The organism is Streptomyces sp. NPDC048461 (genome assembly GCF_055587105.1).
Genome location: NZ_JBVJGW010000027.1, coordinates 1 through 106105 on the forward strand (window position 1 = coordinate 1; position 106105 = coordinate 106105).

The following is a 106105-nucleotide window of genomic DNA, read 5'->3' on the forward strand; positions in this document are numbered from 1 at the left end:
GTACGGCCCAGTACGCGAACGCCCCGACAGCACGCCCAGACACGGCACCAGACGCCGCGGGCTCGGCCGACAAGATCCGAAAGAGACGGCCTAGGTGCGGCGGCGCGGGAGCGGGGCTCCCGCCGGGTCCGTCACCAGGCCGGTGAAGTCGGCCTCGTTCCGCTCGGCGCGGGCGACGTACCAGCGGGCGATCAGCCACATCGCCGGATACACCAGCAGGCCGAGCGCCGCCCAGATAAGCGGCCCCGACACGGCGTGCGGCAGGAGGAACACCAGCGGAAGCGTCCCCACCAGCGCCGCCAGCGCGGCCAGCGCCCCCAGCCCGGCACGCAACTGGCTGCGCATGAGGGCCCGTACGTAGGTGGCGCCGAGGGTGGTCTGCTCGGAGATCTCGGAGCGGGCCGGGGTGTGCGCGGGTGCCCGGCGCCGGGTTGCCCGGGGCACGCCGGTGACGGTCTCGCGCCGGGGCGCCGGCTGCTCCTCGGCCATGGTGCCGGAGTCTACGCAGCGCCCGGCTATTTGAGGAGGCGCGAGAGCCGCCGGTCGGCGAGGGGCTTCCCGCCGGTCTGGCACGTGGGGCAGTACTGCAGCGAAGAATCCGCGAACGACACCGAGCGAACGGTGTCCCCGCACACCGGGCAGGGTTCCCCGGCCCGGCCGTGCACCCGCATCGCGCTCTTCTTCTCCGCCTTGAGGTTCCCGGCCTCCACCCCGTGCGCCCGTTCCACGGCCTCGCGCAAGGTGTCCCCGACGGCCTCGTGGAGCCGCCCTGCCTGCTCCGCGTCGAAGGACGCGGCCAGCTTGAACGGCGAGACGCGGGCCCGGTGCAGGATCTCGTCGCTGTAGGCGTTCCCGATGCCGGCGATGACGCTCTGGTCGCGCAGGACGCCCTTGATCTGACGCCGTTCCCCGGCGAGCAGCGCGGTGAACGCCTCCCGGTCGAAGGACGCGGCGAGCGGGTCGGGGCCGAGCCGGGCGATGCCGGGCACGTCCCCCGGGTCGCGCACGACGTACACCGCGAGGCGTTTCTGGGTCCCGGCCTCGGTGAGGTCGAAGCCGCTGCCGCCCTCCAGTACGACGCGCAGCGCGAGCGGCCCCTTGCCGGGACGCGGCGGCTGCGCGGGCACGGCCTCCTGCCAGCGCAGCCAGCCGGCCCGCGCCAGATGCGTCACGAGGTACAGCTCGCCGATCGGCACGGCCAGGAACTTGCCGTACCGGGCGGTGGCGCCGGCCGTCCCGCCCTCCAGCGCGGTGAGCGGCGGGTCGTACGTCTTGAGCACGCTCACGGCCAGCGGGAGGACGCGCTCGACCACCCGCCCGGTGAGGTGCGCGTCGAGGAACTCCCGCAGGGCCTCGACCTCAGGCAGCTCAGGCATCCCCCCAGCCTGCCGCCGACTCAGGCGAAGCGCGAGCTGGACACCGGGCCGGCGGAGCCGAGGCGGTCGCGGGGGCCGGTGAGCCAGCCGGGGGCGACGGCCGCCGCGAAGGCCCGGAACGCCCCGTCCGGGTCGGGCGGGGTCCCGCCGTCCCCCTCGTCGGCGGCGGGGTCGGCCGCGGCGACGTCCCGGGCGACCTCCTCCTCGGGGCGGTCGTCGTCCTGCCAGGGGACGGCGGCGAACTGCGCGAGGAGGGCGCTGGAGTCGGGGCTCACCGGCGGCGGGTCGGTCCACCGGGAGGCGTGCTCGTGCAGGACCTGCCCCTCGGCGCGCACGCGCAGGCTCCGTACGGCCTCCGGGTCGCAGTCGTTCAGGTCGTACGCGACGACGACGGTGTCGGTCCGCGCGGGCTCGTACGGTACGGCGGGCAGACCCAGGACCGCCGCGGCGGCGAGCCCGAGGATCCGGTCGGAGCGGCCGGGCAGCAGGGAGACGGTGGCGGGCCGCCGGCCGGTGGCCTCAAGGGCTAGGGAGAGCCGGGCCAGGCCGCGCCGGCACTGGTCGTGGCTGTCGCCGAGGTAGGCGTACCGGCCGTGCATGCCGGCGTCGTAGCCGTACGGGGAGAGGGTGCCGAGGAGCGAGCCGGTCAGTGCGAACTGCCAGCCGCGCAGATCGGTCGCGTCGAGCGGCCCTGCGGCGCAGGCGAGTTCGGCGCGGGCCAGCATGCGGCGCTGGCGGTCCCGGGCCCAGTGCCAGTCGGGGTCCTCGGGGTCGGGCAGCCGCGCGGCGACGGCCCGGGCGGCGGGGAAGTCCCCCGCGAGGAGGGTGTGGTGGGCCAGGAGGTACGTCTCGGGCCAGGCCGGCAGCCGGTCGCCGCGGGCGGCGAGCAGTGCGGCGGCCTCGGCGTGCCGCTCCTCGTCCTCCAGGGCGGAGACCAGCTCGGCGAGGAGCGGGCGGGCGTCGGGGAGCAGGTGGAGCGCCTCGCGCAGTGGCGCGACGGCGAGGAAGGCGATTCCGCGCTCGACGCAGGCGTAGCCGAAGTCGTAGAGGGCCTGGGGATCGCCCGGCCGTTCGGCGGCGGCCCGGGCGGTGGCGGCCAGGTCGTCGAACCCGGCGGCGTCCGCCAGGTGCGACCCGGCTTCGGCGAGCCGGGCGATCGGCAGTTCCTCGGCCAGGGGGCGCAGGGTGCGCACGGCACCGGGCAGGTCGCCGGCCTCGATCAGGCGGCGGACTTCGTCTGTGGCGGTAGTCATCGGCCCGATCCTCGGCGACCGGTGCCCCGCGCCGCAACGGACTTTCGACCGGCCGGGACCGGCGCCCGCGACCGGCGCCGGGGACGGGCCGGGCCCCCGGGGCCGGACCCGGGAGCCGGACCCGGCCGGGCACGGAGCGGGCCGTCCGGCGGGTGACCGGGACACGGAGGGCGGGGCACGAAGGGGCCGCCCTCCCGCTAGGCCGGGGCGCCGCCGAAGCCGATCTCGTTGCCGTCGGGGTCGTGGAACGTCGCCTTGCGGACGCCGTTGGCGTACGTCTCGCGCCGGGCTGCCGCGAGGCCGCGCGCGGCGATCCCGGCGAGGCGGTCGTCGAAGTCCCCGACGAAGACGGTGTGCAGGGCGTGCCCGGCATGGTCGGGCCGGACCTCGATGAACAGGTACCGGTGGTCGGCGAGCTCCCACACCGCCTCGGCGTCGTCGGGCAGGAACGACGGGGGGCCGCCCAGGAGCCGCTCGTACCAGGCGACCGCCACGGCGTAGTCGCGTACGGGGATGCCCGCGAACAGGTCTACGGTCATGCGCCCATGCTGCCAGGCCTCCCCTTCCGTTGCCCGCCGGGACGGTCCAGGCCGGGCCGGGCCGCCGACACGACCCGGGCGGACACGACCCGGGCGGACACGACTCGGGCCCGCACGACCCGGGCCGCACGGCCCGACACGACACCGGCGGACCCGCACCCGGCCGGCCGGCCGCCTCAGGTCACATCGCGAACTCGCACCACACGCACTTGCCGCTCCCCCTGGACTCCACGCCCCACACGTCCGCCAGCCGGTCCACCAGCATCAGTCCCCGCCCCGACACCCCCGCCTCCCCCGCCTCGCGCCGCCGCGGCAGCGCGCTGGAGCGGTCCTCCACCTCCACCCGCAGCCGTCGCTGCGGGCCGTGCAGCACGCGCAGGGTCACGATCGCCGGGCCGTCCGTGTGCATCAGGGCGTTCACGATCAGCTCGTCCGCGACGAGCTCGATCTCGTCAGCCCGTTCCCGCGCGCCCCACGCCCGCACGGCCGCTCCGATCATGTGCCGGGCGGCCACCAGGGCCTCCGGGTCCCCCGGGGCCACGTGCTGCTGGAGGCGGCCGCCGCCCTGCGGGGCGTCCGCGACGTCGCGGCGCAGCAGCAGGAGGGCCATGTCATCGGCGCCCCCGCGCTCGTCGACGACCCCGCACAGCAGGTCGGCCAGGAGCCTCAGGTCGGAGGGGCCGCTGCGGACCAGCGAGGTGAGCAGCCGGATCCCGTCGTCGAGGTCCGCGCCGGGCTCCTCCACCAGGCCGTCCGTGCACAACAGGATCGTTTCTCCCGGTTCGAGTTCCACCGTGGTGACCGGGTACTCCAGCCGGCCGAACTCCGCCGACAGGCCGAGCGGCATCCCGCCGGCCACCCGGACCCGGCGGCAGTCCCCGTCCCGGGTCCGCAGCAGCGGGTCGATGTGTCCGGCACGGACCGTCTGCAGGACTCCGGTGGCGAGGTCGGCCTCGACGTAGGTGCAGGTGGCGAAGCGGTCGGTGTCGAGTTCGTGCAGGAAGACCGAAGCCCGGGCCATCACGGTGGCCGGGGCGTGCCCCTCGGCGGCGTAGGCCCGCAGGACGATCCGCAGCTGCCCCATCACCGCCGCCGCGTGGGTGTCGTGGCCCTGGACGTCGCCGATGACCGCGCCGACCCGGCCGCCGGGCAGCTGGATGACGTCGTACCAGTCCCCGCCGATGTCCTGGCCCATCCGGGCGGAGCGGTAGCGGACCTCGATCTCGGCGCCGGGCACGGACGGGATGCGGCGGGGCAGCATGGCCTGCTGGAGGCCCTCCGCCAGGTCGTGTTCCTGCTCCAGCAGCATGGCCCGCTGGAGGCTCTGCGCGATGCTGCTGCCCAGCGCGACGAGCAGGTTCCGCTCGTCCTGGGTGAAGCCGTCCTTGTCCTGGTAGAGAAGGCCGATGGCACCGATCGGGCGGGCCTGGGCGATCAGCGGCAGGTACGCGGCCGCCGAGATCCGCATGTACGAGATCTTCGCCCAGAGGTCGGGGAAGTCCTCGGCGAACTCCTGCGCGGAGTCCAGGAACCGCGGTTGCAGCGAGCGGACGACCTCGCTCATCGGATACGGCTCGTCGATGCGCGTGTAGCGGGTCCCGGGGACGAAGCTGCCGTCCGGCCCCTCGGCCACGAGGTGGATCCGGCCGGCCTCGACGAGCCCCATGACCATGCCCATCGAGCCGAGCCGCTCCAGGCCGTGGGCGTCACCGAGCGCGTCGATGACGTCCTTCACCGTCCGGGCGTGCGCGAGCGCGGCGGTGGTGCTCTCGACCACCGAGGTCTGCCGGCGGCGCTCCTCGTCGAGCCCGAGGCGCTCCGCGGAGTGGCTGAGCTCCTCGGTGGCGTCGCGCACGATGCCGATGATCCGGAACGCGCGCCCGTCCGGGCCGCGCATGACGCGGCCCTGGGTGTGGGTCCAGCGCAGGCTTCCGTCGCGGCAGCGGATGCGGAAGTAGGCGCCGTAGTTCTCGACCCCGCTGTTGAGGGCGTTCGAGACGAGCGCGTCCAGGCGGGTCGCCTCGGCGGGCGGGACCCGCGCGGTCAGCGAATCGGGCCGGCCGTCGTACTCGCCGGCGGTCGTGTCGAAGACGTCGAGGGCGGCTTCGTCGAGGTGCATGAGACCTGCGACCAGGTCCCAGTCGAAGCTGCCCATGCGGTTCAGCTGGAGCGACCGGTCCGGGTGTGCGGGCCAGTCGTCCGGCAGCGATACGGTGGTCGGCACCGATCCACCATGACACACGGGCCCGTCAGGCGCTCTCCAGCGAGAAGCCGGGGTCCGGGGGCGACTGCTGCTCGTCGGGGACGGCGTACGGGTCGGCCGGATCGGCGTACGGGTCGGCGGGACCGGACGGGTTCGCGTACGGGTCGGACGGGTCGGCGTACGGGTCGGAGGGGGTCGCGTACGGGTCGGCCGGGTCCGCGTACGGGTCGCTCGGCGCCGGCGCCGAGCCGTCGGGCTCCAGCGGCGGGGTGGCCGGGGCGTCCGACGGGGGCCGCTGCGGCGGGGCGACCGGGTTCGACGGCAGCTTCGGGTCGGGGTTCGGCTTCGCGTTCGGGTCCGCGTCCGGGCGGGGGCTCGCCTGCCCGCTCGGCGGGCAGTCGGTCGCCCCGGGCGTCGGGTCCCCGGGCGCGGCGGGACCCTCGGGCCCGTCGGGCGGCGGTGCGGCGGCGTCGGGCGCGGTGGGGGGCGCCGTGCGCGCCAGGCTGTTGGTGACGGGGCTCGGGCAGGGGTCGCCCGGCCCGGTCGGGGTGGCGGGCCCCTCGGGAATGCCGTCGGCCGGGTCGTAGGGGGGCGGTGTCCGGGGCGGCCGGTCCTGGGCGCCGTCGTCGCCGGACTTCCGTTCGATCCAGGTGTTGTCCGCGACGTTGACGATCACCAGATTGTTGATCACCTGGATGGTGGGCTCGATGACGACCACCTGGTTGGGCTGGTAGCCGTCCCACTGGTCGCCCTTGTGCACCGGCGAGCCCTTGGCGGCGCGCGGGGGGAGCAGGGGATTGCCGCAGGCGCAGCGGACGCGGGGCATGCCGTGGTCGTCGACGAGCACGGCGGAACCGGCCTGGAGGACGGACTGGAAGCTGTCGGCGCGGCCCGCGCGGAAGCCGTGGCTGGTGAGCCGGGTGTCGGCGCGGAGCACGACGGGGGTGAGGCCCCGCAGGAAGTCGGGGATCTTGGCCTGTTCGACGCCGGAGGCCTCGGCGAAGGCACGGGCCTTGGCGTTGTCGGCGGTGAGGAAGGCGACCTGCTGCTCGACGTCGCAGCTGCCGAGGCGCTGGGTTCCGCCGTACAGGCCGGGGGTGGCGGCGTTGACGGTGCGGATGCCCCGCCCGGTCGGGTTGGGCACCGGGGCCTGGACGGGTGCGGACTCACGGGTGGCGGAGGAGGCGGTGAAGGGGTCGGAACCCGCCGCGCCGACGGGCTGGAGGTGGAGCTCCTGGCTCTCCGCGCCCGCCCGGCCCATGGGCTCCTCGGAACCGCCGCAGGCGGCGGCGAACAGTCCGAGGACCGCGAAGAGGGCGGCGCCCGCGGGCGCGTGACGGCGCGGCGCCTGACGAGGTGTCGGAGGTTTCGGTGCGTGCACGTGCGTCTCCCTTTTCGCCCCGGTTGCTGCCTCTTGTCTGCCGCATCCGCGGGAGCCCCGCAACCGGAGCGGCGCGGTCGGCGTCCGGCCGGAGTACGACGGGCGCACGGAAGGGCCACCGGGGGCCGTCCGGGGCGGGCCGGCGCCGGGCCACGGGAACACCCTCTCTTCTTGAACATGTTCAGGGAACCTCGTAAGCTCACGATCGCGAGTTGAACGCGTTCAAGGCGGTCGGCCGCGCCTCGGGGGGAGTCCGACGTGACCGTGCCGGAACACCACGGACCGACAGGAGTGGAGCCCATGACCCGCCTCATCGGCGCAGGCCGCGCCACCGTCACCTACCCCGACCGGGGTGCCACGGCCCGGCAGCCCCTGCCCGCCGGATACCACCACCTGCGCCACCGCACCCGGGTCGGCCACGGGCGCGCCGCCTTCGAGGCCGCCGGGACCGCGGTCACGACCTACCTCGCGCACCGGGCCGCGGGCCTGACCGTGCGGTCCGGGGCGGCCGCCGCCCGCCCCGGCGCCCGCGTGGACGTCGGGATCGGCTTCGGGCCGCTGCGGATCACCGCGCCGTGCCGGGTGATCTGGACGGCGTACGAGCCCACCCGGGTCGGGTTCGCCTACGGCACCCTGGACGGTCACCCCGAGTGCGGCGAGGAGTCCTTCCTGGTGGAGCGGGACCCCGGGGGCGGGGTCTGGTTCACGGTGACCGCGTTCAGCAGGCCGGCGCGCTGGTACACGCGCCTCGCCGGACCGGCGGTCCCCTTCCTCCAGATGCGCTGCGCCCGACGGATCGGCCGCCGCGTCCGCACGCTGGCCGCCTCGGCCTGACCGGGCCGATACTGGAGGCGATGGAGTGGTTCACCGCGCCCGGATACTGGCCGGCCCGGCTGGTCTTCCAGCGGGCCCTCGCCGGCGTCTACCTCTTCGCCTTCGTCGGGGCCGCCCTGCAGTTCCGGGCCCTGATCGGGGCGCGGGGCATGCTGCCCGTGCCGCGCCACGTGCGGCGCGTGCCCTTCCGGCGCGCGCCGAGCCTGTTCCACCTCCGCTACTCCGACCGGCTCTTCGCCTGCTCCGCCTGGACGGGGGCGGCGCTCGCGGCCGCGCTGGCCGCGGGCGCCGGCGACCGGGTTCCGCTGGGCGCGGCGATGGGGATGTGGGCAGCGCTGTGGGCGCTGTACCTGTCGATCGTGAACGTGGGGCAGACCTGGTACGCCTTCGGCTGGGAGTCGCTGCTGCTGGAGACGGGGTTCCTCGCCGTGTTCCTCGGCAACGCGCGGACCGGGCCGCCGATGCTGGTCCTGTGGCTGCTGTGGTGGGTGCTCTTCCGCGTGGAGTTCGGAGCCGGGCTGATCAAGATGCGCGGGGACCCCTGCTGGCGCCGGCTGACCTGCCTGTACTTCCACCACGAGACGCAGCCGATGCCGGGACCGCTCAGCTGGTTCTTCCACCATCTGCCCAAACCGCTGCACCGGGTGGAGTGCGCGGCCAACCACGTGACCCAACTGGCGCTGCCGGTCCTGCTGTTCACGCCGCAGCCGGTGGCCTCCTATGCCGCCGCGGCGATGGTCGCCACGCAGCTCTGGCTGGTCCTGTCGGGGAACTTCGCCTGGCTGAACTGGCTGACGATCACGCTCGCCCTGTCGGCCGTCGACTTCACCGCCCTCGCGGGCGCCCCTCCGGCCGCCGCCTCGCACCCGCCGCCGGTGTGGTTCGCGGGACTGGTCTGCGCGGTGACCGTGCTGGTGCTGGTGCTCAGCCGGCGTCCGGTGCGCAACATGGTCTCGCGCCGCCAGGTGATGAACCGCTCCTTCGACCCGCTGCACCTCGTGAACACCTACGGCGCCTTCGGTTCGGTGGGCCGGGTCCGGGAGGAGGTGGTGGTGGAGGGCACCGCGGACCGGGTCCCGCGCGCCGACGGGGCGTGGCTGGAGTACGGGTTCAAGGGCAAGCCGGGCCGGCTGCGCCGGCTGCCTCGGCAGTTCGCCCCGTACCACCTGCGCCTGGACTGGCTGATGTGGTTCGCGGCGCTCTCCCCCGGCTACGCGCGGGACTGGTTCGGCCCCTTCACCGAGCGGCTGCTGGCGGGCGACCGGGACACCTTGCGGCTGCTCGGCCACAACCCCTTCCCGGACGCCCCGCCCGTGTACGTGCGCGCCCTGCTGTACCGGTACCGGTTCACCACCTGGCGGGAGCTCCGGGAGACGGGGGCCTGGTGGCACCGGACGCTGGTGCGCGAGTACCTGCCGCCGACCCGCCTGACGGACGCCGCCGTCTCAGAGCCCGAGTAGCGCGGCCTCCCGGTCGGCGTCGATGCCCGGGGCCGGCCGGTCGGAGCGCTGCGGGGGTATCCCGCCGATGTCCCGGAGCCAGGCCCAGGTGTCGGCCACCGTCTCCTCGACGGGACGGCACACCAGCCCCGCCGCGAGGGCCTTCGCCACGCTGCCGCCGTGCATGAAGTCGTGCCCCTCGCCCGCGGGCGCCCAGACGGGGAGGTCCGTCCACGGCTGCACCCCGGCCTCCTGGATGCGGTCCGGATCGGTCCAGCGCAGGTCGGCGCGGCCGCCGGTGGCGGCCGCGCAGGCGTCGAGGAGGCTGCCCATCGTGGCGTGCCCGACCGGGGAGACCAGGTTGTACGCCCCGGAGCGGCCAGCCACCGAGGCGTCCAGGGTCCAGCGCGCCAGGTCGCGTACGTCGATGTACTGGATCGGGAGCTCGCGGGGACCCGGGGCGAGCACGGGGCCGCCGCGCGCGGCACGGTTCAGCCACCAGGGCAGCCGGCCCACGTTCTCGTACGGCCCGAGGATCAGCCCGGCGCGCACCAGGAGGGCCCGGTCGCCGAAGGCGTCGAGCACGGCGAGCTCGGCGCCCCTCTTGTCCTCGGGGTAGGCGGTGGCCGCGGCGTCGGGCGAGCCCCCGACCAGCGGGCCGGTCTCGTCGAGCCCGGCCGGGGCCGGGTAGGCGTACACGGAGCGGCTGGAGACGTAGGAGTACCGCCCGACCCGCTCGCGCAGCAGGGCGGCGCTGTCGCGGACCGCGGTGGGGGCGCCGCCCCAGGTGTCGACGACGAGGTCCCACTCCCCCGCGGCGAGCCCGTCCAGGCCGCCGGGGGCGGTGCGGTCCCCGTGCACCGCGGTGGCGCCGGGCGGGGGCGCGTGGTGGCCGCGGTGGAAGACGGTCACCTCCCAGCCCCGCTCCAGGGCGTCCTCGGTGATCGCCCGTCCGACGAATTCGGTACCACCCAGCATCAGCAGTTTCATGGGATCCAGCGTGCCCGGGCCGGACGGAGCGGCGGAAGCCGTGATCGCTGACAGCGATGACGCTCCCGGCGTACGCGGAACGGGAACTCCCGGGCGCCTCCGGTCGGTCGGCGGCGTTCGTCCGGTCTGCCCCGCGCATCCGGACAGGGCGGCGCCCCCGGCGCGGGTTCGCGCGGGGGGCGCTCGCTGCGGCTTCGCTCCGGACTAGTCGATGCCGCGCAGGATGTGCGACTCCGCCGGGTCGTCCTCGTAGCCCGCCAGTCGGATCGGGGCCGACAGGGCCCAGACTTCGAGGCTGCCGAGCTCGTCGGCGCGGGTGCTGGCCCGCCACCCCGTTCGCTCCAGGACCATCGGTTCGGGTTGCGTCGTCTCTGTCACCGCGCACTCCTTTGTGTCGCGTAACCCGGCATGCGGACCGCGCGCCGGGCAAGGGATAAAGGGTTTCCGGACGCGGTGGCGCCTTGGTGGAGCGCGGCCCGGGTGGGGGCCGACTTGATGCCCCTCAGAGTACACATATGAGCGGACCCCCGCTCGATGGAAAGGCAAAATCCGCTCCTTCCTCTGGTTTTCGCCCCGAGTTCGTGAAGTCGTGGGCCGATCGGCCCACGGCGGGTGATGTGCTCGACGCCGGATTCCCGCGGAGCGACGGAGGGAGTGGCGGTGGCCAGGTCCGGGGTGCCGGAGTCCCAACTGCCGTACGTCACCACCGTGCAGGAGCTGATGGATCTCCTCCACGCCTGCCGCGGCGGGGACCCGGCTCGTCTGCTCGAGCATGCGCTCCGCACGGCGGCGCTGCTGCGCAGATCCCGCCCTTTCGACAAAGAACTCCAGATCGCAGGCCTTGTTCATGGTCTGGACCTCTTGCTCCGTCCGGGTGAGGACGGACGTCCCCCGGGGCTCGCGGCGGTAGCCGTACGGCCGTTGCTGGGCGAGCGGGTGGCCCGGCTGGTACGGCTGCACGCGCACCCCGGGAGCGCGGCCGGGACCGCCGGGAGCGCGGACGGCGACGCTGCGGCGGCCCTCGGGCAGGCCTGCGACGCGGCGGCGGCGGCCTTCCTGGACGCGGGCGTGCCGGAGGACTGGCGGCCGGTGCTGGAGCTGGTCGCGGCCGGGGCCTACCGCCGGGACCACGCGGACGACGCCGAGCACCGGTGGCCGGCCGGTCACCGGACCGAAGGGCGCCCGGCGCACGGATGAGCGGGAACGCGATCGCCCCCCTCGGCGGGCCGAGGGGGGCGATCGATGATGCGGGGGCGAGGGCCGGGGCCTACCAGTTCGCGGGGGCGTAGTCCTTCAGGAAGACGCCGAACAGGTCCTCGCCGAGTTCGCCGCGGACGATCGGGTCGTAGACCCGGGCCGCGCCGTCGACGAGGTCGAGCGGGGCGTGGAAGCCCTCCTCGGCGAGACGGATCTTGTCCGGGTGCGGACGCTCGTCGGTGATCCAGCCGGTGTCGACGGCGGTCATCAGGATCTGGTCCTTCTGGAACATCTCCTGGGCACTGGTGCGCGTCAGCATGTTCAGCGCAGCCTTGGCCATGTTGGTGTGCGGGTGACCGGCGCCCTTGTAGCCGCGGCTGAAGACGCCCTCCATCGCGGAGACGTTGACCACGTAACGGCGTCCGGCCTCGGCCGCGGCCATGGACGGGCGCAGCCTGCTGATGAGGATGAACGGCGCGGTGGAGTTGCACAGCTGTACTTCGAGGAGCTCGATCGGGTCCACCTCGGACACCGTCTGGATCCAGCTGTTCGTGTCGTGCAGGTCCGGGACCAGCCCGCCCGCGTCGATCGCGGTACCGGCCGCGATCCGCGCCGGCGAGGCGGATCCGGAGACCAGGGCCAGCTCGGTGATGTCCTGGGCGCTGAGCTTCTCGCCCTTGCCGGTGGGCAGGGCGGCGACGCGGTCGACCGTGCCGCTGCCGAAGGTGCCGATGACCTCGGAGGCGGGCAGCTCGCCGGCCGGGAGCGGGGCGTTCTCGGCGGCGACGAGCTCGCTGTAGGCACCCGGGGAGCGGCGCACGGTCTGCGCGGCGTTGTTGATCAGGATGTCGAGCGGGCCCTCGGCGGCGACGGAGTCGGCGAGCGCGACGACCTGGGCCGGGTCGCGCAGGTCGATGCCGACGATCTTCAGGCGGTGCAGCCACTCGGAGCTGTCGGGCATCGCCTTGAAACGGCGGACCGCGTCGCCCGGGAAGCGCGTGGTGATGGTGGTGTGGGCGCCGTCGCGCAGCAGCCGCAGCGCGATGTACATGCCGATCTTGGCGCGGCCGCCGGTGAGCAGCGCGCGGCGGCCGGTGAGGTCGGTGCGGGCGTCGCGGCGGGCGTGGTTGAAGGCGGCGCAGTCCTGGCAGAGCTGGTGGTAGAACGCGTCGACCTCGACGTAGCGGGTCTTGCAGACGTAGCAGGAGCGCGGGCGCTGGAGTATCCCGGCGATCGGGCCCTTGGCGGCGGCGGTCAGGGCGTTGCCCTGGGTCTCGTCGTCGATGCGCTCGGCGGACCCGGTCGCGGTCGCCTCGGTGACGGCCTTGTCGTTGGCGGTCTTGGCGGCGCGGCGGTCCTGGCGGCGGCGCTGCTTGACCGTCCGGTAGAGGCCCGCGGTCGCGCGGCGTACGGTGATCGCGTCGGGGTGGTCGACGTCGAGCTTGTCCAGCTCGTCGAGCACGCTGAGGCAGAGGGCCAGCCGCTCGGGGTCGACGCCCGGGCCGTAGGCGTGCCCCTGGTCCTGACTGTCTTCGGTCACCGTCATGGCCGCTGTCGTTCCTTGCTCACTCGTCCGCATCCGCGCGCTGCGGAAGTCCCCAAAGGGGAAACTGTACGGACGCCACGCGCCCGGAGACAAACCCGGTTCCGCGCGCCTCACCCACCGCGAGCGGACCGTCACCGCACGGAGGATTTCGTGACCCTCCGTGTCCGCGTGGGCGGACACCCGTTCACCTGCGGCTGCGGCGGCCGAGGGCCGCGCGCGGGGGTGTTCCGTACTCCCGTACTACGCCCGGAGTATGACCCGTGACCCCCTGTGGGGTGAGGAATAGCACCGTCGGGTCGGGCATTGTGGGGTTCATGAGTGCACTGGGGCTGTCGGTCCTGCTCTGCCTCGTGTCCGCCCTGGCGTACGCGGGCGGCGCGATCGTGCAGGAACGGGTCGCGGCGAGCACGCCGGACAGCGGCGCGTACGCGCCGCTGCACCACGGCGTGTGGTGGATCGCGGTGGGGCTGGGCGGCCTCGGCGCGCTGCTGCACGTGGTGGCGCTCGCGTACGGGCCGCTGAGCCTGGTCCAGCCGCTCGGCGCGCTCACCATCGTCTTCGCCCTGCCGATGGCGGCGGTCTTCGTACGGGGCCGCGCGGGCGCCGCGGCCTGGCGCGGGGCGGTGCTCGCCACCGTCGGCCTGGTCGGGCTGCTGGCGCTGATCGGCGGGGACGGCCGGTCGGGGCAGTCCCTCGCGGGCGGCGAGCGCGGTCTGCTGCTGGCGGTGACCGGGGCGGCCGTGGCCGCACTGTTCCTGGTGGCGGGCCGGATGCACCGGGCGGTGCTGCGCAGCGTGCTGCTGGCGGCGGCGGCCGGTACGGCCTTCGGCATGGCCTCGGTGTTCACCAAATCGGTGGCGGAGTCCTTCGCCCCGGCAGCCCTGGTCGCGCTGTGGCCCGACCTCACCGCGGTCGCCGTGCTGGCGGGCGGCGGCCTGCTGCTGTCGCAGGCCGCCTACCGGGGCGCGGGGCTGACCGCACCGCTGGCCACCCTGACCGTGGTCAACCCGGTGGTGGCGGCCGCGGTCGGCATCTCCCTGTTCGACGAGGGCTTCCGGTACGGGACCGCGGGCACGGCCGGCGCGCTGGCCAGTGCCGCCGTCGCGGCGGCCGGCCTGGTCCTGCTCACGGCCGTGCCGCCGCACGTGCGCGGGTCAGATGCGGACCCCGTGTCCCCGGAGGTACTTGAGGGGGTCGATGTCGGAGCCGTAGCCCTCTCCCGTGCGCATCTCGAAGTGCAGGTGGGGGCCGCTGCTGTTGCCGGTCGACCCGGAGCGCCCGATGCGCTGGCCGCCGGACACCTGCTGGCCGGCCTTCACGCCGAGCGCCGAGAGGTGGGCGTACTGGGAGTAGCGGCCGTCGGTGTGCCGGATGACGACCTGGTACCCGTAGGCCCCGGCCCAGCCGGCGGAGACGACGTGCCCGGGCCCGACGGACTTGACGGTGGTGCCGGTGGACACCGGGAAGTCGATGCCGGTGTGGTAGCCGCTGGACCAGGAGGAGCCGGCGACCCGGTACGCGGTGCCGAGAGCGGCGTCGACGGGCGCGGAGTAGCCCCCCGACGCGGGTTGCTGCTGCGGTGAGGGCGCCTGCGCCGCGGGTTTCGGCGCGGGCTTTTCTGCCGCCTTCTGCACGGGCTTCGCGGCCGGCTTCTCGACCGGTTTCTCGGCCGTCTTGGGCGCCTGCTTCTCGGCGGGCTTCTGCGCCGCCGGTTCCACGGGCTTGACCGGTTCGGCCGTCCGCGGCGGCTTCTCGGGGTTCTGCGCGGGGGGCGCGGCCGTGACGCGCAGGGTGAGCCGCTGTCCGGGGAAGATCAGGTCCGGATCGCCGCCCACGGTGGCCCGGTTGGTCTCGTACAGGGCCTGCCAGCCGCCCTCGACCCGCTGCCGGGTGGCGATCGCCGAGAGGGAGTCCCCCTGGGCGACGACGTACGGGTTCGGCAGGACCGGGGCACCGGACCCGCCGGACGCGGCGCTCTGCGCGGCCGGGGTCTGCGCCGCGGGCCCCTTGGCCTGCGGCGCCGGGGCCTTCACCCCCTGGCCCGGGGTGTCGCGCGCGGACGCCGACACCGGCGCGGACGCGGGTGCCTTCGGCGTGACGGCGGCCGCCGGACCGCTGCGGCTGAGTCCGGCCGTCTTGCCGCAGTGGGGCCAGGCCTGCGGGCCCTGGCCCTTGAGCACCTTCTCCGCGACCGCGATCTGCTGGTCCTTGGTGGCCAGGTCGGCGCGGGGGGCGTAGGCGGTGCCGCCGAAGGCACGCCAGGTGCTCTGGCTGAACTGGAGGCCGCCGTAGTAGCCGTTGCCCGTGTTGACGGACCAGTTGTTGGTGGACTCGCAGGTGGCGACCTTGTTCCAGGTGTCCACCGATGCGGCCTGGGCGACTCCGGCGCCGATGAGAGGGAGCGCTATCCCGGCGCCACCGGCGGTGACGGCGAGCGAGGCCCGGTTGATGCTGCTCGGCTGGTACCGGCGGTGCCGGCCCCGTACACCCATGCGAGCCCCCAGTGAAGACATCAGGAACGGCACAACCTAACGTCACGGCCGGATTGTGGCAAGAGGCGCAACGGGGCGCTCTCCAGGGGGAATTGACCGAGTCTCACCCGGTACGTGATCACGAACCGACCGGGTCGATGTAGCGTCGGTGCTCCCCGCACATCGAAGCACGCAGGAGCGCATCATGAGCACCAGCACAGCCCAGATCGGCGTCACCGGCCTCGCGGTCATGGGCAGCAACCTCGCCCGCAACTTCGCCCGCAACGGATTCACCGTCGCCGTCCACAACCGCACCACCGCGAAGACCACGGCGCTCGTGGAGGAGTTCGGGCACGAGGGCTCCTTCGTGGCGGCCACCTCGGCGAAGGAGTTCGTCGACGCGCTGGAGCGCCCCCGGCGCCTCGTCGTCATGGTGAAGGCCGGGGAGCCGACCGACGCCGTGATCCGGGAGTTCGCCCCGCTCCTGGAGGAGGGCGACGTCATCATCGACGGCGGCAACGCGCACTTCGAGGACACCCGGCGCCGGGAGAAGGAGCTGCGCGAGCAGGGCATCCACTTCGTGGGCGTGGGCATCTCGGGCGGCGAGGAGGGCGCGCTGCTCGGCCCGAGCATCATGCCGGGCGGCTCGAAGGAGTCGTACGAGTCCCTCGGCCCGCTGTTGGAGAAGATCGCCGCGAAGGCCGCCGACGGCACGCCGTGCACCTCGCACATCGGGCCGGACGGCGCCGGGCACTTCGTGAAGATGGTGCACAACGGCATCGAGTACGCCGACATGCAGCTGATCGCCGAGGCGTACCACCTGCTGCGCGAGGTCGCCGGCTACTCCCCCGCGAAGATCGCGGAGACGTTCCGGGAGTGGAACCGCGGGCGCCTGGACTCGTACCTGATCGAGATCACCGCGGAGGTCCTCGCGCACACGGACTCCGCGACCGGCCGCCCGTTCGTCGACGTCGTGGCCGACGCCGCCGAGCAGAAGGGCACCGGCCGCTGGACCGTGCAGATCGCCCTGGACCTGGGCGTACCGGTGTCGGGAATCGCGGAGGCGGTCTTCGCCCGCGCCGTCTCGGGCCACGCCGACCTGCGCGAGGCCGCCCGCGGGCTCGGCGGGCCGGTCGCCGCCCCGCTGGCGGCCGCGGAGGCCGACGCCTTCGCCGGTCAGGTGGAGGAGGCGCTGTACGCCTCGAAGATCGTTTCGTACACCCAGGGCTTCCACCAGATCCAGGCCGGCAGCGCGGAGTACGACTGGGACGTGGACCCGGGCGCGGTGGCCTCGCTGTGGCGGGGCGGCTGCATCATCCGGGCGGCTTTCCTGGACCGCATCCGCGCCGCCTACGACGCCCGGCCCGACCTGCCGAGCCTGCTGGCGGATGCGGACTTCGCCGACGAGATCGGGGCGGCCCAGGACGGCTGGCGCTCGGTGATCGTCGCGGCGGTGCGCCAGGGGATCCCCGTGCCTGCCTTCTCGGCGTCGCTGGCGTACTACGACGCGCTGCGCGCCGAGCGCCTGCCGGCGGCCCTCACCCAGGGGCAGCGGGACTTCTTCGGGGCACACACCTACCGGCGCACCGACCGCGAGGGTTCGTTCCACACGCTCTGGAGCGGCGACCGCTCCGAGGTCGGCCCGGCCTGAACATGGCCCGAACACGGCCTGGTCCGGCCTGAACGCGCCTGACGCACGGCCCGGCGTACGGGCTCCCGCGCGGCGGCCGGCCGGACCGGCGCGCGGGGCTCAGCCCAGGGGGCCGGGCTGCGGGATCGGCGCGGGTCCCGGCGGCGGCGGCACCGGGTCCGGCTCGGGCACGGGGCCGGGCACCGGCGGCGCGGGCCGCGGGACGGGCGCGGGGTCCGGGAAGGGGCTCGGGCCCGGGGCCGGGTCGGGACCGGGTCCGGGGACGGGCGGCTGTGTCTGCTCTGTGTTTCGCACCATGTGTCCCACCTTCCCCCGAACCCGGCGCGTACGCCCTCCGGCATCCGGGCCGCCGGCCGGCTCTGCCTCAGCCGAGCAGGGCCAGGCCGGCCGCGAGCCCCGGGGCCGGGCTGGAGAGCACCGGGACACGGGTCGCGGCGAGGTGCTCGGCCCCGGCCAGGGAGACCTGGGCGAGCACGATGACGTCGGCGCCGGCCACCGCGTCGGCGGCCGCGGCCACCAGCGCGAGGCAGCCGTCCCGGTCGCCCGACGCGAACCGGTCCCAGGCCCCGGCGACGAGCCGCGTACGGACCGCCACCGGGCACTCGCCGGCCTCCTCGGCCAGCAGGGCCGCGGTCGGGGCGAGCGTCGACTCCAGGGAGGCCAGGACGGTGATCCGCGCTCCGGCGCGGACCGCCGCGGCCGCCATCGGCCGGTCCACGCGCAGCACCGGCGCGCCGACCGCCGGGGCCAGCGCCTCGGCGGCCGCGCCGATCGTCGAGCAGGTCACCAGCACCGGTCCCCCTCCGGCGCCGGAGAGCAGCCGCAGCAGGTCCGGGGCCACCGCGTCGGGGCCCTCGGCGCGGGCGCGGGCCAGCAGCTCCGGAACCACCAGGTGCCGCAGGACGGCGCCGGGGTGGTTCCGGTCCCGCAGGGCGTCGAACACCGGGACGTGCGCCGCCGAGGTGTGCAGCAGGACCAACCCGTTGCGCTCATGGTCCCGGCTCTCCTCAGACGGCGACGGCGTGGGGGCTGCGCTCCTGGTCCGTGCCCGGTACCGGGGCGGACAGGTCCGCGCCCAGCTCGACGATCCGGTTGTCTCCGTCGACGTGCACGACGCGGGGCTTCAACACCCGCGCCTCCGCGTCCTCGACCTGCGCGTAGCTGATGAGGATGACGAGGTCCCCCGGGTGCACCAGGTGCGCGGCGGCGCCGTTGATCCCGATGACACCGGACCCGCGCTCGCCCTCGATGACGTACGTCTCCAGCCGGGCGCCGTTGGTGATGTCCACGATGTGCACGAGCTCGCCGGGCAGCAGGTCCGCCGCGTCGAGCAGGTCGGCGTCGACGGTCACGGAGCCGACGTAGTGCAGGTCGGCCTGGGTGACGGTGGCCCGGTGGATCTTGGACTTGAACATTGTACGCAGCATTGAGGTACCCCTGGATCTGTGCTCCCTGCCTGCGTTTTTGCAGGTCAAGTGCGGTTTCCTTACCCTACAACCAGTAGCGGGTTCAGTCAGGTTCTTCCACGTTTTTCAGGACTGCCGCTGACCACCTGCCGACGCTGTCAGCCTACGCAACGACCCTCGCACGTCACCCGGAAGCGCCACCACTGTGACTGGCGCCACCTTCGAAGACCGATGGCGACCACACGTCGGCGGCGAACCATGGTGCGTCGCGTTCGACGTTCATGAGAAACGGGTTCTGGCACAGATCTTGGGGAGTCGTCGCGGAGCGTGACGGCATCCTTCGACTGCAACGGATGGTCACGCCCCTGGGCCCGTCACCGTGCACCGCGACCACCACGGGCGTCATCGTTGTCCGACCCGGCACATACGCTGTCGCCGCGGAACAGAGACCCAAAGGATGGAGGCGGCATGTCGTTGACGTGGCTGGATACGGAGGGCGGCCCCTTCATCGTGGTTCCGCGCACCGCGCTGGCGCACTGGTCGGGAACGGAGGGCGACTACGACCGGGCCTGCCAGGTGATGGATCTCGTCGGGGTCCTCGAACTCCCTGACGGAGCCGAGGCGCTCGTCCTCGGGGACGAACCTCTCTCCACTGCCTACCTTCCCGAGCATCGAGTCCTCGTCCGCTGGCACTACGCGGAGAGCGGGGAAGGTGTCGCCGACATCATCCGGACTGGCCTTCCCACCGCCGAGTGGAAGGAAGGACCTGTACTCAGCACCACTGGCGAGCTTGTTGTGTTCGACGCCGCCTACTTCGGCACCGAGGTCGGGACGCTCACGGACAGCGCCACCCTCGACATCGCCACCGGCCGCTACCGAGTGGACTCGGCAGCCATCGAACCGAACAACCTGACGTCCTTTCGAGTCCATCGCTTTGTCGAGTTGGACTGACCCGACGTTCGTAAAGATCCTGGGGAGTCGCTGCCGAGCGTCACTGAAGCAGGATCATTTTGCGTAGGAGCTCGAACCCGGCTCGGCCGTAGAGCTGCCGCTCTATCTTCTTGATGCGGTTGACGGCCCTCTCGATGCTGCCCGAGCTCCAGTCGAGGGTGAGGCCGGCGGAAACCGCTTCGAGGTCTCGGTGCAGGTGGAGTGCAAAGCCGGTGAGGCCGGGCAGCTTGCCGGCGTCGACTGCGTCGATCCAGGTGGGGAGCGTGGCACCAAGGCGGTCGCCGAGCATCTCGCCGAAGTCGCGGACGTGTCCGGCAGCCGTGTCCAGTTCGGGACACCGGGCCAAGACCTCCTTCAGACCGGCCCGTTCCTCCCCGGTCAGGGCCGTGGGGTGACGGGTGAGCCAGCCGAGCACCTGCCGTACCGTCGGCGGCCGCGTCGGTGCTGCGGACGGAGCGTCGCGCAAGGTGGCGACGTGGGCTCGGACCATGCCGTAGGTGACGGGCGCCTGCTCGGCGACCAGCTCGCCGTGCAGCCGGGTGGCGCTGGTGCATCCCTCGGCGAATCGCCGTTCCAAGCGACCTGCGGGGCATCGGGGGCGCCGCGCCGGTCGCCCTCGGCGTAAGCGCCGGCCCGGGCCCGGGCCCGGGCCCGGGCCCGGCAGATGATCTCCACGCCGGGACGGCGGATCAGCCAGGCGGCCAGCGGCCCGGCTTCACCCGTCGGCAGCACGTCGACCACACGATGGTCTTCGACGCTGGTCAAGACGGTGGAGTAGGTCTGGCCGCGGCGGATCGCGAAGTCGTCCACACCCGGCACACGCGAGGTGCTGAACCGAGGATCGGGCAACGCCATGACCCTCCGGAGCAAGGTCATCCGTCCCGCGCCGAAGCCCAGATGGGCGGCCGGCCGGGCGCCGGCCCGTCCGGGGCCGCACCCGGCGGCCAGGCCGGCGCCGCTCACGGGCGCAGGCCCTGGTCCGCTCGGCGCGATGCCACCGCATCGCCCGCGGGAGCAGGGCCTGCCCGTGTGCGCTACGGGGCCGGGGTGTGGGTGGCGGTCCACTCCGACGCGTAGGGATAGCTGCGGCCGCGATGCAGCGGTCCGTCGGACGCGGCGTCAGAACCGCACCCCGCAGTGCGTCACCGATCGGCAACGACGTCAGCTCTGGCGGCTGGTGCGTACGCCAGCCCAGGTGAGGAGCAGCCCGGTCTAGGCCTTCTCTTTCGGATCTTGTCGGCCGAGCCCGCGGCGTCTGGTGCCGTGTCTGGGCGTGCTGTCGGGGCGTTCGCGTACTGGGCCGTACGTGGTCGCCTCGGCAGTGCGGCCAGGCGCGGTGCCAGGCGTCGCGGGCCCGGCAAGATCCGAAAGAGACGGCCTAGGCGTCCGCGGTCACAGCCGGCGCGCCCAGCGGGGGCTCCCCCAGCTGTAGGAACAGCCGTCAGGGGCCGCTCTTCCCGTTGGCCGTTGGGCGTGGGCGGCCTGTGTCAGTGGCTGGTCGGGGTTGGGGTGATGTGGTCGGTGCCGGATACGGCTGAGCCGCACGGCCGGTGAGCGGGCGCTCGCCTGGGGGTGTTGCGCGTTCCATGCACGGACCGCTGGTGGCAGGTCGTCGCTGCGGCGCTGCGGCGAAGGGCCGACCGGGTTACCGGCTCGCCCGATGCGCGTGGAGCACTTGCTGTCCATGATCCGAGCCCGCCAGTCGCCGGATGGTGCGGCCGCCGTCCGATGCCTTCGGTCCCTGCGCGGCGTTCGTCCGGTCCAGTGGGTCCGCAGCCGATCACAGCGACGGGCAGGGCCCTGGAGAGGTACAACGCGGTCTCGAGGCGATCGACGCGCGGTGCTGTTCGGGGTGCGGGCCCGGCGGTGGCTCGGGCGGGAGACTGCCGGGCATGGACATGGAGTCGGTGACGGTGGAACTGCTTGCGTTGCAGCCTGCGGAGTTCACCGCAGCCAGGGACGCGTACGTGGCTCGGTCGCGGAAAGCTGGTGACAAGGAGCTTGCGGTCGCGATCGCGGGCTTGCGGAAGCCGACGCTCGCGGTGTGGGCGGCGGGGCTGCTGGCACGCCGCCGCCCTGATGAGGCCCAAGGGCTGCTGCAGCTCGGCGAGGCGCTCCGTGCTGCGCACCGGACGCTGGACGCCGGGCAGCTGCGGAAGCTGTCGCACGATCAGCATGTGGTGATCGGGGAGCTCGCGCGTACCGCGCGAGCCCTCGCGGCCGAAGCCGGGCAGGCGCTGAGCGAGCCGGTGCTGCACGACGTCGAGCAGATCCTTCATGCGGTCCTCGCCGACGGGGACATCGCGGAGCAGTGGGTGGCGGGCCGACTGGTGAAGGCTCCGGATGCGGTACGCGGGTTCACCGGCCTGGAACCGCAGCCGGGCGCGGCTCCGCAGGGCAGCAAGGCGGTCGCCGGGCCCGTCGGAGTCGCGTCGAAGGGGGCCCGCTCCCGTGCGCGCACGGCGGGGCCCGTCGAGGAGGCGGAACGGGCGCGCCGGGAGCGGGCGAAGGCGGCGCGGGAGGAGTTGGCCGAGGCTCGGGCCGAGGCCGGCCGGCTCGAAGTGGCCTCCGCCGCCAGCCAGGAGCTGGCGGACTCCGCGGCCGCGACGGTGGCCGCGGCTGAGCTGGAGGTGGCTGCCGCGAAGGAACGGCTCGTCGAGGCCCGTTCGGTGAGCGTGGAGGCGGCCGCACGCCATCGGGAAGCCGGCCGGGCGGCTTCCCGGGCCCGGGCGCACGTGAAGGCCGCGGCGCGCAGTGCCGAGAAGCTCACGGAACCCGAGGGATGAACCGCGGCCGGTGCCCGCTGCCCGGCGGCGGCCCACCGGATCGCCGTGGCAGCGTCGGGCCCTCCGGGCGGGCGGAGCTGCGCGGCGAGCAGCCGCCCGGACCTGGCCTCCGTACGCGGATGGGGTTGCAGGGACTGGGGCGGGTTTGTTCAGGGTGGTCAGGGTGTGGGGAGGAGGGCGGCGACCAGGACGGCGAATTCCTGGGGGTCGATGATGCGGATCCCCAGTTCTTCTGCCTTGGCGCGCTTGGAGCCGGCCTTCTCGCCCGCCACCAGGAGGGTGGTGCGCTTGGACACCGACGACGATGCCTTGCCGCCGGCCCGCTCGATCAGCTCGTTCATCTCGTTCCGGGACAACACCGCAAGGGGGCCGGTCATGGAGCCGGTCACCACGACGGCCTGTCCGGCCAGCGGGCCGTCCGCCGAGTCCTCGGCGTCGCCTCCATCGGCCGCGGCGGCCGCGGGCATCTGCGGCTCGGTGACCTGCGTGCCGACCTGCTGGGCCTGGAGCCTGTCGAGGAGCGGGGTGAGTTCGGCGAGTTCGGCCGCGATGACGCGTGCCTTCTCGGTGCCGATGCCGTCGACCCCGGCCAGCGTGTCCGCGTCGGCGGCCCGGATCGCGTCCATGGAGCCGAAGTACGCGGCGATCCGGCGGGACATCGTACGTCCGGTGCCGCGGACTCCGAGGGCGCAGAACACGCGGTTCAACGCGGCCCCGCGGGCGGTCTCGATCGCGGCCAGGAGGTTGGCGGCGCTGGTCTCCCCCATGCGCTCCAGGTTGAGGAGCTGTTCACGGCTGAGCGTGAACAGGTCGGCGATGTCGTTGACGAGACCGGCTTCCACGAGCTGGATCGCGCGCGTGCCGCCGAGGCCTTCGATGTCGAGCTGGTCCCGGCCTGCGGCATAGATCACCGAGGCCACCGCCTGACAGCTACGGCCGCGTACGCACCGCCAGCGCTGCTCGGAGGTGTCGATCGCGTCCCCGCAGCGGGGGCAGGCCTCGGGGAAGGCGATCGGGGTCTCGGCGCCGGTGCGCTGGTCGACCAGCGGTGCCTCGATGCGCGGGATCACGTCGCCGGCCCGGTACACGAACACCTGGTCGTCGATCATGAGTCCGCGGCGGGTGATGTCGGACGGGTTGTGAAGGGTGGCGTACGTGACCGTCACCCCGTCGATGACCACGGGCTCCAGGACGGCGCGCGGGGCGATGATCCCGGTCCGGCCGACGTTCCATTCCACCGCGAGCAGGCGGGTCACCTTGTGCTCGGCCGCCAGTTTCCGGGCCACCGCCCATCTCGGGGCGCGGGAGCCGTTGCCGGCCTGGCGCTGGTCCTCGGCCGTGTCGGCCTTGACGACGACACCGTCGATGCCGAACGGCAGGTCCGCGCGCAGGCCGGCGATCATGTCGATACGTTCCTGCACCTGCTCTACGGTGTCGCATCGCACCGGGGCGGCGACCGTGCTGGCGGCCGTGTTCGCGCCGAGCGCGGCGAGCTTCTCCAGCAGAGCGACGTGGCCGAGGTCGTCCAGGCCGACCGCGCTGTAGGCGAAGAAGGTCAGCTCGATCCGGTAGGCGCGGTCCTTGGCCCGCAGCGTGCCGGCCGCTCCGCTGCGCGGGTGCGCAAAGGGCGTGGCCTCGTGGGCGAGCCGGATCCGGTTGGCCTCCTCGAACTGCGCGGTCGTCAGCAGCACCTCTCCGCGGAGCTCGACGTCGATCGGTTGGGTGAGGACCGGCGGCAGGCCGAGGACGGCGTCGGCGGCTCCCGTGATGTCCTCGCCGGCCAGGCCGTCGCCGCGGGTGAGGACCTGAACGAGCCGGCCGCCCCGGTACCGGGCGGCCACCGCGAGACCGTCGAGCTTCGGCTCCACACACCACCCGGCCACGGGGTGCCCGAGGCGCCGTTCCAGCCCGGCCGCCCACTCGGCGAGCTCGTCGGCGTCGAAGACGTTGTCGAGGGAGAGCATCGGCACCGAGTGCGGCACGTCTCCCTGGACGGCTCCGCCCGCCACCTTCCCGGTCGGCGACTCGGCGAGCACCTCGTCCGGGTGGGCCTCTTCGTAGGCCGTGATGGCGCGCAGCAGCCCGTCGTACTCGTCGTCGCCGAGGGGGGTGGTTCCGTCGCCGTAGTACGCGGCCGACGCCGCCAGAGCGGTGGTCACGGCCGCTGCGTAGGCGGCAGGGGAATGCAGGGCGCTGTTGTCGGTCATGAAGGTCATCATCCTGCCCAGCACTGACAATGCCGCCGACGCGTGCCGGCCGGGCTGTCGCCCTCGGACTGCGGCCCCTCACGGGCGGAGATGCGCAGGGGACCGGGCCGAAAATGCGATGACCTGCGGTAACGGGCTGTGGCACAGTCCGTCCATGTCCAACGACATCGCCTATCCCGTCTTCCACAGCGCCGACCCCCTACGCGCTCTGAACATGGCGCGCCGCCTCGTGGAGCTCGGTCGTTGCGCGTACACCGACGTCTCCCTCTACGCGGAGCTCCGCTCTGTCGGCGCAGTGCGGCGGGGCGCGAAGGAGCTGCCCGAGGGGTGGTTCCGGGGGCAGGAACACTACGGGGAGTTCGACGATCGGGTGCCGTTCCAAGACCGCCCCGCATGGCTCGTAGGCGTCCGCGGGACGGGCCTGCCGACCGACCCGATGGCGTACCCGGGGCGGCTACCGGTGGACTACGAGTTGCTCGACCAGGCGGTCGACAGCGTCGAGGACGCCTTCACCGCCTCGATCGGTCCGAGCGTGGGCGAGATCAACTGGCAGCACCTGTCCTGGCCGGGCGCGCCCGAGGTGGGCTTTCACGGCGAGTCCAAGCACGCAGAGGTGACGCTCCTGCTCAACACCGGCACCCGCGGGTACGACGAGCCTGCCGACGAGCACACCGTCCTCGTCCACGTGCGCAGCGCCGACGTCGACGGCCGTCAACTGCGGGAGCCATACGCGCACTGGCTCGCCAATCAGGTGGGACTCACGGTGATCGGGCCGGGACAGCGAGGATGAAGCGGCCGGCGGGGTGAGCCCGGTGGAAGACGATGCCGTCCCGCTCGCGCGTGCGCAGCCGCGGTCCGTGCGGCTGCCGGCAGGGCTCAGTGGGTGCGGTGCCAGTGGTGGACGCTCATCACGTAGGGGGCCAGGGTGCGGGCCCGGCGCAGCATTCCGTAGAGCTGCTGGGCGGGTCGTTGCTGTTCGCCGTGGAGGGCGTTCAGGACGATCAGCCCGCACGTCAGGGCGGGTACGGCCCACTGCACGTAGGAAAGGTGGCGTTCGGCCTGCACGGTGTCCACGGGGAGCCGTTCTGCCGTCTCTGCGTCGTGCGGGGTTCCGGACGACGCGAGTTCGATCTTCTTGCCGAGGATCCTGCCGTACGCGGTGGCGCCCAGCGCGGCGCCGGTCAGGGCCGTCTTGGCCAGGGTGGAGGCAGCGAGGCCCTGCTGGGTGAGGACGCGCGCGGCGTTCACGCCGAGCAGGCCGCCGGAACCTACGAGGTGTGCGCCGATCGCGACCGCACCCACCGGGGCCCACCGGGACCAGCCGGCGCTCGCGATCCTGGCACTCTGCTGCCAGTCGGTGCCCTGTTCCTTCGCGGCGCCGTTGAGGCCGACCGCGCCCATGAGGGATCCGCCGAACCATGCGGCGAGGCCGACGTCGTGAAGGCTGCGCAGGACGGTGTGGCGTGCGGACATGGCATGGCTCCTCGGGCGGTGTACGTCGGCAGGCCCGCCGACGCTTTCGCCACCGTCCCCCCGATGACCGGTGCCCGCCATCGCGGCTGGTCCGAACGGACTGCGGGACGAGGTGCCGGAGCGGACGGCCCGGTCGTCCCGCAGGTGGTCCACCACGTCGTCACCCACATCGTCGCGGACCCGGTGGGCGTCCCACGGCCCTCGAACGCCTCCTGCCGGCGGGCAGGGTCTACGCTGTGACTGCGGCCACCGCGTGATCGTTTGTCTGCACACGCCGATGATCAACGGGTGACCGCACGCGTCTCCCTAGCGCGTCGGGGTCGCGCAGGTTCCGCCCGCCCTTCCTGTGTCAGGAGGACACGTGCAACGTGGCGACATCTGGTGGGTGGAGTTCGACGAGCGGCGGCCGGTCGTGCTGCTGTCGGGAGACGACGCGTCCGGGATCCGGGTGATGCAGGTCGTCGCTCGGGCTGGTGTCGACATCACCGGTCTGGGCGTCGAAGTGGCAGTGGGCGCCGTGGAAGGACTGCCCTTCGAAGGCGTGCTGCGGTTCGCGTTGCCGCGTCCGGGCTTCACCCCTTGCACGTGGCTGACCACCGTGTCCCGGGACGATCTGATCGAGCGAGCGGGCGTTCTGTCCTCCGCGAAACTCAGCGAGATCGAGAACGCCCTCCGTCTCGGTGAACAGGCGAACGAGTGGACCCCGGCGACGACCGCGAAACTCGCCGATATGAGGAACGCCCTCCGTCTCGGTGGACTCGGGTAGACGGAAAAGAAAAGGACGCCCGCGACGGCGTGGTCGGTCTCGCCCAGATGATCGACGCTGCCGGCTGACTCCTCGGCGCCCTCACGATCGAGATCACGAACTACGGCTGGAGTACCAGGTCACGTCGGGACGTCCAGTTCGCTGCGCAGGGTCAGGCTCAACGGCAGCGGGCCGCGCCCTGACCTGGCGCGGCCCGCTGCCGACAACGTCCGGTGGAGACCCCTACTGGAATCTGCGGAAATACTGCACTGATCCCGGACAGGAGCAGGCAGAGGTAGTGAATTACTTCTTCATTTTCTTTATGACGAATGCGCCGATAAAGCACAGCGCTATGAAGCCGAGTACCCACCCCGCACTGGGGAGATAGTCGTAGCGTCCGCTTTTTGCGAGTACAACCAGCATGAAATCCCTCTCATAAGCGCTATTTCTTACGACGCGAGTTCGATCCTCGGGATCGCTGCCCTGCAGCTGCCCTATGCCAGCTCTTCCGACACCGCTCCTTCCACCTGGCTTCCGACGAATTCCCCGGCTGCCAGGCACCCTGCGCCGACCAGGACGCCGCCGACTCCAGCAGTGGGAAGTGAGGCTGCTGCCGCGGCAGTACCGCAGGTCGCCGTGGTCACCGCACCTGCCAGGGCTCCGGCGGCCACGCCCGCCAAGTCACCCCATTCACCGTTTTCGGCAGCGACTGCGGCCTCGCCCAGGGACTTCGCATCGAGGGCGGTGGAAACCGCTCCGAGGAAACTCCTACCGCTGGGGTCGATGTTGTTGATGGGGTCGGCGCCGGCGTAGGCGTAGCGGTTGCCCTGTGCGGGGTCGGCGAGGAAGGTGAGGGGGTCCTGGGTGGTGAAGCGGCCGGTGGTGGGGTCGTACCAGCGCTGGCCGTACTTGAGGTAGCCGGTGGTGCGGTCGTGGGTGCCGCCGACGAACCGGTAGGGGTTCTCGGTGGCCGCGGTGCCGGAGGTGACGGTCTGGGCCGCGCCGTAGGGGTCGTAGGCGTAGACCCCGGACTGGACGGTGGACTGGTTGATGAACTGCACCGGGCTTCCGAGGCCATCGATGATGTAGTAGGCCTCGTAACCGTTGGTGGTGCGCAGGGCCAGGGGCTGGCCGGTGGTGGGGTCGTGCTCGATGTAGGCGGTGCCGGCGGCGAGCTTGACCTGCTCGATGACGGGAACGCCGTACTGATCGGTGCGGCCGTGGACGTAGTCGACGGTTTCGCCCTTGTCGGTGGTCTGGTGGACCAGCTCGTTCGCGTTGGTGCCGGCATAGGTGTAGCTGCCGGTGCCGGTGCCGGTCTTGGCGGTCGCCATGCGGCCGGCGGCGTCGAAGGTCACCGCGGACAGGGCGGGGGTGGTGGTGAGGTTGCCCTGGCCGTCGTAGGTGTAGCCGGGGGTGGTGATCTGGTTGGCGGCGTCGTAGGCGAGGTTCTGGGTGGTGGTGCCGTCGGAGGACGTCTTGCGGTTGCCGCGGGCGTCGTAGGTGTAGGTGTACGTCTTGCCACCCCCCGAGGTCGCGACCTGCGTCAGCCGGTTGCCGCTGTCGTAGCTGTAGCCGGTCGTCTTGCCCGTCAGGTTGTCCTTACTCCACTGCAGCAGGGTGCGGTTGTCGGCCTTGGCCGTGGAGCAGGTGCCGGGGGTGCCGATGGCGCGGCAGTAGGTGGTGTCGAACTGCCGGGTCGGGGTGGCCGCGGGGCCCTGGTCGGCCCAGACGCGGCTGATGCGGCCCGAGGTGTCGTAGTCCTGGTGGACGCGGGCCTTGAAGACGGTGCGGGCGTCGTTGGTTCCGTAGTACGTGTCGGTGCGCCGGCCCCGGTCGTCGTAGACGAAGCCGATCTTCGTCGCCGTGGACGGGGCATCGGTGGTGAGCTGGGTGAGCTTGTTCGCGGCGTCGTAGGTGTACGTGGTGGTGCCGCGGGCGTCGGTGAGAGCGGCCTGGTTGCCGTTCTTGTCGTAGCGGTAGCCGAGGGTGCCGCCGCCGGAGGTCGCGGTGCGGGAGGTCAGCCTGCCCAGGTCGTCGTAACCGTAGGTCGTGGTCCCCGCCGCGTCGGTGCGGGTCTGGACCCGGCCGAAGCCGTCGTAGGCGTAGCCGACATCGGGCGTGGCGTCGGAGTAGTCGACCTTGGTGATCCGGTCGCCGTCGTCGTACGTGAAGACCCTGGTCGTGCCACGGCCGTCCTTGGCCGTGGCCAGGCGGCCGAAGGTGTCATAGGTGTACGACTTCAGCTTCAGCGACCCACCGGCCGGGTCTACCGAGGTGACCTGGTGCGTGGCGCTGTCGTAGTTGTAGGTGGTGCTGCTGGTGTTGCCTGGGTCGGTGGAGGTCTTCACCGTGCCGTCGGCGTTGTAGTCGACCTTCGCGGTGGACGCGTTCGCGTCGGTGGCCTGCGTGAGGTTGCCGGCCCCGTTGTACGTGTAAGTCGACTTGTTCGACTGGCTGTCCGTGGAGGACGACGGCAGGTGCGTGAGGCCGGCCGCGGTGTTGTCGTACGCGGCGGAGAAGGACGAGCCCGAGGGGGACTCCGACTTCGTCACGGACTCACCGGTGTTGGCTCCGAACGTGTTCGTCGCGGTTCCGGCGCCCGCGCCGGTGCCATCGGTCGCGGTCGCGGTGTCGAAGTTGGCCGTGTAGGTCTTCGAGCGCTCGCGGCCGGCCGCGTCGGTGGCCTTCTTCACGCGACCCGACTGGTCGTCGGTCAGTTCGTACGTGGTGCGCGGGACCGTCGTGATCGCCTGGCCCTGGTCGGTGTTGGGCGAGGCGACCAGCGTCCTGGCCGGGTCCGCGTAGGAGAGGCGGGTGACGGAGTCGCCCGGGGAACCGGGCGCCTTGTTCTCCTGCGTGATGGAGGTGACGCCGATCGAGCCGTAGGCGAATCGGGTCACTCCTCCACCGGGGTTCGTGATCGAGGTGAGCTTGTGGGCCGCGTAGGAGAAGCTCGTGGTGCGGCCCAGGGTGTCCTTGATCGAGGCCAGGTCGCCGGCGCCGTTCACCGTGTACGTGACCGTGCGCTTCCTGCCGTCCGAGCCGGTCTGGGCGAGCGTGGTGACGTGCCCGGATGCCGAGGTGTACACGGCGCTCTTCTGGGCTTGTGTGCCGCGGGTGGAGACGATCGTCGTGGGCAGGTCGGCGCTGTAGGCGAGGGTGGTGGCGTTGCCGTTGCGGTCGGTGGTCTTCGTCAGCTTGCCGGTCGCGTCGAAGTCCTGCTTGCCGGAACCGTCGTTCGCGCTCAGCGTGTAGGAGCCGTCGCCGTTCTTGACCAGTTTGGCCTTCGCCCCGCCGGGCGCGGTGAGTCCGGCGGCCGAGTTGGTGAACAGCCAGGTGGTACCGCCGCGCCCGTAGTAGGTGACCGAGCCTTCCTCGTGCACCGTCAGCGCGGTGTCGTAGGGCGTCAGTTTCCATCCGAAGCCTGCCGCGGCCTTCGCGCCGGTCGCGTCCGTGCCGATCGCGGCGCTGTTGTAGGCGACGCCGAGCCCGGTGTCGCCGTTGATGCCCGGCAGGGTCAGGTCGCTCGTGGTGACGAGCAGGTTGCCGGTGCCGACGTCGACCTGCGCGCCGACGTGGTCGCCCGCGGCGAACTTCAGCCGTGTGGCGCCCGGCCGTTCACCGGCGCCGGCCATCGGGCTGACCCGGGTGGACTGACGGATCGTAAGCGCGGTGCAGTCGGCTCCCTGGCACGCCTGCGCCTGCCACTCGAACTGCGTGCCGATCCGCAGCGGGTCCGGCAGCTTCAACCGCGCCACGTGACCTGCGGTCACGGTGACCGCGGCGCCGTCAACCAGATCGTCGGCGCCGCCGGCCGCGTAGGTGCCGGCGTAGAACTTGACCGTGACCTGGCCCGTGCCGGCTGCGGTCTTCGCCGTCAGGACCGGCTGCGTCGACTCGGTCAACGCCACCAACTGCGACAGCGCTCCCGGCGCGGCGATGGCCGGAGTGACCCCCCATGCGGTGATGGCCGAGGCCACCACCGCCGCGCCGACGGCGTGAGACCAGCGTCGTGTGACGCCTGAATACAACATCTGCTTCCCCCATGTGACAAACGCCGGCCTGACGGCGGGCAGCCCTCATCGTCAGCGTCCATCCACATTGGAATCTAAGGTTCCGCGCGATAATCACGCACGGAAACCAAGGTCACTGGGAGTTATTCAAAGGATTTCAAGATCAGAAAGAGTCGCAATGCGAGGCGCTCGGGCCTCGAAAGCCTCACTAACGAAGGCCGCCCCATCTGACGGCCTAACAAAACGTTGAAGGTGCAGACCATATGAAGAAACCCACACGCATGCCCCCACTCCACCGGGGCACAAGCCCTCCCCACGCCGCCTCCCGACCGGAACGACAGACCTCCCGGAGGGCGTCGGCGGTCAGCTGGGCGCAGGGTGTTCTCGTTGGCTCCGTACCGTTGGGCACCGAAGAGGCAAGCGGCGTGCCGCCAGCTCGAACACCCTGAAGTCCTCCGGCACCGCCCGAAGCACGTACGGCGGATCCACATCGGCGGTGCGGGCACCCTCCCGATACGCGGCCGTGTTCTTGCCCGAAGCACCCTCGCCCGCGTCGATCCCGGCAGGGTCTCCCCCGGCATGCGGCGGGTGCACCCCGGAGGGGCGGGCTACGGTGCGGGAGTCGCAGATGCCTGTCGAGCGGGGGCCGGGGGCTCGGGCGGGAGCGCCGGGGAGCATGCGGGGCGGGTGGCGGAGTCCTCCGGGCGCGGCCAGTAGCGTCCTTCGAGGGCCTCGGCGCTGCGGTTGAGCCGGATCAGGACGTCCTCCAGCTCGCGCACGTCCCCGGGGGACCAGTCGGCGACCACCCGGGCCAGGCAGGACCGGTTGACCTCACGGTCCTCGGTGAGGCGGCGGCCGCCTTCGACGGTGATGGACAGCTTGCGGGCCATGCCTCCGTCGGGGTCCGCGACGCGCTCGGCCAGTCCGCAGCGCAGCAGCGCGGCCGTCTGGCGGTTCACGGTCGAGGTGTCGAGCCCGAAGGCCTCCGCCAACTGCCCGATGGACATGGGGCCTTGGGTGTCGATCCGGCTGAGCAGCAGGTACGCGGAGCGCTCCAGCCGTTCGGGGTCGCGCTCGCGCCGGGCCAGCACCTGGTGCCGCGAGAGCAGCATCAGTTCCCGCTCCAGTTTCTCCAGCACTGCGCCTCCCGCTCTGTCCCGGCGCTCCACCGTCGCCGCAATGTGCATGATACATAGTGTGTGTACGATGCACTTCTCGTTGCCTCCCGACGAGCCACAGCACCCCTCCGGAGGACCCGCATGACCGCCACCCCGTCCACCGCCTCCCGCGCGGCCGAGATCCTGTCCCGGCCCGTCAGGCTGAACGGCCTGACCGTCCCCAACCGCATCGCGATGGCGCCCATGACGCGCATGTTCTCCCCCGGCGGAGTGCCGGGCGAGGACGTGCAGGCGTACTACGCCAGCCGGGCCGCGGCGGGGGTGGGCCTGATCGTCACCGAGGGCACCTACGTCGGCCACGACTCCGCCGGGCAGAGCGACCAGGTGCCGCGGTTCCACGGCGAGGACCAGCTGGCGGGGTGGGCGAAGGTCGCCGCGGCCGTGCACGAGGCGGGCGGCACGATCGTGCCTCAGCTGTGGCACATAGGCATGGTGCGCAAGCAGGGCGAGGCCCCGTACGCCGACGCCCCCGCCGTCGGCCCCTCCGGCATCCGCGTCGACGGCACCGAGGGAACCGGCAGGGCGATGACCCGCGCCGACCTCGACGACGTCATCGGCGCGTTCGCCGACGCCGCCGCGGAGGCCGAGCGGATCGGCTTCGACGGCGTCGAACTGCACGGTGCCCACGGTTACCTGCTGGACCAGTTCCTGTGGGAGCGGACGAACCGCCGCACCGACGCCTACGGCGGCGACGCCGTGGCCCGTACGACGTTCGCCGCGGAGATCGTGGCCGCGGTCCGCGAGCGCGTCCGGGCCGACTTCCCCGTGATCTTCCGCTACTCGCAGTGGAAGCAGGAGGCCTACGACGCACGGCTCGCGCAGACGCCGCAGGAGCTGGAGGAGATCCTGGCCCCGCTGGTGGCGGCGGGCGTCGACGCGTTCCACGCCTCCACGCGGCGGTACTGGATCCCGGAGTTCGAGGGGTCGGACCTGAACCTGGCGGGCTGGACCAAGAAGCTCACGGGCCGGCCGACCCTCACCGTCGGTTCGGTCGGCCTCGACGGCGACTTCCTCCGCGCCTTCGCCGGCGAGGGCGCGGCGCTCGGCGACATCGACAACCTCCTGGACCGCATGGAACGCGAGGAGTTCGACATGGTCGCCGTCGGCCGGGCGCTGCTCCAGGACCCGCAGTGGGCGGCGAAGGTCCTCGGCAACCGCTTCGACGAGCTGAGGCCGTACGACGCCGCGGCGCTCAAGTCGCTCAGCCGGTAACCGGCACCCGGCACCCGGCACCCGGCACCCGGCACCCGGCACCCGGCAAGCCTCCGCGCCCCCGTCCCCGAGCACGCCTGGTGCCCGGGGGCGGGGGCGCCGCAGAATGGGGCTTCGCGAGAGGAGGGGACGACACCGTGGATCCGATCACGCTGGCAGGTATCACCGCCGTTGCCCTGAACGAGGGGGTCAAGTTCCTGTACGAACAGGCGGGTGAGGTCCTGCGGAACTTCCGTGAGCGACGCGCGGCCACCACCGCGTTGCCCGCGGAGCTGTTCGAGGGGGCTTCGGGGGAACTCGTCGCCGACCTGGAGAGGGTCGCCGCGCTCGAACCCGAACTGCGCCTGCTCCGACGCGATTTGGGTGAGTACGGGCAGGGCGTGGACCCCGTCGACCCGCGGGACACCGAGGTACTCGCCCTCGTGGACGGGCTGCGTTGCACGCTGGAGGCGGTCTACGGCGCGCCCATCGTCTTCCGCGGCGAACCGCGGCCGGCCGAGCCGGCCCGGGTCCGCGGCGCCGTCGAGGTGAAGGTCGTGCGCGGGTACGTGGCGGGCGTCCGCGTCGCCGCGGCCGCTTCCGGGAACCTGACGGGCTCGGTGCGTGCCGACGACGTCGAGGCGGGCGGCCAGGTGGTCGGCGTGGAGCTCCGGGGCGGCACGGACTGACCCCGGGAGAGCGGCGCCGCGCCGGGCCCGTCGGCCGCGACCGGCTCAGCGGCCGGGCCCGGCGGGGTCCCCGAGGAGCAGTTCCTCGATCTCCGCGTCCGGGGTGATGACGGCCAGCACGGCGAGCAGGTCCACGTGGTCGAGGTCGGGCAGGCCCGGGGAGCCCACGATCTCCTCCAGTGCGTCGCGGGCGGCGGCGGCGTCCGGGCCGCCGCGCAGCACCGTCACGGCCAGCGTCTCGGCCACCTCGGCGAGCGAACCGCCGCGCGTGCGGGCGGCTTCGGGCCAGAGCAGCCGCAGGTCGTCGTACCGGCCCAGGCGCGCCGCCGTCCCGGCGAGTTCGGTGAAGGCCCGGAGCCGGTGACCGGGTCCCGCCAGCTCCCGCGCGCTGTCGACGGCCCGGGAGAACATGGAGGCGGCCTCCCCGTCGTCGCCGACGTCGTGTGACGCCTCGGCCAGTTCGGCCGCGGTCTGAACGTCGCGGCGCAACAGGACATCGAGCTCCTCACGCGTCTCGACGTCCCGCCGCCCGCCGGCGCCGGGGGGACGGTGGGAGGCCGCGGCGAACGTCGCCCTCTCCACAGCCCTGTCCCACTCCCACCGGGCCGCTGCGACACCCTCGGGCCACTCCAGCCTGATGGCCTGGAGCAGGCACCAGACCGCGCCCTCCTCACCCCCGTCGGCGTAGAACCAGGTGTCCTCGGGCACTCGGGCCAGTTGCCCGAGCATCCCCCGCACGGTGAGGCGCAGCGCGGCACGGCTCTCCTCGAAGGCCCGCCGGTCGTCGCCGGCCCGCCGGACGCGCGCCTCCAGTGCCTGCTCGTACGGGGAGGGCCGGCGCGCCGGGTCGCCCGGGGCTCTGCCCTCCGCCTCCCGGAGCAGGGCCAGTTCCGCGTACTCGGCGTGGGCCGCCAGCCGGTTCCGTACGTCGCCCAGGTTCATCAGGCCGGCGGATTCGCCGTGCGCCGTGGGCGTGCGCGCCACCGTGGCGGCCGCGGCGGGCAGCCGGGCCCGCAGGAGGTTCTTCACGAGGCGGTCGGCGTCCTGCGGCAGGCGCCGGTCCTGGGGCAGCGCGGTGAACCACGCGGCGGCCTCGGCGCCGAGGGCTTCGGCGCGCCCGTGGTCGCCGCGTACGTGCGCGGCCCAGGCCAGCGCCGCCCGGGCCGGGCCGACCACCGCGGGCGTGTGCCTGCGGCGGCCCGCGGTGCGGGCCAGCGTGTCCGCGAGACGTCGGCGGTCCGCGTCGGCGAGGACCAGGGCGGCCTGGGCGCACAGGCTGTGGGGAATCCGGTCGGCGGCTTCCCGGGCCGCGGCGACCAGCGCCGCCCGGGGGCCGGGCCGCGTCTCGTCGCGGGCCAGCCAGGCCAGGGCCCGCACGTGTTCGGCGGGATGGTCCGCGCGCAGCCGGCCGGCTTCCCCGCGCGCCCGGTCACCCTGCCCGGCGGCGGCCAGGAGGCGTACGACGGCGAGCCTCAGCCCGACGTCGCACCAGCCGTGGAAGGCGTCGACGTGGCCGGCGTGCGGGTCGTCGTGGCAGCCGGGCAACTCCTTCACCAGCGCGTCGAGCAGCGCGGGGGCCGTCCGGTCGCCGATGCGGACCATGGCGGCGGTGTGGTGCAGCAGGCCCCGGATGTCCCGCCGGGGGTCGGCCAGGGCCGCCAGGCCGGCCGCGCGCGCCCGGGCGGCGCCGGCCGGGCCGAACCGCGCGGCCTGGACGATCCGGCCGAGCAGGACCGCGGCGTCGCTCAGCACTCCCCGGACGCGCGCCGTTCGGTCGGCGAGTTCCGGGAGACGCTCGTCGAGTTCGCCCTGCGCGGCGTACACCAGCAGGACGGAGTCGGCGACGTCCGGCTCGCGCAGCGGCGACGTCCACCCGGAGCCGTCGGCCGGCGGCGGTACGTGGCCCGGCGCGATCAGTGCGCCCAGCCGGGTGAGGCCGCCGGGGTCCGGCCCCGCGGGCTCCGTGAGCGCCGCCAGTGCCGCGCGGGTGAGGATGCCCTCGACGGCGCGGGCGCGCGCGACGGCTTCGCGGATGCGCAGTGCCGGCAGCGCGGCCGGCTCCGGTCCCGCCTCCTCCAGGACGAACGCCGCCAGATGACCCAGCAGGTCGTCGTCGGCGACGTCCAGCAGGGCGGCCGCGTCCTGCGGCGCGAGGCGGGGCATGAGCGGGGCCAGCAGCGCCGCGATCGCCGGGGACCAGCGGTATCCGGCCGTCTCGAAGCCTGCGGGTGCGATCTCCCGCAGGGCGGCGACGGCTTCGCCGGACGACCGGGCGTCCAGGGCGGCCACGATCAGCAGCAGCCACAGCAGGGCCGTGTCCTGCGGATGCGTACGCGCCTTGGCGACGCCCGCCGCCGCTCCCCGGAGCAGGGCGGCCTGCACCGGGGTCTCCTCGTCGGCCTCCGTACGGGCCCGCACCAGGCCGAGCGCCACCCTGACCGACCGGGCGTGGGCGTGGGCGGCCAGCGAGGTTTCCAGCGCGCGGCCCAGCGTGACCAGGTGCAGGTCCCGGCCGGGGGCGACCGTGCGCTGCGCGGCCAGGTAGCCGGGCGACGTGGCCAGGGCGTACAGACGGTCCCGGTGCGTCCGGCTCCGGGCGGGGCTGCCCGGTGTGGATTCGGCGGCGGTCAGCAGGTGATCCGTGAGGTGCTGGGCCAGGTACGGGTCGTCGCAGGCGTCCCACGCGTCCGTCCAGGTGGCGAACGCGCGGTCGGCGATGCGCCGGTGGCCCTCGCCGGCATCGAGGTGGGGATCGTCCCCGGAGATCAGGAACTCCTCGAACGACCGGTGGAAGAGCGTCCACGGGCCGCGGCGGCCGCGGCCCCGCAGGTACTGCCCGAGGACCCGGACGGTGTCGAGGACGTCCTGCTCCGTCCAGCCGAGGAGGTCGGCCATGCGGTCGGCGGTGAACCCGTCCTCCCAGGCGGCGACCAGCAGGTCGAGGACCGGCCTGAAGGCGGTGCGCCAGCGTTCCTCGGCGTCCGCGCTGCCGGCCGGGCGGATCTCCCGCTGCACGAACTCCCGGTAGACGCCGTCGAGTCCGTGCGGGAGCACGGACACGGCCAGTTCGTCCACCGTCCTGATTCCGTCGGCGACTTCCCGGGTGAGGTACCGCACGTACAGGTAGTTCCCCTCGCCGGCCGCGGCCAGCCGGTGGGCCAGCTCCTCCCGGCGCGGTTCGGCGCCCGGGGCTCCGCGCAGCCGGTGGCGGGCGTAGGCGAGGAGGTCTGCGGCGGGGTCGGGGGCGTCCTCCACCAGGTCGACGACGACGGCGTCCGGCAGGTTCCGCACCGCGGCGGTGACCCGGGCGTCGTGCCGCGAGGTGAGCACGAACCGCAGCGGGAGCCGGTCGGTGCCGGCGAGGACGAGTTCGGCGATCGTACGGCGGCCCCGGTGGGTGAGCGCCTCGTCCAGGGCGTCGACGACGACGACCGGCCGCCGTGCCGGGGCGAGGAGCTCCAGCGGACGGCACACCAGTTGCTCGAAGGCTTCGTCCGCGGTGACGTGGGACAGGGAGAGCAAGACCTTCGCGCCGATGACGCTCGCGTGCGGGTGGACCGTACCGGCGGTGGCCGTGCCCTCGATGTGCACGTCCCCCGCCCCCGGCCAGTCCCGCGACACCCGGACCAGGGCCTCGGCGAACCCGGGCACGGTCGTGCCGAACTGCTCGGCGAGCGACTCGGCGAAGCGGACCGGGTCGCAGCTGCCGCGGCTGGCCGCACGGCAGCGGTGCACCGCCGTGCCCGCGACCGGGTCGCCGCCCCACAGGTGTTCCACGGCCGCGGACTTGCCGGTACCGGGTGCTCCGGTGAGGAAGAGGTACGTGGACCCGGTCGCGTCCCATTTCCGTACGGCGTCGGCGAGCCAGCCACGCCCGACGAACTCGGCGGCGGCATCGGACGACGGCGGATCTGCGGGCATGGCCGCAGGGTAGGCCCGGCCCGCGCCCCTGAGCACGCGGGTCGCTCGTGTCTGGCCGGAACCGGCCTGCCCCTCAGCCGGCTTCCGCCCCTCGGAGCACGTTCCGGGAACGGTAATTCGGCGTGCGGTGGATGCTCGGGAAGAACTGCACTGCGGGCTCTGCGGATTCGTCCCGGCCGGCGATCCACACCCCTTGGACCCAGTGAAGTGGATCAAGATATCCGACCCCGCCGGCGCGCGATGTCGCCGGGCGAAGAAGATCGTTTGTCCGCTCCCGCGAAGCGAATGTAAACCGCATCGAAAAAGGGGTGTCAATAAGCGCACGGGGGATCGAATGTGCGCCCGGGCAGCCGAAAACCGCCCTTGCCGTGCGGAGCCGGATCGCCTCCGAGGGGGAACGCGGCAAGGTACCAGCCTTCCGGGTACTTGCCCGGATGTTTATCCAATGGTGATGGTCCGGCAGTGACGACACCACATGGGGCACTAGCGTCCCGTGGCACCCCGGGAATGCGGGCGTGCACCGCACGGCACGTGCGGAACCTCCAGCCCCCGCACCCCTCCCGGCCCTTGAGCAAGGAGGCACAGTGCTGTCATTCCGGCGGCGATCCGCCAGCGGCTTGTCGGTGGCCACGCGATACACGATCGGCAGCGGTGTCGTCATCGCCGCCCTGGCCGTCACGTTGATCGCGTTGCTGATCCCCGTGGAGAGCTTCGGCGGCCGCGCCTCCGCCGCGGCGGCGGGACCGGCCGGCGACGACGACGGCGCAGGGATCATGAGCACGGCGTACGGGCCGCTGACCCCGGCGGACCGCGACTTCATCCGGAAGGTGCGCCTGGCCGGGCTGTGGGAACTGCCCGCCGGCAAGCAGGCCCAGCAGCGCGGTACCCGCCCCTCCATCCGCACGGCGGGGAACCACCTGGTCGACGGCCACACCGAACTGGACCGGCAGGTCATCCAGGTCGGCCAGGCACTCGGCGTCGCACTGCCCGACCAGCCTTCCGCGCAACAACAGGACTGGCTCGCGCAGATGACGGCGGCCGGTCAGGGGGAGCAGTACGAGCGGCTGTTCGTCCAGCTCCTGCGCCGGGCGCACGGCAAGGTCTTCGCGCTCGTGGCCAGCATCCGGGCCCAGACCCGCAACTCCATGGTCCGCGCCCTCGCCACCTCCGCCAACGCCACGGTCCTGGACCACATCTCGGTGCTGGAGGAGAGCGGGCTCGTCGACTTCGACACCCTGTCCGACCAGCCCGCGCCCCCCGCCCCCAAGCCCGTCGCCCTCCTGGGCGCTCCCGCCCTCCCCTCCGATGTCCGATCGACGAAGTGAAGTGATCACATGAGCCAAAAAGGCCACAAACGCCCCCGGATCTCGAACAAGCTCCTCGCCGTGGTCTCCGCTCTGGTGCTGGGCGGTGGCGGAGTAGCCGTCATCGCGGGCAACGCCTCAGCCGGCCAGGGTGACAACCGCGGGGGCAAGTCCGTCGCCACGATCGACTGCCCGGACGTCGGCGACAAGCTCACCGCGGTCCCCGAGCAGGCGAAGGCGCAGGTGGGCGAGAACCTCGCCGAGCTCGACGCCCAGGTGGCCGACGCGTACAAGAAGCTCGCCGCAGGCCAGGCCAAGGGGGACGCCCTCCTCGGGCAGCTGCGCGACCAGCGCGGCAAGACCATCGAGAAGGTGGCCGGAGCGATCGGCGACAACGGCGCCCAGAAGCCCGAGGAACTGAAGGCGCTGAGCGGCTGCGAGATGAAGCAGGCCCCGGCGGACGCCAACCAGGCGGCCGACGCGAGCGCCGCCAAGAGCCTCGGCCAGAAGGGCGGCCCAGCCCAGAGCGACTTCGTCAACATCAACAAGGTGCGGCCGAACGTACGTCAGCCCGCGAACCAGTCCGGCGCGTCCAGAGGGTCCTTCAGCTCCAGCTGTGGGCGCAACGAGAACAAGCACTTCAATCCGGACAACGTGATCGTCGCCCCGGGCGTCTCGAACGGCGCGCACCACATGCACGACTACGTGGGCAACAAGACCACCGACGCGTTCTCCACCAACAACAGCCTCGCCGCGTCCGGCACCACCTGCACCAACGGCGACCAGTCCACCTACTACTGGCCGGTCCTGCGCCTGCGCGACGGAAGGGCCGAGCGGGACGCCCAGGCCCCCGGCGGCGGCCAGGACGGAAACGTCGGCACGATCCTGCAGCCGAAGCAGGTCACGATGACCTTCAAGGGCAGCCCGGTCGGCCAGGTCAAGACCATGCCCCGGTTCCTGCGCATCATCACGGGTGACGCCAAGGCCTTCACCAACGGCACCGCCAACGCCAACGCCTCCTGGAGCTGCACCGGCTTCGAGAACCGCCAGCTGAAGGACAAGTACCCGATCTGCCCCAAGGGCAGCGACGTGGTCCGCACCTTCACCTTCCAGAGCTGCTGGGACGGCAAGAACGCCGACAGCGCAAACCACCGCACCCACGTGGCCTTCCCGGACAAGGCCGGACGCTGCCCGAACGGGTTCACCGCCATCCCGCAGCTGGTGCAGCGGATCACGTACGGCGTCGCACCGGGTGCCCGGTTCGCGGTCGACAGCTTCCCCGAGCAGCTCCACAAGCCGGTGACCGACCACGGCGACTTCATCAACGTGATGTCGAACGGTCTGATGAACAAGGCGGTGAACTGCATCAACGGCGGCCGCGTCTGCCGCTGACACCCCGCACCGCGCACGGCGCGGTCCCCCGCTCCCGGGCCCGGCGCCCCCTCCTCCACCACGTCGCGCCCGGTCCGGGATCGGTGTCGGTCCGGAGCCGAATTCCGGGCCGGCACCGCCCCGCGGCCCCCGGCCCCGCCGGGGCCCGACCTCCGAGGAGTGGCATGTCAGGCTCTCGTGACAGCGCGGCCGGCCCGCGGACCCCGGGCGGGGCCGCGCCCCCGGCCTCCGACGCGGAACTGACGCTGCTGCTGCGCCGCGGGTACAGCGCGGGCGAGCCGGACCCGGCGGTGTGCGCCCTGCTCTACCGGCGCCACCGGCGGGCCGCCCTGGCGTACGCCCGTACCTGCTGCCGGTCTCCGCAGGACGCGGAGGACCTGGTGTCGGAGGCCTTCCTGCGGACGTTCCAGGCCGTCCGGGCCGGAGCGGGACCGCGGGGTCCGTGGCGCTCGTACCTGCTGTCCGTCGTCCGCCACACCGCCATCCAGTGGCGGGACGGGGCCGGCCGGACCCTGCTGACCTCGGATTTCGACACCTGGCGTCAGCCGGGCCCGGTCGGCGGGGATCCGCAGCAGCAGTGGGTGGCGGGTGAGGACCGCCGGCTCGTCGCCCGCTCGTTCGCCGGGCTGCCGGAACGATGGCGGACCGTACTGTGGCACACGCTCGTCGAGGGGGGCTCCCCCCACCAGGTCGCCGCGCTGCTGGGCATCACGCCCAGCGCGGTGACCTCTTTGGCGTTCCGGGCCCGGGAGGGGCTGCGAGAGGCGTACCTGCGCGCCCACGTGGAGGCCGCCGCCGACGACCGGTGCCGCCACTACGCCGGCCGGCTCGGCCCCGCCGTCCGCCGGGGCGGCGCGCACCTGTCCCGCGAGCTCGCCCGGCACCTGTCCGAGTGCGGCGGCTGCGCCCGGGCCTACACGGAACTCCTCGACCTCAACGCGACGATGCGCGGAGCGGTGTCCGCTCCCCTCCCCGCACGCTAGGCCGTGTCTCTCGGATCAGCCCGGTCCCGCCATGATCCGAACAACACACCCAGGCCGCCACCGCTCCGGCGCCGCCGCCTCCCGTACGAAGGGCCCCGGCCCGGACCCCGCCGAGACGGGTCCGGGCCGGGGCCCTTCCTTGCGTACGGGCGCGGCCGCGCCGCGGGTCAGAGGCCGTTGACGCGGGCCATCCTCCCGACGGCCAGGGCCGGGAAGTCGGCGGTGACCACACGGGCCGCCCGGCGCCCCACCCGCGAGTGCTGGCGCCGCACCTGGGCCATCAGCCTGCGGCTGCGCAGGGCCATCTCCAGCTCGAAGCGGGTGCGCGGGTCGCGCAGGCCGGTACCGAAGAGCTTCTCCAGCTGCCGCATGCGGTAGCGCACGGTCTGCGGGTGCACGCTCAGCGCCTTCGCCGCCTCGGGGGCACCGCCCCCCTCCAGCCAGGCCAGCAGGGTCACTTCCAGGCGTTCGCTCTGGCGCGGGGTGAGGTCCGCGAGCGGCCGCAGCCAGCGGGCGGCCAGGGCGTGGGCCAGCGGCTCGTCCTGGAGGAGGAGCAGGGTGGAGAGGTGGTCGTCGACGAACACGGGCCGGGCGTCCAGCCCACCGCGGTTGGGGGTCAGGGCGAGCAGGCGCACCGCCCAGCGCAGCGAGGACGCCGTGTCGCGCAGCGGTACGGCGTGGCCGACCGCGGCGAACCGGCCGCGCAGGGGCAGTTCCAGCGGGGCCCTGGTATCGGTGTCGGCGCTGGGGACGAGCAGGCAGGGGCGGCCCGCGAACATGCCGGCGAGCGTGTCGTCCAGTACGGCCGCGAGCTGCTGGGCGTCGCCGGGAGCGGCGAGCGCCACGGCGCGCACGGCGGGCGGGAGGGGCCAGCCGGCCGCCTCGGCGAGCTCGCCCATGGAACTCTCGGACGCCTGCCGGTCGTCGGTGAGGGCCTTGAAGAGTTCCTGGCGCGCCCCGTCGGGAACGGTGGCCGGCTCGGGCCGGTCGCCGCGCGGGTCTCCGTTGCCGGGCCCGTGCGCGCCGGGCCCGTGGCCGCCGGATCCGTGCCCGCCGCCGGGTCCGTCCTCGCGGCTGTGTTCTCGGGAGCGCTCACGGGTGTGGGCGCGGGTGTGTTCCAGAACGTTCTGCCGGCCGTCGTGTCGGTCCTCCTCCTTGTCCTTCTCCGTGTCCTTCACTTCCGCGATCCGCGGCCGTACCTGCGACGGCACCTTGGACAGGCGCGGCACTGCGGGCCGCGCCTGCGGGTGGGCCGGGGACGTCGTGGAAGGGGACTGGGCATGTGTCTGGGGCTGGGCGTCCCGATAGCCGAGGGCGTTCAGCAGCGCCTCCTCGACGCACTGTCTGAGCAGTTCGTCGTCGAGGGCGTCGCTGTCATAGACAAGAGTGGAAAGTCCCGGAATTCCATGCAGAAGCTCCTCCACTATCTCGGCGGCCAGCGTGGGAAGTTCCCTGCGCAGGACGCGGGTCCACTCGCCTCTTGGGCGGGACCAGATGCGGTTCAGAAGTTCGCACATCGTTTTCCTCGTTCGTGCCGGGGTGAGGCCTGCCCGGAGTGCGGCAAGCCCGCCGAGGTTGACTCCTTGTCAACAGTGGCGTCTGACATGGAGACTTGAGGCCCTCGTACTCCCTCCTAGAGGGGTCCGGCCATCTACGGTCCCGCGACTTTGCCGTGTCTTTACCGACGAGTACGCGTAGATGGCGGGCGGTGCGGGGGCCTGTCACAACCTCCGCTGGAGGGGAATCTTCCGGTGTTGTTCGATGCCCCGGAGACGCGGTGCGAGAAATTATCACGTTTCGATAAATCCCGTGGTGCCGCCTGACCGCTCCACGATGCTTCTGCACTCCGGCCCCTAGCTCCCTCGGCCGGCGCAGGAGTTCACAGCGCTGCCGGGCACTACCGACCACGACCCCCGGGTGCCGAGCGCCGGTGGAGTGCTCGGATCCCAGGCGCACAGGAGATCTGGATGCCCCTGTCCCAGCCCCACATGCCACGCTCGCACAGAGCCCGATCCCGGAGCCGCCACGCTGCGGCGACGGCTCCGGCCGCCGGCAGGCGGGCCGTTCGGCGACCCTCCCTCTTGCCCGCGTCCGGACGGTTGCGGCCCGGCGTGGTCGCCGCCGCCGGCGCGGCCGCCGTCACCCTCGTCATCGCCGCCCGCGCGGGCGCGCTGACCCAGCTGTGGGACTTCCTCGACTTCGGAGCGGGCGTCCTCTCGCTCGTCTCGCTCACCTCCACCGTCCTCTGGGGACTGGTGGCCACCGACCGCACCCTGCTCGGCTCGGGTCACCGGCTGATCGCCCAGGGCGTGCACCGGGGCCTGGCCGTGTCCGGGCTGGGCTTCCTGGCCCTGCACATCTGGGTCAAGGTCGCCGAGTCGCAGACCACCGCCACGGCGGCGGCCCTCCCCTTCACCGACGTGGACCAGCCGGTGCTCATCGGCCTCGGCACCCTGGCCGGCTACCTGTTCGTGTCCGTCGCGGTGTCCGGCGCACTGCGCAGCGTGTTCGCCACCAAGACCCGCTCCCTGTGGTGGCGGGTCCTGCACTTCGGGGCCTACCCCGCCTGGGGCGCCTCCCTGGTCCACGGACTGAAGTCCGGCCGCTCGGCCAGCGGATGGGTGACGGTGGCCTACGCCCTGGCCCTGATCGGCGTCGCCACCCTCGTCGCCCTGCGCATCAAGGCCCGCATGGACGGCACGGGTTCGCGGCCGCCGGAGCAGCCGGGCATCGCGCCCACGCGGCTCAGGCAGGCCTCCTTCGCGAGGACCCGTCCGGAGCGCGGCGGCGACGGGCCGCCCCCGCGGCCCGCCGCGCCGCCCCGGCCCGAGAGCCCGCCGTACGTGGCCGACCCGCCGTACGCGGCGGCGAACCCGCCGTACGTCGCCAGCGTCTACATCCCGAACCAGGCCTCCGGAGCGCAGGACGTTCCGGCCGAGCGCCTCGCCACCCGTGAGCGGTGGCTGTGAGCGGCGGTCCGCGCCCCAGCCTCGGCTGTGTGGGCGCTCCCCGGCTGCTGGCCGGACTCGACCAGGTTCCGCGGCTCGACCGGGTCGCGCACCTGACCACCCACGGTTCGCTTCCCCTCTACCGCCCGGACGAGCTCGTCGAGCTCGCCGACAACATCGACCTGCGGGGACGCGGCGGGGCGGCCTTCCCCTTCCACCGCAAGCTGCGCGCCGTGATGCGCTCGGCCCGGAGCCGCGACGGCCGGACCGCGGTCGTCGTCAACGGCAGTGAGGGAGAGCCGAGTTGCCTCAAGGACAAGGCCCTGCTGCTGCACGCCCCGCACCTGGTCATCGACGGAGCCCTGCTGGCGGCCGCGGCGCTCGACGCCGAGGACGTCGTGGTCGCCGTCACCCGGGACGACGTGGAGCAGTCGGTGCGGGAGGCCATCGCGGAGCGCGGCCCGTCCGGCCGCCGGCTGCGCGTGGGACGGCTTCCCGAACGCTTCGTCACGGGCGAGGGCACCGCGATGATCAGCGGGTTGAACGGCGGTCCGACCCTTCCCTCCGGGCAGAAGGTACGGACCAGTGAGAGGGGACTGGGCGGCGTGCCCACCCTGCTGTCGAACACCGAGACCTTCGCCCAGCTGGCCCTCGCCGCACGGATCGGCGCGCTGGACTTCCGTACCGTCGGGCTCCCTTCGGAGCCCGGCACCATCATGCTGACGGTCGCGGGAGCCACGGTCGTCGAGGTCCCGGCCGGGACCTCGATGGCGTACGTCCTGGAGCTGTGCGGCACCGCCCCGGGACAAGGCGTGCTCGTCGGCGGCTACCACGGCAAGTGGCTCGACCCCGGATCCGCCCGCACCGCCGAGATCTCCCGGGAGTCCCTGGAGTCCCTCGGCGCGAGGCTGGGCGCGGGAGCGGTGCTCCCGCTGCCCGAGGACACCTGCCCGATGGGCGAGGTGGCGCGGGTCACCCGCTGGATGGCGAACGAGACGGCGGGCCAGTGCGGGCCCTGCGTGCGGGGACTGCCCGCCCTGGCCGACGTACTGGACGAGGCCCTGCGGGGAGGCGGCAGGACGGCGCTGGAGATGCTGGAGGCCCGGATGGCGGGCGTCATGAAGCGCGGGGCGTGCAGCCATCCCGACGGCACGTCGCGCTTCGTCGCCTCGGCCCTCTCCGCGTTCCCCGACGAGTTCCGCGACCACGCCCTCGGCAGCGGCTGCGGACGGCGCGTCCTGGGGGCGCTGCCCCTGCCCGAGGACGAGAGTCCCGAACGGCTCGTCGTGGACTGGACGCTGTGCAAGGGGCACGGGCTGTGCGTGGACATCCTCCCCGACGTGGTGCGGCTCGACGCGGACGGCTACCCCGCGGAGGCGTCCATGGCCGTACCGGGCCGGCTGCGGACGAAGGCGCTGCGCGCGGTACGGCGCTGCCCGGCGCTCGCCCTGCGCATCCTGGAATGACGTCCTGAACGGCCCCGGACCGCCTCCGAGTTCATTGTTGGCGCGATCTGACAAATTCCGTGGGATATGAACGTCCGCCGACTCGGGCCCCGTATCAATGAGCGAAGGCACGAGAACACGGAACCGAATTGAAGGAGAGATCGTGAACACAAGGCGTCGTGGAGTAATCGCCGGATCGGCGGTGGCGGTACTGCTGCTTACCGCAGGGTGCGGAGCCGCCGACACGTCCTCCGGAAATGCGAGTGCAGTACAGCCGGCGGGCTCCGGTAAACAGCTCGGATCGGGCTACGATTCGAACGGCGGATACGGGGCCGAAATGGAGGCGGGAGCGGGCGCGGGCGCCGGTTACGGCAGTGTCACCCCCGACGCGGCCGGTGCGGCCGCCAAGGCCGGTCCGGCCGGGGAGCTCAAGGTGCGGGACGTCCCGGGGCTCGGCTCCGCGGTGACCGACAGTGAGGGCTGGACGCTCTACCGCTTCGACAAGGACACGCCGAAGCCGCCCAAGTCGAACTGCGAGGGTGACTGCGCGAAGGTCTGGCCCGCGGTCGCGGCGGACGACGCGAAGGCCGGGGCGGGCATCGACGCAGGTCTGCTCGGTTCGGTCGCCCGCGCCGACGGAACCCGCCAGCTGACGCTCGCGGGGTGGCCCGTGTACCGCTACGCGAAGGACACCAAGCCCGGGGACACGCTCGGTGAGGGCGTCGGCGGCACCTGGCACGTCCTGGGGGCCGACGGCAAGCCGGCCGCGGCGGGCGGGAAGGGCGAGGGCCAGGGGTCGGGCACCGGCGCGGCGCCCGCTCCCGCCCCCGCGCCGGAGGCGTCCGAGGAAAAGCAGCAGGAAGCGGCGATCGAGCTCTCCGCCCGCGCCAACGCCGTATTGGGCACCATCGTCGCCGACGCGGAGGGGCGGACGCTCTACCGGTTCGACAAGGACAGCGCATGGCCGATGAAAATCGGCTGTGTCGGCGCCTGCCTCGACACCTGGAAGCCCGCCAAGCCGGTCGACAAGACGAAGGTCAAGGGAATTGCCGCCGAATTGATCGGAACGGTGAAAAGGCCCGACGGGAGCGAGCAGTTGACGATCGACTGCTGGCCGGTCTACTCGTTCACCGGGGACAAGGAAGCCGGTGACATCTCCGGGCACAACAAGCAGGGCCTCTGGTTCGCCGTGACCGAGAAGGGCAAGAAGGCCAAGGCCGTGAACTAGGCGGGCCCGCGCCCGAAGCATTGCCGAGTGGTCCGGGCCGGTGGGACGACACCACCCAGGCCCTCGCTCGCGGGCCGGGCCCGACCCGAAAGGGCGGTCCGGACGATCCCGCACCCCTTACTCGCGGTGTCCCGGGCGACCTCCCCGCGCCCGGGGCACCGCGGCCGTCCTTCCGACCAGCCGATGAGGTACCCATGCCGAGGACCGAAACGCAGCGTGACGACATCCGACCGTGCCGGATCCACCGGATCCGCCGGATCCGGCGCCCGCGGCACGCACTCGCGGCGCTCGCCGCGGTCTGCGCCACGCTGCTGAGCGCCGGCTGCTCCGGGGCCTCGGCCGCGCACCCGGCGGCGAGCCACGGTTCGGCCCACCCGGCGGCGAAGGCCGGGTCGGCGTCCGCGTCCGGCGCCCCCTCCCCCGGAACCCCGTCCACCACCATCGAGGAGATCGCCGCCGCCATCGGATGCGCGGCCGAAGTCAGCGTGCAGGCAGAGGAGTTGCGCCAGGGCGGCTGCGAGAGCACGCAGGGCCCCTTCCGCATCGCCACCTTCGCCGCCGAGCAGGGCCTGCGCTCCTGGCTGACCGAGGCGCAGGCGTACGGCGGCCTCTACCTGGTCGGCGACCGGTGGGTGGTCACCGCGCAGTCGGCGGAGGCCCTGGGCGGCCTGCGCGGACGGATCGGCGGCTCCCTGGAGAACGGCGCCGACCACACGGGCCACTGACGCGCACCGCGACGCCCCTGCGCGGGACGTGCGGCGCACGGCAGTCCGCGCAACGCAGGCGGTGTGTCGGCCAGTTGTCCGGATTTCAGCTCATTCGTGAGGCGCACAAGGACCGACCCCTCGGGATGATTCGGCAGCGGCGTCATATGCAACAAGGTGGACGGGTAAGCGAATTCGGCGAAATTCACCGACCCTAAGGAACGGCCCGTGCGCTTGAAACGCCTCGCACCGCTGCTCACCACCGCCGGTCTCATCGCGACCGCCCTGCCCCTGCTGGGCGCGACCCAGGCCTCCGCCGCCCCGGAAGCGGCGTACCTGAAGCAGAAGCCGGCCTGGTCCCGGTGCGCGGAGGACCAGCCAGCCTCGTTCGAGTGCGCCACGCTGAAGGTCCCGCTCGACTACCGGCGTCCCGAGGGCCGCACGATCGACCTCGCGATATCCCGGCTGAAGACCGTGACCCCCGCCAAGCGGCACGGCGTCATGCTGTTCAACCCCGGCGGGCCGGGCGGCAGCGGGCTCCACGACCCGGTGGTGATGAACGAGCTGATGCCGAAGGACGTACGGGACCGGTACGACCTCATCGGCTTCGACCCGCGCGGCGTCGGCAGGAGCAGCCCGATCACCTGCGGCCTGACCCCGGCCGAGGAGGCCATCGACCGGCCGTACCGGCCCGAGACGTACGCGGCGGACGTGGCCTGGGCCCGTACCGTCGCCGAGAAGTGCCGCGAGAAGTCCGGCGACGTGATCCCGTACATCACCACCCGCAACACGGCGCGCGACATGGACACGATCCGCGCGGTGCTCGGCGAGCGGAAGCTCTCGTACGTGGGCTACTCGTACGGGACCTACCTCGGCGCGGTGTACGCGCAGATGTTCCCCCAGCGGACCGACCGCTTCGTGCTGGACAGCGGTGTGGACCCGCAGCGCATCTGGCGCGGCATGATCCAGGTGTGGGCGACCGAGGCCGAGCCCGCGTACGAGCGGTGGACCCGGTGGGCGGCCGAGCGCTCGGACCAGTACGGACTCGGCACGACGCCCGAGGCGGTGTCGGGCACGTTCTGGGGACTGGTGGAGCGCGCGGACCGCGAGCCGATCGACTACTTCGGCACGAAGCTCACGGGCGTCGACATCCGGGCGGCGCGGGCCGTCTTCTTCTACCCGGCGCAGGCTTCGGCCATCGTCCGGCAGATCAAGGCCGCGGCCGACGGCACCCTCCCGCCCGGAGGGGAGGCCGCGCCGGACCTGGGGAAGCTGATCTCCGCGGGCCGGGCCGCCGACCCGCAGCCGGTCGCGGACAACGGCACGGCCGTCCTGTGGTCGGTGCTGTGCGGGGACACGGGCGCCTGGCCCCGCTACACCGAGCAGTACGCGCGGGACGCGGCGAAGGACAAGGCGAAGTACCCGCTGTACGGGGACATGGCCTCCAACATCAAGCCGTGCGCCTTCTGGGACCGGCCGGTCGAGTCGGCCACCCCGATGAACAAGCGGGCGGACGTGCTGACGGTGCAGAACGAGTGGGACTCGCAGACCCCGCTCGCCAGCGGCCAGGGCCTGCACCGCGCGCTCAAGGGCTCGCGGATGGTGCTGGCGGCCGGGGGTGAGGGCCACGCCGTGTACCTCGTCGACCCCGCCTCCTGCGTCAACCCGGTGGTCAACGGTTACCTGACCACCGGTCGGCTGCCCGCCGAGGACGTGACCTGCCAGAGCCCGCCGGCCGACCCCGGGCAGCGGCTCTCCCGGAACCCGTCGAAGCAGGTGCCGTTCCCGGCCGGGCCCGGGCGGTTCCTGACTCCCTGACCGGTCGGCACTCCGCGGAGCACCGCGGACCGGGCACCGTCCGCGCCGTCGCGGGCGGTGCCCGGTCCGCTCCGCCGCCGGGCGGCCGGGGTCCGGCGGCGATAGCATGCGCCCCATGCCGGACGCAGTTCGCCGCCCCGTGCCGTTCACCCGTCAGACCGCTCCCGCGGCGCTGGAGGACCTCCGGGCGCGGCTGCGCGCGACGCGGTGGCCGGACTCGCCCCGGGAGGCCGGATGGTCGCTCGGGACCGACCTCGGCTACCTCCGCGAGCTCGTCGCGTACTGGGCGGACGGGTTCGACTGGCCGGCCCAGGAGGCCGCGCTCGCCCGGCTGCCCCGCTTCCGCGTCCCGCTCGGCGGCCTCGGCATCCACTTCGTGCACGCCAGGGCCGTGGCGCCGGCCGGGCCCGTCCTCCCGCTGGTCCTCAGCCACGGCTGGCCGGACTCGTTCTGGCGCTACCAGAAGGTCGTCCCGCTGCTGACCGACCCCGGCGGGCACGGCGCCGACCCGGCGGACGCGTTCGACGTGGTCGTACCCGACATGCCGGGCTACGGGTACTCCGACGCCCCGGCCGGTCCGGCCCTCGACTCCGTCGCCGTCGCGGGCCTGTGGGCGGAGCTCATGGACCTCCTCGGCTACCGCCGGTTCGGCGCCGCGGGCGGCGACATGGGCAGCCACGTGAGCCGCTTCCTCGCGCTCGACCACCCCGAGCGGGTCGTCGCCGTCCACCGCACCGACGCCGGGCTGCCCGTCTTCGGCGGTGACCCGGCGGTGCTCGCCCCCGAGGAGCGCGCGTGGCTCGCCGAAGCCGCGGCCTGGGGCGGGTCCGAGGGCGCCTACGCCGCCCTGCACCGTACGAAGCCCCAGACGGCGGCCTTCGGGCTCACCGACTCGCCGGCCGGGCTGGCCGCGTGGATCGTCGAGAAGCTCCGGACGTGGAGCGACTGCGACGGTGACGTCGAGCGGTCCTTCACGAGGGACGAGATCCTCACGAACCTCACGCTCTACTGGCTCACGGGGACCATCGGCTCCTCGATGCGCATGTACCGGGCGAACGCCGCGATCCCCCTCGCGCAGCACGCCCGCCGGGTCGAGGTGCCGTCGGGCTTCTCGCTGTTCGCCGGTGACGTCGTGCGCCCGCCGCGGGCGTGGCTCGACCGCACGGCGAACGTCGTGCGCGTCACCGAGCCGGCGCGCGGCGGCCACTTCGCCCCGTTCGAGGAGCCCGAGCTGTACGCGGAGGAACTGCGCACGTTCTTCCGCCCCTACCGGTCCGCCTGACCGCCCGCTCTCCCCCGCAGCCCCTCTTCCGTCCGCCGCGCGCGGTCCATGCCCCGCGGAGCGTTCAGCTGCACACCATTGCAACGCATGGCACCCTTTCATTGCATTCGACTTCAGGATCATTGCAATGAAATACCGGCATTCACCTGTACTAACAGGGATCACCCGCGGGAAGCTCATTGAAGGAATCTTGAATGCAACGTAGCGTTCACCACATCAGAAACATCGAGCAGACAGGTGAACGCCATGAAGACCTTCGACACCACCGCCGAACCGTCCGCCTGGACCGGCACCGTGCCGGTCGACGACACCGCCTTGGCCGTGACCGACACCGGCGGGCCCGGCCGCCCCGTGATCTATCTCAACGGTTCCTACGCCGACCGGTCGCACTGGCGGCGCGTGACGGCGGACCTCGGCGGCGGCTTCCGGCACCTCACCTACGACGAGCGTGCCCGCGGCGCGTCGCGGCGCTCCGACGACTACTCCTTCGAGGCGTGCCTGCGCGACGTCGACGCCGTCCTCGCCGCCAGGGACGTGGAGCGGCCGATCCTGGTCGGCTGGTCCTACGGCGCGATGCTCGCCGTGCACTGGGCCGCCCGGAACCCGGGCCGCGCGCTCGGCGTCGTGTCCGTGGACGGCGCCCTTCCGCACGAGTGGCTCGACGATGCGGCCCGCGAGAAGATCCGCACGCTGTTCCGCCGGCTGAGCCCGCTCTTCCCCATCGCCCGCCCGCTCGGACTGGCCGCGCGCATGAGCGCCGCGCAGCACGCCGAGATCAACATCGAGGCCAACGAGCTGTGCGCGCCCGCCGCCCTCGAACCGGTCCTCGACCGCCTCGCCGTGCCGACCCGGTACGTGCTCGCCACCGGCGGAAACCTGGGCGGTGAAGCCGAGTTGATGGAGCGGATCCGTGCCGGCCTCGACCCCGCGCTCGCCCGCAATCCGAACATCCGGGTCAGCGCGAAGGTGGCGAGCAACCATTCCAGGATCCTGCGCAGGGACTTCCGGGCCGTCGCCGACGCGGTGCGCGAACTCGCGGCCGACGGCGGCCCCGAGGCCGGCTGAACAGCCGGGCACACCCGACCGGAACACACCATGGGCAGAATGGTCCAGACCAACTACGGTGGGCGGTCGTAGTGTTCGCCGCGTCCCCGAGGTGGATCATGCTCACGCGCCGCTCGACCCTGCTCCTCGCCGGCTCGGCCGCCGGCGCCGCGCTCCTGCCCACCGCGGCGGAGGCCGCGGCCGCCCCACCCGCCGTACCCGTCAGGGACGTTCACCTCCCGCTGCCGGCACCCGGCGCCCGCCGACCGGTGGGGACGCGGACGCTGCACCTCGTCGACCACCGCCGCGCGGACCCGCTCGCACCGGACCGCCGGGCCCGCGAGCTGATGGTGCAGCTGTGGTACCCCGCCGCCGACGAGGCGGGCCGGCCGCGGGCCGCCTACACCACTGCCCCGGTCGCCGCGGCCGTCGAGGCGGCCCTGCCGCTGACGCCCGGGACGCTGGGCGCCGTACGTCCGCACGCCCGGTACGGGGCCCCGGCCGCGCGGGGGCCGCTGCCCCTGCTGCTGCTCGGCCACGGGCGCCGGGGCGGGCGCAGCAACTGCACGGCGCTGGCGGAGGAGTTGGCGGCTCACGGGTACCTGGTGGCGGGCGTGGACCACACCTTCGACGCCGAGGCGGTGGAGTTCCCCGGCGGCCGGGTGGTGCGCAGCGCGCTGCCCGCGGAGCCCGCCGACTGGGACGCGCAGGAGCGGCTCGAAATCGGGGCCCGGGTCGGCGACCTGCGCTTCGTGGCGACCGAGCTCACCCGTCCGGGCGTACGGGGCCTGCGGCCGGAGGGGCCGGTCGCGGACCCGGCGCGGATCGGGGTCCTGGGCCACTCGATGGGCGGGGCCGCGGCTGCCGAGGTCCTGCGCGTGGACGGCCGTTTCCGGGCCGGACTCGGCCTGGACGGGGCGTTCTTCGGCTCGCCCGTCGCGGACGTCGGGCTGGACCGGCCCTACCTCCTGCTCACCGCGCTGGAGGACCACGACACGTGGCGGCGCTGGCGCGGCCACCAGCGCGGCTGGGCCCGCCAGGTGCGGCTCACGGGCAGCGGCCACCTGACGTTCACCGACGTCCCGCACTTCGCGGGCCCGGGCGGGCTGCGGGAGGCCTGGCCGGAGGACCTGTACGCGGAGCTGCTGGGCGCCCTGGCCCCGGCCCGCTCCACGGAGCTGGTCCGCGCCTACACCCGCGCGTTCTTCGACCGGTTCCTGCTGGGCCGCCGCGCGCCCCTCCTGGACGCCCCGTCGGCCCGCTTCCCGGAGGCGGACTTCCGCTGGGGCCACGGCTGACCGGCGGGAGACCCGAAGACGCCGCTCAGGACGCGAGGGAGGCTTCGGCCGCCGCCTTGATGCGGCGGCCGAAGTCCGGGGCGTCCTTGCGGGCCGCGCTCACGGCCAGGCCGACGAGCAGCTTGCCGATCCCGTGACCCTCCAGGGTGTTGAAGATCCGGACCCGGGTGCGGCCGCCGGGGAGGGTTTCGAGGTCGTAGCCGCCGGACGCGGTGACCAGGTTCTTGGTCTGCTCCGTCCAGCGGATCAGGCCCGGCGGCTCGTACGCGGTGATGCGGAACTCGCGGCCGGTCTTCATCCCCGCGTCCTTGACCGTGCTGCGGAAGACCGTGCCGACGGAGGTCGGGCCGTCGGGCGTCTTGGTGATCTCCTGCACCCGCGGGCTGAACTCCGGGTCGTGGCGCCCGTCGGCGAGGTAGGCGAAGACCGCCTCGATCGGCCGGTCGATCTCCACGCTCGCCTCGAACTGTCCGGACATGTCCACTCCTCGTACGACCCGGGCGGCCCGCGGCGCGATCCGCAACGGGGTCCACGATCGCAGAGGTGGGGCTCAGGCGCGCGCCAACCGACCGGACGGCGACGGCGCGGTGCCCGGGCGCGGCCCGGGCTCGCCGGAGGGGCTCAGCCGAGCAGGGCGTAGACCGTGGAGGCCGTCGCCGCCGGCTCGTCGGCGCCCTCGGGGGTCATGGTGACGTCCGCGAAGGCCATCCGCCGGCCGAGCTTGGTGACCCGTACGCGGATCAGCACGTCCGCGCCGACCACCGGCCGCTGGAAGCTGGTCGACTGCTGGACCGTGGTCATCGGCCCGTACTCCCCGCGCGCGGCGGACAGGGCGATGACCGTGGCCGTGTCGGCGGCCGCCATCAGCGCCTGGCCGGAGAGGCCGCCGCCGTCCCGGGCCAGGGTGTCGGACCAGGGCAGCCGCAGCACGGCGTGCCGCTCCCCGGTCTCCTCGACGGTCAGGCCGAGGGAGAGCACCCAGGGGGCGAAGTGGTCGGCGAGGATCTTCTCGGCGTCTGCCGGTGTCAGCGTCACCAGGAGATTGTGGCGGCCGGGACCCGCCCGCCACAACACCCTGGAGCGCGAAGGATCATCCCCGGGAGGATCTCCCGCCCGCAGGCCCTCCGGCTCAGAGGCGGGCGGCCAGCTCCGTGCCCTGGCGGATGGCCCGCTTGGCGTCGAGTTCCGCGGCCACGTCGGCGCCGCCGATCAGGTGCGCCTCGACGCCCGCCTCGCGCAGCGCCTCCCACAGGTCGCGCCGCGGCTCCTGGCCCGTGCACAGGACCACGGTGTCGGCGGGTACGAGGCGCTGCTCGCCGCCGACCGTGATGTGCAGGCCCTCGTCGTCGATGCGGTCGTAGGTGGCCCCGGCGACGGAGACGACCCCGCGGTGCTTGAGCTCCGCGCGGTGGATCCATCCGGTGGTGGTGCCCAGGCCCGCGCCGACCTTGGTGGTCTTGCGCTGGAGCAGGTGCACCCGGCGCGGCGGGGCGGGCCGCTCGGGGGCGGTGAGCCCGCCGGGTCCGGCGTACGAGGTGTCCACGCCCCAGTGCCGGAAGTACACGGCGGGGTCCTGGGAGGCGCCCTCGCCGCTGTCGGTGAGGAACTCCGCGACGTCGAAGCCGATGCCGCCGGCCCCGACGACGGCGACGCGCTCACCGACCGGGGCGCCGTCGCGCAGCACGTCGAGGTAGGTGACGACGCCGGGGTGGTCGACGCCCTCGATGTCGGGGGTGCGGGGGGAGACTCCGGTGGCGACCACCACCTCGTCGAAGCCTTCGAGCGTCCGCACGTCGGCGCGGGTGTTCAGGCGGACCTCCACCCCGCTCTCCACGAGCTGGGTGCCGAAGTAGCGGATGGTCTCCTCGAACTCCTCCTTGCCCGGGATGCGGCGGGCGATGTCGAGCTGGCCCCCGATGTGCCCCGAGGCCTCGAAGAGGGTGACGGCGTGGCCGCGACCGGCGGCGGAGACGGCGCAGGCCAGCCCGGCGGGGCCGGCGCCGACGACGGCGACGCTCTTCTTCAGCCGGGTGGGCGCGAGGACCAGCTCGGTCTCGTGGCAGGCGCGCGGGTTGACGAGGCAGCTGGTGATCTTGCCGCTGAAGGTGTGGTCGAGGCAGGCCTGGTTGCAGCCGATGCAGGTGTTGATGGTCTCGGCGCGGCCGGCCGCGGCCTTGGCGACGAAGTCGGCGTCGGCGAGGAAGGGGCGGGCCATGGAGACGAGGTCGGCGCGCCCGTCGGCGAGCACCTCCTCGGCGATCTCGGGGGTGTTGATGCGGTTGCTGGTGACGAGCGGAACGCTCACCGCGCCCATCAGCCGCTTCGTGACCCAGGTGTACGCGCCGCGCGGGACGGAGGTGGCGATGGTGGGGATGCGGGCCTCGTGCCAGCCGATGCCGGTGTTGATGATGGTGGCGCCGGCGGCCTCGACCTCCTTGGCGAGGCGGACGACCTCGTCGAGGGTGGAGCCGCCCGGGATCAGGTCCAGCATGGAGAGGCGGTAGACGATGATGAAGTCCTCGCCGACGGCCGCGCGGGTGCGCCGGACGATCTCCAGCGGGAAGCGGACGCGGTTCTCGTAGGCGCCGCCCCAGCGGTCGGTGCGGCGGTTGGTCGCGGCCGCGATGAACTCGTTGACGAGGTAGCCCTCGGAGCCCATGATCTCGACGCCGTCGTAGCCGGCGAGCTTCGCCAGGCGGGCGGCGCGGACGAAGTCCTCGACCGTGCGCTCGACCTCGATGTCGGTGAGCTCGTTCGGGACGAACGGGCTGATGGGGGCCTGGAGCGGGCTGGGGGCGACCAGGTCCTTGTGGTAGGCGTAGCGGCCGAAGTGGAGGATCTGCATCGCGATCTTCCCGCCCTCGGCGTGCACGGCCTCGGTGATCACCCGGTGCTCGGCCGCCTCCTCCTCGGTGGTGAGGCGCGAGCCGCCCTCGAAGGGGCGGCCGGCGTCGTTGGGCGCGATGCCGCCGGTGACGATCAGGCCGACCCCGCCGCGGGCGCGCTCGGCGTAGAAGGCGGCGAGGCGCTCGAAGCCGCCCTCGTGCTCCTCCAGGCCGGTGTGCATGGAGCCCATGACCACGCGGTTCGGCAGCGTGGTGAAACCGAGGTCCAGGGGGCTCAACAGGTGCGGGTACCGGCTCTGCGACATGGGGGGCGCCTCCTCGCGCGGGGGTGATGACCCTGTTCTAGCGAGCCGGGGCTGGTTTTGCAACTAGGTGCATAACCGAATGCGGACGTTCCCCCTGGCCCGGACCGGCAACCACGGGCCGGGCCGCGCTCCCCTGTGGCGGAGTTCACGGCCGCGGCGCCGCCGGGACGAGCTGCGGCGCCGCCGGGACGAGCCGCGGTGCCGCCGGGACGGCCTCCCCCGTGGGCCGCCCCGGCAGCGCCGTGTCCCCGTCAGGCCCCGCGCAGGCGGATCGTGACGATCTGGAACGGGCGCAACGTCAGCGCGACCGTGCCCGCCGGCGTGACCGGGCCGACCGCCCCCGCCTCCAGCGGCCGCTCCAGCAGGTCGCTCTCGACCGCGGCCGCGAGCGGGAACCCGGCCGCGAGGGTGGCCGCGGCCCGGCCGCCCCGGGACTCGTACAGGCGGACGATCACGTCGCCGCCGCGGTCCTCGGCGAGCTTGACCGACGCGACGACCACCGCGTCGCCGTCCACCGCCACCAGGGGCTCCACCGGGCCGGCGCCGGTCAGGGTGCGCTCGGGCAGGTTGAGCGCGTGGCCCTCGCGGACCGCGTCGGCGATGCCGGCCCCGGGGGCGAGCGAGAAGCGCAGGGTGTGGGAGCCCTGGTCGGTCTCCGGGTCGGGATAGCGCGGGGCCCGCAGGAGGGAGAGCCGTACGGTGGTGGTCTGGCCGCCGTCCGGCCGTACGTCGCGGGTCACGTCGTGCCCGTACGTGGAGTCGTTGAGCAGCGCCGCACCCCAGCCGGGTTCGCCCACGTGGATCCAGCGGTGGGCGCAGATCTCGAACTTGGCCGCCTCCCAGGAGGTGTTGGTGTGCGTGGCCCGGTACACGTGCCCGAACTGGGTCTCGGAGGCGGACCGCTCGGCCTTCACGTCCAGCGGGAAGGCGGCCTTCAGGAACTTCTCCGTCTCGTGCCACTCCACGACCGTGACGATGTCCACCGTCCTGGCGCCGGAGCGCAGCGTCACCGACTGGACGGCCGAGGAGGAGCCGAAGGAGCGGGTGGCGCGGACGGTGGCGGACTCCGGGCCGTCCCGGGTGACCTCCAGGGAGTCCAGGTCCACGAGGTCGGTGACGTTGTTCCGGTAGAACGCGTCGATGTCCCAGGCGTCCCACATGTTCGGGAAGTCGGGGTGGATCTGGAGCAGGTTGGCCGCCGCGCCGGGGGCGACGGACTCCCGGCCGGCCTCCAGATCCCAGGCCGACACGATCAGGCCCCGGCCGTCGACCTCCACCCGCAGCCGTCCGTTGGCCAGGACGTGGCCGCCGCCGTGCCGCTCCCGCACCGTGACCGGCTCGCCGGCCGCGGCGGGGCGGCAGGCGCCGCCGGCGGGGACGCCGCGCCGGGCGTGCGGGGCGCAGTTGAAGACCAGCTCCGCGTCTCCCTCCCCCGCCAGCGCGCCCTGCGCGGCGCGGGTGATCCCCCGCAGCTCCTCGCCCAGCGCCGCGTACGTGGCGCGCGCCTCGCGGTGCACCCAGGCGATGGAGGACCCGGGCAGGATGTCGTGGAACTGGTGCAGGAGCACCGTCTTCCAGATCCGCTCCAGATCCTCGTACGGGTAGGCGTACCCGGGATCCCGCACCGCGGCGGTGGCCGCCCACAGCTCGGCCTCGCGCAGCAGGGACTCGCTGCGCCGGTTGCCCTGCTTGGTCTTGGCCTGGGAGGTGTAGGTGCCGCGGTGGAGCTCCAGGTAGAGCTCGCCGGCCCACACGGGGGCGTCCGCGTACTCGGCGCGGGCCTTCTCGAAGAACGCGTCGGGGCGCTCGATCTCGACGCGCGGGGACCCCTCCAGGTCCCGCTGGCGCCGGGCGCGGGCGAGGTGCTCGCGCGTGGGACCCCCACCGCCGTCGCCCCAGCCGAAGGGGACCAGTGAGCGCGAACCCCGCCCCTTCTCCCGGTAGTTGCGGGCCGCGTGGGCCAGCTGGGTGCCGCCCAGGTCGGAGTTGTAGGTGTCGACGGGCGGGAAGTGCGTGAAGACGCGGGTGCCGTCGATGCCCTCCCACCGGAAGGTGTGGTGGGGGAACGCGTTGACCTGCGACCAGGAGATCTTCTGGGTCAGGAACGACGTGCAGCCGGCGAGCCTGACGATCTGCGGCATGGCGGCCGTGTAGCCGAAGGAGTCGGGCAGCCACACGGTGTGCGTGTCGATGCCGAACTCGTCGAGGAAGAACTTCTTGCCGTAGAGGAACTGGCGGGCCATGGCCTCGCCGCCGACCATGTTCGTGTCGGACTCGACCCACATCCCGCCGACGGGCACGAACCGGCCGTCGGCGATCCTCTTCTTGATCCGCTCGAACAGCTCCGGCCGGTAGGTCTTGATCCAGTCGAGCTGCTGCGCCTGCGACATCGCGAACACGAACTCGGGGTGCTCGTCCATCAGGGCGAGGACGTTGGACGTGGTGCGGGCGACCTTGCGGACCGTCTCGCGCAGCGGCCACAGCCACGCGGAGTCGATGTGGGCGTGGCCCACCGCGCTGATCCGGTGCGCGGAGGCGTGGGCGGGCGCGGCCAGCACCGCGGCGAGGTGCGTACGGGCGGACGCGGCCGAGCCGGGCACGTCACCGAGGTCCACGGCGTCGAGGGCCGCGTCGAGGGCGCGCAGGATCGCGTAGCGGCGGGCGTCCCCCGTGCCGAGCTGCGTCATGAGGTCGTAGAGCACCTCCAGGTCCTGGACCAGCTCCCAGACCTCGGTCTCGAAGACGGTCAGGTCCATCCGGGCGAGCCGGTAGAGCGGCTGGTCGCCGCTGGTCCGCAGGTCGCCCTCGTACGTCGCGGCGTGGTCGACGAGGACGGGGTTGGAGGCTGCCTCGACGTACCACTCGACCCGCTCGCCGCCCTCGGCCCGGTCGGCGACGCGCACCCAGTCGTTGGCGGGGTTGAGCGCCTTGACCTCGGCGCCGTCGGCCCGGTGGACCAGGCCCTCGCACTGGAATCCCGGCATCATCCGGTCGAAGCCGAGGTCGAGGACGGCCTCCACCGTACGGCCGGCCCACTCGGCCGGTACGGTGCCGGTGACCTTGAACCAGGTGGTGCCCCAGGCGGGGCCCCAGGCGTCGCCGACCGCGCAGGGCCCGTACGCGGCCGCCAGTCCCTCGGCGACGGGGACGGGCTCGCCGGGAGCCTCCCACCGCTCGACGGCCAGCGGGACCGGCCGGGTGTGGACGGCGGGCTTGATGCGCTCCTTGAGGACCCGGCGGAGGCGGTGTTCGGTGATGCTGCGGTCGTCGTGCATGACGGCTGCTCCAGGGAGGCGGGTGCGTACGGAGGACGGGAAGGGACGGACGAGGCGAGCGGGACGGGTGGGGCGGGCGGCGGGGGCGGCCGGCGGCGGGACGGGTGCGGCAGCTCAGAGCTTGACCGCGCCGTCGCCGACTCCCTTGAAGAAGAACCGCTGGAGGGCGAAGAAGAGCAGCATCATCGGGATCAGCGCCGCCATCGCACCGGCGGCGATGAGCCGCTGGTCGTTCACCGTGGTGGCGCCGGCCAGCGTCTTCAGCCCCAGCTGCAGGGTGTAGTGGTCGCTGTCGGTGAGGACGAGCAGGGGCCACAGGAAGTCGTCCCAGGCGCCCATGAAACTGGTGATGCAGACGACCGCCAGGGCTCCCTTGGCGGAGGGCAGGAAGACCCGGGAGAAGCGGGTCCACTCGTTGGCGCCGTCCAGCACCGCGGCCTCCTCCAGCTCCTTGGGCACCGCCAGGAAGGCCGCCCGCATGACCATGATGTTGAGGACGGACACGGCCCCGGGGAGCCACACGCCGATGAGGGTGTCGACCAGGCCCATGTCCCGGACGGTGAGGAACATCGAGATCATCACGGACTCGAACGGGAACATCAGGGTCGCCACCAGCACGGTGAACACCGCCGTGCGGCCCTTCCACGCGGCACGGGAGAGGGCGTACCCGCCCATCGCCGCGAACAGCGTGTTCGACGTGACCGCGAGGGCCGCGACGACGAGGGTGTTGCCCGTGTACTGCAGGAGCGGGAAGGACCCCGCGACCCTGACGTAGTTGTCGAGGGTGGGCTGTGAGGGCAGCACCCCGTCGTACACGTTCTCGGTGCGGCCGCGGATCGAGGTCAGGAACTGCCAGACGATCGGTCCGAGCATGACGGCCAGCATCAGCAGCAGCGTCGCGTACCGGCCGGTGCGGCCGATCCGCCGGCGCCTGCGGTCGGCGCGGGAGCGCCGGGATTCCGGACGTCCGGGAGGGGACGGAGCGCTCACGCCTCGTCCCCCTTCGACAGGCGGCGGCCCAGCAGGCTGAAGACCAGGGTCAGCAGGAACAGCAGGATGGACAGGGCGGAGGCGTAACCCGTCTCGCCGGCGAAGCCCAGGCCGACCTGCCGGATCAGGAACGGCAGGGTGCGGGCGCCGCCGCCGGGGCCGCCGCTCTCGCCCCCGAGGATGTAGATCTCGGTGAAGACCCGGAGCGCGGAGACGGCGGACAGGGTGCCGACCAGCAGCATCATCGGCTTCACCTGGGGGACGGTGATGCTGAAGAAGCGGCGTACGGCGCCGGCGCCGTCGAGCGCGGCCGCCTCGTGGAGCGAGGCGGGGACGTTCCCGAGGGCCGCGAGGTAGAAGACCATGTAGTAGCCGAGGCCCTTCCACACCGTCACGATCATCGCGGAGACGAGCAGCATGGTGCTGTCGGTCAGGAACGGGATCGGCTCGGAGACGAGGGACAGCCTCCGGAAGACGGTGTTGACCAGCCCGTCGCTGCGCAGCACCCACTGCCAGATCAGGCCGACGACCACGGCCGAGGCGATCACCGGGGTGTAGAACGCGGAGCGGAAGACGCCGATGCCCGGGATCTCGGTCTGCACGAGGACGGCGAGGGCCAGCGGCAGGAACACCAGGCACGGCACGACGACCACGAGGTACAGCACGCTGTTGCCGGCCGCGACCCAGAAGTCGGGGTCCGCGAAGGCGCGGGTGTAGTTGGCGAAGCCGACGAAGGTGCCGCCGCGCAGGATGCGGGCGTCGGTGAAGGAGAGGACGACGGTGTTGACGAAGGGCCAGAGGCTGAACAGGCACACCATCACCAGGCCGGGCGCGAGGAAGAGGTACGGGGTCCACCACGAGCGGTGCACCAGCCCCGTGCCAGCCTCCCCGGCCGCCTTCGCCCGCCTGTTTTTTGCCTCCCCCGCCTCCCCCGCCTCCCCCGCCCCGGTCATTCGGCGGTCGCGTCGGCGAGCAGCCGGTTCGCCTGCTCCTGGGCCCTGCGCACCGCGGTCCGGGGGTCCTGCTCGCCCGTGATGGCCCGCTGCACCTCCCGTACGACGGCGTCGCCGACCTGGTTGGTCCACTGGACCGGGGTGTTGGCGTCGAGCGCGGCGCTCTTCAGCTGTTCGGCGCCGACCGCGCGGGCGACCGTCTCCGCGTCGGTCCCGTCGCCGCGGTCGGAGAAGAGCGGGTCGGCGAGGCCCCGGGCGTTGGACGGGTAGATGGTGGCCCTCCTGGAGAACTCCACCTGGTTGGGCCCGTTGGTGACCCACGCGGCGAAGGCGGCCGCCGCGTCGAGGTGCGCGGTGTCCTTCCGGATGCCGAGCGACTGGGCGTAGATGCCGATGTGGCCGAGCGTTCCCGTGACGGCCCCGGCGACCCGGGTGTTCGCGTAGACCTGCGGGGCGTTCTGCTTGATGTCCTTGACGAAGCCCGGGGACCCGGGGCCGAAGACGAGCTTGCCCGCGCCGTAGAGCTGGTTGATGTCGGCGGACGTGAGCAGGGACTCCCGGGGCATGGCGCCCTTGGCGTAGAGGTCCTTCATCCGCTCCACCCACGCGACGGCCCGGTCGGTGTCGAAGGTGAAGCGGTCCCGCTCGGCGTTGAGGATCGGCACGCCCATCTTCTGCCAGTCCCCGGGCAGCCGGCCCTTGGGATCGGCCATGAAGGCGGCGTACCGGCCCCCGGAGGCGGCGGCGATCCGCTCGGCGTGGTCGAAGAACTGCTCGACGCTCGTGGGCGGTGCGGCGGGGTCCAGGCCGGACCGCTCGAAGAGCTCCGTGTTGTAGGTGAGGATCTCCGGGGTCACGTACCAGGGGTAGGCGTACACGGCGTCGCCCTTGCCGGGGAGCTTGAACTGCTCCCAGGCGCCGGGCACGTAGTCATCGGCCAGTGCCCCGTCGAGCTTGGCGACGTCGGCGAGCATGCCCCGGTCCCCGAGCAGCTGGAAGGAGTCGGTGGAGAGGTTGACCACGTCCGGGAGGGCTCCGGCCTGGGCGTCGGCGACGAGCTTCTCGTTGTAGCCGTCGCCCGGGACGTCCTCCCACGTGACCTCGACGTCGGGGTGCTCGTCCTCGAAGGCGTCGATCACTCCCTGCACGTAGGACGTGAACACGGGCTTCAGCTGGAGGGTGCGGAACCTGATCTCGCCCGACACCCTGCCCGTCCGTTCCGCCTCGTCCACGTCTGCGGCCCCACCGCCCAGACCGCAGGCGGAAGCCGACAGGAGCGTGCCGGCCACGAGCGTGGCGACAGCGGTACGGGTCGGTATCGATCGCGTCATCGTCGCCGCCTTCACAGAAGTCCGGCGCCTCTGCCGGATGGCGGTGACCACGGTCGTCCGAAAGCGGGATCGCGTCAACGAGGCGAAGGTCCGGGTGGCCGGTGGCCCCCTGTTCCCCCTTTCGGATAACGGGTGCGGGCCCCCTTCCGGCACCTCCTCCATCTGCCTCTCGAACTGGGCTGATGCGCTTTAGTACGGGGCCCTTCCAGCAGGGTGCCGATAGGGGGCCGGCACCGGCCGTCCCTCACATGTTGACTTCATATCGACGGTTCACCGCGGCGGGCACTAATGCGCTTTACCCCGCCCGTCGAAATCCTCCGGCCCGCTCCTTCCCGCACGCTCCGTCCGGCCCGCCCCGCTTGAGCGGGCGGCGCGCAGCCGGGTAGGTTCGGCGGACGGCGTGTAGCTCAGCAGCCAGAGCACCGGTCTGCACCACCGGAGGGCGCAGGGGCAGGACCTGCCACGCCGGCCATGGACCCGCACGCGCACGACCCGAACCCCCTCGCCGGGCTCTCCCCGGGCGAAGCCTTCGCGTACTGCCTCACGGACCGGGGCCGCGCCTGGCTGCGTTCGCTGCTGGAGACCGGGTGCTACGCGCTGCACGCGCCCGACGAGGCCGCGCTGCTCGTCGTGGCCTGGCTGGAGCGGGCCGGGGACACCGCGCCCGCCGCGGAGCTCGTCGGGGAACTGCGGCCGCTCGCCCGCGAGATCCGCTTCGCGCCCCGGCCCGCGGACCTCCCGTCCGCGCCGGCGGACGCCGTGCGCCGCCGGACCGCCGGCGAGGCCGCCCTCCTGCTCGCGGACCGCGGCCCCCGCCCCGCCGTGGAGGCCCAGCGCGAGGCGCTCACCGTCTGGCGGCCGTTCGAGGACGAGCTCCTCGCCCACCGGCTGCGCGCCGACGCGGACGGGCCCGGCTGGCTCGCGGACGGCGCGGAGCTGCTGGAGCGCTACGCGTCGCTGCTGACCGTCCACACCCGCTGTACGAAGCACCTCGGGCCGAAGTCGAACGCCTCGGTCCTGCGCCGCGCCCTGGAGGAGGCCGTCGCGGGCCGGCCGCTCACGCCCCGGGCGGCCGGGCTGCTGCGGCACGTCGTCGACTCGATGGTGGCCAAGCGCGGCCGGCCCGGCTCCCCGGAGCACGCACGGCTGCGGGCGGACCAGGCCCGGCAGGCCGGTCGGCCCGCGCACCACGAACTCGCCGCGCTCGTACGGCGCCGGCTGGCGGAGCACCCCGTGGACCGGGGGCTGCCCGACGTGGGACCGCTGGTCGCGCCGGTGACCGCGGCGGAGGCCGCACGGGGAGCGCCGCCCGCCGGAACGCCGGTCCCGGCAGCGGTCCGGGCGGTGGCCTCCGGCGTGCTGGAGGCCCCGCTGGAGGACCAGGTGCGCCGCGGGGCGGTGCCCTCCGCCGAGGTGCTGGCCGAGCTGGCCGCGCAGCTGCTCGGCACGCACGCCGCCCGGGGGTTCCCCGACCCGGCCCTCGGTACCCTGCTCGCCGCGGCGTACCGGTCGCGGCGCGGGTACGCGTACGGGTCGCCAGCGCCGCAGGACCCCGCCGCCCGGCCGCCCTGGATCCGGGCCCTCGCGCACCGGGCCCCCGCGCACCGGGCCCCCGATCTGCGGGCCGCCGCCCGCGCCGAGGCGGGCGAGCTCGCGGCGCTGTGCGCGCGGACCTTTCCGGGTGCCGGAGTGCCCGACCGGCTCCTCGGGGACCTGAACCGGTTCGCGGAACGCTCCGGCGTCCGGGCCCCGTTCCTGACGTGGCCCTTCGCGGACGCCTACCACGGGACGCTCGCCCCGGAGGTCCTGCCGGCCGCGCGGATCGCCGCGGAGCTGCTGCGCGGCACGCTCTACGAGCGGTACTACGGCATCGACTACGCCGCCCTACGGGACCTGGCCGACGCGGACGACCGGGCCGGCTTCGTCCTGCTCTGCGCCGTGCGCGCCGGGCACCGGGCGCCCGGGGGGCCCGACGGGGACCGGCTCCTCGGCCGCGCGCTCGCCACCGACACGGCGCTCGACGAACAGGCCCGTGTCCTGACCGCGTTCGGCCTGGCCGCGCCGGCCCGGTACGCCGGCGCCGCGGCGCGGGACGGCAGACAGGCGGCGGCCCGGGCCGCGTTCGCCGACGCGTCCCGCAGGGCGGCGGGCATCAAGCGCGCCGCCCGGGCCTGGCGGCAGGCGCTGTTCCACCTCTCGCTCTGCGGGGCGGACGCCCAGGCCGATGTCACGGCCTGGCTGGAGTCGGAGGCGGACCGGCTCCCGGCGCACGCCTCGGCGCGGTTCGCCCCGGCCCTCGCGGGGCTCCGGCTGGTCGTCGGGGGCGGCGCCTTCGGGGCGGACGGCACCGCGGACGGCGGCCGGGCCCGGCGGCTGCTCGCGCGGGGGGCGTACGGTCCGTGGCCCCGGTGAGCACCGGCAAGGCGCTCTGCGGCGGCCCTACTTCATGGCGTACTGGACCTTCTCCGCGAGCGTGCCGTCCTTGAAGCAGAAGCGGAACACCGTCTCCGTGCCGCCGACCGGGTCGCCGTCGGACAGGTACCACGAGCACGTGCTGCCCGCCGGCTCGGCGGGACCGCCGTCCTTGAGGCCGGACTTGATGAACGTCTCGCCCGACGGGAGCCGGTCGCGCACCTCCTGCTCCGGCCGGCCGACCTCGGCCGCCGCGTACACCTTCGGGTCGAGCAGGGTCTTGTCCGCGGCGTCCAGGATCTTGGAGGCTCCGAAGACCAGGGCCGCGATGAGCCCGATGCCCACCACCGCCGCGATGCCGCACCCGATCAGGCAACCCTTGCGCTGAGCCACGCCGTTCCTCCAAGCCGTGCCGCGTCCGGTGCCGTTCACCGTGACGCTCCGACCTTCGCAGGGGGCGGGGGCCCGGCACCGTCCTCGAAAGTCGTCGGGCCGCGCGACGATCGTCGTTCGAGGTCGTCCCCCCTCTCCCGTGTATACAGGGAGAGAAGGGATCATCCGGACGGACCGAGAGGAAGCACCATGAGCGAGCCCGTCGAGCCGCTGATCGTCGTCGGCGTGGACGGTTCGAAGCACTCGAAGGAGGCCCTGCGCTGGGCGGTCCGCCAGGCCAAGGCCACCGGCGCCCGGGTGCACGCCGTCATGAGCTGGGAGTGGAACACCAACCCCTTCGGGGTGGCCCCGGACGTGGCCCGGGCGGAGCTGGTGACCGCCGAGGAGGCCGCCCGCCTCAAGCTGGCCGACACGGTGGCGGAGGCCGTGGGCACCTCGCCCGGGGTGCCCGTCTTCCGCCGGGTCGAGCACGGGGCGCCGGCCCGGGTGCTGGTGGACGCCTCCGCGGAGGCCGAGCTGACGGTCGTCGGCAGCCGCGGCTACGGCGGCATCAAGGGCGCCCTGCTCGGCTCGGTGAGCCAGCAGGTGGTCCAGTACGCCGACAGCACCGTGGTCGTGGTGCGCGCGGACGCCCCGGGCCCGCCCGCCGGCTGACGGGGCACCGGCTCACGCGGCGGGGGCCACCAGGTCCCCCGGATCGGTGTTGGCCCCGCAGAGGATGACCGCGACCCGCTCGCCCAGCGGTTCCGGGGCGCCCCGGAGCGCCGCCACGGCGGTGGCCGCGGCCGCCTCGACCACGAGGCGGTGCTCCTCCCAGAGCGAGCGCCGGGCGGCGGTGATGGCCGCGTCCGGGACGAGGACCGACCGTACGCCGCCGTGCCGGGCGGCCGCGAGGGCGTCCGCCGACACCCGGGTGGCTCCGAGGGAGTCGGCGGCGACGGAGTCGACCTCGACGTCCACGGGGCGGCCCGCGGCCAGGGCCGCGTTGAGCGCCCGGCAGTTCTCCGGCTCGGCGGCGATCACCCGTACGCCGTGCTCGCGCGCGGCGGTGGCCACTCCGGCGAACAGTCCGCCGCCGCCGACCGCGACGACCACGGCGTCCAGCCCGGGCAGCGCGGTCCGGATCTCGTCGAGCAGCGTTCCGGCGCCGGCCGCGATGAGCGGGTGGTCGTAGGCGTGGCTGCTCAGGGCGCCGCTCTCGGCGGCGAACTCCCGGCAGGCGTCGAGGGCGTGGGCGTACCGCTCGCCGACCAGCCGCACCTCGGCCCCGTAGCCGCGCAGCCGCTCCACCTTCACGCGCGGGGCGTTGGCCGGCAGGAACACGGTGGCGGGCACGGACTGGGCGCGGGCCGCCCAGGCGCAGGCGAGGCCCGCGTTGCCGCCGGACGCGATGGTGACGCCGGCGGCGGGGAGGGTGCCGGCCCGGTGGTGGGCGGCGAGGAAGTTGCGGGCGCCGCGGGCCTTGAAGGAGCCGGTGTGCTGGAGGTGTTCCAGCGCGTACCAGACCCCGTCGGCGGCCGGGGCCACGGCTACGGGCCGTACGCCGCCGGCGATCCGGTCGGCGGCGGCGCGTACGGCCGCGTAGTCGAGCTGCTGTTCCGCGTGCATGGAAGGTCTCCCCGTCAAGAGGTGGGCCGGGCGGCGTCGATGAGCTGGCGCAGGGCGCCGTGGTAGACCTCGTGGTCCGTCAGGGGCGGCAGTACGTCGGCCAGTCCGCCGGACAGCACCGGGAACTGCTCCGGGTCCAGTGCGGCCAGGGCCGCGCGGGAGGCGGCGGTGGCCCCTTCCGGGTCGCGGTGGTCCACGAAGGCCGCGCTGCCCAGGGTGAGCAGGTACATGCGGCGGTACGCGGTCATCGCACCGGCGGGCGTCATCCCCGCGGCCACGCTGTCGGCGAGGGCGGGCTCGACGAGCCGGGCCAGGAGCTGGCGCCCCAGCCAGGGCCGGCCGCCGCGCAGCACCAGCAGCCCGGGGTGGGCGACGAGCAGCCGGTAGAGCGCGCGGAAGCGTTCTTCGGTGGCCTGCGCCCAGTCCGTGCCGGCGGGGACCTCCGGCAGCTGGGCGGCCAGGTGTTCGGTGCACAGGTCCAGCAGTCCGGCGAGGTCGGTGCAGCGGCGCTGGACGGTGGCGTGCGAGACGCCGAGCCGTTCGGCGAGCGCGCGGAAACTGAGGCCCTCGGGCCCGTGCTCGTCGAGGATGCGCAGGGCGGCCACGGCGATCACCTCGGGGGTGGCGCGGTCCAGGGCCATTGATCGTCTCGGCATGAGATACACCGTAACATACGACGTATCTCGCACGTCGGCGCGTCCGCTTCACTCCTTCGCGTGATGCCGACTGCGGCCATATTGCTGGTCATTGTGCGATAACCATCGACATGCGTTGACAGTGGGTAGCCGCGCCGGTGCACTGGGCGCACGACAGCCCCACGTCCACAGACAGCCCCACGTCAAGGAGTCTCCGTGCCGCCTCGCCTGCGTGCGACGCTCCCCTGCCTGACAGCGGCCGCCCTGCTCGCCCTGGCGCTCGCCCCCGCCCCCGCGGCGGCCGAGCCGACCGCGACCTCGGACACCCCGCTCGCGCTCACCCCGCCCATGGGCTGGAACAACTGGGCGCACTACATGTGCGACATCGACGAGGCCACCGTGGTCGCGAACGCGGACGCCCTGGTGTCCACCGGACTCGCCGCCAAGGGCTACGACACGGTCACCGTGGACGACTGCTGGATGACCAAGAGCCGCGACGCGCAGGGCGCGCTGGTCGTCGACACGGAGAAGTTCCCGCACGGCATGGCCTGGCTCGGCGAGTACCTGCACGCCAAGGGCCTGAAGTTCGGGATCTACCAGGACGCCGGGTACCTCACCTGCGAGAAGTACCCCGGAAGCGGCTCCCCCCAGGGCGGTGGCGCGGACCACTACGCCGAGGACGCACGGCAGTTCGCCTCCTGGAAGGTCGACTACGTCAAGATGGACGGCTGCAACCTCTGGGTGCCGCCGGGGACGACGAAGGAGCAGGCCTACCGCGACGCCTACACCGCCGTCGCGAAGGGGCTGCGCGAGAGCGGCCGCGACATGGTGCTGTCGGCCTCCGCGCCCGCCTACTTCCAGCAGGGCGAGTGGGGCGGCGCCGACTGGCACCGGGTGCTCGGGTGGGTCGGCGAAACCGGCCAGCTGTGGCGCGAGGGCCGTGACATCCAGGTGTACAAGCCGGCCGCGCCCGCCACCTCCCGCTGGAGCTCGGTCATGGGCAACTACGGCTACAACCGCTGGCTGGGCCGGTACGCCGGTCCCGGCAACTGGAACGACCCCGACTTCCTGATCGCGGGCGCGCCCGGGCTCACCGCGGCCGAGGGCCGCAGCCAGGTCGCCCTCTGGGCGATGATGGCGGCCCCGTTCATCCTGTCCTCACAGGTGTCCGAGCTGACGCCCGAGGGTCTGGCCGCGCTCGGCAACACCGACCTCATCGAGCTGGACCAGGACCCGCTGGGCCGTCAGGGCTCCGTCGTCTCTTCCAATTCCACCTTCGAGATCCTGACGCGGGAGCTCGCCGACGGCGACCGCGCCGTGGCCGTCCTCAACCGCTCGGGCAGCGACCGCGACATCCGCGTGCCGCTCGACGAGGTCGGCCTGTCCGGCTGCAGCGCCGACGCGAAGGACCTGTGGAGCGGCGAGCGCCGCAACGTGCCGGACGCGCTGACCGGGCGGCTCGCCGCGCACGACACCGCCGTGTGGCGGCTCACCCCGCGCGGCTGCGCCGAGGCCGTCCCGACGGGACAGGTCGTCGGCGGCGCCGCCAAGTGCACCGACGGGGCCAGCACCACCGGCGTCGGCGCGGTGGTCATGGCCGCGTGCACCGGCGCCCCCGACCAGCGGTGGACGGTGGGCCGCGACCACACCCTGCGGCTGGCCGGCAAGTGCCTGACGGCGGGCGGGGACGGGCTGGTGGAACTGGCCGCCTGCGCGCCCCGGCAGTCGCGCGAGCCCGGTCAGGAGTGGACGCACGACCGCACCGGAACCCTGACCGACGCGGCGAGCGGCCTGTGCCTGACGGCGCCCGCGGCGACGGCGACCCCGGACGCACCCGCCGAGCGGCTGCGCCTGGAGGCCTGCGGCGACCACCGGGTCGACCAGGCCTGGGCCCTGCCGGTCTGATCGCGCACGGACCGGAGGCGGCCGCGGGGCCGGCCTCCGGACCGTACGGACAACCGGCCGCCGGGCCGGCCGGGGGTGTCGTCACCTTCGCTCCCGCCGCGCGGCGTACGGAACGGCTTCGACGACACCCCTGGCAGCGGACGACCCCGAGGATGGCCGAGCGGATGACCCAGCCGATGACGAACCCGACGCCACCCGGCGGACGGCGGCGGCCGCGGCTGCCCCGCCCGGCCGCCCTCGCCGCGCTGCCGGCGGCGCTGCTGACCCTGCTGTGTGCGGGAGCCGCGCCGGGTGCGGCCGCCCCGGGAGCAGGCCCGGGAGCCGGCCCGGCAGCAGGCCCGGACGCGCGGGCCGCCGCGCCGGCCGCCGTACGCGCCGGTGCGCAGGCCGCCGTACCGGAGGGCGCGCGGACCGGTGCGTCCCGGCCGCGGAGCTTCGACCCCGCTCCCGCGCGGGCCGCGCTGGCGCGGCTGCTGCCGCGCCACGCCGGGCAGTTCACCCTGGTGCCCGACACCGGCGCCGCGGCCGACACCTTCACGGTGTCCGGTACGGCCGGCGCGGTCACCGTGCGCGGTTCCACCGGCGCCACCCTGCTCACCGGCGTCGGCTGGTACCTCCAGCACGTCGCCGGGGTCGACATCGGCTGGCCGGGCGACAGCATCGGCATGCTGCCCGCCACGTTGCCGGCCGTCCCCGCGCCGGTCACCCGCAGCGCGGTCGTCCCGCACCGGTACGCGCTGAACGACACCGACGACGGGTACGCCGGCCCGTACCGCAGCTTCGAGGAGCACCAGCGGCAGATCGACCTGCTCGCCCTGCACGGGGTGAACGAGGTGTTCGTGCAGGTGGGCGCCGAGTACCCGTACTACCGGGCGCTGCAGGGCTTCGGCTACTCGGCCGCCGAGCTGCGCGCGTGGATCCCCGGCCCGGGCCACCAGAGCTGGTGGCTGCTGCAGAACCTGAGCGGCTTCGGCGGCCCGGTCACGGAGCGGCTGATGCGCGAACGCGCCGCGCTGGGCGGGCGGATCGCGGAGCAGCTGCGCGGGCTGGGGATGACGCCGGTGCTGCCGGGCTACTTCGGGACGGTCCCGCCGGAGTTCACCGCGCGCAACCCCGGCGCCGGCACCGTGCCGCAGGGCGACTGGGCCGGTTTCGACCGGCCGGACTGGCTGGATCCCGCCGCCCCGGTCTTCGGGAAGCTGGCCGCCGCGTACTACGCGGAGCAGCGCGCGGTGTTCGGGGACAGCACGATGTACCGGATGAGCCCGCTGCACGAGGGCGGGCAGACCGGGGCGGTGGACGTGCGGTCCGCCGCCGGGGCGATCCAGCGGGCCCTGCACGCCGCCCATCCGGGTGCCGTGTGGGCGGTGCTGGGCTGGCAGGACGACCCGACGGCGGAGCTGCTGGCCGGGGTGGACACCTCGAAGCTGCTGATCCTCGACGGGCTCTCCGACCGCTACAACCGCCTGGACCGCGAGGCCCGTTGGGGCGGTGCGCCGTACGCCCTGGGCACCATCTACAACTTCGGCGGGCACACGACGGTCGGCGCGAACACCTCCGTGTGGCTGGAGCGGTTCCCCGCCTGGCGCGCCAAGAGCGGCAGCGCGCTCAGCGGCACCGCGTACCTCCCGGAGGCCACCGGGACCAACCCGGCGGCGTTCGACCTCTTCACCGACCTGGCCTGGGAGCCGGGGCCGGTCGACCAGCGGACGTGGTTCGCGGACTTCGCGGCCCGCCGGTACGGCCGCCCCGACGCGGCCGCCGCCGCGGCCTGGGAGGAGCTGCGCACGGGGCCGTACAGCACCTCCTCGGGGCTGTGGTCGGAGTCCCAGGACAGCCTGTTCACCGCCCGGCCGAGCCTGACCGCGGTGGGTTCGGCGTACTGGAGCCCCAAGTCCATGCGCTATCCGGCGGGTTCGGTGCGCAGGGCCCTGGACCACCTGCTGCGGGTGGATCCGCGGCTGCGCGGGTCCAGCGCCTACCGCTTCGACCTCGTGGACACGGCGCGCCAGGCGCTCGCCAACCACTCGCGGGTGCTGCTGCCGAAGATCAGGACGGCCTACGAGGCCAAGGACCTGGACGGTTTCCGCGCGCTGACCGCCGAATGGCGGGGAGCGGAGGACCGGCTGGACGAGCTCATCGGGTCCGACCCCCACTTCCTGCTCGGCCGCTGGCTCGGCGCGGCCCGCTCCCAGGGCTCCGACGAGGCCGAACGGGACCGGTACGAGTACGACGCCCGCTCGATCCTGAGCGTGTGGGGCCGCCGCGGCACGAGCGAGGGCGGCTTCCTGCACGACTACGCGAACCGCGAGTGGAGCGGTCTGGTCTCCGAGCTGTACGGACCGCGGTGGGAGCTGTACTTCGACTCGCTGGAGGAGGCGCTCGTCGGGGGAACCGCGCCGCGGGAGATCGACTGGCACGCCGAGGAGGAGGCGTGGGCCCGGCGGACCACCCGGCACCCGGAGCGGCCGAGCGGGGACCCGTACGCCCTGGCCGCGGACGTCGCCGCGTTCCTCCCGGCGGCGGCCCGCTGACCTACACCATGCACGGCGGGCCCAGCGGGCTTATCCGGTGAGTTCCACCCTCTCGGGGGAATCTCGGTACCCGTTCGGATGACCGGGCGGCCGACGGCCAGCGGGGCGGCGCGGGCCCTGGGTTCACTGACCCGCAACGATCAGGGGCGGCCGCCGGAGGACTCCGGCGGCCGCCCCGGCCGTCGCCGTCGCGCCGCCGTGGATCAGCGCGGCGGCCGACCGCCAGGAGGGGGCCCGACCATGTCCGAGTCCGATCAGGACCGGCCCGAGCGGGACGGGTACGAGCGGAACGAGACCGGGGACGAACGGGGCGGGTGCCACGGCGAACGGGCCGGTGGCCGGGAGGGCGCCCCGGGCGGGTCCGCCGCAGCACCGCCGCAGCACCTGGCGCTCCTCGCCGACGGGGTGGTGGAACTGCGCAAGCGCGGGGGGATCGCGGCCCGGCGGACCGCCCCGGAGGGCCCGCGGGACGGCGGGCAGGACGGCGGGCCCCCGGCCGGGGAGGCCGCCGCCCGGGACGCGCACTACGCTGCGGGGGGAGGAGGCTCCGACCCCTGCCTGGTGGCCATGGCCCGCCGCGCGGCGGACCGGGCCGGACGGCCGCGTGCATGACGCGGCCGGTGGAACGCCCGGGGCAGTCCGGCGGGGCCGCGGCTCCGAATCACCACTTGAGCGGAAGGATCCGGGAGGATCGGGCCGTGGACGACGTGAACGAGCTCGGCACCCTGCTCGGCCGGGTCGCCGAGGGAGACGAGACGGCCTTCGCCGCCGTGTACGAGGCGGTGAGCGGGTCGGTGCTCGGCGTTGCGCTCTCGGTCCTGCGCGACCGGTCCCAGGCCGAGGAGGTGGCCCAGGAGGTGCTCGTGGAGGTCTGGCGCTCCGCCTCCCGGTACCGGCCGGACCGGGGCAGCGTGCGCACGTGGGTGCTGACCATCGCCCACCGCCGGGCGGTGGACCGGGTCCGCTCGGCTCAGGCGGCGACCGACCGGGAACGGCGGGCGGCGCGGCTGGAGGCGGCCCTGCCGGAGTTCGACGAGGTGAGCGAGGCGGTCGAGGACCGCGAGGAGCGGGACCGGGTGCGGCGCTGCCTGGGCTCGCTGACGGAGATCCAGCGCCAGTCGGTCGCCCTGGCCTACTACCGGGGACTGACCTGCCGTGAAGTGTCCGAGTCGCTGTCGGTGCCGCTGGGTACCGTCAAGACCCGGCTGCGGGACGGCTTGCTGCGGCTGCGGGACTGTCTCGGGGTGAGCGACGGATGAGCACGGAGAGCATGCACGGGGCGACGGGCGCGTACGTGACGGACGCGCTGCCCGCGGCGGAGCGCGCGGCCTTCGAAGCCCACCTGGAGACGTGCCCGCCGTGCGCCCGGGAGGTGCGCGAACTGGCCGCGACGGTGGCGCTGCTGGGCCGGTCCGTCGCGGTCCGCCCGCCGCCGGAGCTGTTCGACGCGGTGATGCGGCGGGTCCGGGAGCTCCCGGCCCCCGGACCGGCCGCGGCGGGGGCCGACGTCGGGAACGCACCCGGCACCGACCGGCCCGGGGAGCGCGCCGAGCCCGCAGAGCCGGTGGCGCCCGTCCCGACCCGCGTCCCGACCCGCGTCCGGCACGCGCGGCCCGGCAGACCCTGGCTGCGGTGGGCGCTGGCCGCCTCCCTCGCGGCGGTCGCCGGGCTCGGCGGGGTCGCGGTCTGGCAGGCGGAGCAGGCCGGTACGGCCCGTCAGGACGCGCGCCGCGCCGAGGCACGGGCCGCCGAGCTGGCCGGCGTGCTGGCCGCACCCGACGCCACGCCCGTCACCGGCCGGCTCGCAAACGGCGGCACCGGCACCGTCGTGGTCTCCGAGGACCGCAACCGCGCGGTGTTCGTGGCCTCCGGGATGCCGGCCCCGCCCGCGGGCAAGGTGTACCAGCTGTGGTTCGCCGACCCGGCGGGCGCGATGCGTCCGGCCGGGCTGATGAACCCCGCGCGGCCCGGCGCCCCCGAGCTGATGACCGGCCCGGTGGGCGGATCCACCGCGGTCGGGGTCACGCTGGAACCCGCGGGCGGTTCCCCCGCCCCGACCACCGATCCGCTGATGGTGCTGGCCCTTCCCGCGCCCGGGACCCCGTAGCGCGGCGGCCCCGCGGGACGCCACCGCGGCACGAGCCCACGAGGGGGCTCCCATGACCGGAACCACCGGGAACGCCGGAACCACCGGAACCACCGGGAAGGACCGCGTCCGGCCCGGGTGCGCGGCGGGCGCCCTGAGCGGCCTGCTCGCGGCGGTGGCCGCGCTGGCGGTCGGCGGGCTGGTCGCCGCGGCCGTGCGGCCCGAGGCCTCCCCGGTCACCGCCGTCGGCGCCGCGGTGGTCGACCGCGCTCCCCCGGCCCTGAAGGAGTGGGCGGTCCGGCAGTTCGGCACGACCGACAAGCCGGTGCTGACGGCGGGGATCCTCGTACTGCTGGCCGCGTTCGCCGTGGCCGCCGGGCTGCTCGGCATGCGCCGTCCGTCCGCCGGGGTCGCCCTCGCCTGCGGCTTCGGGGTGCTGGGGGCGGTGGCGGCGCTGTCCCGCCCGGAGGCGTCCTGGCAGGACGCGCTGCCGTCGGCGGCGGCCGGTCTGGCTGCGGGCGGGGTGCTGTACCTGCTGGTCAGGGCCGCCCGGGGGCGGCCCTCGCCCGGTCCGGCGGCCGACGGCGTACGGGGCGTGGACCGGCGGGGCTTCGGGCGCCTGGCCCTGGCCACGCTGGCCGCGTCGGCCGTCGCCGGATTCGCGGGCCGGCGCCTGGGGGCCTTCGGCTCGGCGGAGGCCACGCGATCGCGGGCCCGGCTCGTCCTGCCCCCGCCCGCGGTACCGGCGCCCCCGGTACCGGCCGGGGCGCGGCTGCGCGTGCCCGGCATCTCGCCGCTCCTCACCCCGGACCGGGACTTCTACCGCGTGGACACCGCCCTGGTGGTCCCGCGCGTGGACGCGGACACCTGGCGGCTGCGCGTGCACGGGGAGGGCGTGACCCGGCCGCTCGACCTGGACCTGCGGGAGCTCCTCGCCCGCCCCCTGGTCGAGCACGACGCCACCCTGACCTGCGTCTCCAACGAGGTCGGGGGCCCGTACGCGGGCACCGCGCGCTGGCTCGGCGTCCGGCTGGCGGACCTGCTGCGCGAGGCGGGCGTACGGCCGCCGTCCCGGGGCGGACCGGCCGACCAGCTGGTGGTGCGCTCGGTCGACGGGATGACGCTCGGCACCCCCGTCGAGACGGTGATGGACGGCAGGGAGGCGCTCCTGGCGGTGGGGATGAACGGCGCTCCGCTGCCGTTCGCGCACGGCTTCCCGGTCCGGATGGTGGTCCCGGGCCTGTACGGGTACGTCTCCGCCTGCAAGTGGCTGCGGGAACTGCGGCTGACCACCTTCGCGGCGTACGACGCGTACTGGGTGCGCCGCGCCTGGGCGGCGCGGGCCCCGGTCAGGACGCAGTCCCGGATCGACACCCCGCGCGCGAACGCGGCCCTGGCGGCGGGACCGGTGGCGGTCGCCGGGGTGGCGTGGGCGCCGCACCGGGGGATCTCCCGGGTCGAGGTGCGGGTGGACGGCGGGCCGTGGCGGGAGGCCCGGATCGCGGCGTCCGACGGCGACGACACCTGGCGCCAGTGGGTGTGGACCTGGCGGGCCGCGCCGGGCCGGCACACCGTGGAGGTGCGCGCCGCGGACGGCGCCGGCGCCGTACAGACCGGGGAGCGCCGCGGGACCCTCCCGGACGGGGCGACGGGGTGGCACGCGGTGACGGTCCGGGTCGGATGAGGGACGGGGGGACGAGGGGCGGGGCGGACGAGGGGGTGGGGCGGGTGAGGAGCCGTCCGGGAATTCGGTCCGTCCCCGTGCGCCGGTTACATTGACCGGACGAACATTCCGGACATCACTCGCATGTCGACCCGTACGTCAGGAGCCGGCGCCGTGGAGCTGACCAGCACGACGTTCCTCGTCACCCTGATCGTCGTCACCGCTCTCGCGATGCTCGCCGCGCTCCTGCTCTGGAACCGGGTCCCGGGGCCCGCCTGGCTGCGGTGGCCCGCGCGGGTGCTGATGCTCGGACTGTGCCAGCTCACCGCCATCTGCGTGGTCGCCACCTGGATCAACGGCGGCTACGGGCTGTACGCCTCCTGGGACGACCTGCTGGGCACCGGTTCCGGACAGACCGCGGACGCGTCGACGGGACCGCCGGTGGGGCGGGCGCGGTTCACCGGGAGCGGCGACGGCACGCAGAGCACGTACTTCCGCGGCTCCCACTCGAAGCTCGCAGGGCAGGTGACGGTCTGGACTCCGCCGGAGTACAGCGCGCCGGGCGCCGACCGGACCCGGTTTCCCGTGCTGGTGCTGCTGCACGGCTACCCGGGGACGCCCCGCACCTGGATCGACCTCGGCGACCTGCCCGCACAGCTGACGAAGCTGGTGGGGTCGGGGAAGGCGCACCCGTTCGTCGTGGTGATCCCGGAGATCTACCCGGGCGGGGTGAACACCGACTGCAGCAACACCCCGGACCGCAGGGTCGCCGACTGGCTCGCGCGGGACGTGCCGGACCTGGTCTCCCGCAATTTCCGCACGTTGCCCTCCCCGGGCGGCTGGGGCCTGATGGGCGTCTCGACGGGGGGCTTCTGCGCGGCCAAGCTGCCGCTGCAGTACCCGAAGGCGTTCCGGGCGGGCGCGGCCCTCGACCCGGATCCGCTGACCGGCGACCCGGAGGTGCTGCCCGACCGGGCCCTGCGGGAGCGCAACAGCCCCATGTGGCTGGTGGCGCACGCCGGGAAGACGGACGTCGGGCTGTTCCTGGCCACGTCCGCGCAGGACAGGGACAGCCCGCCCGGACAGCTGGAGGCCTTCGCCGCGGCCGCCTCGGGCTCCGGCGTCCGGGTCAGGACCCTGGTCCGCCCGGCCGGCGGCCACAACTTCCAGACCTGGATCGGCATGTACCCGGACGCCCTGGGCTGGCTGAGCACGGAACTCACCCCACCGAGCGCCCCCTAGACCCGTATTCGCCCGTACCGGCCGAGACGCCCGGGGCGCCGGCGGGACGGACCGGGAGGGCCTCGACGCTGTTGCCGATGAAGCTGCGCTGCTGCGGGAGTTCGGACGTGGGGACCGCCAGGTCGAGGTCGGGGAAGCGGGTGAAGAGCCGCTCCAGGGCGATGGTCGCCTCCAGCCGGGCCAGCGGGGCGCCGACGCAGTAGTGCGCGCCGTGCCCGAAGGAGAGGTGGCGGGCTGCGGTGGGACGGGTCACGTCGAAGCGGTCCGCGTCCGGGCCGTGGAACGCCGCGTCCCGGCCGGCGGCCGTGTACCCGGCCAGGACCGGGGTGCCCCGCGGGATCAGCGTGCCGTCGACGGTGAGGTCGCGGGTGGGGTAGCGGAACGGGAACCAGCTGACGGGCCCGTCCCAGCGCAGGGTCTCGTCCACCACGGCGGACCAGGTGGCCTTGCCCGCCAGGACCAGGGCGAGCTGGTCGCGGTGGGTGCACAGGGCGCGGACGGCGTTGCTGATGAGGTTGAGGGTGGTCTCGTGGCCGGCGACGAGCACCAGCCGCATGGTGCCGATCAGTTCGGCCTCGCTGAGCCGGTCGCCGTCGCCGTCGCGGGCGGCGATCAGGGCGGTGGTGAGGTCCTCTCCCCCGGTGCCCGCGGCGATGGCCGCACGGCGGGCGGCGGCGATCGTCCCCATGAGCCCGACGAGCTCGCGCACGGCGGCCATCGCTTCGGAGGGGGTGGTGTCGGTCGCGACGATCACCGTGTTGGACAGCTGGTGCAGCCGGTCCCGGTGCTCCGGGTCGACGCCCAGCAGCTCGCAGATGACGCTCATCGGGAGCGGGAGGGCGAAGTGCGCCCGCAGGTCCGCGACCCCGTCCGGTGCGGCTGCGGCCGCCCGGCCGAGGTCGTCGAGGAGGCCGTCGGCCAGCTCTTCCACGCGCGGCCGCAGCCGCTCCACCTGACGGGCGGTGAAGGCCTTGCCCACCAGCGCCCGGAGCCGGCGGTGGTCGGCGTCGTCCGCCGTGTGCATGCCCTGCGCGTTGGCGAAGACCCGCAGCGGCCAGTCACGGGGGATGGTTCCGTCGTGCAGGGCGGGACAGTGCCGGGCGTCCTTGGCCACGTCGTCGCGGGCCAGGAAGTCCTTGAGCTCCTCGTGGCCCAGCACGACCGCGCCGGCGACCCCGCCGGGGAGGACGACCTCCGCCACGGCCCCCCGGGCGCGCAGCCGGGCGTTGAGGGCGTGCGGGCAGCCGCCGGCGGGATCGATCACGTGCGGGGCGTCCGGGTCGCCCGGGACGTCCGGAAGGTTACGGGACAAACCGGCTCTCCTGACCTGATGGGCGCGTAGCGGTCAACAGTGGGGCCTGGGGGCCGGGTTGTACAAGACCGCCCCGCCCCGGGTCAGAACCAGTTGAGGGTGAGGGTGAAGGTGGTGGTTGCGGTGGTGGGGGTGGTGTCGGTGGCGGTGGCGGTGATGCGGAGGGTTCCGGTGGTCCAGGGTTTGCCGGTGATGCGTCCGGTGGCGGGGTCGAGGGTGAGGCCCCAGGGGAGTCCGGTGGCGGTGTAGCGGACGGGGGGTCGGGCTCCGGTGGTGGTGAGCTGGATGGTGCAGGTGCGGTTGAACGTGCAGGTCTGCGGGCCGGGGTCGGCCAGCTTGAGCCCGCCGGGCGTCGGGGTGGGGGTCGGCGTCGGAGTGGGAGTGGGGGTCGGCGTGGGAGTGGGGGTCGGCGTGGCGTCGCAGCCCGGGGTGGCTTCCGGCGGCAGGGGGACGCGCCAGAGCTGCGTGTCGTTCTCCGAGCCGACGAGCAGGCTGGTGCAGTCGGCGTACGTCAGCGTCTCGCCCTGCGACTGGGCGGGCAGGGCGACGTCCGCGAGCTTCGTCCCCGCCGTGTCGTACACGACGGCCGTGTCGGCGCCGAGCGGCCCGCCGCTGCGCAGCGCGTACGAGGCCCCCGACGGGGAGAACGCGCCGTCGGTGGCGAAGACGGGCCCCGGCCGGACCGGGGTGAGGGTGTCGACCCGGCCCGTGACGGGCGGCAGCGGGGCCTGGTAGAGCCGGCCGGCGGCGCCGATGAGCTTGCTCGCGACGTACATCCGTCCGGTGACGGGGTCGGCGAGCAGGGACTCCGCGTCGTGCCGGCCGTCGGAGTAAGCGAGGCGGTACGTCACCGGCGTCACCGAGGCGTTGACGAGCCGGTCGGGCTCGGCGAAGGCGTGGACGGTGATCTCCGTGCGGGCGCCGAGGTTGTCGCCGATGTCGCCGACGAGGAGCACCGGGGCGCCGGCGGCGTCCCTGCCGAGCGCCAGTGCCTCCCAGTCGGTGTTGACCGCGCCGGTCACGGTGAGGGTCGCCCGGAGCACTCCGGTGGCGCCGGTGCAGTCGACGGCGAGGACCTGGTTGGCGTTGCCGCTGTCGTTGACGGCGTAGAAGACGCCCGGGTGCCGGCGGCTCGCGGCGAGGCCGCTGAGTTCGGCCAGGCCGCCGGGGAGGGTGCACGCCCGTTCCGGCGCCGCCGCCTCCCCGGCCGCGGCCGGGCGTACGGCGGGGGGCGCCGGAGCGGGCGGGGAGAGGGGCGTGGCGTCGGCGCCGGAGCCCGCCGCCCAGGCGGCGGCCGGCAGGATCGTGGCGAGGAGCGCGGTGGCGAGCGCCGCGGCGAGCGGGGGTGCGAGGAGTCGGGGCATGCCCTCCATGTGACGGCTGGTCAGCACAGGACGCCAGAGGCAGCTCCCTCCCGTTCGAACACCGTTCAATGCCCGGTCGGCATGACTGCGCGCGCCGCGGCCGCCCCGGTCAGCGCGCGGGTTCGCGTACGGGGGCGTCGTGCCGGGCGTGCGCGATGAACGCGCGGGCGGCGCGGCTGAGCGGTCTGCGCGCGTGCGCGATGCCCACCGGGCGGAGCAGGGGCGGGGTGAAGGAGCGGACCTCGGCCCGGCTGCCGAAGGCCCGGTGGACGACGTCCCGGTACCAGATGAGGGAGCCGCGCCCGTCCGTCACCCCGGTCACCCAGGCGAGGCGTTCGTCGACCTCCAGGGACGGGACGGGGCGGACGCCCAGGCAGCTGAACATGGCCTCCAGCTCGGTGCGCCGGCCGGTTCCCGGGGTCGGGAGCACCATCGGCAGCCCGTCGATCAGGCGGAACGGCATGGGGTCGGGCAGCCCCGAGCCGGCCGGGGAGATGAGCACCACCTCGCGCTCCTGGATGTAGTGCGTGGTCAGCTCCTTGTCGACCGGCAGGTCGACGAGGGCTAACTCGGCCCTCCCCTGGCTGAGTTCCTGGAGCAGGGTCTCGCGGCTGTCGTGCTGCTGGAGCCGGACGTCGACGCCCGGATGGCGTCCGGTGAAGGCCGGAACGAGGTCGGAGGCCAGGTCCAGGGCGAGGGTCGGGGTGGTGACGAGATTGAGGACGGCCCGGCTGTCCCCGCAGTGCGGGGTCCCGATGTCGTCTATGGCCTCCACCGCGTCGAGCACGGTGCGGGCCAGCCGGACGACCCGGGCCCCTTCCGGCGTGAGGTCCACCCCCCTTCCCCGGCGGGCGAGGAGTTCGACGCCGAGGTCGCGCTCCATGGCCTGTACGGCCCGGGACAGGGCGGACTGTGCGACGAAGACCGAGGCCGCCGCGCCGGTGATGGAGCGGCAGTCCGCGACGGCGACGAGGTAGCGCAGCTGCGCGAGAGTGGGCGTCATGACCGGACGGTAACCTCGCGAGGTTGTACCCGTAAGAGCGAGTCGGGTGAACAAGCGTACGACTCAAGGCGGCGCACATGCCGGGTCGGTGACGAGGTATACCGGTGCGGCATGACCCCGTGCGGCGCGGCCCGCGCGGCGGCCCGCCGGGAGCGGACCGCCGGTCCCGACAACGTCGCAGGCCACCGCGCCGGCGCGGCCCTCCGCGGGACCGGGCTCGCGCCGCCCGAGCGGGTCCGGAGGCCCGGTTCGGGCGAAACGTCCTCCTCCGCATGCCCGTTGACAGTGCGGGGCGGTCACCGCACGATGCATCCCGGCGTCGGGGATTTTGACCACGGTTCGATCCCGCCCCTCTGTGGCGGGCAGCCCGGCCGACGCACACGTTCCGCACGTCCCGGCTCCGCCGCCCGCCGGGGGACCCCCGCTCGGCACACGCCTCCCCCGTCCTCCGCCCTGTACTGCGACATGTCACACAGCACTGGAAGAGGAGCGCCCGTGATCCCCCACCCCGGTCCGTCCCCCCAGCCCGGAGCCTCTCCCCGGCCCTCTCCCCGGTCCTCTCCCCTGTCCTCTCCACGGCCGGAGCCCGCCCCGTCCGCCGCGTCGTCCCCGCGACCCGGCTCCCGGGACCTGGTCGTCGCGGTCAGCCCGTTCGAGGAGCCCCACCCGCGGATCGTGACCGCCGCCGAACGGGCCGGGTCCCTCGGCCTGCTGGACCTCGGCCGGGACGACGGTGCCGCGCGGCGCGGCCTCGCCGAGGTGGCCCGCAGGCTGCGCGGCGGCCGCCACGGGGTGCGGGTGCCCGCGGGCTGCCCGCTCGCACCGCACGAGCTGCCCGCGGCGGTGGACACGGTGCTGCTCGCCGACCCGGCCGCGCACACCGCCGAGCGGGTGGCCGCCTGGGCGGCGGCCGAGGGGCGGCCCCGGATCTGGGCCGAGGTCACCGGCCCGGCGGAGGCGCTGGCCGCCGTGGACGCCGGGGCGGGGGCCCTCGTCGCCAAGGGGCACGAGGCGGGCGGCCGGGTCGGCGCCGCCACCACCTTCGTGCTCCTCCAACAGCTGCTCGGCGACCCCCGGCTCGCCGGGGTGCCCGTACGGGCGTACGGCGGGATCGGGCCGCACACCGCGGCGGCTGCCGTCGCGGGCGGGGCCGCCGGGGTGCTGCTCGACGTACAGCTCGCCCTGACCGCGGAGGGCGAGCCCGGCCTGCCCGCCGAAGTGGCCGACGCACTGCGGGCGATGGACGGTTCGGAGACCCGGCTGACGGAGGGCCACCGGGTGTACGCCCGGCCCGGCCTGGCCCCGCCACCGGGCCCGGTGGCAGCCCTGCTCGGAGCCCGGGACCTGCGCGGCCAGTTGCTGCCGGTCGGGCAGGACGGCGCCTCGGCGGCCCGGCTCGCCGCCCGGCACCGGACCACCGCGGGGGTGCTCCGGGCCGTGCGCGAAGCGGTGCCCGGGCACCTGGCGGCGGCCGTACGGGCCCGGAGGCTCGGGCCGCCGCCGGCCGTCGCGCAGGGCCCCATGACCCGGGTCAGCGACCGGGCGGCCTTCGCCGGGGCGGTGGCCGACGCGGGCGGGGTGCCCTACCTGGCGCTCGCGGTGATGGCCGGGCCGGACGTGCGCCGCCTCCTCGCCGAGACCGCCGAGCGGCTGGGGGACCTCCCGTGGGGCGTCGGCCTGCTCGGCTTCGCCCCGCCGGAGCTGCGCCGGGAGCAGCTGGCGGCCGTCGCCGCGGCGTGCCCCCCGTACGCCGTCATCGCGGGCGGCACCCCGGCGCAGGCGGCCCCGCTGGAGGCCGCCGGGACCCGGACCCACCTGCACGTGCCCTCGCCGGGACTGCTGGAGCGGTACCTCGCCGAGGGCGCGCGGCGGTTCGTGTTCGAGGGGCTGGAGTGCGGCGGGCACGTCGGACCGCGCGCCTCGTTCCCCCTGTGGGAGGAGCAGATCGAGCGGCTGCTCGCCTGCTCCGAACCGGAGTCGCTCGACGTGCTGTTCGCGGGCGGCGTCCACGACGCGCGCTCCGCCGCGATGGCGGCCGCGGCCGCCGCGCCGCTGGCGGAGCGGGGGGCCCGGACCGGTGTGCTGATGGGGACCGCGTACCTGTTCACGGAAGAGGCGGTGACGGCGGGGGCGGTGCTGCCGCGCTTCCAGCGGGCCGCCGTGGAGTGCACGGGGACGGTGCTCCTGCGCACGGCTCCCGGCCACGCCACCCGCTGCGCGGCCACCCCGTACGCCGAGACCTTCGAGGCGACCCGGGTGCGGCTCGCGGAGAGCGGCGCGCAGCCGCGGGAGGTGTGGGAGGAGCTGGAGCGGCTCAACCTGGGACGGCTGCGGATCGCCAGCAAGGGGCTGCGCCGCCCCGCGACCGGCACGGCGGGCACGGCGGGCACGGCGGGAACCGGCACCGCCCCGGGCGCCGCGGCGGAAGGCGCCGTCGCGGAGGACACCGCCGGGGAGGACGGCGGCCTGGAGTCCGTCGGCGAGGAACAGCAGTACGCGGACGGGCTGTTCATGCTCGGGCAGGCCGCGGCCCTGCGGTCCGGGACCACCACCGTGGCCGCACTCCACGCGCAGGTCACCGACGGGGCGACCGAGCTGCTGGAGCGGCGGGCCCGCGCGTTCGCCGAGGCCGGGCCCGCCGCACCCGCCCCGGACCCGGACCCGCTGGACATCGCCATCGTCGGGATGGCCTGTGCCTACCCCGGCGCCCCGGACCTGGCCGCGTACTGGGCCCGGATCCTGGAGGGGGCCGACGCGGTCACCGAGGTCCCGGCCGAGCGCTGGGACCCCGCGCTCTACTACGACCCCGACCCGGCGCGCGCCGGTGAGCGCACCCCGTCCCGCTGGGGCGGCTTCCTCGGCCCCGTGCCCTTCGACGCCCTCGCGCACGGCATCCCGCCGGCCTCGCTGGCCGGGATCGAACCGGTCCAGCTGCTCGCCCTGGAGATCTCGGCGCGGGCGCTCGCGGATGCGGGCTACGACCGGGGCCGCGCCTTCGACCGGTCCCGGACCTCGGTGGTCTTCGGGGCGGAGGCGGGCACCGAACTGGCGGGCGCCTACGGGCTGCGCGCCCTGCACCCCTCCTACCTCGGCGCGCTCCCGCCCGAACTGGACGCCCACCTTCCCCGGCTCACCGAGGACTCCTTTCCCGGGGTCCTCGCCAACGTCATCGCGGGCCGGGTCGCCAACCGCCTCGACCTCGGCGGGGCGAACTGCACGGTCGACGCCGCCTGCGCCTCCTCCCTGGCCGCGCTGGACCTGGCCTGCCGGCAACTCCGGGACGGCGACAGCGACATGGTGCTGTGCGGGGGCGCCGACGTGCACAACGGCATCAACGACTACCTGCTCTTCTCCTCCGTCCGGGCCCTGTCCCCCGGCGGGCGGTGCAAGCCGTTCGACGCGGACGCCGACGGGATCGCCCTCGGCGAGGGGGTGGGGGCGCTCGTCCTCAAGCGGCTGGCGGACGCCGAACGCGACGGGGACCGGGTGTACGCCGTCGTCAAGGCCGTCGGCGCCGCCAGCGACGGCCGGTCGCTGGGCCTGACCGCGCCCCGGCCGGAGGGGCAGCGGCGGGCGCTGGAGCGGGCGTACGCCAGGGCCGGGATCGCCCCGGGCGAGGTCGGCCTGGTGGAGGCGCACGGCACCGGGACGGTGGTCGGCGACCGTACCGAACTCACCGTGCTGACCGAGCTGTTCACCGCATCGGGTGCGGACCCGGGGAGCTGTGCGCTGGGTTCGGTGAAGTCGCAGCTGGGGCACACCAAGTGCGCGGCCGGGCTGGCCGGGCTCATCAAGGCGGCCCGGGCGGTCCACGCGGGCGTCCGGCCGCCGACCCTGCACCTGGAGACGCCGAACCCGGCGTGGCGGGCGCAGAGCAGCCCCTTCTTCTTCGACACGGAGGCCCGGCCCTGGGCGGTGCCCGCGGGGCGGCGGATCGCGGGGGTGAGCGCCTTCGGCTTCGGCGGCACCAACTACCACGCGGTGCTGGCCGGTTACGAGGGTGCGGACGAGCCGGTGCACGGGGTGGAGGAGTGGCCCGCCGAGCTGTTCTGCTTCCGCGGTCCGGACCGGCGGGCCGCCGGCCGCGCCATGGCCCGGCTCGCGGCCCGGCTGGAGGAGAACGACGCGGCCGGGCGGCCCTGGACCCTGCGGGACCTCGCCGCGGAGAGCGCCGCCGGCTCCGGGGCGATCCGGGTCGCGGTCGTGGCCGCCGGCCTGGACGAACTGGCGGTCCGGCTGGAACGGGCGCGGGCGTTCGCCGCCGGACCGGGGGTCCACGTACGGGAGGAGGCGGCGGATCCCGGGCAGGTGGCCTTCCTCTTCCCCGGGCAGGGCAGTCAGCGCATCGGCATGATGGGCGAGCTGTTCACCGCCTTCCCCGCGCTGCGGACCCTGCTGGACGAGGCCCCGGACGCGGTGGTGTCCGCGGTGTTTCCGCCGTCGGCGTTCACCGCGCGGGACCGGGCGGCCCAGCGGGCCGCGGTCACGGACACCCGGGTGGCCCAGCCCGCCCTGGGACTGGCCGGATCGGCGGCGCACCGGCTGCTCGGGGTGTTCGGCGTCCGGCCCGACTGCGTGGCCGGGCACTCGTACGGGGAACTGACCGCGCTGTGGGCGGCGGGGGCGTACGACACCGGGAGCCTGCTGCGGCTGAGCGCGTGCCGCGCCGAGGCGATCGTGGCGGCCGCCGGTACGGACCCGGGGACGATGGCCGCGGTGGCGGCCGCCCCGGAGGAGGTGCGGGAGATCGCCGCCCGTGCCGGCTGCACGGTGGCGAACCACAACGCGCCGCGGCAGTGCGTGGTGTCGGGCCCGACGGCCGCGGTGACCGCGGCCGTGGACGCGCTGCGGGCGGCGGGGCTGACGGCGGAGCCGATCCCGGTGGCCTGCGCGTTCCACAGTCCGGTGGTGGCGGGGGCGAGCGGTGCGCTCGCCGCGGAACTGGCCCGGACCGAGCTGCGACCGGCCGCCGTCCCCGTCTGGTCGAACACGACGGCCGGGCCGTACCCGGCGGCAGCCGGGGAGGTGCGGGCGCTCCTGGCCCGGCAGGTGGCGGAGCCGGTGCGGTTCGCCGAACAGGTGGAGGCGATGTACGCGGCCGGGGTCCGGACCTTCGTGGAGGCGGGCCCGGGACGGGTCCTGACCGGCCTGGTGGGCCGCGTCCTGCAGGGCCGACCGCACACGGCGGTCCCGCTGGACGTGCCCGGCGAACACGGCCTGGTACGGCTGGTGTCGGCGCTCGCGGAGCTGGCGGCGGCGGGCGTGCCGGTCGCGCCGGAGGCCCTGTTCCGGGGCCGTACCGGCCGGCTCCCGGAGCGGGCCCCGCGCCGCCCGGGCTGGCTGGTCGACGGCCACCTGGTCCGCACCGCGGACGGCGCCCCGGTCGCCGGGGGGCTCCAGCCCGCGCGCCGGATGCGGCCGGCCGCGGGCCTGCCCGCGGTGGAGCGGCCGGCCGGCGGTCCGGGGAGCCCGGCCACCGCTCCCACCGCGTCGGGGGCTTCGGCGGGGGTTCCCGCGCCGGCCCCCCGGGTGGGCGGCGCGGCTCCGGCAGGCGGCGCGGCTCCGGCCGGCGGCGACGGCGCGCGGGAGGCCGCGGTCCTGGAGTACCTCCGCGGCTCGCGCGCCCTGGTCGAGGCGCAGCGGGACGTCCTGCTCGGCTACCTCGGGGCGACCCCCGGCGGCCGGACCGCGGCGCACCCGGCACACCCGGCGGACGCGGCCGATGCGGCCTTCGCGGCCGGCGGTCTCGGGGTCCCGGTCGGCGTACCGGCGGCGGCGCCCGCGCCTGAACCGGCACCCCGGTCCGAGGCCCCCTCGGCCCCGGCAGCGCCGGACGGGGGCGGTACCGGCGGCGGGGCGGGCCGGGGTCCGCGCTCCGCCGAGGAGGTGATGGACGTGGTGCTGGAGATCGTCCACGCCCGGACGGGATACCCCCGGGAGATGCTCGACCCCGAACTCGACCTGGAGGCGGACCTGTCCGTGGACTCCATCAAGCGCGTCGAGATCATCGGCGCCCTGGCCGACCGGATCGGCCTTCCCCAGGACCCCGGCGGCTCCACCGAGTCCGCCGTCGAGGAACTGTCCCGCATCAAGACCCTGCGCGGGATCGTCGAGTGGGTCACCTCGCGGACGGCCGCCACGGCTCCGCCGGCGGTTGCGGACGCCCACCCGGCCGCGCCGCCCGCCCCGCCGGAGCCGGCCCCCGCGGTGGCGGTACCGGTCGCGGCGAGGGTCGCGGTTGCGGTACCGGCGGCCGTCGCGCCGGCCATGGCTCCGGTCGTACGGCTGCGGGTGGAGGTGCGGCCCGCGCCGGCCCCCGCCGGTGACCCCGGGGCGCTGCGCGGCCTGCGCATCGGGATCGTCGGCGACGGCCAGGGCGTGGCGCCCGCACTCGGCGGGGCCGTACGGGCCCACGGCGCCGAGGTGCACCTGCTCGCCGAGGCCGCGCCCGGGTACGACGGGATCGTCGACCTGTCCGCGCTGCGGTCCGGCGCCGAGCCCGTACTGCCCGAGGTCTTCCCCGGGTTGCAGCGCGCCCTGACCGGCGGCGTGCCACGCCTGCTCCTCGTCACCGCCCCGGGCACACCGGGCGCGGGCCTGCACGGCTTCGCCCGCAGCTGCGCCCTGGAGTTCCCGGGGCGGCTGGTCCGCGCGGTGGAGGTCCACCCCAAGGAGGATCCGGAGCGCGTCGCGGCGCAGCTCCTGGCCGAGCTGGGCTGCGCCTGCGACGCCGCGTGCGGCTGCCCCGGCGGCTCGGCCCTGAGCGGGACCCCCGTCGTCGGAGCCACCGGGACGCCCGTCGTCGGAGCCACCGGCACGCCCGTCGTCGCGGCCACCGGCACACAGGCCGGCGCGGCCGTCGGCGCGGACGGAGCCACGGCCGCCGGCGGGGACGGCCCGGCCTCCGTCGGGTACACCGCCGACGGCGTACGGGTCACCCGGACGCCGGTCGACGCGCCGCTGGCCCGGACCGGTCCGGGGGCGCCGCCGCTCGCCCCGGGCTCGGTGGTGCTGCTCACCGGCGGCGCCCGCGGGATCACCGCGCGGACGGCGCTCGCCCTGGCCCGCTCCGCCCCCGGATGCCACGTCGAGCTGATCGGGCGCACTCCCGAACCCCCGTCGGAGGACGACGGGTTCGGCCGGGCGCTCGACCGGGTGGCCCTGCGCGCCGCGCTGATCGCCGGCGGGCTGCGGACGCCCGCCGAGATCGAGGGCGCGGCCTCGCGCATCCTGGCCGCGCGCGAGGTGCGGGCCACCCTCGCGGCCCTCGGTGCGGTGGCCGCCTCGGTCCGCTACCACTGCGCGGACGTCACGGACGAGCGGGCGGTACGGGCCGTCGTGGCCGACGTGCGGTCCCGCCACGGCCGGCTCGACGGCATCGTCCACGGGGCCGGGACCCTGCGCGACGGGCTGCTGTGCGACAAGGCGCCCGAGGCGTTCGCCGAGGTGTTCCGCACCAAGGTGACCGGCGCGCGCCACCTGGCCGCCGCGGCCGCCGAGCACGGTCCGGTGCCCGCGCCCCGCTTCCTGGTCCTGTTCGGCAGCGTCGCGGGCGTGTACGGCAACCGGGGCCAGAGCGACTACGCCGCGGCGAACGACGCCCTCGACGCCCTCGCGCGCACCTGGGCGGAGTCCTTCCCGGGGCGCGTGCTGTCCGTGGACTGGGGCCCCTGGGCCGCGGAGGCCGGCGGAATGGTCACCCCCGAGCTGGAGCGCGCGTACGCGCGGCGCGGGATCCCGCTGATCGCGCCGGAGGCGGGCACCGGGGCGTTCCTCGCGGAACTCGCGTACGGGGACGACGTACAGGTGGTCCTGATGGCCGGGGAGGGCGGGGGCCGTGGCTGACCGGAGCCCGCGCGGCCCGCGCCCGACGGACGCCGCCATCGTCGGGATGGGCGCGGTGTTCCCCGGCGCGGGGGACCTGGCCGCCTACCGCCGCAACCTCCTCGCCGGTACGGACTGCATCGGCGACGTCCCGCCCGGGCGCTGGGACCCGGAGGTGTACTACGACCCGGGCGGCGCGGCCGGACCGGCGGCCGGCGACCGGTTCTACTGCCGGCGCGGCGGGTTCGTGGACGGGCTCGCCGCCTTCGACCCGACCCGGTTCGGGATCATGCCGGCCGCGGTGGAGGGCGCCGAGCCCGACCAGATGCTGGCCCTGCACGCCACGGCCGAGGCCGTCGCGGACGCGGGCGGGGACGCGCGGCTGCCGGCCGACCGCGCGCGGATCGGGGTGGTGCTGGGGCGCGGCGGGTTCATGGGTGTGGCCACCGCCCGCCTCGACCAACGCGTGCGCACGGCACACCAGTTGGCGCAGACCCTGCGCGACCTCGCGCCCGAGCTGGGCGAGCGGCGGATCGCTGCGGTGCGGTCGGCCTTCCAGGAGGCGCTGGGTCCGGAGCGGCCGGACGCGTCGATCGGTCTCGTGCCCAGTTTCACGGCGGCCCGGACGGCGAACCGGCTGGACTTCCGGGGCCCCGCCTACACCCTGGACGCGGCCTGCGCCTCCTCGCTGCTGGCGGTGGACCAGGCGGTGGGACTGCTGGCGGGCGACCGGTGCGACGCGGTGGTGGCGGGGGCGGTGCACCATTGCCACATCGCCACGCTGTGGAGCGTGTTCACGCAGCTGCGGGCCCTGAGCACGAGCGAGCGGATCCGGCCCTTCGACCGGCGGGCCGACGGGACCCTGCTGTCCGAGGGGACCGGAGTGGTACTGCTGAAGCGGCTGGCGGACGCGGAGCGGGACGGGGACCGGATCTACGCGGTCGTCCGGGGCACCGGAGTGGCGGGCGACGGCCGGGCGGCCAGCCTGATGAGCCCCCTCGTCGCGGGTCAGGTACGGGCGCTGGAGCGGGCCTGGCAGGATGCCGGGCTCGATCCTCGGGCGGCCGGCGCGCTGGGGCTGCTGGAGGCGCACGGCACCGGTACGCCGGTGGGCGACGCGGCCGAACTGGAGACGCTGGCCCAGGTGTTCGGCCCGGTGGTGGCGGGCGGGCGGACCATCGGGTTCGGCTCGGTGAAGTCGATGCTCGGGCACACCATGCAGGCCTCCGGCATGGCCGGACTGATCAAGGCCGCGCTGGCGGTGCACGAGGGGGTGCTGCCGCCCACCCTGCACCTGGAGGAGCCGCACCCCGGCCTCGCCCTGACCCGGATGCGGCCGGTGACGGCGGCGGAGCCGTGGGAGCGCGGCCCGGAACCCCGCCGGGCCGGGGTCAACGCCTTCGGCTTCGGCGGGATCAACGCCCACGTGGTGCTGGAGGAGGCCCCCGGCGCCGCGTCCTGGCCCGCCGTTCCGGTACGGCGCTTCCTGCCGCCGGCCGGCCCGGCCGTGCCGGTGGGGCCGGCGGCGCGGGAGGACGTCCTGCTGATGGCGGCGGACCGGCCGGCCGGGCTGGCGGCCCGGCTGGCGGCCGGGTCCCCGGTGTCCGGCGGGTCCGGGCCGTGCCGGCTCGCCGTGGCCGGGCCGACGCCGCAGCGGCTCGCGCTGGCCGCGAAGGTCGTGGCGCGCGGCCGGCCCTGGCGGGGGCGCGGGGAGGTGTGGTTCGCGCCGGAGCCGCCGGCCGGCCGGGTGGCGTTCCTCTTCCCGGGGCTGGAGCCGGAGTTCGCCCCCGTCCTGAACGACGTGGCGGACCGGCTCGGCCTGGACCGGCCCCGGCTGACCCGGGACGGGGCGCTGGAGCGGCGGGCGCTGGACGCGATCGCCACGGGCCGGTTCTTCGCCCGGGTGCTGCCCGCGGTGGGGATCGACGCCGACGTGCTGGCGGGACACAGCCTGGGCGAGTGGGCGGCGATGCTCGCGGCCGGGATGTACCCGCAGGACGCGGCCGACACGTTCCTGGACTCCCTGCGGCCCGGCTCGGTGAAGGTCCCGGACCTGGTGTACGCGGCGCTGGGGTGCGGTGCCCGGCGGGCGGAGGCGGCCCTGTACGGCCTGGACCGGGTGGTGGTCAGCCACGACAACTGCCCGCACCAGTCGGTCGTGTGCGGGAATCCGGACCAAGTGGCCGACGTGGTAAGGCGGTTGCGGGCCGAGGGGGTGCACGGTCAGGAGCTCCCCTTCCGGTCGGGCTTCCACACCCCGATGTGGGAGCCGTACCTGGGCCAGGTCCGCGCCGCCTTCGGCCGGCTGCCGCTGCGGACCGCCGCCCTGCCCGTCTGGTCGGCGACGACGGGTGCCCCGTTCCCCGCCGGGCCCGACGAGGTGCGGGAGCTGGTGGTGCGCCACCTGCTGGAGCCGGTGCGCTTTCGCGAGCTGGTGCTGCGGCTGTACGAGGACGCGGGGGTGCGGACGTTCGTGACCCTGGGCCCGGGCGGCCTGCCGGGGTTCGTCGAGGACACCCTCCGGGAGCGGCCCCATCTGTCGGTGTCCACCTCCTCCCCCCGGCTGCCGGGGCTGGCGGCGCTGCGCCGCACCTGCGCGGCCCTGTGGGCGGAGGGTCACGAGCCGCGCTGGGAGCTGCTGTCCACGGACCCGGCGACCCCGGAGTCCCGGCCGGGCGCCGCCGTCGCGGGGACGGCCGGGGCGCGGGGCGTTCCCCCGGCGGCCCCCGCCGCGTCCGCGCCCGCGGCCGCCGTCGCTTCCGCCCCCGCGGCCGCCGTCGCTTCCACCCCCGCGGGACACGCGGCCGCCGTCGGCGCCCGGGCCGTGCCCGCCCCCGCCGGGCCGGTGGTGGCGCTCGACCTCGGTTCGCCGCTCGTCCGCCTCGGCGGGGAGGCCCGTACCGCCCTGGGAGGCCTGCGGCCCGCGTCACCGGAACCCGCCGCGCCGCCGGAGCCGGCCGCTGCCGCCGCGGCGCGGCCCGTGCTGCTGTCCGCCCTCGACGCGGTCCTCGACGACACCCGCTCGGCCGCCCTGCGCGTCACCGCGGCCTGGTCGGCGGCGCCCCCGCCGCAGGCCGGTCCGGCCCGGGAGCCGGCCGCGCGGGTGGCCGTACCCGTACCGGTTCCCGCGCGCACGCCCGTACCGGCCGGGCCGGGCCGCGTGGAGCGCCTGCACCTCTCGCTCGCCGCCCTGCCCTACGTACGGGACCACTGCGTGTACCTCCAGCCCGACGACTGGGCCGAGGACTCCGACCGGTTCCCCGTCGTCCCCATGACCACCATGCTGGAGCTCGCGGAGCGGGCGGCCCTGCGGCACGCCCCGCCCGGCCTGCACGTCGTCGGCCACGCACAGGTCCGCGCCCTGCGGTGGCTCCCCGTCGAACCGGCCGTCGACATCGACGTCACCGTCCGGGACGACGGCCCGGGCCGGGTCCGCGTCTCCCTCGGCGGCTACGCCGACACCGTCGTCCTGCTCGGCACGCGGTACGGGCAGCTCCCCGCGCCCGACCCGACCCCGCTGTCCGGCCCGGGTCCGGCCCCGGTCAGCGCCGACGCACTCTACCGGGACCGGTGGATGTTCCACGGGCCGCGGTTCGCCGGGGTCCACGAGGTGCGCACCGTCGGCTCGGACGGCATCGAGGGCGTCCTGCGGGCGCTCCCCGACCCGGGGGCTCTGCTGGACGCCGCCGGGCAGCTGTTCGGCCACTGGATGCAGCTGCGGCTGCCGGTGGACCGGCTGGTGTTCCCGGCCACCGTGGACCGCATCCGGTACGCCGGTCCCCCGCCGGCGCCGGGCGAGCTGGTCGGCGCCACCGCCCGCGTCCGCGAGGTCCGCGAGGTCACCGTCCGTGGGGACCTGGAGCTGCGCCGGGCGGACGGGACGGTGTGGGCCCGGATCGACGGCTGGACGTACCGCCGGTTCGGAGCCGACGAGCGGGTCTGGCCGATGAAGTTCACGCCGGAGGTGTGCGGCATCGGGGAGGTGCAGCCCGGGGGATGGTGCCTGGCCCGGCGCCGCTGGACCGATCCGGCGTCGCAGGAACTCGTGATGCGCCGCTACCTCGGCGCCGCCGAACGCCTCGTCCACGACGGGCTGTCACCGCGGGCGCGGAACCCGTGGCTGCTGGGCCGGATCGCCGCCAAGGACGCGCTGCGCGCCCTGCTGTGGGAGCGGGGGGCGGGTCCGGTGTTCCCGGCGGAGGTGCCGGTCGGCAACGACGCGGCGGGCCGTCCCCTGGCCGGGGGGCCGCTCGTCCGCGGGTTCCGGCTGTCGCTCGCGCACAAGGACCGGGTGGCCGTCGCGCTGGCCCATCCCTCCCGGGCCGTCGGCATCGACGTGGAGCAGGTGACCGGGGACCCCGGTGCGCTGATCCGCGTCGCGCTCGGGCCGGACGAACTCCGGCTCGCCGAGGACCTGGCCGCCCGCGAGGGCGCCGGACTGCCGGCCGCGCTGACGGCCCTGTGGTGTGCCAAGGAGGCCGCGGCCAAGGCCGGGGGCACGGGTCTGGGCGGCCGGCCGCGCGACTGGCGGGTGGCCGGGGACCCGGACACCGACGGCCTGCGCGTGCTGTCCCCCGACGGGCACCCGTACCCGGTCCGCACCGCCCTCGTCGCGGGCCCGCCCGCCGACCACGTCGTCGCCTGGACCGCCCACCCCGCGGCGGTGTCCCCCGTCCCCTTCACCCTCACGGAGACCAGTCATGGCAGCTGACATCCTCGCCGAGATCACCGGCATGCTCGTGGAGATCGTCGGTGACGAGTACCTCCTCGCGGACGAGGTCACGATGAAGACGACGTTCAACGAGGACCTGGCCCTGGAGAGCATCGAGTTCGTGGCCCTGGCGGAGCTGCTGCACCTGCGGTACGGATCCCGCGTCGACCTGATGGGCTTCCTCGCCGAGAAGGACATGGACGCCGTCCTCGCCATGTCCGTGGGGGAACTCGTCCTCCACATCGGCCGGATCACCCACGCCTCCCCGGCCCTGACCGCACCCCGCCCCGGCCCCCTCGCCCCCGCCGCCCCGGGTGCCTCCGGCGTCCCCGCCACGGACGGCTGAGCCGCCGTGGCCTTCGTCCAGGCGGGCCCGGTCCGCTTCCACGTCCAGCAGCCGCCCGCCACCGGCCCCGACCGCCCGGGCCGTCCCGTGGTCGTGTTCCTGCACGGGCTCGTCGTCGACAACCTGTCCTCCTTCTACTGCCCGCTGGCCGTCCCCGTGGCGCGGGCCGGACACCGCTCCGTCCTCTACGACCTGCGCGGCCACGGCCGCAGCGAGCGCCCGCCCACCGGCTACGACACCGGGACCGCCGTACGGGACCTCTTCGCGCTGCTCGGCGCGCTCGGCCTCGGCCGGCGCCCGGTCCATCTGGTCGGCAACAGCTACGGCGCCACCCTCGCCCTGCACGCCGCCCTCGCCCGGCCCGACCTGGTCGCCGGGCTCACCCTCCTCGAACCCCTCCTCGACGGGGCCTGGACCGAGAACATGGTGGACACCCTGTCGGCAGCCGCCCTCAGTCTGGAGGACAGCCCGGTACCCGCCGAGCTGCTCACCCTGCGCCTGCGCAAGGCCGCCCACCTCACGGCCATCGCCGACGACCTGCTCAACCGCACCTCCCTCATCGACGACGTGGCGGCCGGCCGCACGTTCGTGCCGGCCGACTACGCCCGGGTGGCCTGCCCCCTGCTGATCGTGTGCGGGGAGCACTCCGAACTGGTCCCGGGCGCGCGGGAACTGGCCCGCCACGCCCCGGGCGCCGCCCGGGTCGAGGTCCTCCCGGGACTCGGCCACGACGTGCTGAAGGAGAGCAGCGGAGCCCTGCGGTCGGCCGTCCTCGACCACCTCGACGCGACGGCCGCGGCGGCCGCGCGGGCCGCCGGAGCGGCCGGGCGGCCGCGGGCGGGAGCGTCGGCCCGATGAGGGTGCTGTTCACGGTGCCGCCGCTCGCGGGGCACGTCAATCCGACCGTGGCCGTCGGCGCCGAACTGGCCGCCCGGGGACACGAGATCGCCTGGACGGGGCCGGCCGGCGCCCTGGCCCGGCTGCTGCCCCCGCACGCCCGCGTCCTGCCGGCCGGGGAGGAGGCGGGCGGCGGGTACGCGCTGCTGCACGCACGGTGGCGCGACCTGCGCGGGATCGGAGCCCTGCGCTTCCTCTGGGAGGAGGCGCTCGTCCCGCTGGCCCGGGCGATGGTGCCGGGGGTGACGGACGCGGTGCGCGCCTTCCGGCCGGACCTGGTCGTCGCCGATCAGCAGGCCCTCGCCGGGCCGCTGGCCGCCCGGCGGCTCGGGGTGCCGTGGGTGACCTCCGCCAGTACCTCCGCCGAACTCACCCGTCCCTTCGCCGATTTCCCGAAGGTCGGCGCGTGGGTGGCCGGCCAGGTGTCCGGGCTGCTCGCGGAGTGCGGGGCCGGCGGCCCGGACGCGGTGCCGGACTGGGATCCGCTCTTCTCGGACCGGCTGGTTCTGGTGTTCTCCAGCCGTGAACTGGTGGGTCCACAGGAGGAGTTCCCGCCCCACTACGCCTTCGTCGGTCCCGCCTTCGGCGCCCGGCCGGCCGCGCCCGGATTCCCGTGGCGGCGGCTGGACCCGGACCGGCGCCGGGTCCTGGTGTCGCTGGGCACCCTCAACCAGGAGGCCGGCGGGCGGTTCTACGGCGCCGTGCTCGGCGCCGCCGAGCGGCTGGCCGGCGAGGTCCAGCTGGTGCTCGCGGCCCCGGCCGCGCTGGTGGGGGCCGTGGCACCGGGCGGATCGGTGCCCGCGAACGTCCTGCTCCGGGAGAGCGTGCCGCAGCTGGAGCTGCTGCCGCACCTGGACGCCGTGGTCTGCCACGGCGGGCACAACACCGTCTGCGAGTCCCTCGCGCACGGGCTGCCGCTGGTGGTCGCGCCGATCCGCGACGACCAGCCGATCGTGGCCCGGCAGGTCGTCGCGGCCGGCGCCGGGGTCCGGGTGCGCTTCGGCCGGACCCGGGCCGAGGAACTGCGTGACGCGCTCACGGCCGTGCTGGACGACCCCGGCCCCCGCCGGGGCGCCCGGCGGATCCAGGCCTCATTCGCCGCGGCGGGCGGTGCCGCCGCCGCGGCCGACCGGTTGGAGAAGCTGCTATGACGCCATCCCCCCTCCCCCCGGGCCGAGGGCGCCCGCCGGTCCGGGTCCCCTGGACCTCCGCGGCGCTGCTGGCCGTGCTCGGTGCGGGCACCGTACGGGCCGCCTGCAGGCTGCGGGCCCTTCCCGTACTGCCCCTGCCGCCGACGGGTGGGGCCGCCGGGGTCCCGCGGGCCTCCGGCTGGCGGCTGCTGACCGCCCGGGGGGTCGAGGCGGACGCCGCGACCTTCCTCGCCGCGTGCGCCCACGCCGACCGGGAGGGGCTCACGGTGCTGGACCTGCTGCCCGGGGACCTCGGTGCCGAGCGGGCGCTGGGGCTGCTGCGCCTGGTCGATCCCGCCCGCTACCGGGAGGACCGCCTTGGCGAGGGCCGCGGCGCCGGGTACGCCGTGCTCGTGGCCGACGGAGTGCTGGCGCGCGCCGGGGTGGACCCCGACGGGCCGCCGCCCGAGCCCGTACGGCTGCTGGAGCTGACGCGGCTGCTGAAGGAGTACGCCCCCGACGCCACCGGGCTGGCCGTCGCCCCCGGGCTGAGCTGCGGCCGGGCCGCGGCAGAGGGGGCGGGTGCGGCGGACGGGACGGTCCGGGCGGCCGAACTGCGGGCCCAGGGGCTGCCGCCGGGCGCGCTGGCGGCCGCGCAGCTCGCCGGGCTGGCCCTGCTGGCGGGCGTCGCCGTGCGCCAGGGCCGGTGGGGGGCCGCCGCGGCCGGGCTGTACTGGCTCCAGCCGTACCTGGTCCTCGGCGCGCCGGGCAGCCCGCTGCACCCGGCGGACCTGGCGCCGGCCACGGCCGGCCGCCCGGTGCGCTCCCTCGGCACCGCCCTGCGCACGGCGGCGGCCGCCCCCCGGCCCACCGGGACGGGTGCGGCGGAGGCGGCGCGGGCCGAGGCGTACCGGGCCGAACTGGCGGGCGGTACCGAGCGGTTCCTCGAACCGAGGCGGCCGGACTGCCCCTGGTGCGGGTCCCGGGAGCTCACCGTGCGGGTCCGGGTGCCGGACCTGCTCCAGGGCAAGCCGGGCCGGTTCACGCTGGAGCAGTGCGGGGGCTGCGGGCACGTCTTCCAGAACCCCCGGCTCAGCCCGGAGGGGCTGGAGTTCTACTACCGCGACTTCTACGACGGCCGGGGCGGCGAGGGCGCCGGCACGGTCTTCGGCCGGCTCGGAGCCTCCTACCGGGGCCGGGCCGAGATGCTGAGGCCGCACACGGTCCCGGGGTCCTGGCTCGACGTCGGCACGGGTCACGGGCACTTCTGCAACGCGGCGCGGGCGCTCTGGCCGGACACCCGGTTCGACGGGCTGGACATGGGCGACGGCATCCGCGGGGCGGAGCGGCGCGGGTGGGTGGAGACGGGCTACCAGGGCCAGTTCCCGGACTTCGCCGCGAAACTGGCGGGCCAGTACGAGGTGGTGAGCATGTACCACTACCTGGAGCACACCCGGGACCCGTTCGCGGAACTGGACGCGGCGGCCGCCGTCCTCGCCCCGGGCGGGTACCTGGCCATCGAACTCCCCGACCCCGAATCGCGCATGGCGCGGCTGCTGGGCCCGGCCTGGCTCCCGTGGTTCCAGCCGCAGCACCAGCACCTCATCCCGGCGGGGAACCTGCGCGAGGCGCTGGCGGACCGGGGCTTCACGGTCCTCGCCGAGGAGCACGGGGCGGCCCACCAGGGGAACGACTTCCTCGGCGCCGTGGCCCTGACCACGACCCGGCTGGCCCCCGACCCCGACCGGCCGTGGGCCCGGGGCCCCGCCCCCGGCCCGGGCGGGCGGGCTCTCGCCCGCGCGGTACGGGCCGCCGCGCTGCCCTCGCTCGTCGGCGCGGCCGTGCTGGACGCGGTGCGCTCGGCGGCGGCCCGGCGCACGGACGGCGGCAACGCCTACCGCCTCCTGGCCCGCAAGGCCCCCCGATGACCCGGCGGCCCGGGCCGGGCGCCACGACCGGGCCCGCCCCGGCAGCCGGCCCCCCGGAGCCCCCGGGCATCGCCGGGCGCGCGCCGCGGCCGGAGCGCGCCGCCGCCACCCCGACCGGCGCGCACCACCCGGCGCCCGGCCCCGCCGGCGGTGGCCCGGGCCGCCCCGGGCTGGGCGGGTCCGGCGGGGGCGGGCTCGCGCGGCGGGCCACCGCCGACCCGCTGTTCCGGCTCGTCGCGTACGCCCTGGAGTCCGCGCACGGCCGGCCCCCGGCCGCCGTCTGGAGCGCCCCGTACGCCTTCCGCCTGGACTCCCCCGGCCTCGTGGCGGCGGCCGGCTGGCCGGTGGCCGCGGCCGCGGCGCCGCGCACCGACGGCCTGGTGCGGCTCAGCTCGCTCGCCCACCCCGCGGACAGCTGCGACGTGCCCCTCGCCCTGACCGGGCCGCCGCCCGACACCCCCGCGTGGGCGGCCCGGCCGTACGCCCTGCTGCGCGAGCTCGCCCGGGCCGGTTTCGGCCGCGGCGGGACCGACCTGCACGTCCAGGGCTCGCTCACGCCGGCCGCCGGGCTGGCCACGGCGGAGCCCGCGGACTGCGCGGTGGCGCTGGCCGTGGTCGACGTGCACGGCCCGGCGGGCGGCGAGCCCGACCGCGCGCACCTCGCCCGGCTGCTGGACCGGGCCCTGCCCGACGGGGACGGGGCGTTGCGCCGCGCGGCCCTCTTCGCCCGCCCGGGCGAGGCCCTGCTGCCGGACGGGGACGACGCTCGGCCCCCGCGGTACGTGGCCTTCGACCCGGCGGCGACACGGGCCCGCCTGGTGCTGATGGCGGTACGCGGCCGCTCGGGCCCCGCCGACCGGCGGGCGGAACTGGCCCGGGCGGTGGCCTGCGCCCGGCGCGCCGGAGCCCTGAGCACCTGGCCTCCCGGGCCGCGACCGGGGAGCAGCGTGCTGGTGCTGCTCCCCGAGGCCCGGCTGGCGGCGGTGCGCACCGCGGTCGCCGCGGAGTTCCGCGAACGGGGCCGTCCCGTACCGCGGTTCCTGAACATCACCGTGGCCGGCCCGGCCCGCCGCGAGGAGTAGCACCCTCCCGCATCCGCACCCGCCCCTGCCCCTGCCCCCGGGGTCCGCCGTGCCGCGGGCTCCGCGACCACCACGAGGAGGCACCTCCCATGCCCGTCACCCCACCCCCGCCCCAGCCCCCACCGCCCGCGGCGGCGAGACGCAGGGCCGTGCGGTCCGCCCTCGTGGCCGGGCTCGGCGCGCTCGGCCTGCTGGCCGCGTTCACCCTCGCCGGCTCCCAGGCCGCCGCGGGCGCCGGACCCGCCCGTACGGCGACGGCGGCGGCCGCGCTGCCGGCGTACGACCACGTGGTGGTCGTCGTCTACGAGAACAAGCAGTACGGCGAGATCATCGGCAGCGCGAACGCCCCGTACATCAACCAACTCGCCAACGGCGGCGCGAGCCTGACCGGCATGAAGGCGCTGACGCACCCCAGCCAGCCGAACTACTTCAACCTCTTCTCCGGCTCCACCCAGGGCGTCACCGGCGACGGCTGCTACACCCCGCAGTCGATGACCGCACCCAACCTCGGGCAGGAGCTGATCGCGGCCGGCAGGACGTTCGCGACGTACAACGAGGACCTGCCGTCCGAGGGTTCCACCGCGTGCACCAGCGGCCAGTACGCGCAGAAGCACAATCCGTGGTTCGCCTTCAAGAACGTGCCACTGAACACCGGAAAGACCTGGGCGCAGTTCCCGCAGGGCGATTTCGCGGCGCTGCCGGACCTGTCCTTCGTGGTGCCCAACCAGTGCAACGACATGCACTCCTGCCCGGTCGCCACCGGTGACACCTGGACGCGCAACCACCTCGACGCCTACGCGCAGTGGGCGAAGGCCAACAACAGCCTGCTCGTCCTGACCTGGGACGAGGACAACTACCTGGGCTCCAACCAGATCGCCACCGTCTTCCACGGGGCGCACGTGAAGCCGGGCCGGTACGCGACGGCCTTCAACCACCACCACCTGCTCCGGACCTTCGAGGACCTCTTCGGCACCGCGACGCACGCGGGCAACGCCGCCAACGTCCAGCCGATCTCGGAGGTGTTCGCGGACTCCACGGAACCCACGCCGACCCCCACTCCCACTGCGACGCCGACGCCCACCCCGACGCCCGGCGGGCTCAAGCTGGCCGACCCCGGCCCGCAGACCTGCACGTTCAACCGCACCTGCACCATCCAGCTCACCACCACCGGAGCCCGACCCCCCGTCCGCTACACCGCCACCGGACTCCCCTGGGGCCTCACCCTCGACCCCGCCACCGGACGCATCACCGGCAAACCCTGGACCACCGGAACCCTCCGCATCACCGCCACCGCCACGGACACCACCCCCACCACCGCAACCACCACCTTCCCCCTCACCCTCAACTGGTTCTAAGGGAGGCCTCCGTGTACCTGTCGGCCGGAAGGGCGGCGGACCTCGCCGCGGGCACCCCGCCCCGCACGGGCCCCGTGCGGGCCGTCCCCGGCACCGTCCTCGCGCTCGGCACGGTCAGCCTGGTCACGGACGTCTCCGCGGAGATGGTCACCGCCGTCCTGCCGCTGTACCTGGTGGCCGGGCTCGGAATGTCCCCGCTCGCGTTCGGCGCACTGGACGGGCTGCAGCAAGGCGCCACCGCGCTGCTGCGGCTGCTGGGCGGGCGGGTCGCCGACCGGACCCGCCGGCGGAAGCTCGTCGCGGGCGCCGGGTACGCGCTGTCCGCCGCCTGCAAGGCGGCCCTGCTCGCCGTCACCGCCCCCTGGTCGGTGGCGGCGGTGCTCGCCGCCGACCGGACCGGCAAGGGCCTGCGCACCGCACCCCGCGATGCGCTGATCTCGCTGTCCTGCGCGCCCGGGGAACAGGGGCGGGCGTTCGGCGTGCACCGCGCGATGGACACCGCGGGCGCACTGCTGGGGCCGCTGATCGCCTTCGGGGTGCTGTGGGCGGCCGCTGACGGCTACGACGCCGTGTTCACCGTGAGCTGCTGTTTCGCCGTCCTGGGAGTGGTCCTGCTGGCCCTGTTCGTACGCGAGGTCCCCGCGCCGCCGGCTCCGGCGCCCCCGGCGCCCCCTCTCCGGACGCAGGATCCTCGGGACGCGACCGCCGTACGGAGCCTGCTGCGCCGGCCGGAGCTGCGGCGGCTCTGCCTGACCGCCGCCGCGCTCGGCGTGTTCACCGTCGGCGACGCGTTCCTCTACCTCCTGCTCCAGCGGCGGCTGGACCTGCCGCTCGCCTGGTTCCCGCTGCTGCCCGTCGGCACGGCGGCCGCGTTCCTGCTGGCCGCGCTGCCGGTGGGCCGGCTCGCCGACCGGCTGGGCCGCCGCCGCGTCTTCCTCGCCGGGCACCTGCTGCTGCTCGGCGCGTGCCTGCTGCTCCTGGCTCCGCTGCCCGCCGGCCCGGCCCTCGCGGGCGCGGGCGTGGCCGTCGTGGTGCTGCTCGGCCTGTTCTACGCGGCCACCGACGGCGTGCTGATGGCGGCCGCCGCGCCGCTGCTGCCCGCCGGACTGCGCACCACCGGGCTCGCCGTGCTGCAGACCGCGCAGGCGCTGGCCCGGTTCGCCGGTTCGCTGCTGTTCGGGGCGGCCTGGACGCTGTGGGGGCCCGGTGCCGCGCTGGCGGCCGCGGCCTGCGGGCTGTTGCTCGCCCTGGCGGCGACCGCCGCGTTCGGGGGGCCGGAGGCGGGCGGGGCGTCGTAGGGTCGGGGCATGTCTGACGCACAGCGCACATCGAACGGACAGCGGACGCTGGAGGGCAGGGTCGCCCTGGTGGCCGGGGCGACGAGGGGGGCGGGCCGCGGCATCGCGGTCGAGCTGGGCGCGCGGGGCGCGACCGTGTACGTGTCCGGTCGCAGCACCCGTGACCGGCGCTCGGAGTACGACCGGCCCGAGACGATCGAGGAGACCGCCGAGCTGGTCACGGCGGCGGGCGGGCAGGGCATCGCGGTGGTCGCGGACCATCTGGTGCCGGGCGAGGTCGAGGCGCTCGTCGGCCGGATCGACGCCGAGCAGGGCCGGCTCGACGTCCTGGTCAACGACATCTGGGGCGGCGAGCTCCTCTTCGAGTGGGACAGCACGGTCTGGGAGCACGACCTGGACAAGGGGCTGCGCCTGCTGCGGCTGGCGGTGGAGACCCACGCGATCACCAGCCACTTCGCGGTGCCGCTGCTGCTGCGCACGCCGGGCGGTCTCGTGGTGGAGATGACGGACGGCACCGCCGAGTACAACGCGAGCCGCTACCGGGTGTCGTTCTTCTACGACATCGCCAAGTCCTCCGTGCTGCGGATGGCGTTCGCGCTGGGCCACGAGCTGGGACCGCGCGGGGTGACGGCGGTGGCGCTGACCCCGGGCTGGCTGCGGTCGGAGATGATGCTCGACGCGTTCGGGGTGACGGAGGCGAACTGGCGCGACGCGCTGGAGAAGGTCCCGCACTTCGGCATCTCCGAGACCCCGGCGTACGTGGGCCGGGCGGTCGCGGCGCTCGCCGCGGACCCGGAGGTGGCGCGCTGGAACGGGCAGTCGCTCTCCAGCGGGCAGCTGGCCGGGGAGTACGGCTTCACCGACCTCGACGGGAGCCGCCCGGACGCCTGGCGGTACATGGTCGAGGTCCAGGACCCGGGCCACCCGGCGGACGCCACCGGTTACCGCTGACCCCGGGACGGGACGGCGCGGGCACCGGAACGGCGCGGCACCGGAACGGCGCGGCCACCCGGACGGCGCGGCCGGTTCAGCCCCGGTCGGCGGACGGGGCGGCGGCCTCGACCATCCGGGTCAGCCCCTCCAGCACGCACCGCAGGCCGAACGCCCAGACGGCCTCGGGGTCGTAGGCACCGACCATGCTGCCCACCCGGCCGGCCAGCGGGTAGCGCTCGGGGTCCATGGCCCGTTCCAGCAGCGGGGCGCTGACCGCCCACCACTCGTCGTCGCTCTGCCGGCTGTTGTGCGCGGCGGCATCGGCGGCGGCGAGGGCGTTGGCGTGGACGAAGCCGAGCAGGTGGGTCAGGGCGGCGTCCATCTCGGCGTCGCTCAGGCCGATCCCGTCGAAGGCCGCGAGCTCGCGGTCGTACTTCCCGATGACGCCCGGCCCCAGCGGCGGGCGGGTCACGGCGAGGTCGGCGATCCACGGGTGGCGCACGAGCAGGGCGCGGTTGTCCTCGGCGACGCGGGTGACCCTGGCGCGCCACGGCTCGCCGGGGTCGCACCCCCCGCTGCCCGTGTCCCGGTAGGCACCGTCGAGCATGAGGTCGAGCAGCTCGGCCTTGCCCGGAACGTAGGTGTACAGGGTCATGGGGGTCACGCCGAGCCGCTGGGCGAGCGCCCGCATCGTGAGCGCGGCCAGCCCCTCCTCGTCGGCGAGGCCGGTGGCGGCGCGTACGACGGCGTCGACGGTCAGGCCCTGCCGCGGTCCGCGCCGTGCGGGCGGATCCTGGCCGGGTTCGCGCCAGAGCAGCCGCAGGGTGCGGACGGGGTCGCCCGCGCCGCTCCGGTCCTTCGCCATACGGACTCCTTCGGGTTCGGCCGATCACGGGCCGGGAACTCACTACAGCGTATAGAGTACGGTGTACAAAATAAGCCGCGCCGCCGCCACCGCGAGGAGTTCCGTGCAGATCGACGCCACCGGTCATGACGCCGACAGCCACCAGGTCATCCAGGTCCGCGGAGCCCGGGAGAACAATCTCCGGAACATCTCCCTGGACATCCCCAAGCGCCGCCTCACCGTCTTCACGGGCGTCTCGGGCTCCGGAAAGTCCTCCCTCGTCTTCGGCACCATCGCCGCCGAGTCGCAGCGCATGATCAACGAGACGTACACGGCCTTCATCCAGTCCTTCATGCCGACCCTGGGCCGGCCGGACGTGGACGGCCTGAACAACCTGAGCGCCGCCATCGTGGTCGACCAGGAGCGGATGGGAGCCAACTCCCGTTCCACCGTGGGCACCGCCACCGACGCCTACACCATGCTGCGGATCATCTTCTCCCGCCTCGGCACCCCGCACATCGGCACCTCCACCGCCTTCAGCTTCAACACCCCCGACGGCATGTGCCTGCGCTGCGAGGGCATCGGCCAGATCTCCGACATCGACGTCGGCCAGCTGGTGGACCGGGAGCTCTCCGTCAACGAGGGCGCGATCACCGTGCCCGGGTACGCGGTGGACTCCTGGTACTGGCAGGTCATGGCGAACTCGGGCTTCTACTCCCCCGACACCAAGCTGAAGGACTTCACCGAGCAGGAGTGGGCGGACTTCCTGCACAAGGACTCGGTGAAGGTCAAGGTCGGCTCGAACAACTTCACGTACGAGGGCCTGATCACCAAGATCCAGCGGACGTACCTCGCCAAGGACCGCGAGGCCATGCAGCCCCACATCCGGTCGTTCGTGGACCGCGCCGTGGTCTTCACGGACTGCCCGGACTGCGGGGGCACCCGGCTCTCGGCGGCCGCGCTGTCCTCGCGCATCGACGGCCTGAACATCGCCGAATGCTCGGCGATGCAGATCAGCGACCTGGCGACGTTCGTCCGGCGGCTCGCCGACCCGGGCGTGGCGCCGCTGCTCACGAGCCTGCGGGAGCTCCTGGAGTCGCTCGTGGAGATCGGGCTGGGCTACCTCAGCCTGGACCGCCCCTCGGGCACGCTCTCCGGCGGGGAGGCACAGCGCGTCAAGATGGTCCGCCACCTGGGCTCCTCGCTCTCGGACGTCACGTACGTCTTCGACGAGCCCACCATCGGCCTGCACCCGCACGACATCCGGCGGATGAACGACCTGCTGCTGCGGCTGCGCGACAAGGGCAACACGGTGCTGGTGGTGGAGCACAAGCCGGAGGTCATCGCGATCGCCGACCACGTCGTGGACCTCGGCCCCGGCGCGGGCACGGCGGGCGGCGAGCTCTGCTACGAGGGCGACGTCCCCGGGCTGCGCTCCTCGGGCACGCTCACCGGCCGCCACCTCGAACACCGGGCGCGGCTGCGGGAGTCGGTGCGCACGCCGCGCGGTCACCTGTCGGTCAAGGGGGCCGACCTGCACAACCTCAAGGACGTCAGCGTGGACGTTCCGCTGGGGGTGCTGGCGGTGGTCACCGGGGTCGCGGGCTCCGGGAAGAGCTCCCTGATCCACGGCTACCTGGCCGGGCAGGACGGGGTGGTCGTCGCGGACCAGTCGCCGATCCGCGGCTCGCGCCGGTCCAACCCGGCGACGTACACCGGCCTGCTCGGCCCGATCCGGACGGCGTTCGCCAAGGCCAACGGCGTCAAGGCGGCCCTGTTCAGCGCGAATTCGGAGGGCGCCTGCCCGAAGTGCAACGGTCTCGGGCTGGTCTACACGGACCTGGCGATGATGGCGGGGGTGTCCTCGGTCTGCGAGGAGTGCGAGGGCAAGCGGTTCACCCCCGAAGTGCTCACGTACGAGCTGCGGGGCAAGAACATCAGCGAGGTGCTCGATATGCCGGTGGCGGAGGCCCGCGAGTTCTTCACCACCGGCCAGGCCCGCGCGATCCTGGGCCGGCTGGCCGACGTGGGGCTGGGCTACCTGCGGCTCGGCCAGCCGCTCAACACCCTGTCGGGCGGGGAGCGGCAGCGGCTCAAGCTCGCGATCAACATGGCGGAGAAGTCCTCGACGTACATCCTGGACGAGCCGACGACCGGGCTGCACATGGCCGACGTCGACAAGCTGCTCGCCCTGCTGGACCGGCTCGTCGACGACGGCAACTCGGTGATCGTCATCGAGCACCACCAGGCGGTGATGGCGCACGCGGACTGGCTGATCGACATCGGGCCGGGCGGCGGGCACGCCGGCGGCGAGGTGGTCTTCGAGGGCACTCCGGCTGCCCTGGTCGCCGGGGCGGACACGCTGACCGCCCGTCACCTGCGCGAGTACGTCTCCTCCTAGACGGTGCCGCACGGTGCGGGGGTGCGCGCCGTGCGGAGGCGCGCCGTGCGGGGATGCACCGTGCGGGGATGCGCCGCGCGGCACCGGAGGGCGCACCCCCGCGCGCGGCGCGGGCCGCCTTCCGGACGGCGCGGGCCGGCGGCCGGATCAGCCGCGGCCGTCGCCCGGTCCGGGGGCCGGGCCGGATCCCGGCCCGGCCCCCGCCGCGGTCCCGGCGTCCGTCAGGCGCAGTTCTCCGGCGCCGAGGGGGGTGAAGTAGCGGGCCACGTCGCCGTCGGTGACCTCCGCGAGGGTCGCCGGGGACCAGCGCGGAGTCCGGTCCTTGTCGATGACCTGCGCCCGGATCCCCTCCACCAGATCCGCCGACGCCAACGCGTTGCACGACACCCGGTACTCCTGCTCCAGCACCCGCTCCAACGGACCCAGCCCCGCAGCCCGCCGCAACGCCGCCAGCGTCACCTTCACCGCCGTCGGCGACTTCCCCAGCAACGCCTCCCCCGCCTCCCTCGCCGCCACATCACCGTGCGCCAGCAGACGCTCCACGATCACCTCCGCCGAATCCCCCGCATAACACCCGTCGATCCACCCCCGCGACCCCGCCAACACCCCC

General features: G+C 74.6%; 75 protein-coding genes, 1 tRNA gene and 1 pseudogene. 43 read left to right on the forward strand and 34 right to left on the reverse strand.

What is annotated here, in order from left to right; all coding sequences use genetic code 11:
- Positions 1-90: 90 nt before the first annotated feature.
- The 6 genes from ACZ6S8_RS32475 to ACZ6S8_RS32500 form a co-directional block, all read right to left on the reverse strand.
- Positions 91-489, reverse strand: a complete 399-nt coding sequence (locus ACZ6S8_RS32475) for a hypothetical protein (protein ID WP_469461045.1) — start codon at positions 487-489, stop codon at positions 91-93.
- Between the two features lie 26 nt (positions 490-515).
- Positions 516-1376: an Fpg/Nei family DNA glycosylase gene (locus ACZ6S8_RS32480; RefSeq protein WP_469461046.1), complete on the reverse strand. Its 861-nt coding sequence runs from the start codon at positions 1374-1376 to the stop codon at positions 516-518.
- Positions 1377-1396: 20 nt separating this feature from the next.
- Entirely contained in the window at positions 1397-2629 is a 1233-nt protein-coding gene (locus tag ACZ6S8_RS32485) for a hypothetical protein (RefSeq protein WP_469461048.1), read from the reverse strand.
- Positions 2630-2826: 197 nt separating this feature from the next.
- Positions 2827-3168: a VOC family protein gene (locus ACZ6S8_RS32490; protein WP_469461049.1), complete on the reverse strand. Its 342-nt coding sequence runs from the start codon at positions 3166-3168 to the stop codon at positions 2827-2829.
- Between the two features lie 181 nt (positions 3169-3349).
- Positions 3350-5410 (reverse strand): SpoIIE family protein phosphatase, encoded by a 2061-nt coding sequence (locus ACZ6S8_RS32495; protein ID WP_469461050.1) that lies wholly within the window; start codon positions 5408-5410, stop codon positions 3350-3352.
- A 7-nt stretch (positions 5411-5417) separates the two neighbouring features.
- On the reverse strand, positions 5418-6752 hold the full coding sequence (locus ACZ6S8_RS32500) for a DUF6777 domain-containing protein (RefSeq protein WP_469461051.1): 1335 nt from the start codon (positions 6750-6752) through the stop codon (positions 5418-5420).
- Between the two features lie 300 nt (positions 6753-7052).
- Between ACZ6S8_RS32500 and ACZ6S8_RS32505 the strand changes: the two genes are divergently transcribed.
- Positions 7053-7586: a DUF1990 family protein gene (locus ACZ6S8_RS32505; RefSeq protein WP_469461053.1), complete on the forward strand. Its 534-nt coding sequence runs from the start codon at positions 7053-7055 to the stop codon at positions 7584-7586.
- A 20-nt stretch (positions 7587-7606) separates the two neighbouring features.
- Positions 7607-9046 carry a lipase maturation factor family protein gene (locus ACZ6S8_RS32510; RefSeq protein WP_469461054.1) on the forward strand — a complete coding sequence of 480 codons (1440 nt, stop codon included), beginning with the start codon at positions 7607-7609 and terminating at the stop codon, positions 9044-9046.
- On the opposite strand, the gene ACZ6S8_RS32515 is transcribed toward ACZ6S8_RS32510, so the two are convergent.
- Positions 9032-10015, reverse strand: a complete 984-nt coding sequence (locus tag ACZ6S8_RS32515; RefSeq protein ID WP_469461056.1) for an NAD-dependent epimerase/dehydratase family protein — start codon at positions 10013-10015, stop codon at positions 9032-9034. The genes ACZ6S8_RS32510 and ACZ6S8_RS32515 overlap by 15 nt on opposite strands.
- A 204-nt stretch (positions 10016-10219) precedes the next feature.
- The gene (locus ACZ6S8_RS32520) at positions 10220-10393 is read right to left on the reverse strand and encodes a hypothetical protein (protein ID WP_469461168.1); all 174 of its coding nucleotides are present in this window, start codon (positions 10391-10393) and stop codon (positions 10220-10222) included.
- Between the two features lie 342 nt (positions 10394-10735).
- On the opposite strand from ACZ6S8_RS32520, the gene ACZ6S8_RS32525 reads away from it, so the two are divergent.
- Positions 10736-11212, forward strand: a complete 477-nt coding sequence (locus ACZ6S8_RS32525) for a hypothetical protein (RefSeq protein ID WP_469461164.1) — start codon at positions 10736-10738, stop codon at positions 11210-11212.
- Positions 11213-11282: 70 nt separating this feature from the next.
- Here the strand turns inward: ACZ6S8_RS32525 and ACZ6S8_RS32530 are convergent, their stop codons facing one another.
- Positions 11283-12758, reverse strand: coding sequence for an SDR family NAD(P)-dependent oxidoreductase (locus ACZ6S8_RS32530; RefSeq protein WP_469461058.1), 1476 nt, complete (start codon positions 12756-12758; stop codon positions 11283-11285).
- A 314-nt stretch (positions 12759-13072) separates the two neighbouring features.
- Here ACZ6S8_RS32530 and ACZ6S8_RS32535 point away from each other — a divergent pair.
- A pseudogene (locus tag ACZ6S8_RS32535) lies at positions 13073-13810 on the forward strand (DMT family transporter); the annotation flags it as partial.
- A gap of 102 nt (positions 13811-13912) precedes the next feature.
- On the opposite strand, the gene ACZ6S8_RS32540 reads toward ACZ6S8_RS32535, so the two are convergent.
- Positions 13913-15250 carry a transglycosylase family protein gene (locus ACZ6S8_RS32540; RefSeq protein ID WP_469461060.1) on the reverse strand — a complete coding sequence of 446 codons (1338 nt, stop codon included), beginning with the start codon at positions 15248-15250 and terminating at the stop codon, positions 13913-13915.
- Positions 15251-15434: 184 nt separating this feature from the next.
- Between ACZ6S8_RS32540 and gndA the strand changes: the two genes are divergently transcribed.
- On the forward strand, positions 15435-16880 hold the full coding sequence (gene gndA / locus ACZ6S8_RS32545) for an NADP-dependent phosphogluconate dehydrogenase (protein WP_469461062.1): 1446 nt from the start codon (positions 15435-15437) through the stop codon (positions 16878-16880).
- A 364-nt stretch (positions 16881-17244) separates the two neighbouring features.
- Here the strand turns inward: gndA and ACZ6S8_RS32550 are convergent, their stop codons facing one another.
- Both ACZ6S8_RS32550 and panD read right to left on the reverse strand, forming a co-directional pair.
- On the reverse strand, positions 17245-17859 hold the full coding sequence (locus ACZ6S8_RS32550) for an aspartate/glutamate racemase family protein (protein ID WP_469461064.1): 615 nt from the start codon (positions 17857-17859) through the stop codon (positions 17245-17247).
- 28 nt (positions 17860-17887) lie between these two features.
- On the reverse strand, positions 17888-18307 hold the full coding sequence (gene panD, locus ACZ6S8_RS32555; protein WP_469461065.1) for an aspartate 1-decarboxylase: 420 nt from the start codon (positions 18305-18307) through the stop codon (positions 17888-17890).
- A gap of 447 nt (positions 18308-18754) precedes the next feature.
- Here panD and ACZ6S8_RS32560 point away from each other — a divergent pair, with 447 nt between their 5' ends.
- Positions 18755-19237 (forward strand): Imm21 family immunity protein, encoded by a 483-nt coding sequence (locus ACZ6S8_RS32560; RefSeq protein WP_469461067.1) that lies wholly within the window; start codon positions 18755-18757, stop codon positions 19235-19237.
- A gap of 40 nt (positions 19238-19277) precedes the next feature.
- On the opposite strand, the gene ACZ6S8_RS32565 is transcribed toward ACZ6S8_RS32560, so the two are convergent.
- Positions 19278-19814 (reverse strand): transposase, encoded by a 537-nt coding sequence (locus ACZ6S8_RS32565; protein ID WP_469461069.1) that lies wholly within the window; start codon positions 19812-19814, stop codon positions 19278-19280.
- A 1315-nt stretch (positions 19815-21129) separates the two neighbouring features.
- Between ACZ6S8_RS32565 and ACZ6S8_RS32570 the strand changes: the two genes are divergently transcribed.
- Complete coding sequence (locus ACZ6S8_RS32570) at positions 21130-22023, forward strand: hypothetical protein (protein WP_469461070.1); 894 nt, start codon at positions 21130-21132, stop codon at positions 22021-22023.
- Between the two features lie 158 nt (positions 22024-22181).
- Here the strand turns inward: ACZ6S8_RS32570 and ligA are convergent, their stop codons facing one another.
- A complete protein-coding gene (gene ligA / locus ACZ6S8_RS32575; RefSeq protein ID WP_469461166.1) occupies positions 22182-24239 on the reverse strand; it encodes an NAD-dependent DNA ligase LigA in 2058 nt (685 codons plus the stop codon).
- Positions 24240-24384: 145 nt separating this feature from the next.
- On the opposite strand from ligA, the gene ACZ6S8_RS32580 reads away from it, so the two are divergent.
- Positions 24385-25020 carry a hypothetical protein gene (locus tag ACZ6S8_RS32580; protein WP_469461072.1) on the forward strand — a complete coding sequence of 212 codons (636 nt, stop codon included), beginning with the start codon at positions 24385-24387 and terminating at the stop codon, positions 25018-25020.
- An 86-nt stretch (positions 25021-25106) separates the two neighbouring features.
- Here ACZ6S8_RS32580 and ACZ6S8_RS32585 read toward each other — a convergent pair whose 3' ends face one another.
- A complete protein-coding gene (locus tag ACZ6S8_RS32585; protein WP_469461073.1) occupies positions 25107-25703 on the reverse strand; it encodes a hypothetical protein in 597 nt (198 codons plus the stop codon).
- Between the two features lie 361 nt (positions 25704-26064).
- Between ACZ6S8_RS32585 and ACZ6S8_RS32590 the strand changes: the two genes are divergently transcribed.
- Entirely contained in the window at positions 26065-26469 is a 405-nt protein-coding gene (locus ACZ6S8_RS32590) for a type II toxin-antitoxin system PemK/MazF family toxin (protein WP_469461075.1), read from the forward strand.
- Positions 26470-26942: 473 nt separating this feature from the next.
- On the opposite strand, the gene ACZ6S8_RS32595 is transcribed toward ACZ6S8_RS32590, so the two are convergent.
- Both ACZ6S8_RS32595 and ACZ6S8_RS32600 read right to left on the reverse strand, forming a co-directional pair.
- A complete protein-coding gene (locus ACZ6S8_RS32595; protein WP_469461076.1) occupies positions 26943-30485 on the reverse strand; it encodes an RHS repeat-associated core domain-containing protein in 3543 nt (1180 codons plus the stop codon).
- A gap of 587 nt (positions 30486-31072) precedes the next feature.
- Positions 31073-31651, reverse strand: coding sequence for a MarR family winged helix-turn-helix transcriptional regulator (locus tag ACZ6S8_RS32600; protein WP_469461078.1), 579 nt, complete (start codon positions 31649-31651; stop codon positions 31073-31075).
- A gap of 72 nt (positions 31652-31723) precedes the next feature.
- Here ACZ6S8_RS32600 and ACZ6S8_RS32605 point away from each other — a divergent pair, with 72 nt between their 5' ends.
- Together ACZ6S8_RS32605 and ACZ6S8_RS32610 are read left to right on the forward strand one after the other, a co-directional pair.
- On the forward strand, positions 31724-32854 hold the full coding sequence (locus tag ACZ6S8_RS32605; RefSeq protein WP_469461080.1) for an NADH:flavin oxidoreductase: 1131 nt from the start codon (positions 31724-31726) through the stop codon (positions 32852-32854).
- A gap of 137 nt (positions 32855-32991) precedes the next feature.
- Positions 32992-33522 (forward strand): hypothetical protein, encoded by a 531-nt coding sequence (locus tag ACZ6S8_RS32610; RefSeq protein WP_469461082.1) that lies wholly within the window; start codon positions 32992-32994, stop codon positions 33520-33522.
- Between the two features lie 45 nt (positions 33523-33567).
- Here the strand turns inward: ACZ6S8_RS32610 and ACZ6S8_RS32615 are convergent, their stop codons facing one another.
- Positions 33568-37443 (reverse strand): hypothetical protein, encoded by a 3876-nt coding sequence (locus tag ACZ6S8_RS32615; RefSeq protein ID WP_469461084.1) that lies wholly within the window; start codon positions 37441-37443, stop codon positions 33568-33570.
- Positions 37444-38066: 623 nt separating this feature from the next.
- Between ACZ6S8_RS32615 and ACZ6S8_RS32620 the strand changes: the two genes are divergently transcribed.
- The 3 genes from ACZ6S8_RS32620 (at position 38067) to ACZ6S8_RS32630 (ending at position 41122) form a co-directional block, all read left to right on the forward strand.
- Complete coding sequence (locus ACZ6S8_RS32620; RefSeq protein ID WP_469461085.1) at positions 38067-38768, forward strand: DUF4142 domain-containing protein; 702 nt, start codon at positions 38067-38069, stop codon at positions 38766-38768.
- Between the two features lie 9 nt (positions 38769-38777).
- On the forward strand, positions 38778-40139 hold the full coding sequence (locus ACZ6S8_RS32625) for a DUF1996 domain-containing protein (protein WP_469461087.1): 1362 nt from the start codon (positions 38778-38780) through the stop codon (positions 40137-40139).
- Between the two features lie 164 nt (positions 40140-40303).
- The gene (locus tag ACZ6S8_RS32630) at positions 40304-41122 is read left to right on the forward strand and encodes an RNA polymerase sigma factor (protein ID WP_469461089.1); all 819 of its coding nucleotides are present in this window, start codon (positions 40304-40306) and stop codon (positions 41120-41122) included.
- A 167-nt stretch (positions 41123-41289) separates the two neighbouring features.
- Here ACZ6S8_RS32630 and ACZ6S8_RS32635 read toward each other — a convergent pair whose 3' ends face one another.
- Positions 41290-42639, reverse strand: a complete 1350-nt coding sequence (locus tag ACZ6S8_RS32635; protein ID WP_469461090.1) for a PucR family transcriptional regulator — start codon at positions 42637-42639, stop codon at positions 41290-41292.
- A gap of 564 nt (positions 42640-43203) precedes the next feature.
- On the opposite strand from ACZ6S8_RS32635, the gene ACZ6S8_RS32640 reads away from it, so the two are divergent.
- The 8 genes from ACZ6S8_RS32640 (at position 43204) to ACZ6S8_RS32675 (ending at position 52889) form a co-directional block, all read left to right on the forward strand.
- Positions 43204-44091: a hypothetical protein gene (locus ACZ6S8_RS32640; protein ID WP_469461092.1), complete on the forward strand. Its 888-nt coding sequence runs from the start codon at positions 43204-43206 to the stop codon at positions 44089-44091.
- 29 nt (positions 44092-44120) lie between these two features.
- The gene (locus ACZ6S8_RS32645; RefSeq protein WP_469461094.1) at positions 44121-45536 is read left to right on the forward strand and encodes an NADH-ubiquinone oxidoreductase-F iron-sulfur binding region domain-containing protein; all 1416 of its coding nucleotides are present in this window, start codon (positions 44121-44123) and stop codon (positions 45534-45536) included.
- 97 nt (positions 45537-45633) lie between these two features.
- On the forward strand, positions 45634-46743 hold the full coding sequence (locus ACZ6S8_RS32650) for an SCO0930 family lipoprotein (RefSeq protein WP_469461096.1): 1110 nt from the start codon (positions 45634-45636) through the stop codon (positions 46741-46743).
- 194 nt (positions 46744-46937) lie between these two features.
- Positions 46938-47468, forward strand: coding sequence for a hypothetical protein (locus ACZ6S8_RS32655; protein WP_469461098.1), 531 nt, complete (start codon positions 46938-46940; stop codon positions 47466-47468).
- A 207-nt stretch (positions 47469-47675) separates the two neighbouring features.
- Positions 47676-49265, forward strand: a complete 1590-nt coding sequence (locus tag ACZ6S8_RS32660) for an alpha/beta fold hydrolase (protein WP_469461100.1) — start codon at positions 47676-47678, stop codon at positions 49263-49265.
- 115 nt (positions 49266-49380) lie between these two features.
- Complete coding sequence (locus ACZ6S8_RS32665; RefSeq protein ID WP_469461101.1) at positions 49381-50547, forward strand: epoxide hydrolase family protein; 1167 nt, start codon at positions 49381-49383, stop codon at positions 50545-50547.
- A gap of 246 nt (positions 50548-50793) precedes the next feature.
- On the forward strand, positions 50794-51612 hold the full coding sequence (locus tag ACZ6S8_RS32670) for an alpha/beta fold hydrolase (RefSeq protein ID WP_469461102.1): 819 nt from the start codon (positions 50794-50796) through the stop codon (positions 51610-51612).
- A gap of 98 nt (positions 51613-51710) precedes the next feature.
- A complete protein-coding gene (locus ACZ6S8_RS32675; RefSeq protein WP_469461104.1) occupies positions 51711-52889 on the forward strand; it encodes an alpha/beta hydrolase in 1179 nt (392 codons plus the stop codon).
- Positions 52890-52914: 25 nt separating this feature from the next.
- Here ACZ6S8_RS32675 and ACZ6S8_RS32680 read toward each other — a convergent pair whose 3' ends face one another.
- The 7 genes from ACZ6S8_RS32680 to ACZ6S8_RS32710 form a co-directional block, all read right to left on the reverse strand.
- The gene (locus ACZ6S8_RS32680; RefSeq protein WP_469461106.1) at positions 52915-53367 is read right to left on the reverse strand and encodes an SRPBCC family protein; all 453 of its coding nucleotides are present in this window, start codon (positions 53365-53367) and stop codon (positions 52915-52917) included.
- Between the two features lie 143 nt (positions 53368-53510).
- A complete protein-coding gene (locus ACZ6S8_RS32685; protein WP_469461108.1) occupies positions 53511-53924 on the reverse strand; it encodes a PaaI family thioesterase in 414 nt (137 codons plus the stop codon).
- Between the two features lie 94 nt (positions 53925-54018).
- On the reverse strand, positions 54019-56040 hold the full coding sequence (locus ACZ6S8_RS32690) for an NADPH-dependent 2,4-dienoyl-CoA reductase (protein ID WP_469461109.1): 2022 nt from the start codon (positions 56038-56040) through the stop codon (positions 54019-54021).
- Positions 56041-56291: 251 nt separating this feature from the next.
- The gene (locus ACZ6S8_RS32695) at positions 56292-59315 is read right to left on the reverse strand and encodes an alpha-mannosidase (RefSeq protein ID WP_469461111.1); all 3024 of its coding nucleotides are present in this window, start codon (positions 59313-59315) and stop codon (positions 56292-56294) included.
- A 114-nt stretch (positions 59316-59429) separates the two neighbouring features.
- Positions 59430-60305 (reverse strand): carbohydrate ABC transporter permease, encoded by an 876-nt coding sequence (locus ACZ6S8_RS32700; protein WP_469461113.1) that lies wholly within the window; start codon positions 60303-60305, stop codon positions 59430-59432.
- Positions 60302-61177, reverse strand: a complete 876-nt coding sequence (locus ACZ6S8_RS32705) for a carbohydrate ABC transporter permease (protein ID WP_469461167.1) — start codon at positions 61175-61177, stop codon at positions 60302-60304. The genes ACZ6S8_RS32700 and ACZ6S8_RS32705 overlap by 4 nt, the downstream gene beginning before the upstream one ends.
- 77 nt (positions 61178-61254) lie before the next feature.
- Positions 61255-62589 carry an ABC transporter substrate-binding protein gene (locus ACZ6S8_RS32710; protein WP_469461115.1) on the reverse strand — a complete coding sequence of 445 codons (1335 nt, stop codon included), beginning with the start codon at positions 62587-62589 and terminating at the stop codon, positions 61255-61257.
- A 396-nt stretch (positions 62590-62985) separates the two neighbouring features.
- Between ACZ6S8_RS32710 and ACZ6S8_RS32715 the strand changes: the two genes are divergently transcribed.
- Both ACZ6S8_RS32715 and ACZ6S8_RS32720 read left to right on the forward strand, forming a co-directional pair.
- A tRNA-Cys gene (locus ACZ6S8_RS32715) sits at positions 62986-63061 on the forward strand.
- Complete coding sequence (locus tag ACZ6S8_RS32720; RefSeq protein WP_469461117.1) at positions 63061-65001, forward strand: hypothetical protein; 1941 nt, start codon at positions 63061-63063, stop codon at positions 64999-65001. The genes ACZ6S8_RS32715 and ACZ6S8_RS32720 overlap by 1 nt, the downstream gene beginning before the upstream one ends.
- 27 nt (positions 65002-65028) lie before the next feature.
- On the opposite strand, the gene ACZ6S8_RS32725 is transcribed toward ACZ6S8_RS32720, so the two are convergent.
- The gene (locus tag ACZ6S8_RS32725) at positions 65029-65394 is read right to left on the reverse strand and encodes a hypothetical protein (RefSeq protein ID WP_469461119.1); all 366 of its coding nucleotides are present in this window, start codon (positions 65392-65394) and stop codon (positions 65029-65031) included.
- Positions 65395-65583: 189 nt separating this feature from the next.
- Here ACZ6S8_RS32725 and ACZ6S8_RS32730 point away from each other — a divergent pair, with 189 nt between their 5' ends.
- Positions 65584-66048: a universal stress protein gene (locus ACZ6S8_RS32730; protein WP_469461120.1), complete on the forward strand. Its 465-nt coding sequence runs from the start codon at positions 65584-65586 to the stop codon at positions 66046-66048.
- A 12-nt stretch (positions 66049-66060) separates the two neighbouring features.
- Here ACZ6S8_RS32730 and ACZ6S8_RS32735 read toward each other — a convergent pair whose 3' ends face one another.
- Positions 66061-67002 (reverse strand): serine/threonine dehydratase, encoded by a 942-nt coding sequence (locus tag ACZ6S8_RS32735; protein ID WP_469461122.1) that lies wholly within the window; start codon positions 67000-67002, stop codon positions 66061-66063.
- 14 nt (positions 67003-67016) lie between these two features.
- Positions 67017-67658: a TetR/AcrR family transcriptional regulator gene (locus ACZ6S8_RS32740; protein ID WP_469461124.1), complete on the reverse strand. Its 642-nt coding sequence runs from the start codon at positions 67656-67658 to the stop codon at positions 67017-67019.
- A 195-nt stretch (positions 67659-67853) separates the two neighbouring features.
- Between ACZ6S8_RS32740 and ACZ6S8_RS32745 the strand changes: the two genes are divergently transcribed.
- The 7 genes from ACZ6S8_RS32745 to ACZ6S8_RS32775 all read left to right on the forward strand — a co-directional run bounded on the left by ACZ6S8_RS32745 (position 67854) and on the right by ACZ6S8_RS32775 (position 77067).
- Positions 67854-69542, forward strand: coding sequence for a ricin-type beta-trefoil lectin domain protein (locus ACZ6S8_RS32745; protein WP_469461125.1), 1689 nt, complete (start codon positions 67854-67856; stop codon positions 69540-69542).
- A gap of 164 nt (positions 69543-69706) precedes the next feature.
- Positions 69707-72076, forward strand: a complete 2370-nt coding sequence (locus ACZ6S8_RS32750; RefSeq protein ID WP_469461127.1) for an alpha-N-acetylglucosaminidase — start codon at positions 69707-69709, stop codon at positions 72074-72076.
- 240 nt (positions 72077-72316) lie between these two features.
- Positions 72317-72688, forward strand: a complete 372-nt coding sequence (locus tag ACZ6S8_RS32755; protein ID WP_469461128.1) for a hypothetical protein — start codon at positions 72317-72319, stop codon at positions 72686-72688.
- An 86-nt stretch (positions 72689-72774) separates the two neighbouring features.
- Positions 72775-73335 (forward strand): ECF RNA polymerase sigma factor SigK, encoded by a 561-nt coding sequence (sigK, locus tag ACZ6S8_RS32760; protein ID WP_469461130.1) that lies wholly within the window; start codon positions 72775-72777, stop codon positions 73333-73335.
- Positions 73332-74183 (forward strand): anti-sigma factor, encoded by an 852-nt coding sequence (locus ACZ6S8_RS32765; RefSeq protein ID WP_469461131.1) that lies wholly within the window; start codon positions 73332-73334, stop codon positions 74181-74183. The genes sigK and ACZ6S8_RS32765 overlap by 4 nt, the downstream gene beginning before the upstream one ends.
- Before the next feature lie 52 nt (positions 74184-74235).
- Positions 74236-75846, forward strand: coding sequence for a molybdopterin-dependent oxidoreductase (locus ACZ6S8_RS32770; RefSeq protein WP_469461133.1), 1611 nt, complete (start codon positions 74236-74238; stop codon positions 75844-75846).
- A gap of 153 nt (positions 75847-75999) precedes the next feature.
- Entirely contained in the window at positions 76000-77067 is a 1068-nt protein-coding gene (locus ACZ6S8_RS32775) for an alpha/beta hydrolase (RefSeq protein ID WP_469461135.1), read from the forward strand.
- On the opposite strand, the gene ACZ6S8_RS32780 is transcribed toward ACZ6S8_RS32775, so the two are convergent.
- The 3 genes from ACZ6S8_RS32780 to ACZ6S8_RS32790 all read right to left on the reverse strand — a co-directional run bounded on the left by ACZ6S8_RS32780 (position 77045) and on the right by ACZ6S8_RS32790 (position 80746).
- Positions 77045-78379: a cytochrome P450 family protein gene (locus ACZ6S8_RS32780; RefSeq protein WP_469461137.1), complete on the reverse strand. Its 1335-nt coding sequence runs from the start codon at positions 78377-78379 to the stop codon at positions 77045-77047. The two genes, ACZ6S8_RS32775 and ACZ6S8_RS32780, sit on opposite strands and share 23 nt — an antisense overlap.
- An 83-nt stretch (positions 78380-78462) precedes the next feature.
- Positions 78463-79743 carry a putative Ig domain-containing protein gene (locus tag ACZ6S8_RS32785; protein WP_469461139.1) on the reverse strand — a complete coding sequence of 427 codons (1281 nt, stop codon included), beginning with the start codon at positions 79741-79743 and terminating at the stop codon, positions 78463-78465.
- Between the two features lie 109 nt (positions 79744-79852).
- Positions 79853-80746, reverse strand: a complete 894-nt coding sequence (locus tag ACZ6S8_RS32790) for a LysR family transcriptional regulator (protein WP_469461141.1) — start codon at positions 80744-80746, stop codon at positions 79853-79855.
- Between the two features lie 675 nt (positions 80747-81421).
- On the opposite strand from ACZ6S8_RS32790, the gene ACZ6S8_RS32795 reads away from it, so the two are divergent.
- From ACZ6S8_RS32795 to ACZ6S8_RS32840, 10 genes are all read left to right on the forward strand, one after another.
- Positions 81422-88591 (forward strand): SDR family NAD(P)-dependent oxidoreductase, encoded by a 7170-nt coding sequence (locus tag ACZ6S8_RS32795; protein ID WP_469461144.1) that lies wholly within the window; start codon positions 81422-81424, stop codon positions 88589-88591.
- Positions 88584-93281: a beta-ketoacyl synthase N-terminal-like domain-containing protein gene (locus tag ACZ6S8_RS32800; RefSeq protein ID WP_469461145.1), complete on the forward strand. Its 4698-nt coding sequence runs from the start codon at positions 88584-88586 to the stop codon at positions 93279-93281. The genes ACZ6S8_RS32795 and ACZ6S8_RS32800 overlap by 8 nt, the downstream gene beginning before the upstream one ends.
- Positions 93271-93627, forward strand: a complete 357-nt coding sequence (locus tag ACZ6S8_RS32805; RefSeq protein ID WP_469461147.1) for an acyl carrier protein — start codon at positions 93271-93273, stop codon at positions 93625-93627. Before ACZ6S8_RS32800 ends, ACZ6S8_RS32805 begins: the two co-directional genes overlap by 11 nt.
- A gap of 6 nt (positions 93628-93633) precedes the next feature.
- On the forward strand, positions 93634-94485 hold the full coding sequence (locus tag ACZ6S8_RS32810; protein WP_469461148.1) for an alpha/beta fold hydrolase: 852 nt from the start codon (positions 93634-93636) through the stop codon (positions 94483-94485).
- Positions 94482-95675, forward strand: coding sequence for a glycosyltransferase (locus ACZ6S8_RS32815; protein ID WP_469461149.1), 1194 nt, complete (start codon positions 94482-94484; stop codon positions 95673-95675). Before ACZ6S8_RS32810 ends, ACZ6S8_RS32815 begins: the two co-directional genes overlap by 4 nt.
- Positions 95672-97582 carry a class I SAM-dependent methyltransferase gene (locus tag ACZ6S8_RS32820; protein ID WP_469461150.1) on the forward strand — a complete coding sequence of 637 codons (1911 nt, stop codon included), beginning with the start codon at positions 95672-95674 and terminating at the stop codon, positions 97580-97582. The genes ACZ6S8_RS32815 and ACZ6S8_RS32820 overlap by 4 nt, the downstream gene beginning before the upstream one ends.
- Positions 97579-98664, forward strand: a complete 1086-nt coding sequence (locus ACZ6S8_RS32825; protein ID WP_469461152.1) for a galactokinase — start codon at positions 97579-97581, stop codon at positions 98662-98664. Before ACZ6S8_RS32820 ends, ACZ6S8_RS32825 begins: the two co-directional genes overlap by 4 nt.
- A gap of 89 nt (positions 98665-98753) precedes the next feature.
- Positions 98754-100019, forward strand: a complete 1266-nt coding sequence (locus ACZ6S8_RS32830; protein WP_469461154.1) for an alkaline phosphatase family protein — start codon at positions 98754-98756, stop codon at positions 100017-100019.
- 11 nt (positions 100020-100030) lie between these two features.
- The gene (locus tag ACZ6S8_RS32835) at positions 100031-101317 is read left to right on the forward strand and encodes an MFS transporter (protein WP_469461156.1); all 1287 of its coding nucleotides are present in this window, start codon (positions 100031-100033) and stop codon (positions 101315-101317) included.
- A 9-nt stretch (positions 101318-101326) separates the two neighbouring features.
- The gene (locus ACZ6S8_RS32840) at positions 101327-102268 is read left to right on the forward strand and encodes an SDR family oxidoreductase (RefSeq protein WP_469461157.1); all 942 of its coding nucleotides are present in this window, start codon (positions 101327-101329) and stop codon (positions 102266-102268) included.
- Positions 102269-102344: 76 nt separating this feature from the next.
- Here the strand turns inward: ACZ6S8_RS32840 and ACZ6S8_RS32845 are convergent, their stop codons facing one another.
- Complete coding sequence (locus ACZ6S8_RS32845; RefSeq protein ID WP_469461159.1) at positions 102345-103115, reverse strand: TetR/AcrR family transcriptional regulator; 771 nt, start codon at positions 103113-103115, stop codon at positions 102345-102347.
- A gap of 103 nt (positions 103116-103218) precedes the next feature.
- Between ACZ6S8_RS32845 and ACZ6S8_RS32850 the strand changes: the two genes are divergently transcribed.
- A complete protein-coding gene (locus ACZ6S8_RS32850) occupies positions 103219-105495 on the forward strand; it encodes an ATP-binding cassette domain-containing protein (protein ID WP_469461161.1) in 2277 nt (758 codons plus the stop codon).
- A gap of 147 nt (positions 105496-105642) precedes the next feature.
- Here ACZ6S8_RS32850 and ACZ6S8_RS32855 read toward each other — a convergent pair.
- Positions 105643-106105: enoyl-CoA hydratase/isomerase family protein (locus ACZ6S8_RS32855; protein ID WP_469461163.1), on the reverse strand; the 463-nt coding region annotated here is incomplete at its 5' end.

Coding starts and splice junctions, on each gene's coding strand:
- ACZ6S8_RS32475 (WP_469461045.1), bottom strand. CDS start 489: ATGGCCGAGGAGCAGCCGGCGCCCCGGCGCGAGACCGTCACCGGCGTG.
- ACZ6S8_RS32480 (WP_469461046.1), bottom strand. CDS start 1,376: ATGCCTGAGCTGCCTGAGGTCGAGGCCCTGCGGGAGTTCCTCGACGCG.
- ACZ6S8_RS32485 (WP_469461048.1), bottom strand. CDS start 2,629: ATGACTACCGCCACAGACGAAGTCCGCCGCCTGATCGAGGCCGGCGAC.
- ACZ6S8_RS32490 (WP_469461049.1), bottom strand. CDS start 3,168: ATGACCGTAGACCTGTTCGCGGGCATCCCCGTACGCGACTACGCCGTG.
- ACZ6S8_RS32505 (WP_469461053.1), top strand. CDS start 7,053: ATGACCCGCCTCATCGGCGCAGGCCGCGCCACCGTCACCTACCCCGAC.
- ACZ6S8_RS32510 (WP_469461054.1), top strand. CDS start 7,607: ATGGAGTGGTTCACCGCGCCCGGATACTGGCCGGCCCGGCTGGTCTTC.
- ACZ6S8_RS32515 (WP_469461056.1), bottom strand. CDS start 10,015: ATGAAACTGCTGATGCTGGGTGGTACCGAATTCGTCGGACGGGCGATC.
- ACZ6S8_RS32525 (WP_469461164.1), top strand. CDS start 10,736: ATGGATCTCCTCCACGCCTGCCGCGGCGGGGACCCGGCTCGTCTGCTC.
- ACZ6S8_RS32530 (WP_469461058.1), bottom strand. CDS start 12,758: ATGACGGTGACCGAAGACAGTCAGGACCAGGGGCACGCCTACGGCCCG.
- ACZ6S8_RS32540 (WP_469461060.1), bottom strand. CDS start 15,250: ATGGGTGTACGGGGCCGGCACCGCCGGTACCAGCCGAGCAGCATCAAC.
- gndA (WP_469461062.1), top strand. CDS start 15,435: ATGAGCACCAGCACAGCCCAGATCGGCGTCACCGGCCTCGCGGTCATG.
- panD (WP_469461065.1), bottom strand. CDS start 18,307: ATGCTGCGTACAATGTTCAAGTCCAAGATCCACCGGGCCACCGTCACC.
- ACZ6S8_RS32560 (WP_469461067.1), top strand. CDS start 18,755: ATGTCGTTGACGTGGCTGGATACGGAGGGCGGCCCCTTCATCGTGGTT.
- ACZ6S8_RS32570 (WP_469461070.1), top strand. CDS start 21,130: ATGGACATGGAGTCGGTGACGGTGGAACTGCTTGCGTTGCAGCCTGCG.
- ligA (WP_469461166.1), bottom strand. CDS start 24,239: ATGACCTTCATGACCGACAACAGCGCCCTGCATTCCCCTGCCGCCTAC.
- ACZ6S8_RS32580 (WP_469461072.1), top strand. CDS start 24,385: ATGTCCAACGACATCGCCTATCCCGTCTTCCACAGCGCCGACCCCCTA.
- ACZ6S8_RS32585 (WP_469461073.1), bottom strand. CDS start 25,703: ATGTCCGCACGCCACACCGTCCTGCGCAGCCTTCACGACGTCGGCCTC.
- ACZ6S8_RS32595 (WP_469461076.1), bottom strand. CDS start 30,485: ATGTTGTATTCAGGCGTCACACGACGCTGGTCTCACGCCGTCGGCGCG.
- ACZ6S8_RS32600 (WP_469461078.1), bottom strand. CDS start 31,651: ATGCACATTGCGGCGACGGTGGAGCGCCGGGACAGAGCGGGAGGCGCA.
- ACZ6S8_RS32605 (WP_469461080.1), top strand. CDS start 31,724: ATGACCGCCACCCCGTCCACCGCCTCCCGCGCGGCCGAGATCCTGTCC.
- ACZ6S8_RS32615 (WP_469461084.1), bottom strand. CDS start 37,443: ATGCCCGCAGATCCGCCGTCGTCCGATGCCGCCGCCGAGTTCGTCGGG.
- ACZ6S8_RS32625 (WP_469461087.1), top strand. CDS start 38,778: ATGAGCCAAAAAGGCCACAAACGCCCCCGGATCTCGAACAAGCTCCTC.
- ACZ6S8_RS32630 (WP_469461089.1), top strand. CDS start 40,304: ATGTCAGGCTCTCGTGACAGCGCGGCCGGCCCGCGGACCCCGGGCGGG.
- ACZ6S8_RS32635 (WP_469461090.1), bottom strand. CDS start 42,639: ATGTGCGAACTTCTGAACCGCATCTGGTCCCGCCCAAGAGGCGAGTGG.
- ACZ6S8_RS32650 (WP_469461096.1), top strand. CDS start 45,634: ATGAGCGAAGGCACGAGAACACGGAACCGAATTGAAGGAGAGATCGTG.
- ACZ6S8_RS32655 (WP_469461098.1), top strand. CDS start 46,938: ATGCCGAGGACCGAAACGCAGCGTGACGACATCCGACCGTGCCGGATC.
- ACZ6S8_RS32665 (WP_469461101.1), top strand. CDS start 49,381: ATGCCGGACGCAGTTCGCCGCCCCGTGCCGTTCACCCGTCAGACCGCT.
- ACZ6S8_RS32670 (WP_469461102.1), top strand. CDS start 50,794: ATGAAGACCTTCGACACCACCGCCGAACCGTCCGCCTGGACCGGCACC.
- ACZ6S8_RS32675 (WP_469461104.1), top strand. CDS start 51,711: ATGCTCACGCGCCGCTCGACCCTGCTCCTCGCCGGCTCGGCCGCCGGC.
- ACZ6S8_RS32680 (WP_469461106.1), bottom strand. CDS start 53,367: ATGTCCGGACAGTTCGAGGCGAGCGTGGAGATCGACCGGCCGATCGAG.
- ACZ6S8_RS32690 (WP_469461109.1), bottom strand. CDS start 56,040: ATGTCGCAGAGCCGGTACCCGCACCTGTTGAGCCCCCTGGACCTCGGT.
- ACZ6S8_RS32695 (WP_469461111.1), bottom strand. CDS start 59,315: ATGCACGACGACCGCAGCATCACCGAACACCGCCTCCGCCGGGTCCTC.
- ACZ6S8_RS32710 (WP_469461115.1), bottom strand. CDS start 62,589: ATGACGCGATCGATACCGACCCGTACCGCTGTCGCCACGCTCGTGGCC.
- ACZ6S8_RS32720 (WP_469461117.1), top strand. CDS start 63,061: ATGGACCCGCACGCGCACGACCCGAACCCCCTCGCCGGGCTCTCCCCG.
- ACZ6S8_RS32730 (WP_469461120.1), top strand. CDS start 65,584: ATGAGCGAGCCCGTCGAGCCGCTGATCGTCGTCGGCGTGGACGGTTCG.
- ACZ6S8_RS32735 (WP_469461122.1), bottom strand. CDS start 67,002: ATGCACGCGGAACAGCAGCTCGACTACGCGGCCGTACGCGCCGCCGCC.
- ACZ6S8_RS32740 (WP_469461124.1), bottom strand. CDS start 67,658: ATGCCGAGACGATCAATGGCCCTGGACCGCGCCACCCCCGAGGTGATC.
- ACZ6S8_RS32750 (WP_469461127.1), top strand. CDS start 69,707: ATGACCCAGCCGATGACGAACCCGACGCCACCCGGCGGACGGCGGCGG.
- ACZ6S8_RS32755 (WP_469461128.1), top strand. CDS start 72,317: ATGTCCGAGTCCGATCAGGACCGGCCCGAGCGGGACGGGTACGAGCGG.
- ACZ6S8_RS32765 (WP_469461131.1), top strand. CDS start 73,332: ATGAGCACGGAGAGCATGCACGGGGCGACGGGCGCGTACGTGACGGAC.
- ACZ6S8_RS32770 (WP_469461133.1), top strand. CDS start 74,236: ATGACCGGAACCACCGGGAACGCCGGAACCACCGGAACCACCGGGAAG.
- ACZ6S8_RS32785 (WP_469461139.1), bottom strand. CDS start 79,743: ATGCCCCGACTCCTCGCACCCCCGCTCGCCGCGGCGCTCGCCACCGCG.
- ACZ6S8_RS32790 (WP_469461141.1), bottom strand. CDS start 80,746: ATGACGCCCACTCTCGCGCAGCTGCGCTACCTCGTCGCCGTCGCGGAC.
- ACZ6S8_RS32805 (WP_469461147.1), top strand. CDS start 93,271: ATGGCAGCTGACATCCTCGCCGAGATCACCGGCATGCTCGTGGAGATC.
- ACZ6S8_RS32815 (WP_469461149.1), top strand. CDS start 94,482: ATGAGGGTGCTGTTCACGGTGCCGCCGCTCGCGGGGCACGTCAATCCG.
- ACZ6S8_RS32820 (WP_469461150.1), top strand. CDS start 95,672: ATGACGCCATCCCCCCTCCCCCCGGGCCGAGGGCGCCCGCCGGTCCGG.
- ACZ6S8_RS32825 (WP_469461152.1), top strand. CDS start 97,579: ATGACCCGGCGGCCCGGGCCGGGCGCCACGACCGGGCCCGCCCCGGCA.
- ACZ6S8_RS32830 (WP_469461154.1), top strand. CDS start 98,754: ATGCCCGTCACCCCACCCCCGCCCCAGCCCCCACCGCCCGCGGCGGCG.
- ACZ6S8_RS32840 (WP_469461157.1), top strand. CDS start 101,327: ATGTCTGACGCACAGCGCACATCGAACGGACAGCGGACGCTGGAGGGC.
- ACZ6S8_RS32845 (WP_469461159.1), bottom strand. CDS start 103,115: ATGGCGAAGGACCGGAGCGGCGCGGGCGACCCCGTCCGCACCCTGCGG.